The sequence below is a fragment of the Paracoccus albus genome (genome assembly GCF_027913035.1).
In the GTDB taxonomy this organism is placed as follows: Bacteria; Pseudomonadota; Alphaproteobacteria; order Rhodobacterales; family Rhodobacteraceae; genus Paracoccus; species Paracoccus albus.
Window position 1 is genome coordinate 2581389 of record NZ_CP115775.1, and the last position, 113282, is coordinate 2694670.

Sequence of the window (113282 nt, forward strand, 5' to 3'; positions counted from 1 at the left end):
CATGGCCACAGCAAAACCCCCTGCCCTGCCCCTGCCCGCCGCGCTCTCCGAGATGGAGGATGCCGCCCTTGCCGATCTCTACCGGCGCGGGACCCCCGAAAACACGCTGCGCGCCTGGGAGCGGGACCTGATCTATATCGCGGCCTGGAAACAGGCTGCCTTCGGGCGCGATCTGGACTGGCCCGAGGCCGACGCGGTGGCCCTGCGCTTCGTCCTCGATCATTCCGTGGACCTCTCAGACACGGCCGGGCCGGCCCGCTACGCGGCCGCGGCGCTGATGGCCGCCGGTCTGCGCCGGACGCTTGCCTGCCCGGCGCCGGCGACGCTGGACCGGCGTATCGCCTCCTGGCGGGCCTTTCACCGCATGAAGAACCTCACCTCGCCCTTCGAGGCGCCGCTGATCCGGCAGGCGCGCGGCCGGGCGCGGCGGGCCGTGGCGCGCGAGCGGCAGCCGAAATCGGCCCATCCGATCACGCGGCCGGTGCTCGAAGCGACGCTAGAGACCTGCGATGACAGTGTCCGGGGGGTACGTGACCGGGCCGTGCTGATGCTGGGCTTTGCCTCGGGCGAGCGGCGGCGTTCGGAAATCGCCGGGGACTACGAAAGAAGGTCGCTACCCAACTCGTCTCCATCTCTCAGTCGCTGGACTTCATGGCCAGCCCATCTACGATTCCAAAGTAAACGGCAAATACACGTGAGATCCTTGCAGATCCTCTGCCCCTCATGGCCCACGACATATGCCCGCCTTGACTCTCCTAATCGGGATCGAGCTTTCAATATTGGCAACGTAGGACAGTTTCGTCAGGCGGCGGATCAGGAAATCCTCGAATCCCGCCAGTCCGTCCGTTGCCACGCGCAGCAGATAGTCCCGGTTGCCGGTCATCAGCCAGCAATCCACGACCTCGGGAAAGTTCTGGATGGCGGTTTCGAACTCGGCCAGATCGCGGTCGACCTGCCGGTCGAGTTTCACCGAAACAAAGACCGATACCGGAAACCCCAGTGCCGCCGGGAGTGGACAAAACATGGGGGTCATCTTCGTCGTTGCGGTCCGTGCTAAGGTGAGTTCTTTGCGTGTGGGGCTGCCATGGACGTACGGATTACAATTGAAACTACCTTCGACAACGGGGAGAAGCGCACTCATCAGCTTGACGGCATTTCACGACCATACCGGGTGACCTGCCCAGACGGGATCGGGCTGCGCCTCGAGGAAGGGAAGAGGATCGTCGAACAGATCCAGAGAGTAGTCCTTTACGACCAGGTCGATGAAGTCATTCGAGAAAGCCGCGTATGCCCGGACTGCGCCTCGGTTCGTGCCATTCATGACTATCGCACGCGCGATTTCGACACGCTCTTTGGGCGGGTTCGGGTCAAAGCCGCGCGCTTGCGCCGCTGTTCTTGTGATGCCAGGTCAGCTGCGATGCCCGGCGGGCCGATTTCTCCGCTGACCTATTTCTTTCCTGACCGGGCTACCCCGGAGCTGCAGCGGCTCCATGCGGAACTCGGGTCCCGGCATTCCTTTCGCGAAGCCGCGCGGCTGATGAAAAGCTTTCTCCCCTGCCATCCGCCCCATCACACCACGGTGCGTGACCGGTTGGGAAGAGTAGCCACTGCACTCGAGAAAAGTCGAAGGGCATCAGGCGATCCCGTTGAAGCACCGCCCAAAGGTGGTTTGACGGTTTTTCTGGATGGTGCGCATATCCGCTGTCGACCGGAATATCAGCAGCGACATCTGGATCTTGTGGTCGGCAAGATTGAAAGTCGCAATATGTGCCGACGATTTGGCTTGGTCGCCAATGCGACGGCATCGCCAGGCAGCCGTATCCGAAAAGAGCTGTCCGACTATGGATGGAAGCCAGGCCGTCTGTTGACGGTAATCTCTGATGGCGAGCTTGCTCTCCCGAACCTCATACGGAATGCCATCGGTGGCGACGGCCAGGTGAAGCATATCCTCGACTGGTGGCACATCTCGATGCGCATTCGACATGTCGAGGCCGCCGTTCAGGGTCTAGTCCAGATACCGGGTTTCACTGGAATTCCGGTGCTGTTCCAGCGCCCCGCGAAAAGCCTCCGCTGGTGCCTGTGGCATGGCAGAGCACGGGTGGCGGAAACATATCTGAAGGGGCTTATGCACGATTGTACCCGCCTTGCAGAAGAACCACTCGCTGTCCGCACCGCTGCCGCTCGTGTGCAGGCCAGATGCGATACACTGTACACCTATCTCGCTAACAACATGGAATCCCTCGTCGACTATGGCCGACGGTATCGTAACGGGTTGCCCATCTCGTCATCTCGTGCCGAAGGAGCAGTCGATGACATTGCCAATGCCCGCATGGGAAAGCGCAGGAGGATGCGGTGGTCGCCCAAAGGGGCTCACCGAGTAGCCGTCACAAGGGCCGCCGTCCTTGATGGTCGACTGACCGTCGCAAACAGCAGACGGGCCGCATGACCCCCATGTTTTGTCCGCTCCCGATTATCGGACTTCTCGGAATCGTGTGTCTGATCGTCACCATGACCGATTTCCTGATCACGACGGTCGGGACGAACGATAGCAGTCCGATTGCGATACGGATTGCCAAGGTCGCTTTTCGCCTGTTCAGGCGACTGCCCGACACGAACATCAAGCACAAGATCATCGGACCTTTGGTCGTCGCGAGCGTAGCGACATGGTGGATCTTGAGCGTAAATCTGGCCTGGGCAATGATCTTCTACGGGATTTCACGTTCCATAGTGGACCAGGGCACCGGCCAACCGGCAGACCCCGTGGGATTTGTTTCGCATGTAGGCCATCTCCTTTCGACGGTGGGAGGGGGCGCGACATCGCCTGCCAATTCGAATATCGCGCTTCTGGGAGTTGTGGTCGGCGTGAACGGCATGATCGTTCTGACGCTTGCCGTCAGCTTCGTTATGACAACCACGCAGACCGTGGTTCACGGACGCAAGCTGCTGCTGTATCTGGGCGCGGACCGGGACAATGACATGCCTGTTCTGAAGGATCTGGCGGGGCTGACCGCCGAACTAAATGCAGCTCCCTTCGCACTTTTCTTCAGTCATCAGGACCCCGAGATGAGGGTCCCCGAAAGATTGGCCGAGATATTTGACCGCAGGTTCGATGATGCCGCCGTAGATTGGGAGCACCTTGCGCAGGCGCTGCCCTACCTTCGCCGCTACCCGGAAACCGACATGAGGTCGCGCCTGCAGAAGTGGCGAAGAGATTTTTCGGCCAGTCGCATGCCTGCTTCAAAGGAGGGCAACCCTTAGGCGCTCCATACAGGTCGTATGTCACCCCTCATCTTTCGGATATTCAGGCAATTCTTGCAGCTGCCGCCCGACCGCCACCAGCCGCCAGGATTGATTGCCCGATACCAACTGGCGCGCTTCCTCACCGTTCAGTTCAGCGCCTCTCGCAGAAATCACATTGGCGCGGACGAACCGCCCGGTCTCGCGCACCTGCACCTCATGGCCGGGAAACCGCCTGCGGAGGTCTGCGGAAAGCGTGTCGACGATCGGGTGGACATCAGTCGAGTTTAGCTCTCGCGGCGCACCATCCAGAAGCTCCGCCACCGCGATGCGCAAGTTACGCAATCCGTCCCGCAGGATATCGAATGAGATCAGCCCCGCCGCGGCCGCGTCCGCCCACCAGAAACCAAAACCGATGCCGACGATACCCGCGATACCGGCCAGCCCCGTCTTCCAGTCTGCCGCGTTCATGTCGGCATCGGTGAAAAGGATCTTGTCCATTGTCGCGTGCGCCAGTGGCTTCTTCATATGGCCAAGGATGACAGGGGGGATGACGGAATAGACAAGTGCCGCGACCATCAGCCAGCCCAGCCAGACATCCCAGCCAAGGATCGTGACGTTTCCGATGGTGGGGTGTTCCTGCAAGATCAGCGCACTGGCGGCATCATAAAGCAGGAATCCTCCCATGGCAGTCAGTGCCCCGGCCGCCAAGAGAAACGCCAGCGATCCGGCCCGATGAAATCCGAATGGGAATTTGTCTGTTGCCGGTTTGTTTTCGAACTTGCGGGCCAGCAGAAACAGGATGGGCGGCAGCAGGCTGAGGGTGTCCTCGATCCATGCTGTTTTCATCGCCTGGCTGGAGCCCATTGCAAAGTACATTACCGTGATGATCGTCAGCAGCCAGAAGATCGACCACCATTCCAGTCGAGCCGCACGGTGCAGCTTGCGGGCGATTTCATCAGGAATATCGTGATTCATTCCATCAGCCCCCGAATTGCGCGGTTTACCGTGATCAGGAACCTGTTCTCGCCTTTCCGGAGGGCGAGCACCTGATCTTCGGTATCGCCCCCTAAAACCACGTGTCCCACCGGATCAGTCAAGGCAACATCAGCTGCGAAAGGCGTATTCGCGGGAATACGTCCGGCGACGAGGTGAATTTCCCCATTTTCCAACAGCGCAAATAGGGTATGAGGATCGGCAGTCACAAATTCCAGCTCTGCCTGCAGGGCCTCTGCAACCAGCGCGATGGCGTCTGCGTCGACATCATCAAGCGTCTGTGTCAGCGCGCCGACCCTGAGAACGCTGGACCTCACCACTTTCGTCGTGTCGTCTGGATCGGCGGGAAATTTGCACCCCGCCAGCATGGTGAAGGTTAACAGTGCTGTCAGAAGACGCATTATCTGAAGAGACAGAGATGTCTTGGTCACATCAATTCCTATTTTGCAGTCACTCCGCTCACCGATTAAGGATAAAACCACGACCTTTGAGATAGGTTCCCCCCAGCGGAAAAGTAGTTCCACGAAACAGCTTAGACGATTAATGTCCCTACAGGATTTGATCGGGAACCAAAATTGTACTGTGCGGTTCTCCCCTTATAGCTGTTCTTAGCAACTGTATCTTTCAGGGGTGTCTGTGCTCCCATTCCCGTCGGCTTTTGCACAGAGCATTGGCGATGATGACGAGCTTGCGCGCGACGGCCGTGACGATGACCTTGTGTGGTTTCCCGGCTTTACGGAGCCGATCAGCGAACGCTTTGAGTGTCGGGTTATGATGCGAGGCAACCAGCGCTGCCTGGAACATGACATGTCGTAGGGCGCGTCTACCACCGGCGATTGCGCGCTTGCCACGCAACGTTCCGCTGTCCTGCGCCACTGGTGCCAAACCGGTCAGGGCCGCAGCTTCTTCGCCGGTGAGAGCGCCGAGTTCGGGAAGTTCGGCGATCAGCGTTGAGCTGGCGACTGGTCCGATGCCGGGAACGGAACGAAGGATCCGCGCGGTGTCCGCGAGATGCCTGTAGCGCCCCAAAAGCTCTGAAATTCTGCTTTCCAACTCGGTGATCGCAACATCCAACCTCTCCTTCAACTCCACATCGATATCCTCGAACAGCTCTGCCGTTCCCGATTTCTGATGCGCCCGGATCTGCGCCAGAAGCCGCTTTCGCATCTCGACCACCTGTACCCGTCTGGTGGTCAAGGCCCTGAGAAGACGTAGATGTTCGGCGGGAAGTGTTCGTCCTGCCTCGGGTCTGAAGACCAAGAAGCGCGCTATGAGTTCGGCATCGATCCTGTCGGTCTTTGCTCGGGTTCCAAGGCTGCGCGCGAAGGCCTTGACCTGGGCCGGCGGCACTTGGCGGGCCTCGACGCCTGCATCCTGAAGATAGGACCAGAGCCGCCATTCCTGCCCACCCGTCGCTTCGAAACAGACGACGGCTCTCTGGTCGTGAGCGAGATCGGACACCGCGACATGGCCATTATCGGTATTGGGGATGCGATGACGCTGACCGTCCGGAAGGCAGTGAATATCGAGCCAGTCTCGGCTCACATCTATCCCGATGATCCGACCGTGTGTTACCTTCTCCATGCTCTCCTCCTTCTGATACGCGGTCCCACGAGGGCCGCTGGCAACTGTTCGAGACAATGAAGGAGAGGCGGTGCCGACAGGCTAAGAAGCGTGGCCATGCCACAAGGGTCAGACGTCGCGCACCACCCCGTCACGGGTCCTGGCCGGGACACGTGACGGGGTCACGCTAGCAGATCTACGATACAGAAGGGTCAGGATGCATTGATTTCGGTCGCACTGCCTGATTCACGGCTCCGAAAATGGAACTGTGACATGAGCGATCTTTTTTGGCTTAGCGACGCGCAAATGACGCGTCTGGAACCTTTCTTTCCGAAGTCGCACGGAAAGCCCCGGGTCGATGACAAGCGCGTTCTGAGTGGGATAATCTTCATCAACCGCAATCTGAGTGGGATAATCTTCATCAACCGCAATGGGTTAGGTCATGTTGATGGCGTGGATGCCCCCACCTGACGGCATCGCAATGTGCCAATGTGATGCGTGTTGAAGCCATCACAGAAGGAGGGAGCATCCATGTCCGAGGTTACGATTATCGGGATCGATCTGGCAAAGCGCATTTTCCACCTGCACGGTGCCGGTCACGACGGGTCCGTCGTATTTCGCAAAAGGCTTTCGCGTGGCCAGCTGCTTGCGTTCATGTCTCAGGTACCGCGGTGCGTTGTCGCCATGGAGGCGTGTGCGACGGCGCATGGCTGGGGCCGCGCCTTCGAGAAGCTTGGACATGAAGTGCGCCTGATCCCGCCGGTCTACGTGAAGCCATTCGTCAAACGCCAGAAGAACGATTGCGCAGATGCCGAGGCGATCGTGGAAGCTGCGGTGCGTCCGACAATGCGCTTTGTGGCTTTGAAGACCGAAGACCAGCAAGCCCGCGCGATGCTGTTTCGAACGCGGCAGATGTTTGTCGGCCAGCGCACTCAAATGATCAACGCCCTTCGCGGGCATCTTGCCGAACATGGCCTGGTCGCTGCGCGAGGAGTTGCCCAGCTCAAGAAGCTTGCGGACGCCATCGGCGACGTGAACACGCGCTTGCCCGCCACGGTCCGAGACCTCGGCCAGATGTATCTGAACGCGATCGAAGGGTTGAGTGAACGCATTGCGGAACTCGACCGCAAGATGGGCCAAGCTACGAAGGAAGCAGCATCGACGCGTCGTGCTCAAACCATGCCCGGGGTCGGGCCGATCACGGCATTGGCGATTGAAACATTTGCACCTGATCTGACCAGCTTTCGGCGCGGTAGGGACTTTGCCGCGTGGTTGGGGCTCGTGCCCCGCCAGCATTCGACAGGAGGCAAACCACGCCTGGGCAAAACCTCGAAGATGGGACAGCGGGACATCCGAAGGCTCCTGATCTCCGGCGCAATGGCTGTGCTGCAGGCGGTCGAGCGCTATGGCAGCTCAAAACATGGATGGCTTGTTCGCTTGCGTGGGCGCAAGCCACGCATGGTTGCCGCTGTCGCCTTGGCGAACAAAATGGCGCGAGGTCTCTGGGCCATGATGACTAAACAGGAAGATTACCGGAACCCGGCGGCGACGATGGCATGACAGAGCAAAGCTTGCCATCGCGCCTCGGTACGTCGGGCGTGTGAGGAGGTCACTGAACAGTAAGGGCAAAGGATCGACAAGATCCGGGTTGGAGAAAGCAGCATTTGTCGTGGAGCCGAAGAGCTCGCTCTGTTGATTTGCCTCTGACCCGCGCATCGCCATAACGGCCTGCGGCCACGTTCGAGCCGCACCATGAGGCCTGATACATGACCGCATCCGATCACGCGCCTGAGCTGTTCAAATACCACTTGCACGAAAGGGGGCATCCATACATGACAAATGGCGGAGCCATAAGCGGATCGACGTGATGTCGATGAAGCCGAGGAAGCTTTCCGCGGTCTTGTCGTAGCGGGTCGCGACACGCCTGGCGTTCTTGAGTTTGTTGAAGCAGCGTTCGACCAGATTACGCAGGCGATACAGGGAGCGATCGACACCAATCCGCTTCTTGCGAGACTTGCGCATCGGTATCACGGGCAGGACGTTGCGCGCTTCCATGCCGTCTCTGATCTTGTCTGCATCGTAGCCGCGATCCGCGAGCAGCACGCTTGGGCGGGGCAGATTATCCGCCATCACCAGATCGAAGCCGAGATAGTCTGACGTCTGGCCCGGCGTAATCTCTGTCCTCATGGGAAGCCCGTGTGCATTGACGAGGAGGTGGATCTTGGTCGTAAAACCACCTCGAGAACGGCCGAAACCCTGTCGTGGAGTCCCCCTTTAGCGCCCGCTGCCTGATGGTGGGCGCGGATCACGGTGCTGTCGATCATCTGCAGGGCGCTTGGCACGGATCCGCTCTGGTTCAGGGCCTCCATGATGTCCTCCCAGAGCCCGGTCAACGTCCAGCGCCGGAATTGCCGATAGACGCTCGACCATTTGCCGAACTCCCCGGGAAGATCGCGCCATGGCGCCCCGGTTCGGGCAATCCAGAAGATCCCATCAAGAACGAGGCGGTGGTTGGTGGGTTTGCGCCCGTTCGGGGCGCGGACAGCGAGGATGAAGCGCTCAAAGAACGCCCATTCCTCGTCCGACATAAGGTCTCGTGCCAAGCTGGTCTCCATCGCAGATGCCAGCTTGAATCATGCTCAAAGACTGATGTGAATCCCTTTTGTCAACACAACCTAGTCTACGCCCCAATCTGCGCCAAATGTTCTGACGACGGACACCGGAGGACACGAAGGTCTGGTGTATTTCTCTTTAGCACAACGAAACCGCCCCACGTGTCACCAAATGCAGGATTTTGGCCCGCGCGGTCGGGATGAAATTCGACACTCAAGTCTCTTGACCCTGCTTGGGATGCTGGAAACAGCGATGCAAATTTCCACTGACTGAAGATGAGGCCGGGTTGACTGTAACAGGATCCCCAACCTTGTGGGTTGTGCAGATTACGTGATCTCACCCCCTGCCGAAAGGCTTTCACGCGGTGAGCATCGTGAAGAGCGGTAAAATACAGAACCACAGGATAAAGGTCAGCGCCAGAACCATCGTGCCGTCGATGCGACGCGGAATTGCCTCCTTCTCGCGCTCCTTTAAGAAACGTGTCACCAGCCCGGCGGCGTGCAGGGTTATGAGAACGGTGGGAACAGCCCCGTAAATTCCCGGAAGCAAGACGAACTGCAAAAGAATGGCCGTCACCGTTGCGGCCACGACCAAAGCCGCCGCGATCAGGAAAGCATTACGTATTCCGAAACGCACAACAACTGTGACTTTCGACACCGCCTTATCTGCGTCATGATCCGGTACACCGGACAAAATGATCGCAGGAAGAATCGACAGGCCCAGAGGCGCGGCGATCAGCCAGGGTTCGGCACCGGCGATCGACCCACTTTGCAACGCCATGCCAAGGAGGATCGGCATGACGCTGTGGGTGATCCCCACATCCACTTCGCCCAGCGTCCGGTAACTGAGTTTCAGCGGCGGGACGGTGTAGCCGGTGGCCAAAACGGCCAGGCCGATGACAATCCCGGCGACAACCCAGGGCGACGGGCCCCCCACGATCAGGAGACCTGCAACCGCCATGGCCAGCGCGAAGGCCACCCCGGCACCGATCCACAGCCGTTTTCGCGTAATCCCGCCTTGGTGCAGGATCCGGGAACCGCCGTTGAACGGCCCCCAGAACCTGTTGCGCCGGTCGCTTTCGAAATCGAGAAGATCGTTCGAGAACACCGTTGCAGCTTCGAGCGTGAACATGAAAAGATACCCGAGCCAGAAAAGCAGGTGGTTGAACTCTTCGCCGCCCGACGACAGCATCGCACCGATCAGATAGGCGAGAAAGGTCATCGGATAGAATTGCAGCCGCAGCGCGATCATCCAAGGCCGCACCGTCGCCCATGCCCGCCGACCCGGAGGCCGTGGTCCGCGCGCCAGGCCTCGCCCCAGCGCCTCGGCATCCGCCAGCCAGCCTTCGCGCGCCTGTGGTGTCGAATGGTTCACCGCGCCAAAGCGGGTGTGGCGTGTGACCTCAATGCCGCAGAAACCCAGCGTCGCGCGCGACATTGCGTTGCGGCCTGGCGCCTTGTTGATCAGCGTTTGCACCAGGGCCGGCGTGTCCATTGTGGTCAAAAGCTCTGCGGTTCTGCCGGTAAGAAGGCCTTCGAAACCCGTCCCGCCAGTGATTTCCCGAAAGGCCCATCCGGGCAGGAGGATGCGGTCGAGAAAGCCCTTGAGCAAAGCGGGATAGGTTCCCCACCACGTTGGATAGACGAACACGAGATGCTCTGCCCATTCGATGTCGTTCTGTATCGCCTGCAGCGAAGGTTCCAGCGCCTGCGACCGAGGCGAGGCAAAGGTCACGTTCTGATCGAAGTCGAGACTTGCGAGGTCGATGTTACGCACATCGCACCCGGCACCCCTCGCGCCGTCGCGATAGTGTTCCGCGAGCGCCCCGCAGAGGCTGAAGGGGCCGCGCGGGTGACCGAGCAGGATCAGAACTTTCAGTGGATCTGAAGCAAGGGACGGAACAGACGTATCCGACATAGGCTGGCCTTTGTTATGCGTTCGACATCTTGCTCAAGCACGGTCGTAATCATGTCAACACGGCGTAACCAAGCCCAGCCAGCAATATCAGTGCAACCACCAGCAGAATCGTGGTGCGCCCCCCCTGTTTGCCGGTCGATGGCTCTTCCAGGCTGACCGGTCTCGGTTCACTTGCAGCAGTTGGGCCGTCTGCGCGTCCTTCGACCTCTTGACGGTGCGCCATGCGCAGTTCCTCGCGGGTGGGGCTGGCGCCTCCGGCTTCGGCATCAGTGCCCAAGGGTGCCGCCGCCGGGTCGGGGAATCCTACCTTGTCGCTAGCCTTGCCCTTGTCGATATCGTCACGCAACTTCGCTGACGTGTCAGCTGGTTCCCTTTCGGTCATTATTTTTCTTTCTGTTGAGAGCCACGCGGCGCGGATCCGCTTGGAGTCCTGTCGACCTGCCGCGAAAGCCAAGCCTCGTATTGACGCCGAGCCCTCACGTCCGATGATGACACGCACTCTCTGAGGCAAGATTGCTAAAAGGTCGTACTCATGACGATACTTCAAGCGTCTGAAACCACTGGTCGGTTGGCTAAGCGATACTAGAAGTGTAAATTCAGCCAAAGTGCAGCGCGGTTGATCCCCTCGATTTACGCACCCGCAGATTATTTTGGACATGCTCTACGTCAGATACCGCATCGGCGCAGTCTTCGGCGTGACGTTTCGCGTTGCGCGTTTCCACCGTGCCATTCAACGTGACCTCGCGACCGGAGACCGTGACCTCGATTTCCGAAGCATCGAGATGGTGATCGTCGGTTAGTCGCTGGTGGACATCTTCGGCAATCCGCTCATCCGAGCGTTTGTAATTACGTGGGCCTTTGCCCCGATGGCCGGGCTCGCGGCGCCGTTCGGCATCCTCGTCGCCGAACCACGACTGGACCTCCTCTGCCGCCTTATCAAAAAACCCTCGATTGTCGCGGCGACGAGGATCGTCCCGTTCCCAATAGCCACCATGAGATCCGTGGTGATCAGGATCGTTCTGATAAGACCCAGGGGCCAAGCCCGGCTCATAGGACGGACCCGGAAAAGGTGCGCCTGATGGGTCCGTGTAATGTCGGCGGTCGGTATGGTGTCGGTTCATTTCATACTCCTCTTCAAAGCAGGGAAATCCAAGGCGAGACTTGACGCGACGCCTCACCTCTTACAATTACAGAGGAATGATCAGCATGCGTTAAAGCGCTTTAAGCTGTCGGCGAAACTAAAGGTTCTTGGCGACCTGAAGCGGATCGGATGAATAATCTGCGGCAACTTTACCAGCTCATAATCAGATTAGCGAACTCCACATTCTTTCGATCCGGCACCGAGTCGAAGGCGGGGAGCCGGGGATCAAGCTCTCACTGCATCAGAAAATTTCTCCGTCCAGCCAAGACCCGATCTCCCGCTAGGTCGTTTGCGTCACACGACCCGCAATATCGCTTAGCATAACACAACAGAGAACGGTGATCGTGGGGATACGTCAGGTTTCCCGAACGCGAACATGGAACAATTTGCGGTCTCAATCTATATCTTTAGGCACTCCGTCTTCATCATGGCGGCGCATCCATAGGGTAAGGACCGGTATGGCACCGCGCGCACTCTGGAAAGGTCAGCTTCGACTGTCGCTCGTCTCCATCCCGGTCGAGATATTCTCGGCCACGAAATCGGGCGCCCGGGTGTCGTTCCGCCAGATCCACAAACCGTCGGGCAAGCGCATACGGTATGAAAAATCCGTTCCCGGTATAGGGCCGGTCAAGACCGAGGACATCGTCAAGGGCTATGAGGTGGATGACGGCGAATACCTCCTGCTGGATCCGGACGAGATCGACGCGATCAAGCTGGAGACGAAAAAGACCTTCGAACTGGTGCAATTCGTCGATGCCTGCGAGATATCACCGATTTATTTCGACAAACCCTATTACATCATGGCCTCCGACGATCTGGCGCAGGACGCGTATCGTGTCGTGCGCGATGCGTTGCGCGACGCCGGCAAGGTGGGTCTGGGTCAGGTCACGATGCGCGGCAAGGAATATCTGGCCGCCGTCAAGCCCTGCGGCGACGGGCTGTTGATGGAGACGCTGCATTACGAGGACGAACTGCGTGAGGCCGATCAGATCTTCACCGACATCGAGGATGAAAAGGTCGACAAGGAATTGCTGGAGGTTGCCACAACCTTGATCGACCGCAAGAGCGCGCCCTTCGACGCGGGTGCCTATCACGACAAATACGCCGAGGCGATGCAGGACCTTCTGGAGGCCAAGATCAAGAACAAGAAAACCCCGCGTGTGCGGGCAGACGATGACGAGGGCGGCGGCGGTGACAATGTGGTCGATTTGATGAGCGCGCTGAAACAGAGCCTCAAGGACGCCGACGGCAAGAAGAAGAAAAAGCCGTCGAAAAAGGCATCCTGATGGCGAAATCCCCCGACCCTCTGGCCGACTACAACGCCAAGCGGGACTTTTCCCGCACCAAGGAGCCACGCGGCCAAGTGGGCGAGGATCGCAAAAAACGCCGCTTTCTGGTGCAAAAACATGCCGCGTCGCGGCTGCATTATGATTTCCGGCTGGAATGGAACGGCGTGCTGCTCAGCTGGGCGGTCACGAAGGGGCCATCGCCCGATCCGGGCGAGAAACGTCTGGCCGTGCGGACCGAGGATCATCCGCTCGACTACGGCGATTTCGAGGGCACGATCCCAAAGGGCGAATACGGCGGCGGCACGGTCATGCTATGGGACACCGGGAGCTGGGTGCCGCAGCAAGATTTCGAGAAGGGCCTGAGCGACGGCAAGCTTAAATTCACCCTGCAAGGGCAGCGGATGAAGGGCGGCTGGGCGCTGGTGCGGATGCGCGGAAAATCAGGCGAGAAACGCGAAAACTGGCTGTTGATCAAGGAGCGTGACGATTACGCTGGTGACGACCCCGACGGATTTACAAGCGGCGATGCGGTTTCGGTCAAGACGGGGCGCACCATGACGCAGATCGCCGAGGATGCGCCTGCCAAAGCCCCGCCAGATCCTGCCCCGGACCGCAGCCGCAAGCGCCCCGCGTTCGTCAAACCGCAGCTTGCGACGCTGGTATCAGACGCGCCCGAGGGCGATGACTGGCTGCACGAGACCAAGTTCGACGGCTATCGCTGCCTTGCCGCGCTCGGCACAGGCGGCACTCGGCTTTATACAAGGTCAGGCAAGGATTGGACCGACAGGTTTCACGCGCTAGATGGTGCATTCGATTCGCTGCCCTGCGACGCGGCCCTGATCGACGGCGAGGTGATGGCGGCACGAATCAACGGCTCGGCATTTTCTTCGCTGCAAAAGGCGTTGAAACAGGGCAACGCGCTGGTCTTCTTTGCCTTCGACCTCTTGCGCATCGACGGCGAGGATCTGCGCAAGCTGCCTCAGATCGAACGCCGCGAACGTCTGGCAAAGTTGCTGTCGGGTGCGCCCTCCGGCGGCCCCCTGCGGCTGAGCGAACATATCGTCGGCAAGGGTCCAGAGGTGTTCGCCAATGCCTGCAAGGCGGGTGCGGAGGGGATCATCAGCAAACGCATTGACGCCCCCTATCGAAGCACCCGCAGCAAGGCGTGGCGCAAGGTCAAATGCACCCGCCGACAGGAATTCGTGATCGTGGGTTATTCGCCGTCCGACAAGGCCGGGCGGCCCTTTGCCTCGCTTCTTCTGGCCAGCCACGAGGGTGGCGCGCTGCGCTACAAGGGCAGGGTCGGCACCGGGTTTTCCGACGCTGTGATGGAGGCCGTGGCCCGGGAGATGACCGCGCGCAAGAATCCGCCCTGCCACGATGTCCCGGATGACATCGCGCGGGAGGCGCAGTGGGTGCGCGCCGATCTGGTGGCCGAGGTCGAGTTCACCGAATTCACCGGCGACGGCTATGTGCGTCATGCCAGCTTCCTCGGCCTGCGCGACGACAAGAAAGCCGACGACGTGCGACTAGAGGCACCGATGACCGACGATACCGAAACCACCGTTCAGGGCATCCGCATCAGCAATGCGGACCGCCCCGTGTTCCCCGACGCAGGCTGCACCAAGGGCAACGTGGCGCGGCATTACGCGCAGGTCGGCGAACGCATGATCGCGCTCGCCGGACACCGTCCCCTGTCGCTCTATCGCTGCCCGTCCGGCATTTCCGATCCGTGCTTCTTCCAGAAACACGATGTCGGCGGGATGCCCGGTGAACTGTCGCGCGTCAGCATCGAGGAAAGCGACGGCGACAGCGCCGATTACCTCTATGCCACGCGGACCGAAAGCCTGATCGCCGCCGCGCAGATGGGCAGCATCGAGTTCCACATCTGGGGTGCGCGGACCGACCGGCTGGAACGTCCCGATCGGCTGGTGTTCGATCTCGATCCCGACGAGGGGCTGGGTTGGACCGATGTGCAGGAGGCGGCCTTCGATGTGCGCGATATGCTGGCAAGTCTGGGTTTGCAAAGCGGCGCCATCGTCACCGGCGGCAAGGGCGTGCATGTCTGGCTGGCACTGCGGCGCACCCGCGGCTGGGACAGTGTTAAACTGTTCGCCAAGACCTTCGCGCATGTGATGGCGGCGCGCGCGCCCGACCGTTACACCGCCACCATGTCGAAATCGAAACGCCGGGGGCGCGTCTTCATCGACTGGCTGCGCAACGAACGCGGCGCGACGGCAATCGCCCCCTATTCCCTGCGCGCCCGCCCCGGCGCCCCCGTGGCCGTGCCGGTGACATGGGACGAATTGAAGGACCTGGAGGGGGCTAACAGCTTCTCGATGGCTGATATGGCCGCGCGGCTGGAGGCGGATTGCCCGGCGGCGCAGGTCCAGGACAGCTTGCAGAGCCTGAGCGATGGCGTGATCGACGCGCTTCAGGCTTTTGCAGAGAATTGAAAGATACCATTTCCAAATCGACTCCGGCAAAATGCCGCCATCCTGGACACGCGGGGCGGAACCCGGCGGTATGGTTCTCGGTTCGTCCCGCAGTATGAGGAAGATCAAATGGACAATTCCGCACATGCAAGTCTCGTCTCATCCGACGATGTGGACGGGACCGACGTCTATGGTAACGATGGTGCCCACATCGGCACAATCGACCACCTCATGATCGACAAGCAATCCGGCAGGGTCGCCTACGCCGTGATGGGCTTTGGCGGTTTTCTGGGGCTCGGCGAAGACCATCATCCGGTCCCGTGGGGAAAGGCGATCACACTCTTCGGCAACGCCAATACCAAGAACGTCGTTCTGGAAAAGAGTTACTCAGAATACATGGAAGGTTTTACGGACCAGACGACCGGCGAGGCGAGGCGAGGCTTTGTCGATGTCGTACGTGAGCTGGAAGAGCGTTTCCCGGACCCCTCCACCATCGAGAAGGAAGCAGACAAGAAGGCCTTTGCGAAGCTGTTCGGCGAGTATCTCCGTGTTGAGAATATCCTTCAGAATTATGATGAATTCTCCAGCCTAAGAGAGCTTCAGGAGATTGACGAGAGTGACGCCGAAGCGGTGAGAGCGTTCAAGGAACGGCATCATCTCAGTGATGATGAAATTGACGAGCTCAAGAGCATCGAGATGCCTGCTGACCGAAAGGTCCAAGATTACCGTTCAACCTATAATGACATTCGGGATTGGCTTCGCCGCGAAAAGGCGAGCGCCGAGCAGGTTGAGTCAACGATCGACTGGGATGATGTCGTTTTTGAAGTCGATCTCTTGGAGTCCCAGGAAATCAATCTGGATTACATCCTCGAGCTAATCTTCGAGCACAACAAAAAAACGAAGAGCAAATCAGAGCTCGTTGGCGAAGTTCGCCGTGTCATCCGCGCCAGTATTGGCAACCGCGCGAAAGAAAGTCTCATCGTCGATTTCATCAATCAGACAAACCTTGACGAACTGGGGGACAAGGCCGGGGTGATTTAGGCGTTTTTTGCCTTCGCACAAGCCGAGCAACGCCGGGAAGCGGAAGAACTGATAGCGGATGAAAAATTGAACTCGGATGCCGCCAAGCGCTACATCGCGACGTCGGTCAAACGCGAATATGCGAGCGAAAACGGCACGGAGTTGAACTCGATCCTACCAAAAATGAGCCCGCTCAATCCACAATACTTGACCAAAAAACGAGATGTGTTCCACGCATCTCTGCGTTCGTTGAAAAGTTCAAGGGCGTTGGCGGGAAAATTTAGGCGTGTTGATGATCGATGGTCAAGAACCACTGTATACCAAATATGGTTATCTATGCAGGTGCGTCTCGAACGTCCGGTTTCGGGTGGGGCCTTAGTCCGTTTGCGTCCGCAGCGAACTTCCGCTTTCCGCCCTTCGGGTTGCCGTAGCCGTGCCCGCGGGGCGCTTATTGCACAGGCGCAGTGACGATCCTCTACCGCGCGGCTGATGAGGCTCCATCGGCGCCCGGTATCCGCTGCAGGACGCGATACACGGTCGGCCGCGAGACGGCGAACAGCTCCGCCAGATCGGTGATCGAATAATCGCCCGTGTCATACATGCGGCGCAACTCCGTCTGACGGCGATCCGAGAGCTTGGGCTTCTTGCCCTTCAGCTTTCCTTTGGCGCGCGCAACCGCCATGCCTTCCCTGGTGCGCATGCGTATCAGGTCAGCCTCGAACTCGGCGAACGTGGCCAGGATGTTGAAGAACATCCTGCCCATCGGATCGGTCGGATCGTGGACCGATGCTCCCAATGCCAGTTTGACCCCGCGCGTCGCCAACTCGTCGGCGATGGCGCGGGCGTCCGGGACCGACCGCGCCAGCCGGTCGAGCTTCGGGACGACAAGCGTGTCGCCTTCACGGACTGCGGCCAGGGCCTGCGCGAGACCCGGCCGCTCCCGGTTGGTGCCCGTCAGGCCATGATCGGTATAGATCCGGTCTTCCGCCACATCGAGATCGAGGAGCGCGACCCGCTGCGCGGCGAGGTCCTGCTTGTCGGTCGAGCAGCGGGCGTAGCCAATGCGGGTCTCTGACATGGGTGCCTCCTGGTCATGACGAGGCCGCGCACAGAGCGGACCGTGCCCGAATGTAACACTAAAGGCCCCATCAATGATACCATAAACGTACCAATCAAATGAGAATGACTTCCGCCATCAAACGCAGAAATCTACAGGGAGCCGCGCCGCATTCTCAGACCGTCCGGTGAACCATCCCCTTGCGGACGGGAAGACCATCATGACGGAGGGACCGGAGGATGGGGCCGGACAGGGCGGACGCCGCCCGCCGCATGGCCCTGCGGCGCCCGCACCTCCACCATCAAGGGTGGCAGCCGGGGCGGGCCTCCCGATGCGGACCGCGCGCCGCTGGCCGGCCCGCGACCGGGCGGATGGGCCGGCAGGCCCTGCACGTCCGATCCGGCCGGAAGCCGGGACGCGCATCTTCCCGAAGGAGATGGTCGAACTGATCGAGGGTCTGGCCCTTCTCGATCCGCAGCCCTCGGTCGCCAGCATCCATCGCGCCGTTGTCCAAGTGGCAGAAGAAAAGGGGGGCGAGCCTCACATCAGGCCCGATTGCACGAGCAGCGCCATCCCGATCGTCCACAGGGCCAGCCCTGACAGGCAGTAGAGCCCGTTCCAGCGGAAGCCCACGACCGCCGCGGGCCGTCCGACCAATGCGCCGGCATAGACCACCGTCGTCATCAGCGGCGTGAAGCCCATGACGCAGCTCCAGGTTCCCGCAAGGCACAGCGCCGCGGCCGCATCGCTCAGTCCCGGCACGTCCAGTTGCGTCACGAGGCCGCCCAGGACGGAGGCCGTGATGATCGGGTTCACCCCTGCCGTGGCCAGCGCGAACATGGAGAGGTTGAGCAGGACGACCATCTGCCAGGGGGCCCCGATCAGCGCGGCGACCAGCGCCTGCACCCGGTCGATCGGCAGCAGTTCCAGCGCCAGCACCGACAGAAGCCCCGCCGAGGCGAAGACGCCGATCTCGGCGGCGGCCAGGGGAAAGCGCCGGATCGTCCCGGCGGTGGCGCGGCGCATCGCGGCACCCGCGCGGCCCGGACCGCCGCGCCCGATCCGCGCCGCCCAAGCCAGGCTGTAGCCCGGCACGGCGATCAGCAGCGCCTGCTGGAACTGCAGCCCGGTGGCCGCGTGCAGCCCGAAGACCAGCCCAGCCAGCAGCGCCACATGCATCACCAGCAGCGCAACCCCGCCCCGGTCGGCGGCATCCGGTCGAGGGGCTGCCCGCGACGTAAGCGGGATGCGCGGCGCCCCCGCCCAGTCCAGAAACCAGCCCCAAGCAAGGAACAGCGCCGCTGCCAGCAACCCCGCAGGCCCGATGTCGGCGTATTCCAGTTCGGGCATCGCCAGCAGCAGGGCGTTCAACCCAAGCCCGATGGGCGACCAGAGCGGGGCCAGCGCAAAGCCGCGCAGCACGGCTGTCGTTATCCGGCGCAGCCGCCATTCCCGCAAATCCGGGGGCAGATGCGCGCTCGTTTCCTCCAGCGACCGCCGCGTCATGTCCAGCAGCAGCGCGATGCCGCCGAGATTGATCAGGACGCCGAAGACATGGCCGCCGAAGTTCATTGCCAGATAGCGCCGGCCGGGCGGGCGGGTCGTGAGATAGCGTCCGGCGCGGACGACCTCGGGTGCCTCCGAGGCAACCACCCGCAGCGCGCCCAGAAGCGCCAGCAGCGCTGCCAGGAAAGCCATCCGCTCAAGCCCCCGGGACAGCGTCTCGATGTCGATGCCGCACACCATTGCCGCGGCCAGTAGCAGGGCGCAAAGGCCGACGGTCAACCACGTGGCGATAGTAAACTGCCGCCAGCACAGGACAAGAAAGACCGCCAGCGCCGCGCCGGCGGTCAGGCCGATGGCGGCAGAGTGGATGAAGATGCCGGCAAGGGACGCCAGAATGACGACGATGATGCAGCCCTGTGCGACCAACGTGCGGGCAGAGCGTTCCGGCGGGGGAAAAGGCTGCATTCAGGCGGGCGTCCGGGCAGCGGGCGTGCGCAGCCGGCCGCAGTAGAGCCAGGCATCGTGGCCGGAAATGAAGACGACGCCCTCTCCCGCCAAGTTGAACACGACTCTTTATCCTTTCTGCGAAGCCTCCGCGCCACTCTCGCAAATTTTCTCGAGGCGACGCAAGTTTGTTCCAATGTATGGCACAATGTGCTACTAATTGGAACGGGAGGAGAATCATCATGCGCTTTCTGACGACAAGTTTCCTGACCCTCGGCCTGCTCTGCTCGGCCTCGTCCGCGGCGATGGCCATGACGCTGATCTACGGCGAGGCCGGTCCCAACCGCGGCGTGCGCGCCGAGGCCACGCAGTGGTTCGTCGACCAGGTCGCCGAACGGACAAACGGCGAACTCACCATCGACGTGAACTGGGGCGGCGCGCTGTTTTCCGAGAAGGTCGCCGTTCAGTCGATCCGGGATGGTGTCGCCGACATGGGCTCGGTCATTGGGGTTTATTTTCCGCAGGACATGATCGCCTATGGCCTGGCCGACCTGCCGATTCCAAACCCCGATCCTTGGGTGGGAATGAAGGCCACTGACAAGCTGATGCGCGAGAACGCGCAGATCAGGGAGAACCTGGCCAGCCAGAACCTGGTCTATATCGGCACCTATACCACATCGGCCGTGCAGGTCGGGTGCAAGGGCGCGACCATCGAGTCGCTGGACGACGTCAAGGGTCTGAAGATCCGCGGCGTCGGCGCCTATGGCAAGGTTTTCCACGACCTTGGCGCGACCCCGGTCGACATGTCGGTCTACGAGGCGTTTCAGGGGCTGGACACGGGCCTGATCGACTGCACCCAGACCTATCCCTATCTGGTCGAGGCGCTGAAGTTCGACGAGGTCTTCGACAGCTATACCGAGCTGGATTTCGGCCAGATCGGCGCCCTTGGCATCATGATGAACAAGGACAGCTTCGACGCGCTGACGCCCGAGCAGCAGACCGCGATCATGACCGCGGGCGAGGGGCTGGCCGATGAATTTGCCCGCATCCTGACCGACGCCAACGCCCGCTCTGTCAAGATTCTGGAAGATCAGGGCACTCCGGTCCTGAAGATCTCGGACGAGGATCGCGCGCGTCTGGCCGAAGGCGGCAAGAAATATGTCGGCGAGTGGATCGAGCGCGCGAATGCTGCGGGTCTCGACGGTCAAGGGCTGGTGGACGAATACACCGCGCTGATCGTGGAATACACCAAGCAGCGCGACGAGCAGGGCTATCCCTGGGCGCCCAAGGCCAACTAAGCCCCGCCTGACCTGACAGAAGCGGGCGCGCCGATCCCCACGCGCGCCCGTTTTCCGGCCCGACCGCCATCGGTCCCGGCCATCCCTTGATCGAACCCGTCCGACCGGACCCGGAGGTGCGACCATGAAGGCCATCGAACGTATCCTGCTTGAATTCGCGGTCGTCTCGACCCTGGCGCTGACGCTGGCGATCAGCGCCAATGTGATCGGCCGCCAGTTCTTCGGCTGGAGCGTGCCCGACATCGTCATCATCGTCCGCGAGCTGATGATCCCCACCATCGTCTTTCCGCTGGCGGCGGCCACGGCCAGCCGCGCCCATATCGCCGTCACCTTCGTCACCGACCGCATGTCGCCGCGGATGCGGGGCCGGCTGATCGTTTTCGGCTGGATCATCGCGCTGCTGGCCGTGCTGCCGCTGATCTATGCCAGCTGGCGCAACCTTGCCGGATCGTGGCGGTCGAACGAGTTCTATGACGGGCTTCTGGGCATCCCGCGCTGGCCCATGAAGCTGGCCTTTCTTCTGGGCCTTGTGATCATGACGATCCGGCTGGCGCTGGTCGCGCTGGAAGACGCGCTGGAACTGCGCCGCACCGGGACCGTCACCACCCACACCGAAGAGGAGTCCGTCTGAGATGGATCCAGCAACCATCGGACTTGTCGCCTTCGGAATGGTCATCGTGCTGCTGGCGCTGCGCGTGCCGATCGCCTTTGTGCTGGCCGGCGTGGCGACCGTGGGCACTTTCCTGATCTATGCCTTCCGCAGCGGCAGCTTTGCCCCGGAACGCGCCATCAACCCGACCTCGTCCATGGTCGTGAACAGCTTTTTCGAGCTGATCCACTCCTATGACCTGTCTATGATCCCGCTCTTCGTGGCGCTGGGCAACATCGCCTATCACACCGGCATCACCACCCGCATCTATGACGCGGCCAATGTCTGGCTACGCCGGGTGCCGGGGGGCGTCAGCGTCGCCTCGCTGATGGGCTGCGCCGGGTTCTCGGCCATTTCGGGGTCGTCGATCGCCTGCGCCTCGACCATGGGGCGGATCTGCGTGCCGGAGATGCTGCGGCTGGGCTATAACCCGCGGCTCGCCACCGCCTCGGTCGCGGCGGGGGGCACGCTGGGGTCGCTGATCCCGCCCTCGGTGCTGTTCATCCTGTATGGCATCTTTACCGAGACCTCGATCAGCAAGCTGTTTCTGGCCGGCATCCTGCCCGGTCTTCTGACGCTGGGGGGCTATGTCATCGTCGTCTTCTGGTGGGTGTCGCGCGATCCGTCCGCGGCGCCGGTGGACCCCACGCCGCTGGTCCGGGGGGCGCGGCTGCGGGCGGCGGTGTCGGCCTGGCCGGCGCTGGTGCTGTTCACCGTCATCATCGGCGGCATCTATGGCGGCATCTTCACCGCGACCGAGGCGGCGGCGGTCAGCGTCCTGCTGACCATTCTGATCGGCTTCGCCGAACGCTCGCTAAGCCTGCGGTCCATGTGGATCGCGATCCGCGAAAGCCTGATCCAGACCGCCGCCATCTTCCTGATCGCCGCCTGCGCCAAGATCTTCGTGTCCTTCGTCGCGCTGACCGGGGCGGCGGGCATGGTGTCGCAATGGGTGGCCGATGCCGGGCTGTCGCCGCTGCTGCTGATGGTGGCGATCTCGGTGCTGTATATCTTTCTGGGCATGTTCCTCGACCCGGTGGGGATCATCGTGCTGACCTTGCCCTTCGTGATCCCGATGGTCGACAATCTGGGCATGGACCTGATCTGGTTCGGGGTGATCGTGGTCAAGCTGCTGGAAATCGGGTTGATCACGCCGCCTGTGGGCCTGAACGTCTTTGTCATCGGCAACGTCACCGGGCGGGATATCACCGTGGACCAGATCTTTGCCGGGGTGATGCGCTTCCTGGCGATGGATATTGTGGTGCTGGCCATCCTGATCCTGGTGCCCGCCATCTCGACCCTGATCCCGAACGGCTTGTGAGGCAGGCGATGACCGAGCAGAACGATCCCCGCTTTGCGACCACCCTGGCCCGGGGGCTGTCGGTTCTGCGCGCCTTCCGCGTCACCGATGACGGGTTGAGCAATGCCGAGATCGCGCAGCGCACGGGGCTGCCGAAATCGACCGTCTCGCGGCTGACCTTCACCTTGCTTGAGCTGGGCTATCTGGTCCAGTCGTCCCGCGACGACCGGTTCCGGCCGGGGCCGACGCTGGTCGCGGTGGGCCATGTCGCGGCGGCCTCGCTGTCCTTCCTGGTGCCGGCGCATGAGCTGATGCAGGATCTGGCCGACGATACCGGGACGCTGGTCGTGCTGGCGGTGCGCGACGCCGACAAGCTGGTGCTGATCCGCACCTGGCGGCCGCGGCGCGTGGCCTCGATCTGGCTCGAGGTCGGGCAGCGGATTCCCTTGCAGCCCTTCTCCTCCTGGCGGGCCTTCATCGCCGCGACCAGCCCGGCCGAGATCGAGCGCATAGCTGACGAGCTTCTGCCGGACGCGCAGGCGCTGCACGCGATGATGGACCACCGGCCGCAGGCGCATGACGAACTGGCGCAGCGCGGCTTTGTCTCGACCCCCGCCGGCGGCGGGACGTCGGCCGCCTATAACGCCGTCTCGGTGCCCTTCCGCAGCAGCAATCTGGCCGAGCCAGTGGTATTCACCTGCGGCGCGTTGCCGCGCGAGGCCCCGATCGAGCGGATGGAGAGCGCGGTCGGGCCGCAGCTCGCCACCGCCGTCCGCACCCTGGAACGCTTGACAGGACAGGCCCCCGGCCTGATCCGCATGGAGGCCTGACCATGGCTGAACCGACCCCCGTCACCTATCGCCGCGAGGGCGAGATCGGCTTTATCGAGGTCGACGACCCGCCTGTCAACGCGCTGTCCGCGGCCGTCCGGCAAGGGCTGGCCGAGGCCATCGACCGCCTGGCCCAAGACCCCGAGGCGCGGATCGCAGTGCTGTTCTGCGCCGGCCGGACCTTCATTGCCGGGGCCGATATCTCGGAATTCGGCAAGCCGCCGGTGCCGCCTGGCTTGCCCGATGTCGTCGCCGCCATCGAGGCTTCGGACAAGCCCGTGGTCGCGGCGCTGCACGGCACGGTTCTGGGCGGCGGGCTAGAGGTCGCCTTGGGCGCCCATTACCGCGTCGCGGTGCCGGGCACCCGGATGGGCCTGCCCGAAGTCACGCTGGGCCTGCTGCCCGGCGCCGGTGGCACCCAGCGCCTGCCGCGCGTCGTCGGGGTCGAGGCGGCGATCGAGCTTGTCACTTCTGGCCGTCAGATCGGCGCGGACCGCGCGCTGGAACTGGGGCTGATCGACACCCTGGCCGACGCGACTGCCCCCGTTAAGGCGGGCGCGGCCGAGGCGCGGCGGCTGCTGGGTCAGGGCGCGGGGCCGCGCCGTCTGGCGCAGGCCGACGCCCCCACGGTGGACGCGGCGGCGGTCGAGGACGCGCGCCGAAAGGTGGCGAAATCCGCGCGCGGGCAGGTCGCCCCGATGCGCGCGCTGGACACCATCGTCGAAGGTCTGGCGCTGCCCTTTGCCGAAGGCATGGCGCTGGAGCGCCGCGCCTTCACCGACCTGATGCAGACGCCCGAGCGCGCGGCCCTGATCCACGCCTTTTTCGCCGAACGCCGCGCCGCGCAGCAGGACGACCTGAAGGGCGTCAGCCCGCGCCGTCTGGACCGCGTCGGCATCATCGGCGGCGGCACCATGGGCCAAGGCATCGCGGCGGCGGCGCTGACCGCAGGGCTGGACGTGACGCTGGTTGAACGGGATGCGGCCTCGGCCGACAAGGCCGCCGCTGGCATCGGCCGGATGCTGGACGGCGCCGTCAAGCGCGGCAAGCTGGCGGCCGAGGCGCGCGACCAGATGCTGTCGCAGGCCTTCCGCGCCGTCGCAAGCTATGACCCGCTGGCACAGGTCGATCTGGTGATCGAGGCGGTGTTCGAGGATCTGGACGTCAAGCGCGAGGTGTTCCGCACCCTGGACGGCATCTGCCGTCCCGGCGCGGTGCTGGCGACGAATACGTCGTATCTGGACGTGAACCTGATCGCGCAGGCGACCGCGCGCCCGCAGGACGTCATCGGGCTGCATTTCTTCTCGCCCGCCAACGTGATGCGGCTGCTGGAGATTGTCGTGGCGGACTGCACTGCCCCGGACGTGGTGGCGACCGCCTTTGCGCTGGCCAAGCGGATGGGCAAGATCGGCGTGCGCTCGGGCGTTTGCGACGGCTTCATCGGCAACCGGATGCTATTGGCCTATCGCACGGCGGCCGACCACATGGTGCTGGACGGCGCCTCGCCTTACGACGTCGATCAAGCGATTGTCGGCTTCGGCTTCCCGATGGGTCCCTATCAGGTGGGCGACCTTGCCGGGCTGGACATCGCCTATGCCACCCGGCAGCGGAAGGCGCCCACCCGCGATGCGCGTGAGCGGGTGCCGGTCTTCGCCGACCGGCTGGTCGAGGCGGGACGTCTAGGCCGCAAGACCGGGCGCGGCTATTACATCTATGACGACCAGTCCCTGCAGGGCCGCCCCGACCCCGAGATTGCAGAGATGCTGGACGGCATCCGCCGCGAGCTAGGGATTACCCCGCGCAGCTTCACGCCCGAGGAGATCCAGTCTCGCTACATGGCGGCAATGGTGAATGAAGGCGCCAGGATCCTGGAGGAAGGCATCGCCGCTCGCGCCTCGGACATCGACGTGGTGCTGCTGCATGGCTACGGCTTTCCGCGCTGGAAGGGCGGGCCGATGCACTGGGCCGACGCGCAGGGGCTGGACCCGATCCGCGCCGACATCGCCCGCTTTGCCGCCGAAGACCCCTATTTCTGGCAAATCTCGCCGCTGCTGGACCGGCTTGCGGATCAGGGCGGGAGATTTGCCGACGCCAACACTGGAAAGGACGCGACATGAAAGACGCCGTCATCGTCTCGACCGCCCGCACGGGCATCGGCAAGGCCGGCCGGGGCAGCCTGAACCTGACCCATGGCGCGACCATGGGCGGCCGCATCGCCTCGGTCGCGGTGGAACGCGCGGGCATCGACCCGGCGCTGATCGAGGACAGCATCTGGGGCTGCGGCTATCCGGAATACGTCACCGGCGGCAACATCGCCCGCCAGATCGTCATCCGCGCGGGCCTGCCGGTCAGCATCGCGGGTGCCACCGTGAACCGCTTCTGCGCCTCGGGGCTGCAGGCGCTGGCGATTGGCGCCCATATGGTGCAGGTCGAGGGAGCGCAGGCGATCCTGACCGGCGGCGTGGAATCGATCAGCCTGGTGCAGCCGCCGCCCCGCCCTTCGCGCGAGGCCTGGATCGAGGCGCACAAGCCCGACCTCTATCTGCCGATGATCGACACCGCCGACATCGTCGCCGAACGCTATGGCGTCAGCCGCGAGGCGCAGGACGAATACGCGCTGCGCTCGCAACAGCGCATCGCCGCCGCCCAGCAGGCGGGGCTGTTCGCGGACGAGATCATCCCCCTCGACGTGACCCGCGCCGTGCTGGACAAGGCCACGGGCGAGAGCCGGAACGAGGACGTCACCTTCACCATGGACGAATGCAACCGTCCCTCGACCACGCTGGAGGCGCTGGCCGCGCTGAAGCCGGTCAAGGGCGAGGACCGCTTCGTCACCGCCGGCAACGCCTCGCAACTGTCCGACGGCGCCGCGGCGCTGGTGGTGATTGAGGGCGATCTGGCCGTGCGCGAGGGGGTGACGCCGCTGGGCGCCTTTCGCGGCTTTGCCGTCGCCGGCTGCGAGCCGGACGAGATGGGCATCGGCCCGGTCTTTGCCGTGCCGCGCCTGCTGGAACGCGCCGGGCTGACGGTCGAGGACATCGACCTGTGGGAGCTGAACGAGGCTTTCGCCAGCCAGGCGCTGTATTGCCGCGACCGGCTGGGCATCGACCCGGACCGCTTCAACGTGAATGGCGGCTCGATCGCCATCGGCCACCCCTTCGGCATGACCGGCGCGCGCATGGCGGGCCACATCCTGTTGGAGGGCAAGCGGCGCGGCGCGAAATGGGGCGTCGTCACCATGTGCATCGGCGGCGGCCAGGGTGCTGCCGGCCTGATCGAGATTTTCTGAGGGGAACCACCATGGACATGAGCTTTTCGCCCGACGACCAGGCCTTTCGCGCCGAGGTCCGCCAGTTCCTTCAGGACCGCTTGCCCAAGCGGCTGTCGGAAAAGGTCCGGCTGCAGCAGGAACTGACCAAGGCCGAGATCGAGGAATGGCACGCGGTCCTGAACGAAAAGGGCTGGCTGGCCGGGAACTGGCCGCGCGAATTCGGCGGCGCCGGCTGGACCGCGATCCAGCGCCACATCTTTGACGAGGAAAGCGCGCTGGCCAGCGCCCCCCGCGTCCTGCCCTTCGGCATCGCCATGCTGGGGCCGGTGCTGCAGAAATTCGGCAGCAAGGAACAGCAGGACCGCTTTCTGCCGCGCATCCTGAACGGGCAGGACTGGTGGTGTCAGGGCTATTCCGAACCCGGCGCGGGATCGGACCTCGCCTCGGTCAAGACGACGGCGGTGCGCGACGGCGACGACTATATCGTCAACGGCCAGAAGACATGGACCACGCTGGGCCAGCACGCGAACTGGATCTTCTGCCTCGTGCGGACCGATCCCACCGCCAAGGCGCAAGAGGGGATCAGCTTTCTGCTGATCGACATGACCAGCCCCGGCATCACCGTGCGCCCCATCGTGCTGCTGGACGGCACGCCCGAGGTGAACGAGGTGTTTTTCGACGACGTCCGGGTGCCGGCGGAAAACCTTGTGGGCGAGGAAAACAAGGGCTGGACCTATGCCAAATATCTGCTGACGCATGAACGCACGAACATCGCCGGCGTGGGCTTCGCCACGGCGGGCCTCGCGGCGCTGAAGCGCATCGCGCGGGCGCAGCAGGCCCATGGCAAGCCGCTGATCGAGAACCCGCTATTTGCCGCGCGTCTGGCCGAGATCGAAATCGACCTGATGGCCATGGCGACCACCAACCTGCGGATGCTGGCGCAGGCGGCGGCCGGGCAGGTGCCGGGGGCGGAAAGCTCGATGCTGAAGCTGAAGGGAACCCAGATCCGGCAGGCGATCAACGACCTGACCCGCCGCGCGGTCGGCCCCTGGGCGCTGGCCTTTCCGTCCGAGGCGGTCGAGGGCGCGAATGACCACCTGCCCCCCGGCCCGCCCGAGGCGGCAGCCGCGACCCGCGCCTATCTGAACAACCGCAAGCTGTCGATCTATGGCGGCTCGAACGAAATCCAGCGGGGGATCATCGCGAAATCCCTGCTGGGCCTTTAAGGGGAGAAACGCGTCATGGATTTCGGGTTCACCGACGAACAGACCATGCTGGGCGAAAGCCTCGCCCGCACGCTGGAGCGGGGCGGGGACGCCGCCGCCCTGTCCGAACTGGGCGCGGGCCTTGCCCTGATGACCGAAGAGGCGGGCGGCTTTGGCGGCACCGGGCCGGACATCCTGATGGTGTTCCGCACCCTTGGCCGCGCCGCCGCCGTCACACCGCTGCTCGACAGCGTGGTGCTGGGCGCGGGCATCCTGTCCGCCGCGGGCGAGGCCGATCTGGCCGAGGCCGCCGCCAGCGGCGAGGCCCGCATCGCGGTGGCGCTTGACGAACCCGGCCAGCGCTATGACGGCAACGTGTCGACCCTCGCCGAGGGCGAGCGGCTGACCGGCGAGAAATCGCTGGTGCCGGGGGCCGAGGATGCGACCCATCTGATCGTCAAGGCGACCGACGGGCTGTGGCTGGTCGAGGCCGGGGCCGAGGGGCTGGGCCTGCGCGGCTATGCCCTGATGGATGGCGGCCGCGCGACCGAGGTCACGCTGAAGGGCACCCCCGCCCGCCGCATCGGCGACGCCGCGCTGCTGGACCGGCCGCTGGCGGCGGCGATCCTTGCGGTCTGCGCCGACGCGCTGGGGGCGATGGAAAAGGCGGTCGAGTTGACCACCGACTACCTCAAGACCCGCAAGCAGTTCGGCCGGCCGATCGGCTCGTTCCAGGCGCTCCAGCACCGCATGGCCGACCTGCTGACCGAGGTCGAGCAGGCGCGTTCGGCGGTGTGGAACCTGGCCGGGAACATCGACACCGCCGACCGCGACCGTCATGTGGCGGCGACGAAATCGCTGCTGGGCCGGGTCGCGCTGTATGTGGCCGAGGAAACCATCCAGCTACATGGCGGCATCGGCATGACCGAGGAATACGAGCTGGCCCCCCTCGCCCGCCGCCTGCTGGCCGCCGATGCGCGGTTCGGCGACAGCGACCATCACCTCGAACGCTTCATCGCGGCCAGCGCGGCATGAGCGACGGCGGCATCATTCAGGGCGAGACCGGCGCGCAGCGTATGGTCGGCTATGTGCTCGACGTGGGCCAGCCGGACCGCCGCGCCCGCTGCCGGCTGGTCCTGGACGAGCGCCACACCAACCGCCACGGCGTGCTGCATGGCGGAATCGCGGGGATGCTGCTGGACAGCGCGGCGGGCGCCACCGCCAGCCTGACCGTCGATGACAGCGGCCGCCAGCCCTTCCTGACCGTCTCGCTGAACATCGACTTCGTCGGCCCGGCGCGGCATGGCGGCGTCACCGCGACCGGCCGCGTGGTCGGGGGCGGGCGCAGCCTACTGTTCGTCTCGGCCGAGCTGGTCCATGACGACGGCACCCTGATCGCCACCGCCAGCGGGATCTTCAAGCGCGTCCCCGCCGCCGCCCAAAGCCGCCCGAAGGACAGCCCATGACCGCCCCGCAGGCCGACGCCCTGATCGAGGATTGCGGCGATTACCTGCGGGTGACGCTGTCGAACCCCGGCCGCCGCAATGCGCTGGCCCCCGCCATGTATGCCCGCCTGCGCGAGGCGCTGGCGCAGGCCGCGGCGCAGGATCGACTGGGCGCCGTGGTGCTGACCGGGGCCGAGGGTTATTTCTGCGCCGGCGGCGACCTGAACGCGCTGGCCACCCGCGCGGCCATGCCCCGGGATGAACGCCGCGCCCGGATCGAGGATCTGCACGCCACCATCCGCGCCATCCGCGCCTGCCCGCGCCCGGTCATCGCCGCCGTCGAAGGCGGGGCGGCCGGGGCGGGGCTGTCGATTGCGCTGGCCTGCGACCTGCTGGTCGCGGCCGAGGATGCCAGCTTTGCCGCCGCCTATGTCCGCGTCGGGCTGGTGCCCGATGGCGGGCTGACCGCCTCGCTGGCGCGCAGGGTGCCGGCGGGCTTTGCCGCCCGCATGTGCCTGACCGGCGATCCCGTCCCCGCCGCGAGCTTTGCGGCCATGGGCGTGGTGACCGACCTCGTCGCGCCGGGGCAGGCGTTGGCCCATGCCGCCGCCTTGGCCGCGCGCATGGCGCAGGGCCCGGCCACCGCCCAGGGCGCGATCAAAAAGCTTCTCACCGCCGCCCGCGAGGGAGATTTTGACTCTCAACTGGACCGCGAGGCCGAGGCCATGGCCGATGCGCTGGCCGCCCCCGAGGCCGCCGCCGGCCTGACCGCCCGCCTGAACCGCACGACGCCCGATTTCGGCCGCGGCAGCTCTGGCGCCGACAAGAAGGAACCCCGCCCATGACCCTGACCCGCGTTCACGACCTGCTCGACATCCAGCGCTGCACCCGCCCGGACGCGCCCGCGCTGCGCGATGACGGCGGCAGCACCTATAGCTATGCCGAACTGGCCGACGCCGTGGAGGTGCTGGCCACGGAACTGCAGGCGCGCGACCTGCGCCCCGGCGACCGGCTGCTGATCCTGGCCGAAAACTGTGCGGCGCTGGTCGGGCTGCTGATGGCAACGTCGCGCCTTGATGCTGTGGCCGTACCGGTCAACGCCCGCATGACCGAACACGAGCTGCACCGCATCGCGGAACATGCCGACCCGCGCCTGACCGTCTATCTGAACCATGTCTCGCCGCAGGCCGGCACCCATGCCGAGATCGCGGGCGCGGCCGGGTGGGACACGCCGCTTGGCAAGCTGTCGATCGCCGGCCCGCACCCATCCGCCACGCCCGAGCCGGTAGCCGAAGGCGCCGCGCAGACAGCGGTGATCCTTTACACCACCGGCTCGACCGGGACGCCCAAGGGCGTCATGCTCAGCCACGCCAACCTGCTGTTTGGCGGCCAGACCTCGGCCCGGATGCGAGAGATCGCCTCGGACGACCTGATCCTGGGCGTGCTGCCGATGACGCATGTCTTCGGCCTGACCTCGATGATGATCGCCAGCACCGTCGCCGGTGCCGAGCTGTGGCTGTTCCCGCGCTTCTCGGCCCCGGCCGTGGTCGAGGCCCTGCAATCCGGCGTCAGCGTCCTTCCTGCGGTCCCGCAGATGCACGCGCTGATCATGGACGAGGTCAGCAAAAGCGGCAGGGGCCGCCTGCCGCCGGGGCGGCTGCGCTATGTCTCTTCGGGCGCGGCGCCGCTGGACCCCGACTGGAAGCGGCGGGCCGAAGCGTTCTACGGCGTGGCGCTGCAGAACGGCTATGGCCTGACCGAAACGACCGCAGGCGTCACCCTGACCACCAACCCGCACGGCGTGCCCGATGTCAGCGTTGGCCCGGCCCTGCCCGGCGTGGATCTGCGCCTGCGCAATGTCGGCGCCGATGGCGTGGGCGAGATCCAGACCCGCGGCCCGCATGTCATGCCCGGCTATTTCCGCAACCCCGAGGCCACCGCCGCGGCCTTCGATGCCGAGGGCTTTCTGTGCACCGGCGATCTGGGCCGCATCGACAGCGACGGCAATTTGCACATCGCCGGCCGCTCGCGCGAGCTGATCATCCGGGGCGGCTTCAACGTCTATCCCCCCGAGGTCGAGGCCGCGCTGAACGACCACCCCCGCGTGGTCCAGACCGCCGTGATCGGCCGCAAGGTCGAGGGCGGCAACGAGGAGGTCTTGGCCTTCTGCCAGGCCGACGATCCCGCCGTGGTCAGCGAAGCCGACCTGCGCGAGCACGTGGCCGAGCGTCTCTCGCCCTACAAGCGGCCCTCGCGCATCATCGTGACAACGGCGTTGCCGACCTCGCCCAACGGCAAGATCCTCAAGCAGAAGCTGATCGAGACGTTCCGCGATGCGCTCGACACCAAGGAGGAAGGATGAGCACGATCGAACGCGAATCGATGGAATTCGACGTGGTGATCGTCGGGGCGGGGCCTGCGGGCCTGTCGGCGGCGATCCGCCTGAAGCAGATCGACCCGGACCTGAACGTGGTGGTGCTGGAAAAGGGCTCCGAGGTCGGGGCCCATATCCTGTCGGGCGCGGTGCTGGACCCGGTGGGCCTGAATGCCCTGATCCCCGACTGGAAGGACAAGGGCGCGCCGGTGAAGACGGCCGTCACCTCGGACAGCTTCGTGGTGCTGGGGCCGGCGGGCTCGGCGCGCATCCCGAACTGGCCGATGCCGCGGCTGATGTCGAACCACGGCAACTACATCGTCAGCATGGGCAACGTCTGTCGCTGGCTGGCCGAGCAGGCCGAAGGACTGGGCGTGGAAATCTTCCCCGGCATGGCGGCCTCCGAGCTGGTGATGGACGGCGACCGCGTGGCCGGCGTCGTCGCGGGCGAGATGGGCAAGAACCCCGACGGCACCCCTGGCCCGTCCTATGAGCCGGGCATGGAACTGCGCGGCAAATACGTCATGATCGCCGAGGGCGTACGCGGGTCTTTAGCCAAGCAGCTGATCGAGACATACGACCTGTCCGCCGGACACGAGCCGCAGAAGTTCGGCATCGGCATGAAGGAGATCTGGGAGATCGACCCGGCCAAGCACAAGCCGGGCACGGTCGTCCACACCATGGGCTGGCCGCTGGGCAAGAACGCGGGCGGCGGGTCCTTCATCTACCACGCCGAGAACAACCAGGTCTTCATCGGCTTCGTGGTCCACCTGAACTACGAGAACCCGTATCTCTACCCCTACGCCGAGTTCCAGCGCTTCAAGCACCACCCGGCCATCGCGGAGCTGCTGGAAGGCGGCAAGCGCGTGGCCTATGGCGCCCGCGCGATTTCCGAAGGCGGCTGGCAGTCGCTGCCGAAGATGACGGTGCCGGGCGCGCTGCTGCTGGGCTGCTCGGCGGGAATGGTCAACGTTCCCCGCATCAAGGGCAACCACAACGCCATGCTGTCGGGGATCGCGGCGGCGAACGCGGCCGCGGCGGCCATCTCCGCGGGACGCGAGGGCGACGAGCTGGTCGAGTACGAACAGGATGTCCGCACGGGCCTCATCGCCCATGACCTCAAGCGCGTCCGCAACGTCAAGCCCGCCTGGTCGCGCACCGGCATGGTGGGCAGCCTGATGCTGGGCGGCATGGACATGTGGGTCGCCAGCCTCTTCAACCGCAACATCCTGCGCACCTGGAAGCACGGCAAGACCGACGCCGCCGCGACCCGGCCCGCGAAGAACTATCGCCCGATCGACTACCCGAAGCCCGACGGCAAGCTGTCGTTCGACCGGCTGACCAACGTGGCCTTTTCCTTCACCAACCACGAGGAAAGCCAACCCTGCCACCTGAAGCTGAAGGACCCCACGGTCCCGATCCGGGTGAACCTGCCGGAATACGCCGAGCCGGCGCAGCGCTATTGCCCGGCCGGCGTCTACGAGGTGGTCGAGGACAAGTCGGTGCCCGAAGGTGCGCGCTTCGTGATCAACTTCCAGAACTGCGTCCACTGCAAGACCTGCGACATCAAGGACCCGTCGCAGAACATCGTCTGGACCACGCCGCAGGGCGGCGACGGGCCGAACTATCCCAACATGTAAGAAGGCCGGTGCCTCGCGACCCCAAGATAGGCCTGGCATGACCACCGTAATGCTTATTGAACTCGCCTGATGGAGATAGGAGAAACCACCATGAAGATGGACCGCATCGGCAGCTTCCGCTGGGAAGACCCCTTCCTGCTGGAAGACGAACTGACCGAGGAAGAGCGCATGATCCGCGACACCGCGCGGAGCTATGCCCAAGGCCACCTCGCTCCCCGCGTGCGCGAGGCCTTCCGGACCGAGCAGACCGACCGTGCCATCTTCACCGAGATGGGGGAACTGGGCCTGCTGGGCGTCACCATCCCCGAGGAGTTCGGGGGCACCGGTGCGGGCTATGTGAGCTACGGCCTTGTCGCGCGCGAGGTCGAACGGGTGGATTCGGGCTACCGATCCATGATGTCGGTGCAGGCGTCCCTGGTCATGCACCCGATCAACGCCTATGGGTCCGAGGAGCAGCGGCGCAAGTACCTGCCGAAGCTCTGTTCGGGCGAATGGGTGGGCTGCTTCGGCCTGACCGAGCCGGATGCGGGCTCGGACCCCGGCGGCATGAAGACCACCGCGAAAAAGACCCCCGGCGGCTACCGGCTGAACGGGTCCAAGATGTGGATCACCAACAGCCCCATCGCGGATGTCTTCGTCGTCTGGGCCAAGTCCGACGCGCATGGCGGCAAGATCCGTGGCTTCGTGCTGGAAAAAGGCATGAAGGGCCTCTCGGCGCCGAAGATCGAGGGCAAGCTGTCCTTGCGGGCGAGCGTCACCGGCGAGATCGTCATGGACGAGGTCGAGGTGGGCGAGGACGCGCTTTTGCCGAACGCCGAGGGCCTGGGCGGTCCCTTCGGCTGCCTCAACCGGGCGCGCTACGGCATCGCCTGGGGCGCGATGGGCGCGGCCGAGGCCTGCTGGCACGCCGCACGCCAGTATGGGCTGGACCGCAAGCAGTTCGGCAAACCGCTCGCGCAGACGCAGCTCCACCAGCTGAAGCTCGCCAACATGATGACCGAGATCACGCTGGGGCTGAACGCCGCCCTGCGCGTGGGGCGGCTGTTCGAGGCCGGGAAGATGCAGCCCGAGATGATCTCCCTGATCAAGCGCAACAACTGCGGCAAGGCGCTGGAGATCGCCCGCGTGGCCCGCGACATGCACGGCGGCAACGGCATCTCGGACGAATACCCGGTGATGCGCCATATGGTGAACTTGGAAACCGTCAATACCTACGAAGGCACCCACGACGTCCACGCCCTGATCCTCGGCCGTGCCCAGACCGGCCTGCAGGCGTTCTTCTGAGGAGATGCAGCCATGAAGCTTCTTGTGCCGGTCAAGCGCGTGATTGACTAGCAACTGTATCTTTCAGGGGTGTCTGTGCTCCCATTCCCGTCGGCTTTTGCACAGAGCATTGGCGATGATGACGAGCTTGCGCGCGACGGCCGTGACGATGACCTTGTGTGGTTTCCCGGCTTTACGGAGCCGATCAGCGAACGCTTTGAGTGTCGGGTTATGATGCGAGGCAACCAGCGCTGCCTGGAACATGACATGTCGTAGGGCGCGTCTACCACCGGCGATTGCGCGCTTGCCACGCAACGTTCCGCTGTCCTGCGCCACTGGTGCCAAACCGGTCAGGGCCGCAGCTTCTTCGCCGGTGAGAGCGCCGAGTTCGGGAAGTTCGGCGATCAGCGTTGAGCTGGCGACTGGTCCGATGCCGGGAACGGAACGAAGGATCCGCGCGGTGTCCGCGAGATGCCTGTAGCGCCCCAAAAGCTCTGAAATTCTGCTTTCCAACTCGGTGATCGCAACATCCAACCTCTCCTTCAACTCCACATCGATATCCTCGAACAGCTCTGCCGTTCCCGATTTCTGATGCGCCCGGATCTGCGCCAGAAGCCGCTTTCGCATCTCGACCACCTGTACCCGTCTGGTGGTCAAGGCCCTGAGAAGACGTAGATGTTCGGCGGGAAGTGTTCGTCCTGCCTCGGGTCTGAAGACCAAGAAGCGCGCTATGAGTTCGGCATCGATCCTGTCGGTCTTTGCTCGGGTTCCAAGGCTGCGCGCGAAGGCCTTGACCTGGGCCGGCGGCACTTGGCGGGCCTCGACGCCTGCATCCTGAAGATAGGACCAGAGCCGCCATTCCTGCCCACCCGTCGCTTCGAAACAGACGACGGCTCTCTGGTCGTGAGCGAGATCGGACACCGCGACATGGCCATTATCGGTATTGGGGATGCGATGACGCTGACCGTCCGGAAGGCAGTGAATATCGAGCCAGTCTCGGCTCACATCTATCCCGATGATCCGACCGTGTGTTACCTTCTCCATGCTCTCCTCCTTCTGATACGCGGTCCCACGAGGGCCGCTGGCAACTGTTCGAGACAATGAAGGAGAGGCGGTGCCGACAGGCTAAGAAGCGTGGCCATGCCACAAGGGTCAGACGTCGCGCACCACCCCGTCACGGGTCCTGGCCGGGACACGTGACGGGGTCACGCTAGCAGATCTACGATACAGAAGGGTCAGGACTCGTTCTCGTTTCATAGCCAGAACATGACGGTTGCTGCGAGGGCGACGGCGGATAGGAATACCTTCGGGCAGGAGGGGGACCCGCGCAAGGTTGTCGGTAGGGGCGAAGGGGAGGGGGATCACCCGGCCTGCACGACGACGCGAGGCGGAGGAAGGCCGGGGAAACCCCTTCGCCCCGTCAAGCCGACGGCCTTGCGTGGGGGAACCGGCGGTTCCCTGACGGACGCACGGAACGTGCGGCCCGGGAAAGCGGGGGCGTTCGGCTCTGTCCGAATCCCCCCGCAGGACATGGCCCGCCGAGACGGGCCTCAAAGGATCTTCTTCGGTCCAGTTGAAGCCGCCTGACTGGTCAGGTTGCCCACAGGCTGCTGCGCTCGATCCCTGGCGTCTCGCTTGCAGCCTGCTTCGGCCCGTGCGGCGCTGCCGTCCCAGGCTGGACAACCTGCCTGGGATCGACCGTTGGGCCATGATCTCAGCGGTAATGCCGGTGATCGCGTCATGCGGGCGCCTCCCGCCAGGGCCGAGATGGACGGAGCAGGGCGACGAGGACCGACAAAGTCGACATTCGCCTGACTTTAGACAGTGCCCTTACTGGGCGTCATCGATGAGTTTCAACGCGCCATCGGGCAGCGGACGCTGCAATTCTTTCGCGTCAGTGCCATTGAGCCAGGCCGACCATGCATCAGGCTCCATCAAAATCACGGGCATAGCCTTTGGATGCACCGCCTTCACTTCGGCGTTCGGCCCGCAGGTCAGGAAGGCATAGAGGTCGTCGGTCGTTTCGCCATCCCTCACCTTGCGAACCGATTTCCAGCCCCGCGTCTCGATGCCCGCGAAAAACATCTGCGCGCCAGCATCTGCGGGCGCAAACCACTGATTGCCTTTTCCCTTGCCGAGCGGCTCTGCGAAGGCCGTCACCGGCACCAGACAACGGCACTCTTTGCCCAACCACCGCCGCCAATGTGGGCTGGACAGGTTGCGCACATTTGTCACGCCTGGATCTCGCTCGGTCTTTAGGGCAAATTTAGGTGAGGGCATTCCCCAGCGAGCTTTGACCAATTCCAGGCCATCCTCGTTATGCCGAACTATCGCGCCCAGCTGGTCGGGATAGACCTGGCCGGGCTGAAGATTGCCGGCCCGATCAGCCAGCCCGCTGAACAGTTTGCGCATGGCCTCCTGGGCGGTGGTGTTGGAGTATAAATTGCACAATTTCTCACGCCTTTTCGTCGCGCCAGATCCAGCGAACAACCTGCTTGACGGGACGGCGGACCGTCAAGCCGTCCTGTAACTCGGTCGCAGACGGCACAATCCAGTGAATATCCATCCATTCGCGGCGGCGGCATTTCGAGCAAATGAATGGCGGCACTAGCAGATCATGATCCGGGCCAAGAACCTTGATGAGATCATGAGCCCAATAACGGCAGGCACGCCCGCAGCCGGTGCAGGTCACGAGCGCCAGCCGCCCCGAATGCTCGATGTGCCGCAAGGTGCGGTTTCGGAACTTGTTGGCAGATGGATGACCCGCTGGCATGTCCGGAACATACAGAGAACATCCGCTCCGCAGCAAGCGTTTCCGACCCTGATCAGCGCATGACTGGAAATCTACATTGGCAAGGCGTATGATTACATACGATTACATTGGAGCACACCATGCCGCAGCGCGCCGAAACAGAACCCATGACCGTCCGCACAGCCAGGGTCTCGGAGATCGATGCCTTGGCCGCCGCGATGGATCGTTCTCGCAACTATGTGGTCAATCAGGCGATCGATCAGTTTCTCGAAGCCAACGCTTGGCAAATGGAACGGATCGCGGCCGGGGTGGCCGCAGCGCGCGAGGGTAACGTCAGTTCTGCCGACGACGTCTTTGGCGCCATTGCCACCAAGCATGGCTGGCAGGCTTGAAGACACTTCTCATTGCCGAGCCGGCCGGGCGAGACCTTGAAGCCATCGTGGATTATATCGCGCGGGAAAACCCGGCTGCGGCCGAGAATGTGTACAGGCAGATTGCCCGAACAGCCGCGAAGCTTCCGGAGTTTCCCGCACTCGGCCGTCCGGGGCGCTTTTCCGGGACGCGGGAAATGAATGTGGCAGGGTCACCCTATCTCATTGTCTACGAGGTCAACGTCGAGGCAGTCACAATTCTGGCCGTCTTTCACACCTCCCGCAATCTCGCAGCGGCCCTTCGCGATCGTATGGAAGGCAGCTAAGCAGGACGAAGCTGCGGTCTGCATTTTTGCCGTAGGGCGGGCTGAAGCCCGCCCTACAGGCGATGTCAGAAAAGGGCACTCGTTTCGCGCTGTGACGCGGCATTTTCTTATATGCCTACCCACGTCGGAACAGCGGCACAGGCGGCTGAGCAGCTTTAACCGGCATCTTGCTTACCGTGGTGAATAGCAAGATGTTGTTGTGGGAACACGGGTGAGAGGCGATGGCCGAACGCAATGACATATCGGGTCTTTTGGCCTTCATTGGCAGGGAAGGCGACTGGCGGGAACGGCTGCAGGATGTGGTCGCGGAACACCTGATACCCGCGCTGGAAGAATTCGAGCTCGACCAGGAAGGCCTGGCCGACCTCCTGGGCGAGCAGTGGACGGGCGTGCTTTGGGGGTGCGGGTTCGAGGACTTCCTTGGCCAGCGCTATGAGGACGGAAACATCGTCGATCTCTACCTGAAGCGGCGCGGCTGGAAGGAGACGGCGCTGAACCGGGCCTATTTTGCGGCGCTGCGGGATGCGCCGGTCAGCTTGTATGAAGTCAGTAATGTCCAGCCCGGCACGTCGATGACGCTACGCGATCTGTTGTCGGATGCTGCCCCGGTCACAGTGAAGGAGATATCCGCTACACGCACACTGAAGCAATGGGACCGGATTGCCGTGCGCGTGGTGCCCGAGCGAGATCACCACGTTATCTCCGGGGCGTTGTTGCCCTTTCGGGCCGAGACAGTGGATTTCCTGATTTCGGGGCTGCGCGATGCTCTGAAGCTGAAGAAGCGAGATGCACTGCGGCTCACCCGCGATCAGCTTCTGACCTGCGCACCCATCTTTACCACCGCATGGCTATTTATCGAGATCGATCGCGCCCTCACCCCGGCGCAACCGCAGTTCACGAATTCGGACGGGGATGATGTGTTGTTCCACGACCTGCGGTACCTGTTTGCCAGCGGCGTCACGCAAAGGGCGGTGGCAGAGCGGCTGGACCGGGTGAAGGGTTTCCTGCCGCAGGGACCGAAGCTCTGGAGCTGGCTGGCGGAGCGGAAGGGGCGCGGCGGCAAGGCTGGCTATGGCATCATGCTGGACACGCAGATGGAGGGGGTCACCGTTCTGGGCTCCATGGAACTGAAGGGCAAGGCGCTGCTCGTGACCGTCAACTCGACCGAGCGGGCGGACAAGGTCCGGAAGTTGATCCGCGACGCCGCCGGGGACCTGTTAAGATCGCATTTGACCACGATCCGGACGGTTGATCAGATGCGGGCCGACCAACAGCGTGACAGGCCGAGTGAGGAGGTCGAGGAAATTCCACCAGACATCGCGCGCCAACTGATGCGGGATCACATGGACAAGCATTACCGCGAAACGCTGGACGCGCCAATCCCGGCGCTTGGAAGCAAATCACCGCGGCAGGCCGTCCACACGGCAGCGGGGCGCGAGAAGGTGATCGATTGGTTGAAGCTGCTGGAAAACCATAGCGCCAGGCATGATGAGGGTCCGATTACCGAATACGACTTCAGCTGGATGTGGGCCGAGCTCGGATTGGAAGAGCACCGGATGTAGCTTTGGGCAGGGCCTTTGCCCGACATCAGCGGCCCAATGCGGACGTTGTTAGCCATCAGACGATGCAGTGCCGCTTCCCGTGACCAGACCGTGATGCGAGGTGCAGCGAAGTTGCCCTGCAGCCGTTGCTAGGTGAGACGAAGTAGGCGAGCGAAGCTTGCGATCGTTGTATTGCAGCTCTGACGGCGTGCGTGGTCGTGGCGCTTCCGTGACGAACCTGGCCCATAATGCTTCCTTCCATTCCTGAGAAAGGATCGTACCATCAAACCGTGGGATCAAACACCTAGGTCATGCACCCAAGGCAGAGACGGGAAACCTTCAGCCCGCTATTGCCCAGACGGACATAGTTCATTCTTCACCTCCTTGCGACGGTCCGCTTCGACGCGACCGGCTGCACTGTGATTTCGGCATTTCCATTCGGCCAATCCCGCTCACTCGAAGCGGACCTTGACGATACTGAACTCGGTCGTTCGGTCGGCATTGGCAGGATCGGCGAAGATCCGAGGGAAGCGGGAATTGACCACCCAGACCTCGCCGTCTCTCGGCGTCGCCGTGGTCGGCCCATCCAGATCGTCGGGAATGGCGACCGCCTCGATCTGCGCGCTTGTCCAGGCGTCGGCCGAAGCCAGAAGCGTCACATCGCCCGCCATGCTGCCATCATCCGCAGGAAAGGACTGGACGGCGACCAGCTCCGTGGAGCTTTTCAGCAATAGCCCGTCAGGCCCCTTCAGCGGCTGCGGAAGCCTCACCTCTTCCAACGCTTCCGGATCGTTCAGCGGCACCTTCCACAGCAATCCTCTGGAATAATCGGACGCAATCAAAAACCCGTCAGGATGATAGACGATGCCATTCAGATAGGGCTTGGTACCGACAGCTTCAGTGGGATCGGCGGGCATCAGGCGCTCGGACCGGACCAATACGGAAACCGCCTTGGTGGCGTGATCGACCTTGTAAATTTGCGGCTGGAAACTGTCGGTGACGTAGATATTCCCGTCCCGGTCGATCGTCAGGTCGTTGGCAAGGATCGGCCCGCTGGTCAGCGACGAGAAATCATGGACATGCCGCACCGCGCCGGTGTCGAGATCGAACTCGACAACCTGGGCGACCCGCGTCCGGGTGCCGTCCGACGACTTGCTGGAGATCCCGACATCTTCGTTGCAGATGAGGACGCGATTACGTTCCGCATCGACAACGATTCCCAACGTCGTGATCAGCCTGGGATCGTCGGAGAACGTCGTATATTGGCCGCTTGGAGAGACAAGGCCGATCTGCCCGCCGCGAAGAGAGGAGACGAAAAACGCGCCGGCGTCCGCGTTCCATGCGATGCCCTCGGGATAGCCTCCTTGCGGGCCGGGTGAAAACGGGATCGTCAAAGCGTCTTGCGCCTGCGCAACCCCCGCAAGGATCAGCGGAACAAGAACGAGGCAGGCTTTCAGTGAACTGGTGCGCATGGTTTTTCCCTCAGCGAAGCCCGGCGATGGTGTAGCCGCCATCGACGAGGATGTTCTGGCCGGTGACGAAGCGGGCCTCGTCGGACGACAGCCAGACGGCGACATCGCCGACGTCATCGGGCTGACCTGCCCGTTTGGCCGGCGTGTGCTCGACGAAGGGAATGAAAGCCGAATCTTCGGTCCAGCCACTGCGCGCCATCGGCGTGTCGATGATGCCCGGATTGATGTTGTTGATGCGGATGCCCTGCGGGCCGTACTCGAGCGCCACCGCCCGGATCATCGCGTCGAGTGCGCCCTTTCTGGCGGAATAGCTGGACGAGCCGGCAAGCGCACCCTTGGCGAGCCAGGACGAGGTGTTGACGATGGACCCGCCGCCGCCCTGCTTGAGGAAGGCTTCGGCCTCATACTTGATCGAGAGCCACACGCCCCGAAGGTTGGTGGCGATCACCGCATCGAAATCGGCGCTCGTCTGCTCGGCGATGGGGGCGAAGTTGCCAAGGATACCGGCATTGTTGAAAGCCGTATCCAGCCTGCCGTAGCGCTCAACGGTCGTGTCGATCAGGCGGCGCACGTCGTCTTCGTTGGACACGTCCGCTGACACGGCCAATGCTTCGCCACCGGCGTTGATGATTTCCTGAGCTACAGTCTCGATCTCGGCAATGCGGCGTCCGGCGACCACCACCTTTGCGCCGTCGCGGGCGTAGGCGAGCGCCGCGGCGCGACCGATGCCGGTCCCGCCGCCGGTGACGAGCGCGGCCCGGCCACGGAGACGAGGCGCTGGAGTTTGAGAAATGGGTTCGGACATGAAGGACCTCGCGAGCGTTGGCGTTGAACCACGAGCGTAAGCGACTTCATTGTTCGGAATAATCCGCCTTGTATCGTATGCGGTGTTGGGTAAAATTCAACAATCATGAAAACTGGTGATCTTGGAGAACTGGCCGCTTTCGTGGCGATTGCCGAGGAGGGCGGCTTCCGGCGGGCCGCCGCGCGCCTCAACCTGACGGCTTCGACGCTCTCCCATTCCCTACGCTCGCTTGAACAGAAGCTCGGCGTTCGACTGGTCAACCGAACGACCCGGACGGTTTCCCTGACCGAAGCCGGCCATGCGCTGCTAGCCCAGATCGGCCCGGCCTTCGCCAGCATCGAAACGGCGGTCGAGACGATGAACGATTTTCGCGACCATCCTGCCGGGACGATCAGGCTCAGCGTGCCGCGCACAATCGTCGCCCGCGTTCTGACCCCGAAATTCCGCGCCTTCGCCGATCTGTATTCCGACGTCACCCTGGAGATCGCGGCGGAGAACGGTTTCGTCGATATCGTCAAGCAGGGGTTCGATGCCGGCATACGGCTGGGTGAAAGCCTCGACCGCGACATGGTTGCCGTGCGCGTGACCCCCGACCTGCGAACGGCGGTCGTTGCCTCCCCGGAATATCTTTCGCGTTTCTCACCGCCCGAGACACCCCGCGATCTGCATCGGCACCGCTGTATCGGTTGGCGTCAGACCGGGAGCGGCGCGCTCTATCGCTGGGAGTTCGAGAAAGACGGGCGGGCGCTCAATGTCGCGGTGAACGGGCCGCTCGTCCTGGACGATCCGGATCTGATGCTGGGCGCAGCGCTCGAAGGCGTCGGGCTTGCCTATGCCACCGAGCAGTATATGGGCGGCCATCTCGCTTCTGGACGGCTGATCCGGGTACTGGAGGATTGGTGCCCGTCCTATCCGGGCTTCTTTCTCTATTATCCAAGCCGTCGGCAGTCGCCAGCAGCGTTGCGCGCATTGGTCGACGTGCTGCGCATACCCTCAGCGTGAACCCTCGCCGTCGCTTTCGCTCTCGTCCTTGCCATGCTGAGGAGTCTTCGGAAAGCTGGATTGTCGTTGCTCGGCGACCAGACGGCGGAGAAGGGGAGTATCTCCCCGACGATGGGGCGGTAGGTGATGCCGGGAAGCCAGGCCACCGTCATCGCCTCGCTCACCAGCGTCAGGCCCCGGCCGATCGCCACCAGCGGCAGCAGGTTGTCGCGGCCGACGGACTGCACCTGGATCTCCGGGTGCCGGCCGAGCGTCGCCAGCGCCCGCACCAGATGATCGTGGATCTCCTGACACAGCCGTTCTCGGCGCGGCCGAGCGCGCCGATGGCAGCCACTGAGCTACTCCCTGAAAATCGGACAGTGACGTAAGCTACGATCTGCCATCTGCTGGTCTTCAAGAACGAGGAGACCAGAGATGTCGAAGCGCAGGAACCATGATGCGGGCTTCAAGGCCCGTGTGGCGCTCGAGGCCGTGAAAGGCGAGCGCACCGTGTCGGAACTGGCCTCGGAACATGGCGTGCATCCGACGATGATCAACCAGTGGAAGCGCGCCCTTCTCGAGGGGGCGCCTGACATCTTCGAGCGTGGCAGCAAGAAGAAGGCCGAGGTCGACGAAGAGACGGTGCGGTCGCTGCATGCCAAGATCGGAGAGCTGGCCGTTGCCAACGATTTTTGTCACGAACGCTCAAGCCCTGGACCGGCAAGTGAGGCGCGGGATGATCGAACGCCATCACCCCCAGCTGTCGGTCGGGGCGCAATGCCGCCTGCTGTCGATCTCGCGGTCGTCGTTCTACTACGCGCCGCGGGGCGAGAGCGTGGTGAACCTCGCGCTGATGCGGCTGATCGACCGGCAGTTCCTGGAAACCCCGTTCTATGGTGTTCGGCAGATGACCTGGCACCTGCAGAACGAGGGCCATCCTGTGAACCAGAAGCGCATCCGGCGGCTGATGCGGCTCATGTGCCTGATGTCGATCTACCAGAAGCCCAACACCAGCAAGCCCGCGAAGGGGCACAAGACCTATCCCTACCTGCTGGGCGGGCTGCGGGTCGATCGGCCCAACCAGGTCTGGTGCGCCGACATCACCTACCTGCCGATGCGACGAGGCTTCCTCTACCTGGTTGCCATCATGGACTGTTTCACCCGCAAGGTGCTGGCCTGGCGCATCTCGAACACACTTGAGGCCGACTTCTGCGTCGAGGCGCTGAACGAGGCGGACCACCGCTTCGGCCCGCCCGAGATCATGAACACCGACCAGGGCTCGCAGTTCACGTCCTTCGCCTGGACGGACCGGCTGAAGCGGATCGGCACGCGGATATCGATGGACGGGAAAGGGCGCTGCCTCGACAACATCTTCATCGAACGCTTCTGGCGGTCGCTGAAGTATGAATGCGTCTACCTGCATGCATGGGAAACCGGCTCGCAGGCCAAGGCCGGCGTTGGCCGATGGATCACCTTCTACAATCACCAGCGGCCCCATGCAGCCCATGGCGGACAGCCGCCCGCCGTGGTCTACTTCAACCAGATCGAAACCGACCAGCAGGGGCAGAGAGTAGCTTAAATCATTCCCTAAACTGTCCAACCGATGGGGAGTAGCTCACAAGCTCAAGAATGCCCGTCGCGTCGCCACCCGCTACGACAAGACCGCCGAAAGCTTCCTGGGCTTCATCGACATCACGTCGATCCGCTTATGGCTCCGCCATTTGTCATGTATGGATGCCCCCTTTCGTGCAAGTGGTATTTGAACAGCTCAGGCGCGTGATCGGATGCGGTCATGTATCAGGCCTCATGGTGCGGCTCGAACGTGGCCGCAGGCCGTTATGGCGATGCGCGGGTCAGAGGCAAATCAACAGAGCGAGCTCTTCGGCTCCACGACAAATGCTGCTTTCTCCAACCCGGATCTTGTCGATCCTTTGCCCTTACTGTTCAGTGACCTCCTCACACGCCCGACGTACCGAGGCGCGATGGCAAGCTTTGCTCTGTCATGCCATCGTCGCCGCCGGGTTCCGGTAATCTTCCTGTTTAGTCATCATGGCCCAGAGACCTCGCGCCATTTTGTTCGCCAAGGCGACAGCGGCAACCATGCGTGGCTTGCGCCCACGCAAGCGAACAAGCCATCCATGTTTTGAGCTGCCATAGCGCTCGACCGCCTGCAGCACAGCCATTGCGCCGGAGATCAGGAGCCTTCGGATGTCCCGCTGTCCCATCTTCGAGGTTTTGCCCAGGCGTGGTTTGCCTCCTGTCGAATGCTGGCGGGGCACGAGCCCCAACCACGCGGCAAAGTCCCTACCGCGCCGAAAGCTGGTCAGATCAGGTGCAAATGTTTCAATCGCCAATGCCGTGATCGGCCCGACCCCGGGCATGGTTTGAGCACGACGCGTCGATGCTGCTTCCTTCGTAGCTTGGCCCATCTTGCGGTCGAGTTCCGCAATGCGTTCACTCAACCCTTCGATCGCGTTCAGATACATCTGGCCGAGGTCTCGGACCGTGGCGGGCAAGCGCGTGTTCACGTCGCCGATGGCGTCCGCAAGCTTCTTGAGCTGGGCAACTCCTCGCGCAGCGACCAGGCCATGTTCGGCAAGATGCCCGCGAAGGGCGTTGATCATTTGAGTGCGCTGGCCGACAAACATCTGCCGCGTTCGAAACAGCATCGCGCGGGCTTGCTGGTCTTCGGTCTTCAAAGCCACAAAGCGCATTGTCGGACGCACCGCAGCTTCCACGATCGCCTCGGCATCTGCGCAATCGTTCTTCTGGCGTTTGACGAATGGCTTCACGTAGACCGGCGGGATCAGGCGCACTTCATGTCCAAGCTTCTCGAAGGCGCGGCCCCAGCCATGCGCCGTCGCACACGCCTCCATGGCGACAACGCACCGCGGTACCTGAGACATGAACGCAAGCAGCTGGCCACGCGAAAGCCTTTTGCGAAATACGACGGACCCGTCGTGACCGGCACCGTGCAGGTGGAAAATGCGCTTTGCCAGATCGATCCCGATAATCGTAACCTCGGACATGGATGCTCCCTCCTTCTGTGATGGCTTCAACACGCATCACATTGGCACATTGCGATGCCGTCAGGTGGGGGCATCCACGCCATCAACATGACCTAACCTGCGTAGAGGCTCCATCCTGTTGATTTGAGAGGTTTCGAGCGTGCGCCCAATTGCGGAGACGCAAAGCGCGCTCGACTTTCCGCTTTATGATGCATGAACTACGCCCCACCGGTGGAACCGTGTTCATAACGAGAGCCTACCGGTATGTGACCTGCTCGCAATATGCGCGACGACTGTCTGTCAGGTTATCGTCCGGCGCGATCATCCACAGGAGGGGGCACTGCCAATGTCGTGAACGTCCGCTTCCCCGTTATGCCGTAAATGCTATGCCACGCTTGCATCAGGCCGCTCTCCGCCCTTCGCGTCGGGTCAGGCGCCTGTAAGGCTGCGCTGAGGCCGAATGGCTGCTTTCGCGTCTTGAGGCCGCCAGTTCGCTGCGCTGCCGCAAGTCCGCTCTCCGCCGTTCGCGTCGGGTCAGGCGTCCGTGAGGCTGCGCCGAGGCCGAATGGCCGCTTTCGCGTTGTGAGGCCGCTAGTTCGCTGCACTGCCGAAAGGCCGCTCTCCGCCCAGGCTGTGTAAAAACCCCTGAATCTGCTATACTTCCTTATGTTTCGGGGGGATTGGCATGGTGGGTTTCATTGAGGGCGTGAACCGGGATCAGACGGTGCTTTTTCCTGAATGTCTGGGGGATTTGATCAGCGAGGATCATCTTGTCCGCGTCGTTGATCTCTTTGTCGATGACCTCGACCTCGCTGCCCTTGGCTTCCATCGTCATGCCGCTGCCCGGACCGGGCGACCTGGCTATCATCCGGGGGTGCTGCTGAAGCTTTTCATCTATGCCTATCTGAACCGGTTTCCGTCCAGCCGCCGGCTGGAACGCGAAACGGGGCGCAATGTCGAGCTGATGTGGCTGACCGGGCGGCTGGTACCCGATCACAAGACCATCGCCGACTTCCGGCGTGAGAACGGACCCGCCATTCGGCGGACCTGCGCCGAGTTCGTGGAACTCTGCCGCCGGATCGGGGTGCTGAAAGGCGATATCGTCGCGGTTGATGGCAGCAAGTTCAAGGCGGTCAATAATCGCGACCGGAACTTCACCAAAGCCAAGATCGCCAGCCGTCTGGCACATCTCAAGAAGGAAGTCGGGCGTTATATAGAAGAAGCCGAGCGGGCGGACCGGCAGGAAACCGGCGATGCACGCGCGGAGAAGATCGCGCATTTGACCAGGCGTTATCACCGGGTTCGGCGGGAAATGGACCGCATGATCACATTACGCCGGGAACTGGAATCAGCGCCGGACGGGCAGATATCGCTGACCGACCCGGACGCCCGCGCCATGGCGACACGCGCGCAACACAGCGGGCATGTTGGTTATAACGCGCAAAGCGTGGTCGATGCCGAGACCCATCTGATCGTGGCACATGAGGTTATCAACCAGGGCCATGATCGGGATCAGCTTACCCCGATGGCAAACGCCGCGAAGACCGCTCTCAAGCGCGACGATCTGCAGATCCTTGCTGACAAGGGCTATTTCAGTGGTGGCGAAATCCTTGCCTGCCACGAGCAGGGCATCACGGCAACGGTGCCGCGACCGGACACCTCGGGAAGCCGGGCGCATGGGCGTTATGTCAAGGCGGACTTCGCCTATGATCCCGGTGCCGATGTCTATCGCTGCCCGGCCGGAGAGGAACTGATTTACCATTCGACCCTCGAACAGCAGGGCCTGCAGATGCGCCGCTACTGTACCACCACCTGTCCGGACTGTCCGCTTCGAAGCCGCTGTACGACGAATGTGGTGCGCCGGATCAGTCGATGGGAGCACGAGCATCTGGTCGAGGCGGCGGATGCCCGCAGGCGCGATACCTCGGCCCCGATGATGATCCGCCGCTCGACCGTCGAGCATCCGTTCGGGACGATCAAGGCCTGGATGGGTCATACCCATTTCCTGACGCGACGCCTGCCGAACGTCCGCACGGAATGGCGCTGAATGTCCTTGCCTACAACATCAAACGGATGGTTTCCCTTATCGGCATCCGGGGCCTGATGGCGGCGATACGGGCCTGAACGGCCACGGCATGGTCAGATCTGGCAGCCATGGTAATCAGTGACTTTCGTCTGCCCCCAAGAACCGTAAGTGTTTGCCAGAAATGAGAGTTTATACACAGTCTCCGCCCGTTTCACCTCTTCCGCCGATGCCGCAGCAGGCGACGATAACCACCCGTAACCAGAGCCTTGGCGTCTCTGAGCAATCCGATGACGGCATAGCGTGTCGAGTGAACCTGCCATTCATCACGGCTTAGATCACCTGTTCGGAATATACCGCGCGCTATTTCCTTCTGTGTCGCCCCGGATTGTCGCGCATCATAGGCCTGCAACATGCGTTGGATACGGAGGCGCTGTTGTGGCGTCAGCCGCGTATCGGGAGGAATCGCGCGCCGGTGCAGCGATGCCAGCAATCTGTGGACGGCTTCCAATCGGTCGAAGCCTTCCAATCCAAGCGGCACCACGGCAGCAGGAGTCTCAATTCCTGACGATGTCTCGGCATGAAACAGGCAGAGGTGCCCACCTCCGTCGATCATCAGGAATTTTGCCGGTTCACCATCATCTGCCCCGAGAATGGCCTCGTCGGGCGACTGTGCCCCTTCTGATTTCAGCACGTCCGGCGCCTCGACCAGCACAACGCCGCCGGTATCGACCTCTGGCTCCCAGAAGACCAGCGCGCCCGGAGGTGCCAGGGACGGATCGAGCGGGAAATCGCAGCCCCCAGCGGTCGCGCATTTGCGCGAGCGTGGGGGCTCCTTCTTCCTGCGCCTCGTTCAGCGCTCTGTAATCCGCCGCATAGTCGTCATTGCGGCGCAGCCATTCCCATGCCAGATCAGATGCCGTCAGGTCTTCGACATGATCGTAACCTGCTGAGGATCGCCAGCCGGAGGGATCGTGGGGCATGGTCTACCTCGCTTTCAGCGCATGCCGTGATAATGCCAGCTAACATTCATGCGAAAGCCGAAGTTCGGAACCCCATTGTTTCGCAGAGGGTGATGCCGCAGCGGCATCACCGGCCGCTCAGCGCCGACTGTCGCGAAGCAATTCGCGATAGCCTTGTTTGCTGAGCCAGCGGGCACGTGCGAGATGGCTGTCATGAATACTGCGGCAGCGATCCGGTTCCGACCCTGGATCGAGGCCGAACAGGACCTCGACCACCTCGCGCCAGTCCGCGCCATCGCGATGGGCGTCGAGCAGGCGCAGATAGAGCGCCATATGCGCGCGATCATAAGGTGTCAGTGACTCGCCGGTCGGCGGCTCATCCTGAAACGGCTCAACTGCTTCAGGCGTCATGCCGACACTCTGGAATTTTTTGGAACGAACAATATAAGCGCCCGGACAATCGACACCGGAAACCATCTTCAGTGCGTCTAACCGCGTCGGGTTTTCTCATCAGCCAAGCCATGAAGCAACAACACCCCCTGCCCCTTGTCAGTCGATAGCAGAACGACCCCGGCGGTCTCCAGCGCCCGGCGCACCTGATCGCGCGTGCTTTCATAGACCTCGATCCCGCTTTCGGATTCGAGGCGCTTGAGCGCGGTCAGAGATACCCGGGCCTCATCCGCGAGCCTCTCCTGCGTCCATCCCAGAAGCGCCCGCGCGGCCTCTGATTGTCGGGCGGTGATCATGATCACCGCCCATCCGGCCCGGCGCATGCACCAGAACTACGACTATAATCGTCGCTCTGGCAAGGATGCCAATCAAAAATGGCGCTGGCGGGTCAATCGGATGCAGGTCGGCGACCGGCGTCGACGCATCCGATTCGGTTGCGGGCATGGCAAAGGCCCCGACCTTCCGGCCGGGGCCCCTCGCGCTGTCAGTCGCCGCGGCGGCTGTTCGGACGGGACCAGATCAGCGAGAAGCCCTCCCCGTCTTCGCCGTCGAAGAGGTTGGCATAGATCGGGGCGGTGAAGCTCGGATCGTCGAGCTTGAGGCCCAGATAGTCGCGGCCCTCGTTCGAGCGCTTGGACCAGGCGGCGCCGATTTCGGCGCGGCCGACCAGAACCCGGTGGCTGGGGGCGTTCTCGCCGGTGGCGCGGGTATCGGGGATGATGCGTACGCCCTTGGCCTGAACGCTGAGGGTGACGATCTCGCCGGTGAACTCGTTGCCGGTCTTCTTGAAGGTGCCGATGGTAGCCATTTTCAGTCTCCGTTTTTTCCGTTTCCGAGCCCGCACCATTGCGGCCTCGATGGCGATCGACCGGCCGGAGGCGATGGCTGGCGCACCCCGGAACGGGGCTGGACAGCAGAGGCGGAAGTTTCTTGTCCGCGCGAGGAATGGGCGCAGCCTAGGGGAAGAAAGTTGCGCCGCCGCTGTTGCGCCAAAGCCGTCGAAGCGCATGCGCTGTCCTTCGGCCAGATCAGGCCATTGAAGAGGCCGTTTGGAGCGGTCGAGACACGGGGGCTTTAACGGAGGCGATGGCGACCAGACGGCGCGTCAGGCTAGACCGAACGGGTAATTCCGGCGTATCTGTCACCCGCCTGTTCAGGCCCTGCGCATCCGTCCTTCCCGGCCCGCTCAGGGCAAAATGCCCTAACCGGGTTCAGAGTCGGCCCGCGCGTCACATCGCCGACTGTCCTGCGCTTTGACCGGGGCCGTGTCCGGGCCTCTACCTGATCCGAAACCAACACGCCGATATCGCCCGGAACCTTGTGACGGGGACGGCTGATTTTCTGCCAGCTTCTGACCCGCCAACAAGGGCCTGCGGCATAAACCACGCGCGGGGATTCCGTCCGCAGGGTCGGTGGCCGCCATGCCCGCAATGCGCAGAAAGGCGGTGACTCCGACAGCGACCGCACCGATCACCGCGAAGATGATCTGCCAGGTCTCGGAGGGCATCGTCTGCCGGATGATCCCAAGCGTGGCGTAGAAACCGGCCATGCCTGCCGGAGCGACAAAGGCCAGCGCAATCAGCAGCCGCGCCCAGACCGGACGGACCAGAATCAGCAAGGCCTGACCGGCCGCCAGCGTCAGGCCCGCACCGAGAAGCCCGGTGACAATAGCGCCCAGCCAGCCCGCACCCGTGCCATAGGCCCAGATACCCACGTTGACGCCAAGAAAGACCGGCAGCGCAACGACGGCGAGGTTGAACAGCAGCCAGCAAAGGGTCCCGATGGCTGTGATGGAGATGAGGATTCCGAAAATGATCATGGTGGTGTCACCGTGCAAGGAATGGAACAAGCGCGCCTTCCACCACCACCACAGGCGCGGGTTTCAGGATAACAGCCCCCGCGCTTTTGAGCGAGAGGGTGGAATGTTTGTTGGCGGCGAATCAGATATTGGTGATTGGACTCGACATTCAGAGCATCAGAAGTATGCTTATGTATGACGCGCCGCGAAGGAGATATGTCATGGCTTCAGCCGAGCGAATGACCATCACAATGCCCTCGGATATGGCCGAGGCCCTGCGCCAGACCGTGGCCGGTGGTGAATATGCCTCGACCAGCGAAGTTGTCCGCGAGGCCCTGCGCGAGTGGACGCGCAACCGCGATACCGAGCGCCGCGAGCTTGAGGCCCTGCGGGACGCGATCAAGGCCGGGTTGAACAGCGGTCCGGGCATTCCGGCCGATGAGGTCTTCGCCGAGTTGCGGGCGCGTTACGCTGACAAGTCCTGACGTGGTAAAGCTGGTTATCCTGCCCGCCGCGCAGGCGGACCTGATCGACATTGGCGACTTCATCGCGCTCGACAATCCGCCCCGCGCCGCGTCCTTCGTGGCCGAGATCGAGGCGAAGATCATGGAGATAGGCGAGCGCCCCGGCAGCTTCCAGAAGCGCGACGACCTGCACAAGGGGCTGCGCCACGCGCGCCATGGACGCTATCTGATCTTTTTCGTTGAGGACGGTGATGAGGTGCAAATCGTGCGCGTGCTCCAGGGCGCACGAGATTTGCCGGGATTGCTGCGATAGTCTGCAGAATTGGGGCGGCGCTCACGCGCCGCCCTTTGCCAGCCGATACACCGGGATGCCCATCTTGCGGGCTTTGTCGGCCAGGTTTTCCTGAATGCCGGTGCCGGGGAAGAGGATGACCCCGATCGGCAGCACATTCAGCATCGCATCGTTGCGCCGGAAGGGTGCCGCCTTGGCATGTTTCGTCCAATCGGGCTTGAAGGCGACCTGCGGCACTTTGCGGTTATCGGCCCAGGTGGCGGCGATACGCTCGGCACCTTTCGGCGATCCGCCATGCAGCAGCACCATATCCGGGTGCTTGGCATGAACCTGATCGAGCTTGGCCCAGATTGCGCGGTGATCGGTGGTGTCGCCGCCCGAGAAGGCAATCTTCGGCCCGGCGGGCAGCAGCACTTCATTGTCTGCCCGGCGTTTGGCGGCGAGGAAATCGCGGCTGTCGATCATGGCCGAGGTCATCTGGCGATGGTTGACCCGTGAGCCGGAGCGCGGCGACCAGGGCGTGCCGGTGGTACGCAGATAGATGTCGGCGGCGGTGTCGCGGAAGACCTCCATACTATCACGGCGGGTAATCAGACTCTGGCCGATGTCGATCAGGATTTCCAATTGCACGGATTTGACCTCGCTGCCATCCTGTTCGCGCTGAAGGCGCTTCTGGGCCTGCTCGTTATCGTCGAGTTTGCGCTCGATCCGGTCTGCGGCGCGGTGGAAGGTATTGACGGTGGACCACATGATCTCGTCGAGATCGGCATCCAGGCTGGTATCGGCCATGGTGGCGATGAGTGCATCGAAGATATCGGCGACGGCGGTCTGGATGGTATGATCCTCGGGCGTGGTCCGGGGATCGGCTTCGCCCTCTGCGGGGTGGTAGCCATAGAGTTCGAGGGCGTCGGTGACATGGCCGGTCGAGGATGTGCTGTGATCGGGTTCGAAATTGTCATGGGCATACATGGGATGTGTCCTTCGGCTGGACCGCGACCGTCGCGGCCTTCATGGCGACGACACGCCCACGGGCGATCCGGCCGGGCAGCCCGAGCCCTTGGCGAGAGCCTTGATGGCAAAGCCCGGCTGATTTGCTTCGCGCTGTAAAGGCGGGCCTGCCCGCCGACGGAAATCAGTCGGGCGCCGCCATTGCCGGGCCGGAGCGCTTGTGGGCCGCTCGCCCCCTGAGAAGGCCAAGGCGCGGTCCCCTGCCGCTGGGGGTAATCACCTGTCGCATGACGGGACCTATCCCCGATCACATTCCCCGTTCCGGCCCCGTCACGAGATCATGAACCCGCTGACATCCTCGGGGGAGATCTGTACACGAATCTTCGCCCGCAGCGCATCCAGACCGACGCTCATGAGATCGTCGTTGAAATCCCCCAGCATGGGCGAGAGCGTGATCGCCTCGATCCCGGCCTCATAAGCCCGGTCCACCAGCCGATCCCGCGCGCTGTCGCCTGCCGGATCGTTGTCGCGGACGATATAGAGCCTGCGCAGATGCGGCGGGAACAGGATGGCGGCGAGATGCCCGGCCGAAAGGGCCGAAATCATCGGCATCGTCGGCAGTGCCTGACGCAGCGAGAGGATGGTCTCGATCCCCTCGCCTGCCGCCATGACATCCCTCGCACACCCGAACCGAACGCCGTGCCCGAGCAGATTTCCCATCGCCTTTCGCGGCGGATCGACAGGTGCTTTCCCGGAGCCGTCGCGCTTGAGCCAGGTGCGATGTGCCCCGGTGATTATGCCGTCGAGGTCAGTGACGACGGCGATCATGGCGGGCCATGTCTCGGTCGCTCCATCGCCCTCGGGCCGCCAGTAGCAATTCGGATGGAAACGCAAATTGGCGGTTTCGCGCAGATCGGTAATGCCGCGATTGCGCAGATAGGTCGCTGCAATTGAGCCGGCCAGCGGTTGCGTCATGCGCCAGAGGCGGCGGGCCGCCTCGGAGGAGCCTGATGGTGCTGGCGGTTTTCCGGACCGGCGGGACCGTGGCCCCGGTTCGGGATGCTGCAGGCTGAGAAAGCGCCGGGCTTCCTCGGCAATATCGAAAAATTCGACCAGCCCGAGGCTGTCGCGAATGACATCGAGCAAATCGCCATGCTCCCCGGTGGCGGAATCTGTCCATTTCCCCGCCGCGCCCTTGCCGGCCTCCGATCCGGTCAGACGCACGAACATCGAACGTCCCGGCGTGTTGCGCACATCGCCGACCTGCCAGTAATTGCCCTGCTTGCGCCCATTCGACAGATAATGGCGGCACACAGCCTCGGCCTCACGGCCAAGACGCTGCGCCAGCTCCGAAGCGTTGAGACGCGCCATTACGCCGCCTCCCGCTCGGAGATGTGCACGATCGGGAAACGCTCGAGGAGTTTGGCCGTGACCTCCGGGCCTACTGCCCCGACCGGCACGAAGAAACGCAGCTTCCAGGAAATGATCTCGCTGAAGAGGCCATAGGCCCTGAGCCGCTCGCGCATCGCATCGGTGAAGCCGCAAAGTTCGATCCGGTTTGCGCCCATGACACGGGACCGGCGCAGTTGCAGCCCTTCGGCAAGATCGAGGATCGTGCGGGTTTCGATCAGCGCGGCATAGGCCGCATCGGGCGTGATGCTGGTCGCACCCCCCATCGCAGAAGCGGTTGCAGCCCATGCCGGCGACACGCGGCGACCGATGATCCTCTCGCCCTCGTCGGTCTGAAGCCGATAGACGCGGGCGGAATCCTGCGGCAGGCGTTTCCAGATCGGCAGCAAAAGCCCCGTCACCATATGCAGGATGCTGTCTGTGAACTCCGGGACCTCGGCCAGTTCTGCCTCCCAGGCGGCGGTGAATGTGGCCTGCTCGGCCTCGACCCAATGAGTTTCATCTATCGCCCGCACGGAGATATTCATCGCTTCCATGGGCCGGATCAGCCGCACGCGCCGCTCGATCTCGCCATCATCCAGCATGATGCTGGTGGTCGGGATCTGCACAGCGGCGCGACCAGATCGTTCATTGACGAGCAGCCTCGCGCGCGGGTCATCCAGTTCCGCCAGCGCCGCTTCCAGCACCACCGGCTGATTGCGCTTGCGTTCGGTCAGGGTCAGAAGCCAGGTTTCCGCGCCCGTGCCAGGATGGGTATGGATTACTTGCCGGTCGGTGACGATGAAGCTCTCAGCGTGCAACGTCTCCAGCCCCATGTCATAGGCGCCGGAGGCCATCGCCCCGTCGATTCGAGCTTGCAGAAGCTGCTCGAAGGCCGAGAACAGGATGCCCTGCAACTCGCTGGTCAGGGCCAGCAGCCGATTGAGGAAGGTGGTGATCGGCGGCAGATCGTCCTTGATGCCATTACTGTCCATCAGCTTCAGACCGGTGGCGGATTCAAACCGCTCCAGCGAGCATCCTTCGACCTTGCCGCGCACAATGAGAAGATAGAGCTGTCGCAGCGCGTCACGGGCATAGGGACTTTCCAGATTGTCCTCAGGGCGGAAGAGGCCCTGACCGCCGGTCTGTCGCTGACCGCGGGTGATCGCGCCCAGCGTATCGAGGCGGCGGGCAATGGTCGACAGGAAGCGCTTTTCCGCCTTCACATCTGTGGCGATGGGCCGGAAGAGTGGCGGCTGCGCCTGATTGGTGCGGTTGGTGCGCCCCAGCCCCTGAATGGCGGCGTCGGCTTTCCAGCCCGGCTCCAGCAGATAATGCACCCGCAGCCGCTGGTTTCTGGCGGAAAGTTCGGCATGATAGCTGCGCCCGGTGCCGCCGGCATCCGAGAAGATCAGGATGCGCTTCTGATCATCCATGAAGGCCGAGGTTTCGGCAAGGTTGGCGGAGGGAGCCCGGTTCTCGACCGCCAAACGCGCCGCCGGACCTTCACCCTTGCGCACGATCCGGCGCGAACGTCCTGTCACCTCGGCCACCATATCGGTGCCGAAACGCTGCACGATCTGATCAAGCGCGCCGGGAACGGGCGGTAGGCTGGCAAGCTGCTCGATCATCTCGTCACGCCGGGCGACGGCTTCGCGGCTTTCGACGGGCTGGCCATCGCGGAAGACGGGCCGGGACGAGAGGTTGCCTTCGCCATCGGTGAAAGGCTCGTAAAGCTGGACCGGGAAGGAATGCTGCAAATACGAGCCGACATATTCCCGTGGGGTAATGTCCACGGCAATATCGTTCCATTCCTCGGTCGGGATCTCTGCCAGCCGGCGTTCCATCAGCGCCTCGCCGGTCGAGACGATCTGGATCACGGCGGCATGGCCTGCCTCCAGGTCGGATTCGATGGACCCGATCAGGGTCGGCGTTTTCATCGAGGTCAGCAGATGGCCGAAGAAGCGCTGCTTGGTGCTCTCGAAGGCCGAGCGAGCGGCGGATTTCGCCTGCCGGTTCAGCGTGCCTTCGCTGCCAGTGATGTTGGCGGCTTCCATGGCTGCGTCGAGATTGTTGTGAATGACGGCGAAAGCCCCGGCATAAGCATCATAGATGCGGCGCTGTTCGTCGGTCAGGCGGTGCTCGACCAGCTCATACTCCACGCCGTCATAGGAGAGCGAACGCGCTGCATAGAGGCCGAGCGATCGCAGATCGCGGGCCACCACCTCCATGGCAGCCACGCCGCCGGCCTCGATCGCCTCGACAAACTCGGCGCGGGTCTGGAACGGGAAACCCTCACCGCCCCAGAGCCCGAGCCGCTGCGCATAGGCGAGATTGTGAACCGTGGTAGCGCCGGTCGCCGAGACATAGGCCATGCGCGCATCCGGCAGCGCATGCTGAAGCCGCAGCCCGGCACGTCCCTGCTGCGAGGCGGCGACATCGCCGCGTTCGCCCTTGCCGCCACCGGCATTCTGCATGGCATGGCTTTCGTCGAAAATGATGACCCCATCGAAACCCTCGCCCAACCAATCGACGATCTGGCGCACACGCGAAACCTTTTCGCCACGCGCGTCGGAGCGCAGCGTGGCATAGGTTGTAAACAGGATGCCCTCCGACAGCGTGATCGGCTTGCCTTGCGGGAAGCGCGAGAGCGGCGTGACCAGCAGCCGCTCCATGCCGAGAGCCGACCAGTCGCGCTGCGCATCCTCGATCAGCTTGTCGGATTTCGAGATCCAGACCGCCTTTCGCCGCCCGCGCAGCCAGTTGTCGAGGATGATCCCCGCCGATTGGCGTCCCTTGCCCGCACCAGTCCCGTCACCAAGCATGAAACCCCGGCGAAAGCGGACAACGCCCGCAGCATCCTCGGGTGCAGCACTCACTGTGTCGAAGGTTTCGTCCACGGTCCAGGCACCGGCCAGATGATCAGCATGGGCTTCGCCGGCATAGATCACGGTCTCCAGCTGCGCATCCGACAGACGGCCATGGATATCGGCGGGGAGCATCGGCCGGTAGGAGGGCTTGGGCGGCGCAACTGAGGCCATGGCGGCGGATTGCACCAGCCTGGTCGGATGCGGCGCAGCGCCCGGAATGCGCAGCGATTGCAGCGCATATTCCTCATAGATCGCGTCGGAGAGATGCGCGCCGTCAGGCGGCGTCCAGTCCACTGTCTCATAGGCGAGCTCCACGCCCCCGGGATCGTGGGCCGTAGGGGCGCCAGGCCGGGATGCGGCACGGGCGAGATAGCCCCGCACCGTCTTCGGCGTGGTGGCCGAAGCGGAGGCGACCGCCGTTGGCAGCGCCACCGGCAACCGCATTGGCACTTCAGCTTCGATCCAGCCGAGCAGCGTCGCGATATCGGGCGCAATACCCTTTGATGCCTGGAAAATGGCCGGATCACCGGCGGGAAGCTTGTCGATCACTGTCAGTCGTGTGTCGAACGTCGTGCCGTGTTTTGCATAGACCGCACCTTCGATAGCCGCGGTGAACACCACGCGGCCGCGCTTCTGCAAACGGGTGAACGCATCGCGCCAGGCCGGAGCATCGGGGCTGAAATTTGCGCCAGTGATCGTGACCAGCCGCCCTCCCGGCGCAAGCCGGGCCAGCGCCGAGGCAACATGCCGGTAGGCTGCATCGGCCACACGGCCGCTGACATTGGCCATGACCGAGAATGGTGGGTTCATCAACACCACAGACGGCACCGCGACCGGGGACAGATGATCATCAATTTGGGAGGCATCGAAACGGGTGACAGAAAGGGCCGGAAAGAGAGAGGACAGAAGATCGGCGCGGGTATCGGCGAGTTCGTTGAGGATCAGCGAACCGCCCATGGTCTGCGCCAGGATCGCCAGAAGGCCGGTGCCCGCCGATGGCTCCAGCACCCTGTCATCAGGTGTGATCGCAGCTGCTGTCAGAGCGGCAAGGCCCAATGGCAGAGGGGTGCTGAATTGCTGGAAGGTCTGGCTTTCTTCAGAACGGCGGGTCTGGCTCGGCAACAGTGCCGCGATCTTCGTCAGGTGATCCAGCCGCGCCACAGGGGATTTCGCCTTGCTAAACAGCGCCTTTCCGTATTTGCGCAGAAACAGGACGGTGGCCATCTCGCAGGCCTCATAGGCCAGCTTCCAGTCCCAGGCGCCGCTGGCATCAGATGCGCCAAAGGCCTTTTCCATCGCATCGCGCAGGATCGTGGCGTCGACGCACTGGCCGCGTTCAAGATGGGGCAGCAGGAGATTGGCAGCAGCCAGGATCGCGGGCGCAGCCGCCAGCGGCGTGACCGGATCGGTCACGGGAGACGAAATATTCATGTCGGAAAACCTCGGGAGAGCGGGAACAGGAAAGACGGGCAGCGCTCTCTCTGGGCTGACCCGGCTTACCCGACCCCGGCGAAGCTCTGACTCTGGAAGGACAAGCCCAGACAGACCATGCGCCCGGATTGACCCGGCGCAGCCCGCGCAAGGGATCGTCGCCCGAAGGGAGGAGACTGCCGCGCAGGCTCCCGTCGTTCACGACCAGAGCCTGGTCACGGCTTGCCGGGAGGCGCCAAACATAGCGTGGTTCCAAGGCCCAGTGAACCCTATGCTGTCAGGCACAAAGCAGGGAAATCATCCCGAGCAGCACGCGACTGTTCATCGAATCTGACTTCATCCGAAACGACGCCCGGCTTCGGTGAAGGTGTATCTGTTGGCAACGATGGCCCCATCAACCACCTCATCCGAGGTGAGATAATCGTATTCCCGCTCAAGCTGGCGGTACAGCCAGCGGGCCAGATCACGCAGTGCCTCGATGAGCAATCCCTCGGCATCGACGGTCATGTCCTGATATGTTGGACTGTCTCTCTCAACCGAAATCGCCATGCAATATTCGTGGTAATAGCGACCCCGATGGCTGAGATCGGCGCAAAGCTCGTAGAAATTGCGCCGCTGAACGGCCTGCAAAGCATCGGCGATACGGTGTAGTTCCGCGTCCTGCGGCGCATATTCCCTGATCCGGCGCGGCGCGCCCTTTCGATAGGAATACCGCGATTCAAAGCAGGCGCCATCCCCTTGCGACCAGAAGCCCGTAAACCAGATGCAGGGGTCTTGACGCATGCCGCCACCCATCAGGCGAACGGATCGGGTCTTGAGATCAAGGCCGATGATTTCCGCGATGCGTTGGAAATCTTCATAGACGGCATCAAACCAGTCATAATCAAACCCGCCTTCGCGATACCAGGCGCGAGCCGCATCCTTTGCCGCGTCGGACAGTTCATCAAGGCGGTAGACTGTCGTTTCGATGACCTCACTCATAAGGATCGCCTCCGGCCAGCACGGTGGCAAGCCAGCCATCGGTGTAGATCCAGTCCACCGTCTCGCCGGTGGCCAGATCGAAAACATGGGCGCCGCCGCCGAACCCGTCGATTCTCGGGCGAGAACAGGTGCAAGCATATTGCATCCCCCATAATCCGGTCAGGCCGAATTCGGCGGCGCAGCGTTTGACGAACTGGATGACATGCTCGGGATCGCCACTGCCATCGTCGCGCATCCAGAGCTGCGTGCCGCCATGCTCGGGCTGGATCGACAGCAGAAAGCCGTCCGAGGGCGGGTCTTCGGCGGCGTTTTCATCCGCCAGTGCATTGTAAAGTTCCAGCGCGCGGGCAACGTGTTCGGGCGTGCCCACGTCCAGCAGGCAGGAGAAATGGGTGAAGTAATCGGCCATGGCGGCCTCCATGTAAGGCGAAGCGAGAGAAGAAAGGGGTCAAGCGGCCAGCGGCTGGCGCAGCAGCGTGGCGGCGGTTTCCCGCCAGAGCGGATCGACCAGTCGGCCATCAAGCGCGGCGGCGCGGAACCGCAGGGCCTGCGCCTCGGCGGGCGCATCGCGATCCAGCGCCACCATGGCCTGCGCCCGCAACTGGCAGGCTTCCTGCACGACATGACGGGCCTCGGCATCCGAGGCGACCGGATTGCACCAGACCAGCCCCGCAAGCGTGATCCGCCCGGCAAGGCAGAGCCGCTGCTGGCCATCCATGAGGATCAGAAGGTTTGGCGTGAAACCCGGCAGGAGATCGGCGCGGATGCCGCCCTGCTGCCCCCGGCGCAGGGCGCAGGCCATGACCTCCCCAACCGCGCGGAACCGGCCGAGCAGGATGGAGGTCTGAACCGGCCAGACACCAAGGTCGGGGTCATGCGCAAGGGCTTCCCCCGCGCAAGACAGGCTGAATGGACAGCCAGCGGCCGTCACAGGCGTCACGCCGATTTTGATACGGGAAACATGGGTGTTCATGGCAAAAGCCTCCGCGACGGGCGGCGGAGGCCTTTCCTCCACCCTTGCAACCCGTCACGGAAACCCCGGCCTGCCACTGCCTCTATCGCGCCGCCATCGCCGGATCGACCAGCGCCTCGATCTTTTGCGTCCGGCCCATCCACGGCTCCGACCGGATGGCGCGTGCCCAGTCCGCGAAGCTGGGAATGAAGCCCAGATCCTCGCGCACATGCTGCTTGCCCACCCAGCGGGTCGGGATCACCCGGCCCGTGGAGAGGCTGAGTATCGGTCCAAAAATCGTCTCCAGCATGAACACGCCCTCGGCATGATGGCGAAGCGCGCGATGCCGGAAATCCGCTGTGATTTCCTTGCTTTGATCGAACCACGCATGCAGAGACATGAAGTCATAGACCTCGCCGCCCCATTTCTTCACCGAGGACAGGGAATGATGATAAGGATGCGCCATCTTTCCGTCCTAAGAAGGTGTGTTGATGGGAGTCGGCGGCAGTGTAGCGCTCGTTATAGTCGAGCGTGATTTCCCGTTCCGCCACGTCGAAGGTGAATTCGCCATAGGTGCCGTCGTTGTTCTCCCAGCCGCCATGGGTTTCCGCGAGGAAGTCATAGGCAAGCTGTTCGACGGCCTCGGCGACCGTCATGGCCTGTTCAACGATCGCGTCATCGCCCCAGCTGGTGGTAGCGATGATGATCTGCGCCTCGGGCAGGTTCACGGTCTCGCCGCCGGTGAGCGCCGAGATATCCTCGACCTGGCCGCTGTCGCCATAGCCATCGAAGGTGACGATGACCTGCGTGACGCCGACGGCAACCAGCGTATCGAACAGGGCGGTCTTGTTGGCCGGGCGGAGGATGGCGGCGCGGGCCTCATAGGCGGCGTGATCCGCCTGAACGCGCGCCATGGAGGCGGCGAAGTCGAACGGTTTGGGATCGGTCATGCGGGATCTCCGGGAGAGCGGTGAAAGGATGAACCGACCGGCGCTCTCTCAAACCGATAGGCTCGCCCCCTCCCGACCCGCCTTTTCCTCTCGCGGCCCCGGCGGAATCGCACCGCCGGGCGCGGGGATGAGGCGCTGTTGCGCCTCACTCGAACGGATCTATTTCCAGCCGAACCATGTCGTCATCGCCATCCCATTCGGCGGCTGGGCATGCGGCATGGGTGCCGTCCCCGGCCTGGAACACGACGATCTCGACCATCAGCGTGGCGGCGAGGCTGGCGGCGAAGGCGGTGACATCTGCGTAGGACATTTGTTCGGCTCCTGTCTTGGAGGCGGAGGACCATCCCCCGCGTGACAGGCGCCCGATGTGTCTGACGGGATCTGCAATCACCCTCGGGTCCCCGAGGGCGGCACGCTTGCGTAGACCGACCCCCTGCGGGTTGACTGCAAAGAAACGGATCAGACCAGGGTTTGCGATTGGACGCGGGGGAGGACATTTGCATCAGACAGGAGTCGGATGTCCGCAGATGCCGCCGCGCCAGCCGTGCCGCCCTGCCGGCGCTAGACATGTGTTTCCCTCATGCCGGGGAATGGAACCAGAGGCCCTGCTATCAGGATGGCGTTGACATGGTGAAGCTGGAAATTGATCCGCGAGACGGCAACCTGCAGCCCGCGCGCCGTTCCGGCAGGCATCAATCCCAGAGCCCTTCGGCGATCTCTCGCGCGACCATGGCGCGGGCCTTCATCATCACATCGTCACCCGAGGTGTCGATATGCCCGTAGAACCGCGCCCGACCGCCATGCGCTATCCAGTCGGCATAGTAACAGTATTCGCGGGCATTGAGGCGAAAGGCGTGTAAATCTGCCGCCCAATGGGGTTTCGGCTCGATCACGACCGTGACGTCATCCCGGGTTTCTTCCCAAGGCAGGGATCGCTCAGCAGGCAGATTGCGGCGGTCATCGCGGAATATCTCATCAATGTCGATGGATGCGGACATTGGGGTTCTCCAAAGAAAAAGCCCGGTCACGAGGACCGGGCGAGTGTCGGAAACGGAACGGAGGGGGCGGTCATTGTCGCCCCATCTTGCCCTATTCGGCGGCGACGGCGTGCTGCGGGTCGTCTTCATCCTCCTCGCCGTCACCGGTGAGGAAATCCGGCAGATCTTCGGCTTCAACATCGACAGCATCCGCCGCACCGGCCCCCACATCGGGATCAACCATGCGCAGCGGTTCGGGCAGCCAGACGGTTTCGGCCAGCAGACGTTCGGCCTCCTGCGCCATGTCGCCCTTCTTCAGGTGGTCTATCAGTTGCGCCGCCCGTTCGCCCGCGCCCTCGCGCACCGCCTCGATGATGCGTGGCTTGGTCACCCGACCGAGATAGTTGCCGACGGTCGGCCGCCAGCCCACCGCTACCATGTCGAGCCCGGTCGCGCCCGCCAGCCGGTCGGCCTGTGATAGCCGCACGTCGAGACCATGCTGACTGACGCCCATGCCGCTATAGGGGTTCGGCTTTTCATGCAGCGCATTGACGCCGAAGCTGACGCAATGGGCGAGCAACTCCATACGGGTGCCATTGTCCTGCCCCTCAAGCCAGTCCCAGAGCGCGGCGTCATCCGCCGGGATGTGATCACCCCAGCGTTCCTGCCGCTCCTGGATGGACTTTGCCGAAGCGCTCTCGCCCAGCCCCTCGGCCTGAACGGGGAAATGCACCTCGCGGATATGGGCCTCAAGGCATCCCTTACTGGAATGCGGCAGGAAGCAATCGCTGACCAGCCGGTGCAGCAGCGCGGTCATGGCAACATGCGGATATTGCGCAACGGCGTCGCGTAGGGCCAGCGTGCGATGCGCAGTGAGTTCGCTGACAAGACGGTCCGGCAGCGGTTTGATGGCATCGGTCTCATCGTCCTCGTCGGCCTCCGGCACTACGCCGCCCACGGTGATAACGGCGCGTTGGACGCTGCCGGGCTCATCACCTTCGACAGGCAACCCATCGGCGCCATCGCCCTCCCCGCCTTTCACCACCTCCTCCTCGGGGCGGACAAAGCCACGCTCGACGGCAAGCCCACCATCATGGCAAATACTGACAAAAACACCGGCGCGGGCCATCTGATCCGCGTCATAGCGCATGGGCCGATCCTCGAAGGCATCCAGCGCTTCCTCGATCTCACCCAGGCGCGCATCCACCTCATCGGGGAATTCGTCGGCCTCGGCATATTCCGCCTCGAGCGCGTCGAATTCGTCGCGCAGCTTTTCGCGTGCGGCACGCTCCGCATCGCTCAGGTCAATGGTGGTGCCGGTCAGACGGCGCAGACCATTGCTGTGGCCAGAGGGGAAATCCGCGGCGACCTTGATCCACTTCCAACCCTCGGCGGCGATGGTCTCAGCCTCGGCCTTCAGCTTCTCGCTCACCAGCCGGTCGAGCAGCACCGGATCCTGCAGCCAGCCGCCATCATCCTGCTGGAAGAGATCGCGCAGCACAGTGCCGCCCGCCGCTTCATAGGCCTCAATGCCAACAAACAGCGCCCGTTTGTCGGCGGCGCGGACCCTGGTTTCGGTCAGCAGACGGCGGATATGATACGGTTCCTTCTGCCAATTGTCCTTGATCGCATCCCAGACCTGTTCCTGCCGCGCCTGATCCTGGGTGACAGTGAACGCCATCAGCTGCTCCAGCGTCATGCCGTCCTCGGCATAGACCTCCAGCAAGGACGATGCGACCGCGGCCAGACGCAGGCGCTGTTTCACCACCTTGGCGTCGACGAAGAAGGCCGCGGCGATCTCCTCCTCGCCCATGCCCTTGTCTCGCAGGGTCTGGAAGGCGCGGAACTGATCCAGCGGATGCAGCGGCGCGCGTTCGATATTCTCGGCCAGCGACACCTCGTCGATCAGCACATTGCCGGCCTCCGAGACGACGCAGGGCACCGGCGCGGTCTTGTTCAGGCGTTTTTGCTTCACCAGCTGCTCCAGCGCCCGGAACCGCCGGCCCCCGGCAGGCACTTCGAAAAACCCGGTCTCCTTGCCCTCGGCGTCGAGTTCGGGCCGCACATGCAGCGACTGGATCAGCCCGCGACGGGCGATGGAATCGGCCAGTTCCTCGACCGAGATCCCGGCCTTGATCCGCCGGACATTGGCCTGGCTCAGCACCAGTTTGTTGAAGGGAATATCGCGCGCGGACGCGAGGGTGATTTTCTGAGTGGCATTAACCATGGGGATTGCTCCGCGACGTGCGCCGAAAGCCTCTCTCTCGGCAACCAACCCGTCGCGACGCACAGCGCCGCCCTCTTCCTCGAAAGTGAGCGGCGCCGGATCACGGGGGCAGCGGTTGAGGATCAGGGCCTTCCGATATTCTCATCGGAAGGCCTTTGACCGGCGCGAGCATAAAGCAACTGCTCAGCGCCCCGGATACTGCCGGTTTCCCGTGCGGCCTCAGCCCAAATCGAAATCGGAAGGTCGCTGGCGAAATGCAGGTCCCGCTCGATCCCCATGCCGAAGGGCAAGCGGATGGAGCGCAATTCGTCAAAGGACCAGAAACCCAATTCGGGATAGCCGAGATCGGCAAGGCCGAACATGACATCGCCCCCGGCATCCAGTTCGGTGGCGAGCCACACACCCGCGCCGAAAGGATTGAAGAATTTCACCACCGGGACGTGGTCGGTGTCGGGTTCACGGCCATTGGCGAGGAGGCGGTCACGGTGTTGGGATGTCAGGAGGATCATGCGGCTGCCCTCCCGTCAGCGCCGACGTTAGCCGTCTCGCCATCCGCTTCGGGCAGATGCTCCAGCAGCCAATTCGCCGCCTTGCTGGCTTGCGACGCGGCGCGGACAATGGCGCGATTGTCTTTGCTGAGCACCTCCAGCCAGGATCCGATATAGTCGGCATGGCGGAAGGTCGGCACGATACCGAGCGACGCACAGCAAAAGGCGGCGTTCATCTCGGCAACCAATTCTTCGAAGGCGTATGTCTTTGTGCCGAAGCCACCGGTGAGATCACGACCCAAACGAGACGCATGGCCCGAGGCATGACCCAGCTCATGCAGCGCTGTCCGGTGCCAGTTGATCGGCTCGAAATAAGCCTGCGGCGGTGGCACCTGCACATAGTCATGTGCAGGAACATAGAAAGCCCTATTGCCGCCGATGCGGAAATCGATGTCGATGGCTTTGATCAGCGCCTCGACCCTTGGTTCGATCATGCCGGGCGGCGGTGGCGGGGCCTGGGCGGCGATGTCCTCAGGTAAACCTTGGCATTGGGCGGCGTTGAAGACAATGAAGCGTTTCAGGAAGGGGATGCGCCCCGGTTCCTCTCCAGTCTCGCGGGCGCGGCGCCTTTCCTCTTCGGGCGTGAAACGGTCTGCATAGACGACCGTCGTGCCGCGCTCGCCCTTGCGGACATTGCCGCCAAGCGCCAGCGCCTGGCGGAAGGTCAGCCACGCCTGCGTCGGATAGCCATGCTGCACCACCGCGCCCCAAAGAATCAGCACGTTGATCCCGGAATACTGCCGGGTGGTCGCCGCATTCCTTGGCATCGCCAGTGGCGCCTTCGCCGCCGCCGTCCCCCAAGGCTGGACCCAGGGTAGCCGCCCCGCCTCCAGCTCGGCGATGATCTTGTCGGTGATATCGTCATAAAGGTTGCTGCGCGCACCGCCGCGTGCAGCGCGGGTCTGTCTGGCCATCGGAATATTCTCCGCGACGGGCGCCGGAGGCCACTCCCCCGACCCTCAACCCGTCACGGAACACCCCGCCAATCTCGAACTCTCACAAGGGACGTTGCCGAGGGAATCCCTTGCTTGAAGTGGTCGGCTGAGACGCCAGGCTCGGCCCCAGGGGAAGTGCCCGCCTCCTTCGTTCATCTTCCAGATCGCGATATTCAAAGCTTCAATTAGCGGGTCTTCGACCTCCGATCAGTCGATTAGAATAGATTCAGTTGCCGAAGACTCGGGGGCAGCATGTTCAAGCGGTTTGTAGGGCGACTGACAGAGGAAGCCCTTTCGGATGGGCCTTTGTTTCTAGTTGTTAGGCCACACGGCGGGCGGGCAAAACCACGCAGCCCGATGCTCTCGAAGGCCATAGGTCCTGTGCGTTTCATCACGAGGCCGTAGACCGTCCGATCCTCAACGGTTGCTCCAAGGCATAGGCGCGACCGGTCCCGCTATCGGGGCTACCTGACCACGAGAACGCCACATTGGAAGAGATCGTAGGCACAGAATTGCGGCAGCGCGACCCACAAGTGATTATCGGCAATGCCAACCCGTCCAGTCATCTCAAAAGCCGACACGCAAGTTGCGCCGCAGCTCGCCAGAGCACGATATTTTACCATTAGGACGTGAACATCAACTGCACACGAGACCAGATAAAGTACTGTTATTAAAATAAAATATGCCCAGTCCATCATCGGCGCAACCGAAAGCCGCGCCGAATCGCGGACGTGATCAGTTGGTATGTTGGACGACGTTTGCATGTCAGCGCCTGTAGCAAAGCCCGATGGCAGAGTCACCATCGCCTGGCTTTCTACAGGCGCAGGCATGGCGGCCGATCAGGCGGCAGCCTGAACCGAGGGCCGCAGCGACGCGTGAGTCGTTGCCGCAGCAATCGCGGCATCCGCCGCCTCACGGCCCTTCTTCAAAAAGTGGTCGCTAAAGAAACCAATATGCTCAGCAGTCGGCTGGAAATGGTGCGGCGTCAGCGAAACCGACAGCACCGGCACGCCGGTTTTAAGCCCGGCCTCCATCAAGCCGGAAACGACCGCCTGTGCGACGAAATCGTGGCGGTAAATGCCGCCATCGACGACCAATGCGGCAGCGGCAACCGCATCATAAGCCCCGGTCGCTGCCAGCTTTTGCGCCAACAACGGCATTTCGAAAGCACCGGGAACGTCGAAAACCTCGACCTCGGCGCTCTGGTCCAGTTCGGCCAGACGCGCGCGGAAGCCCTCTAACGCCTGATTGACGATATCTGCATGCCAGCCAGCCTTGATGAAGGCGAATTTTGGGGATTTTGTCACAGCTCTGGTTCCTTTCCACATGACAAGATCCCAGAGCGTCAGAAACGCGCGGGGCCAGCCCCGTTCGTCCCATTCTCTACCATCCGGACTTTAACCGTCGGCCCCGGAATTTCACCGGATCTGCTGACCTGCTCCGAAGAGCAGCGCTCGCGGGCTTTCACCGCCGGTGGGGAGTTTCGCCCCGCCCTGAGAATAAACCAGAAATATGAAGCTGGATGGGCCATGTCAACGGCAGCGCCTGTGGGGACGTAACGTAGGCGCGGACTATTCCGTCGCCAGAAATGCCTCGACAGCCGCGCGACGCGGCATCGGGCCGACAGCCCCATAGCCCTGCGTCGTCAGCGCCGCCGCCGCGTTCGCGTATCGCGCGGCCTGGAACGGCGTGTCGCCTGCGGCTATCCGTGCAAGGAATGCGCCGTCAAATGTATCGCCCGCCGCCGTCGCATCTACTGCCTTTACCTTGCGCCCGCTGATCTTGCGCCGCTCATCAGCGGTCGCCACCAGCGTTCCATCAGCACCGAGCGTCAACGCAACGATTTCCGCGCCGAGCGAAAGGTAAAAATCAACAATCGCGTCGGGTTGGGTCAGGCCGGTCAGCTGCCGGGCGTCATCAAGTCCCGGCAACGCGATATGGCAGCGCGACATGGCGGCATGGGTCACGGCGCGTGCACGCTCCAGCGGCCAAAGCTTCAAGCGCAGGTTGGTATCATAGGAAACCTTGCCGCCCGCCGAACGGACCGCCTCGATTGCCGCAAATACGGCGTCTGCAGCGCTGTCAGAGATGGCCTGACTGATGCCTGAAACATGCAGGATCTTGGTCGTGCCCAACGTGTCAAACGGCAGGTCTTCCGGGCGCATCCTGCTGCTGGCAGAGCCCGCGCGGAGATAGCTGAACTCATGTCCCTCGGGCCCGTGCGTGACGAAATAGACGCCTGTATGGGCGTCGTCGACTTGCCTGACCGTCGAGGTATCGACCCCTTCTGCCTTCCAAAGCTGCATGAAGGAATCGCCGAACGTATCCGCACCGATAGTCGTAATATAGCCAACCTTGGCGCCTTGCCGCGCCGCTGCAATTGCGCAGTTCGACGTGTCACCACCATGTCCCGAAAGATAGCATCCATCAGCCTGTTGGTTAAACTCAAGCAATGGCTCCCCAAGGCAAAGAATGTCCTGTGACATCGATGACGATCCTCCAATCATTCCAGCCCCTTATAAGCACTGGAACCCTCTGCGCCAGCCTAAGTGGCGGAATTCCGGCGACGACAGCCGCAGATTGACCCGCGCTTAAGATTTTCAAACTAGCTTCGGCACCATGCGATTCTTGCTGGCGATTTCGCTGATAGTTTTACCCGGACTGGCATGCGCGGTTGAGCGCGATCCATCGGCACTTTGCGAGTGGGCAGCGCAACAAGCGGCGGTGGAAAGTGGCGTCCCTCCGGATATCCTTGCTGCGCTGACACTGACAGAGACAGGCCGCAACCGGAAGGGCGTCACAAGACCATGGCCGTGGAGCGTCAATGATGCCGGCACGGGCAGTTGGTTCGACGACGCGTCAAGCGCGCTGTCTTACGCAGAAGCCGCAGTTTCGGGCGGAAAACGAAACCTGGATATCGGCTGCTTCCAACTCAACTACCGCTGGCATGGGATGCATTTCGGGTCGCTTGACGAAATGTTCGATCCCCTGAGCAATGCCCGCTACGCCGCGCGCTTCGTCGGACAATTGAAACTGGAGATGGGCGATTGGCGCAGCGCTGCCGGTGCGTTTCATTCCCGAACGCCCGCACATGCCAAGCGCTATCTGGCGAGATTCGACACATTTCGGGCAGGCCTGCAAGCAACCGGCCTGACGGGTGCTTGGGGGCAGCCGGAAACCTACAACCGTTTCACATCCGTAATTCACCCATCGGGGCAGCCGAGTCCGCGCGGCCCGCGTCGCGCAAGGCAACCCGATGGGCGGATGCTGCTGGGGGCGCCGCAGGGAACTGGGCGCACCGGGATGCCCGGTTCGCTTGCGACGCTTGCCGATGCTCGTGCAACGCTGCTCGTCGATGGCCACAGCCTTATCAATGGGGGGCGAGGTCCGCTGTTTGGGCCCAAGGCGCGGGCTGTGACCCTTCCCCGTGACCGAAGGACAATGCGGTCTCATCCCGATTCCGAAATACCGCAAATAAATGAAGAGGCGTTGCGTGAGTTGATGGCCGCCCCGCCACAAGGCAGTTCCTACCCTGCCGGAATTCCGGATGGCGGCAGGGCCAGAAACGATCTTGTTATGCTTGGCGAGACGCCACTTTGATGGGGTGTCTTAAGGCGAGGATGCGCGACATAAGACGGGCCGAACAGGCAATCGGTCAGTTACGAGTGGACATGGTCGCCGCCCTAGTTCCGTAAGGGCGACAGCCATTCACATCAGCTGGATCAAGCCCGCCAGTCCGGCGCAATGGACGCGGCGATAGAGGCATCAAGCGCCTCGAACTCGTTCAGCCCGATGGTATCGTACAGCTCCTGCCGGGTCTGCATCTCGTCCAGCATTGCCGTTGTCGCACCATCGCGGGCCAGCGTTGCATACAGCTTTTCCTGCGCCTTGTTCGCGACGCGGAGCGAGGACACCGGCCAGATCACCATATCATAGCCAAGATCCTCAAATTCCTGCGCCGTAAGCGCCGGGGTCCTTCCGAACTCTGTCATGTTGGCCAGAAGCCTGACGCCGGGCAACGCGGCACGAACTTCCTTGAACATCTCGACCGAGGTCAGCGCCTCGGGAAAAATCGCATCGGCCCCGGCCTCGACATACATCTTTGCCCGCGCCACAGCGCCTTCGATCCCCTCGCTTGCAGCCGCATCGGTTCGGGCAATGATGCGCAGATGGCGACGCGCCTTGGCGGCTGCGGCGACCTTGGCGGCCATGTCTTCGGCGCGGGCCAGTTTCTTGTCGTTCAGGTGGCCGCACTTCTTCGGCAGAAGCTGGTCCTCCAGATGCACTGCGCCTGCGCCCGCATCTTCGAACGTGCGGACCATATGCATGACGTTCAGCGCCTCGCCATAGCCGGTATCACCATCGACCAGCAGCGGCAGTTGGCTGGCGCGCGCTATCTGGCGGATGAAGAACGCAACCTCATCGACCGTGATGATCCCCAGATCCGGCAGCCCCATCGACGCAGTCATCGCCGCACCCGAAAGATACAGTGCGTCAAACCCCGCCGCCTTTGCCTGTAGCGCCGACTGACCGTTATGTGCACCCGGAAGGCGTAGAATGCCGGGCGCGTCCAGCAATTCCTGAAAGCGTTCGCCCGCCGGACGGTCGGGATATTCGGCCCCGATGAGATATGGCATTTTCTGTTTCCTTATCTGGTCGCCTGAAGCGATAAAGTTATGCCCGGCAGTCGCGCCAGCGGCAACCGGGCGTCCGGCTGCCTTAGCAAGATAGTCAGCCCCGCTTCGTCAGTGGCACGAACTCGCGGTTTTCTGGCCCGGTGTAATGCGCCGAGGGTCGGATGATCTTGCCGTCCTCTCTCTGTTCGATCACATGCGCACCCCAGCCAGAGGTTCGCGAGATCACGAACAAGGGCGTGAACATCGCCGTCGGCACGCCCATCTGGTAATAGGACACCGCGCTGAACCAGTCGAGATTGGGGAACATCTTACGTTCCTCGTCCATAACGGTCTCGATCCGCTCGGCAATGTCGAACATCCGCGTATCGCCGGCCTCATCCGAAAGCTGTCTGGCGACGCGCTTGATGACTTCGTTCCGCGGGTCGGCGACGGTATAGACCGGATGGCCGAAGCCGATCACGATCTGCTTTTCAGCGACACGTTTGCGGATATCCTCTGCCGCCTCATCGGGCGTCGAATAGCGCGACTGGATTTCCAACGCGACTTCATTCGCGCCGCCATGTTTCGGCCCACGCAGTGCGCCAATCGCAGCGGTGATTGCGGAATACATGTCCGAACCTGTGCCTGCGACCATGCGGCCCGTGAAGGTCGATGCGTTGAACTCATGTTCTGCATACAGGATCAGCGAGGTCTGCATCGCCCTGACCTGCGTGTCAGATGGCGTCTTGCCATGCAGCAACCGAAGGAAATGTTCGGCGATGCTGGTCTCATCCCCCTCCACTTCGATGCGGCGGCCGTTATGGCTGTAATGATACCAATAGAGTAGCATCGAGCCTAAAGACGCCATCAGCCGGTCGATAATGTCCCGCGCACCGGCTGCGTTGTGATCATGCGCCTCTGGCAGTGCGCAACCAAGCGCCGAAACGCCCGTCCGCATGACATCCATCGGGTGCGACGAGGCGGGAAGCTGTTCCAGCACCACCTTGACAGAGGCAGGCAGACCGCGCAGCCGCATCAGCTTGGCCTCATAGGCTGAAAGCTGCGCTTTGGTGGGCAGCTCGCCGTGGACCAGCAGATGCGCGATTTCTTCGAATGTCGCGGCTTCCGCGATATCGAGAATATCATAGCCGCGATAGTGAAGGTCGTTGCCGGTTTCGCCCACGGTGCAAAGCGCAGTATTGCCAGCCTCGACCCCCGAAAGGGCCACGGATTTCTTGGCTTTCTTGGCCATCTCTTCCTCCCTTATTTCTTGTAGTCGAATATCCCTGTCGGACGCGGGTCGCCCAGCTTTCCAGCCTCTACCACAAAGTTCAGCGCCGCCAGATCGCCCGCCTTCAGATCGCGCAGCGCTTCCGCAGCCTGCAGGAAGCGGGTCTGTTCCGCCCCGGACAGGATGCCCTCGGACAGCGTCAGGAACTTGTTCTTGTAGTTTTCACGCACAAAGGGCCGGGCACCATCCGGGTGGGCGTCGGCAAGGGCAAGCTCATCCTCGATCACGCTGCCATCCTTCATGGTGATGACGACGCGGCCCCCGAAGGCTTTTTCCTTCGGGTCCTTGGAATGATAGCGGCGCGTCCATTCCTTGTCTTCCGTCGTGGTGATCTTGTGCCACAATTCGACGGTTTCCGGGCGGTTCGCGCGTTCCGGCGCATAGGATTTTTCGTGATGCCAGCCGCCATCTTCAAGCGCGACGGCAAAGATATACATGATGGAATGGTCCAGCGTTTCGCGGCTGGCCTTCGGGTCCATCTTCTGCGGGTCATTCGCACCGGTGCCGATCACATAATGGGTGTGGTGGCTGGTATGGATGACGATGTTGTCAACCTTGGACAGATCGCCCACCTTCGGCCCCATCCGGCGGGCCAGGTCGATCAGCGCCTGGGACTGGTATTCCGCCGAGTGTTCCTTGGTATAGGTGTCCAGAATGGCCCGCTTGGCCTCACCCTTACCCGGCAGCGGCACGTTATAGATCGTGCCGGGACCGGACAGCAGATAGGCGATAAAGCCGTCTTCGCCTTCCCATGCCGGGGACGGCGCGCCTTCGCCGCGCATCACGCGGTCCACAGCCTCAATCGCCATTTTGCCAGCAAAGGCGGGGGCATAGGCTTTCCAGGACGAAATCTCGCCCTTGCGCGACTGGCGGGTGGTGGTGGTGACATGCAGGGCCTGTTGCACGGCCTGATAAATCACCTCGGTCGGCAGCCCCAGAAGCGTGCCGATACCGGCTGCGGCTGACGGGCCGAGATGGGCGATATGGTCGATCTTGTGTTCATGCAGGCAGATGCCGGTGACCAGATCGACCTGAATTTCATAGCCCGTCGCAAGACCCCGGATCAGATCGGCGCCCGATTTTCCGGTATGCTGTGCGACAGCAAGGATCGGCGGGATGTTGTCACCGGGATGCGAATAATCGGCTGCCAGATAGGTGTCGTGGAAATCAAGTTCCCGCACCGCCACGCCATTTGCATAGGCTGCCCATTCCGGAGAAATCGTCGTGCCGCTGTCGACGCCGAATACGGTCGCGCCGGGGGTATAGGGATGCGCCATCGCCTGCGCACGGGCCGAGGCAACCGGACGGCGGGCCACTGACGCCGCCGCGACCGAGGCATTGTCGATGATGCGGTTGATGATCATCTCGGTCACGTCGTCGTCGACAGCCACATCATCGGCGGCCACCTCGGCGATTTTCCACGCAAGCTGATCATCACGGTCAAGCTTTTCGGCTGACTTATAGGTGCGGACTTCGTGGGTGTTCATCGGGGACCTCCTGTAAGGCAAGGGCTGGCGGCGGACCTTTGCCGGTCACGCGGGAGCCTTCGCAAAAATTGCACGGGCAGCTTCCCACATTGCGTGACAGCCAGTAAAGGTTGAAGTTGTACAGAGTTGCAAAGCCACCCGCTTCACGCTGCGAAGATTGCGAAGGTCCGAATGCGAAATACCTATCAGGGCGGCCAGTTGCGCCGTCTGCGCGAGACGCATGGCATGACACAAGCCGCCCTTGCCAAGCTTCTGGGACTGTCGCCCAGCTACCTTAACCAGATAGAGCGGAACCAGCGTCCGCTAAGCCGCGCGGTCCTGCAGAAGCTGGATGATTCGTTCGGGGCCGAGGCGCAGCCTTTTCACGATGCCGGTGACGGTCGGCTTGCTTCTCGGTTGCGGGCGGCGCTTGCAGATCAGGGCGCGGCGCCAAGCCTCGCCGAGCTTCATGATTTCGCGGACAACTCGCCGGCGCTTGCAAAGCTTATTCTGGATATGCGGCGACGGTTGCGCTCTGCGACCGAACGGGCCGATCTGTTGGCGGAACAGGTTTCCGGACAACCGGGCACCCCAATCGCGCCGACCGCGTTCGAGGCCGTGCGCGATTATTTCTACAGCCGCCGCAATTACATCGCCGAACTCGACCGGGCGGCGGAACCGCTTGGGACGCTGCTGCCGATCAACACCCGCGCCGATGCGCTGACAACCTATCTATCAGATCGGCACGGCATTCGGGTCGAACAGCGCAACGGAACGGACTCCCTTCGCAATTTCGATGCGAATGCCCGTGTTCTGCATGTGTCTTCACACTTAACGGATTCGCAGCAAGCCTTTCAGATGGGCACACAGCTGGCATTGCTGGAGGAAGCGAAAACCATCGATCGCCTTTGCGCCGAATCCGGCCTCTCGGAAGAGGACCAGACTTTGCTGCGCATCGGGCTTGCGAACTATTATGCCGGCGCGCTGATCCTGCCCTATGGCGAATTCCTGGCAGCAGCCGAGGCCGCGCGATACGATATCGAACTGCTTTCACACCGCTTTGGTGTCGGGTTTGAGACGACCTGTCACCGGCTTTCCACCCTGCAACGGCAAGGCGCTACCGGGGTGCCATTCTTCTTCATACGCGTCGATCGCGCCGGCAATATTTCAAAAAGACAATCCGCGACGGATTTTCACTTCTCTCGTTTTGGCGGATCCTGCCCGCTCTGGACGATCTATGATGCATTCTCCCGACCCGGCGAGGTCTTGCGCCAGGTCGCCCAAATGCCGGATGGCAGGCGCTATCTTTGGGTCGCCCGAACCGTCCAGCATGGCGGCGGCAGGTTTGGCGCGCCGGTAAAAAGCTTCGCCATCGCATTGGGATGCGACGTCGCCCATGCAGATCGTCTGGTCTATGCAGAGGGTCTGGACCTGCTGGGCCCAGAGGCCGCAACGCCCATAGGACCCGGCTGCAAACTATGCGACAGACCGTCCTGCCCGCAACGCGCCTTTCCCATGATCGGCCAGCCGGTCAGGGCGACACCCGGCCGCACCAGCTTCGCGCCCTATTCGTTCGACGCGTCGTCCTTGCCGTAGAACATCGTCCCGATTTCAATCGGACCACGCCCGACCTCTCGCCGATGGCGGTTGGTATCACGCAGGCTGTAAACACAACCACAATATTCCTGCATGTAGAATTCTTCGCGCTTCGATATTTCAATCATGCGGTTCGCGCCGCCGCCCTTGCGCCAGTTGAAATCCCAATAGTCGAGCCCGTCATAGGGCTTTACCGCACGTTCGCCGCAGCCATTGATCTGCTTCATGTCCTTCCAGCGGGAAATCCCCAGGCTGGAGGTCATGACAGGAAAGCCGTGCTCATGCGCATAAAGCGCCGTGCGCTCAAACCGCATGTCGAAACACATGGTGCAGCGGATTCCCCGCTCTGGCTCCCACTCCATCCCTTTGGCGCGGGCGAACCAGTTGTCGCTGTCATAATCCGCATCGACGAATGGAACATCGTGCTGTTCAGCGAAGCGGATGTTTTCATCCTTGCGCAGAAGGTATTCCTTATGGGGATGGATGTTCGGGTTATAAAAAAAGATCGTATAGTCGATCCCCGATGCCGTCATCGCCTCCATCACCTCTCCCGAACAGGGGGCGCAGCAGGAATGCAGCAGCACTTTTTTCTCGCCTTTAGGCGGGGTCAGGACAGGGCGTTCGATTTGTTCCGACATGGCGGCAGCCTTGCAAATGCGAGGGATCAAGCGGGCTACCTATCGCAATATTGCCCGAAAAAAAAGGGGAAGTCGTTTTTGCGGTCAGAGCGTCACCTGACAGGTTGCAACTGTGACCAATTAGCAAACAAACCGTATTTCCTGCACAGCGCAGGTCGCGTTTTGTCTTGAAGCATCCGTCAGAGATGAAACTCTGAACCGATTATCGTCCGACCCCGGCGGCCAGCGGTGCCAGCAACTGACTGAGGCCCGGCCGCTTCCACCAAGCTTGACGCATCAAGGTAACGGTGAGGCATGAACGCATTATTACGCTCGTTTCTTGAAAAATATATGACCAAGGGCAGCCTGACCGTCATCAGCAGCTCTGGCGAAGAATTGGTCCTGGGCGACGGAACGGGCGCGCCCGTGAAGGTTCGCTTCAACACTGCCCGCGCCGAACGCGGGACTGCGACAGACCCCGCCTTGAAAGTAGGCGAATATTATATGGAAGGAGAGATCGACCTGCTTGAAGGTTCGATCTACGATTTCATCATGCTGGGCTATGCCAATGCCGGGCGTGGATTGATGCCGGCCATGTGGATGAAGGCGTTTGAGCGGCTGCGGATCGTTGCCCGCCGCCTGCATCAAATCAACACTTTGCCGAAATCGCGCGGTAACGTGCAGCGCCACTATGATCTGTCGGCAGAACTGTATCGCCTGTTTCTTGATCCAGACATGCAGTATTCCTGCGCCTACTTTCCAACGCCCGACACGCCTTTGGCGGAGGCCCAGCTTCTGAAAAAGCGTCACATCGCGGCAAAACTGGATCTGTCGGACGGGTGCGAGGTGCTGGATATCGGCTGCGGCTGGGGCGGAATGGGCCTTTATCTTGCGCGGGTGGCGGGTGCGAATCTCACGGGCGTGACCTTGTCGGACGAACAATTGGCCGTCGCACAGCGAAGGGCCGCGTCAGAGAGCCTGACCGAACGCGTCGATTTCCGCATTCAGGATTATCGGGAAATCGAGGCAGATTTCGATCGCATTGTTTCTGTTGGCATGTTCGAACATGTCGGCATCAACCACTTCGACACTTTTTTCCACAAAAGCGCCGAGATGCTTCGGCATGACGGGATCATGCTGCTACACACAATCGGTCGCGCCGATCCCCCCGGCGCAACAAACCCTTTCCTGCAACGCTATATCTTCCCGGGCGGGTATATTCCGGCCCTGTCGGAAATCATGCGCTCGGTCGAGAAATCGGGCCTTGTCGTCACCGATATTGAGGTGCTGCGGCTGCACTATGCCGAGACGCTGAAAGCATGGCGCAAGAATTTCATGGCGCGGCGTGAAGCGGCAAAGGAGATCTACGACGAAGCATTCTGCCGCATGTGGGAATTCTATCTCGCCGGCAGCGAAGCATCCTTTCGCGAAGGCGGGATGGTCGTCTACCAGCTGCAACTGGCGCATCGGGTAGATTCCGTGCCGGTCACGCGCGACTATCTGGAAGCGGCAGAGGGTCGGCTTGAAGAGCTTGAAAGTCAGCGCGGCATCCCCGGCCCCGCGTGGCCGGAAGACCCGCCGGCGTTGGATTAAGCGTCAGGCAAAGCCGTCGGGCATTCATAGCGCGCACTGGTTACGACTACGCACGGAATCAGACGAAAAAGGGCGGACCAATCGGCCCGCCCTTTTCGAAGTGTGGTCAGATGTCAGTCTTTGGCATCGTCCGATTTGTCGCCGGTACCACGGATCGTGGGCACGACCTGATCGCCCCATGCGCCTGCACCGTTGTGAAAGCGGGACACGCGGATCACCTCGACCGAAACGCCTTCGTTCACGGCGCGCTGAACCGCGTCATTCAGGCGGTGGACGGCCTCGGCCACACGGTGGATTGCGCGGGTTTCGCGGTCACCTTCGGGAAGGTCGATTCGCTGGAATTCGGTGTCTGCGTTCATGTCTCGCTCCTCCTTTAAGGGGTCCCCGCCACATTAGCCGCGGGGACCGGAAGTTTACAGCGCCTTATTCGGCTGCGAACTGGTTCATCGTGTTTGCGTGGCCGCCCGCTTTCAGCGCACGGTCGCCGCCGACCATTTCCTTGAACGTGTCGCCAAGGTCCGAACCGACCTCGTGCTGGTGCTTGACCGCCGAGATACCGCGACGGATTTCCTCGCGCTGAACGGTTTTGACATAGGCCAGCATCTTGTCGTCGCCGAAGTAGCCGCGCGACAGCTCGTCCACCGATTTCGCGGTCAGGTGGAAGGTCGGCAGGGTGATCAGGTTGTGGAACACGCCAGCCTGGGTCGAGATGTCGTGCTGGAAGCGCTGCAGACGCGCATCGGCTTCCTGACCCAGTTCCGAGGCATCGAATTCCGCCTTCATCAGCTCATTCCCTTCCGGGTAATCGCTGGCCTGGATCTTGCCGTCATTGATCCACTCATCCCGGACCTGCTTGCGCAGGTTCAGCGTCCAGTTGAACGAGGGCGAGTTGTTATAGACCAGCTTGGCATTCGGAACCGCCTCGCGGACTTCGTTCACCATACCGGCGATTTCGGCCACGTTCGGCGTGTCGGTTTCGATCCAGAGCATGTCGGCGCCGCCCTGCGTCAGGTTGGCGATGCAGTCTTCGACAACACGCGCCCGGCCCGAGCCCTTCTTGAACGGGAACAGACCGTTCGGCAGGCGCTTCGGCTTGACGAATTCGCCATCCTGCATGATCGCAAGCTCACCGTCGCGGACCGGGTTCTGGTCGCTGATCGCCTCGGTATCCAGCCATTTGATGTATTCTGCGGCCAGATCGCCCGGCTCCTGGCTGACCGGAACCTTCTGGGTCAGACCTGCGCCAAGGCTGTCGGTGCGCGCGACGATCACGCCGTCATCGACGCCCAGCTCCTCGAATGCCAGGCGGCAGGCGCGCAGCTTTTCGATGAAGTCCTCGCGCGGCACGGTAACCTTGCCGTCCTGGTGGCCGCATTGCTTGGCGTCCGAGACCTGGTTTTCGATCTGAAGGCAGCAGGCACCGGCCTGGATCAGCTCTTTCGCCAGCAGATAGGTCGCGTGCTCGTTGCCGAAACCGGCGTCGATATCGGCGATGATCGGGACGACATGCGATTCGAAATTGTCGATCTTCTCGATCACGGCATTACGCGCTTCGTCATTGCCCGCAGCTTTCAGTTCCTTGAACAGGTCGTTAATGGCGACTTCATCGGCCTGACGCAGCGAGACATAGATCTCGCGGATCAGATCGGCGACGGCAGTCTTTTCGTGCATCGACTGGTCCGGCAGGTGGCCCCAGGTGTTGCGCAGACCGGCGACCATCCAGCCCGACAGGTAGACATAGGCGCGCTTGGTGGTGCCACGCAGGCGCTTGACCGATTTGATCATCTGCTGGGCGTGGAAGCCCGACCAGCAACCCAGCGATTGCGTGGACAGCGTCGGATCTGCGTCATAGGCGGCCATATCTTCGCGCATGACGACGGCCATGTCGCGGGCGATGTCCAGATGGGTGTCATAGCTGTTCTGCAGCTTCAGCTGAACGATGTCGTCGATGGTGACACCGCCAGCGGTTTGACCTGAAGGATAGCGCTTCTCCAGATCGGCGCGAAGCTCGGCATAGGTTTTACGGTTGGTCATGATCACTCCTTCCATGACAAATGCGAAAATTCCGGGACCGAACGGCAGTCGCTTCCACCGCCAAACGCAGTGAACGAAAACTCCGCTTTCGTCTGCATCTGAGGTGTCCGCATTTGCGCTGCCTTTCGTTACAAATCAGGTGGCGATTCCGCCCTCTCACATTTGTCACTCTAGTAATGTCATTCGCAAAGTGCAGCATATCTTTACAAAAATGGGGTAATCATGTCACATTTGTCAGATTAGTTACTTTTGTAATGTAAGGATTGTAACATGGCGCCGCGCAGCGAAAAGCTGATCATCGGCCAACGGCTGAAGGTTTTACGTACCACGCTGGGGCTCACTCAGGCGCAGATGGCCGACCAGCTTGGCGTGTCTGCAAGCTATATTACGCTGATCGAAGCTGATCAGCGACCCGCCTCGGCAAAGCTGCTGATGCGGTTGGCGCAGGTCTATGACATCAATGTGGCCGAGCTGGCACCCGGAACTGATTCGCAGCTTGCTGCCGATTTCGAAGCGGTGCTCAAAGACCCCTCGCTGGAGACAGAGGGCGTCGGCCGCGCCGAGATCGAAGCAGTTCTGCAAGCCTCTCCGCGCATTGCATCTGCTCTGGTCAAACTGCAAGGCCGGCTGAGCGATGTGCTCATGCGCGGCCAGGTAGAGGCCAATCCCCTGACCGACCGCAACAAGGTCGAGGCTCTTGCACAGGTCGCCAAACCGGTCGAACTGGTCCACGACTGGTTTTACGAAAACCGCAACTATATAGACGAACTCGACCGCGTAGCCGAAGGCGTGGCCGAAGAACACAGGTTGCATCGCGACGAATCCGGCGTGCGCCTGAATGGCCTGCTTGCCGCGCATAACATCCGGGTTCGCAGGCTTCCTGCCTCTGTCATGGCGGGAACGCTGCGCCGGTATGACCCCCACCGCAAAGAGTTATTGCTGTCCGAACGGCTGGACGTCGCAAGCCGCCGCTTTCAGATCGCCGTCCTCATCGCAAGGCTGGACTATCAGGACCTGATTGATGAGGTGATGGGCAATGCGTTTGATGGCGACGCGACGCGCAGTCTGGCCCGCGTCAGCCTGTCGAATTATTTCGCCGCCGCGATGCTGATGCCCTATGGTCCCTTCCTCGCCGCATGTGAGACAGAGCGTTATGATATCGACGTTGTCGGCCACCGTTTTGGCACCAGCTTCGAACAAACGGCCCACCGCATGACGACATTGCAGCGACAGGAAGCGCGGGGGATACCTTTCTTCTTCGTACGCGTGGACCGAGCCGGGAACGTGTCGAAACGCTTCAGCGCCGGACGCTTCCCCTTCTCGCGCTTTGGTGGAACCTGCCCACTTTGGAATATTCACAGCGCGTTCGAGACTCCGGGCAAGGTCACGACGCAATTGATACGGATGCCAGAGGGCGCGCGTTACTATTCCATCGCGCGAACTGTCACGCGCGCGGGCGGCAGTTATACCGATCCGGCTCCCAGGCTGGCCGTTGGGCTTGGCTGCGATGTCGCCTTTGCGCCAAGGCTGATCTACGCTGACAGCGCCGATCCAGAGCGGACAGAGCCAACGGATATCGGCCTGAATTGCTACCTCTGTGAAAGGCAGAATTGCGCGTCGCGTGCTCAGGCGCCGATCAATCGCAATCTTGCTGTGAACGAACTGGAACGCTCGGTCGCGCTGTTCAGCTTTGATCCGGAATAGGCTTGCTTACCCGCGCAGCTCTTGTGTCACGGGGCGGCGCAACGCTAGCGCCGCAGGCAGCAGCGCGACAAGCATCGAAAGCGAGAAGCAAGCGGCAACAAGATGAAGTTCAGCCCAGCCCAGATGTGGCTCGATCAGCAGACCTGACCGCGCGGAAAGCACGGCCGACATAGCCCTGACAGCTATGATGGCAACCGCCAGACCAAGCAACGATCCCAGACCCAGCAGAATGGCGGCGTAGGACCATAGCAGCGCAAATATCATCCGAGCCGGGGCGCCGAGTGCCTGCAAAAGTGCCAGCCGTCGCGCGAACAAACGCGACAGGATGATCAGGCCGGTCAGAACCGCCGCCGCAACAAGAACCTGTGTGACAATCGACAGAACCGACATGACTTCCCGAATACTGCCGAGAAGTCCATGCAGTCGGGCCAGTACAGCACCGGGGAAGAATGCCATTGTCCGGTCAGTCGAGAAAGCCGACTGAAGGCCATATGCGGCCGCCAGATCCGGCGTGCTGATCAGCGCCGCAGGGGTTCCCGGAAAGAACTCCGGATCAAATGGCGGTCCGAGTGTTTCGTCCTCTGCATCGCTGTGCCCATTGCCCAAGCCGTGGGTCAGCCACACAGATTCGATCGCGGTCACAATGGCGTCGTCCCAAGGGCTGCCAGTCGGGGCCATCCGCCCGACAACCGTAAGGTGCTCGCCAGCATGTGCGTCGTGTTCTGCCGCTTCACCCGTGCCATGCGCGGGTGAGATCTCATCGCCGATCTTCAGTGGGACTCGCGCACCTACCACCACCTGTTCATGCGTCGAAAACATCCCGCCCTCAGCAAGCTCGCCTGACAGATGGGTCACAAATTCGGCCGTGGTTCCGACGATGCCGTGACCCTGCCAACTGTCGCCATAGGCAATGGGTGCTATCACCGCGCCATCAACCTCACGAACTGCCGCAGTCAAGGACTTCCAATCGTCGCCACCCAGAAGCGGAGCAGCGGTTGGCTGCAGATAAACCGTGGAAAGCAGCATCGAGACTTCATCGCCGGGTGCGGTGACGACAAGGTCGAATTTTTCCGCAACACGCGCCGTTGCCTGCCTTAGCCCAAGTTCTTGCGCGATCAGCCCTGCGCCGATCCCGACCGACAATGCAACTAGCAGGATAAATGCCAGATTCGTCCATCGATAGCGGACCAGAAGGCTGCGCAAAATCGTCAACAGCGCCAAGCCCCTGCATATGACGAACCCCAGAAGCAGCGACGGGGCAAGGATAGCCAATGCCAAAATCAAATCCTGCGCCAAAGATGGCAGTGAGATCCAGAAATCGCCGATCATGCTGCGTGCAGCCTTCCGTCACGGATTGTCAGCACCTGATCCATTGCAGACCAGACGTTCTCGTCATGGCTGACCACGACGACAGTCCTCCCATCGCGCCGCGCTTGATTGCTCAGGTCCTCAATCAGCCGGTCCGCTGCGGCGCGATCAAGGCTCGCCGTTGGCTCATCCGCCAGCAAAACCGGCGGGTCATGCGCAAGCGCACGTACGACCGCGATGCGCTGCCTTTCGCCACCTGAAAGCAAATCTGCCCTGCGTGCAGATAGACCGGCGATGCCCATTTCCTGCATCATCCGGTCAACCCGCGCCGCCAGAACGGCACGCTCGGGACGGAATGCGGTTGAGATCAGCGCATTTTCCCGACCTGAAAGTTCCTCGAAAAGCAGGAAATCCTGAAAGATCATTCCCAGATTTTCGCGCCGGAACTGTGTGCGTTGCGACTGTGAGAGCCGGGTGAGATCATACCGCCCCCAGGAAAGCTGCCCCTTCGCAGGCACCAGCCCGGCCAGAGCGTGAAGAGCAGTTGTTTTTCCTGCGCCGGATGGCCCCCGGATCGCCGTCAGGCTGCCGGCGGCCAGTTCCAACCGCGGGATTGTCAGCAGCACCCTGCCCTTGGCGCTGACGCTCAGTTCGCGCACATCCAGCGGCAGGCTCATACCCGTTCATAAACCGCATCAACCAGCCGCACGCGACTGACAAACCCCAGATCCTCGTCACGATGCGTCCCAAGTTCCAACACGCCGGTGACACCGATTGGAATATTGAACGCAAGCACCTTCACAAGCCGTTTGGTATAGATAGCGACGATATCGGTCGGCCAGTCAGCGGCGCTGCTGCAGAACGGACAAACCGACATCGGACGCCGTGTCAGCACAAAGAACTTGCTTTCCGCGCGCAAAGGCGGCGCCATGAACCCTTCAACCGTGATCCGCTGACCTTTAAGACCTTCGGCGAGTTCGGAAAAGCTGCGATCCTTGTTATAGAGGTCGCGCAGCAGAATGGGCTCATCCGATGCGAAGGCCCGACCCGCACAGCCAAACGCCGCCATCGAGAGTATCGCATTGCGTCGGGTAAATGGATGCATAACCAACCTGTAAAAAAATGAAAGCGGGGCGGGCCGCGAACGGCCCTGCCCCTTGTTTCTTTGCCAAAGTTACTCGGCAGTTACTGCTTGATACATGACGTGGAAGATCAGGTTCTGCTCTATCACGCCGCGGAACAGATGCGACCACGGACCGTCGGCCAAGACGGCAACATCCTCGCCCGAGTGGGTTTCTGATGTCATCGGGATCAGTGCCTGCTGAAGATAGTCGATATCCGTTGCCTCTTCCTGCGTCAGGTCGGGGCGCGAGCCACCATATTCCGGCGTTGCGGGCTCTTCCGCTGCTTCCTGCTCGGCCGAGTCGTCGGCCTGCCCATCGACATTTGCGTGATCGGCAGTAGCCTCTTCCGGTACGATCTCATGCATGACCGAACCCGCACCGTTCAGGTAGCCAGCGACGGTGTAGGGCTTGCCGTCCAGACCGATATTCGGCTCTTCTGTATGGGCGTTTCCGTTGTCATCCACCTGATAGCAAAGACCGGTGATCGGCGTGCCAAGGCCGCAATATCCGTTGAAAGCAATCGCGTGTTCATGGTCGGCGGTGACGATAATCAGCGTCTCTTCCATATCGACCATCGAAACCGCTTTTTCGATCGCTTCCGCGAAGGCGGCGCCATCGGTTACGGCGCGGTGCAGGTTGCCGTCGTGATTGGCGTGGTCGACACGGCCACCCTCAACCTCCAGGTAGAAGCCCTCTTCGTTGTTCGAGAGGTTGTTGATGGCCATCTCGGTCATCTCTGCCAGTGAAGGCTCGCCGCTGCGGTCTTCTTCATACATCATGTGGCTGGCTTCGAAGAGACCAAGAACCGGTTTCGTCTGATCGGCAGCGGCGGCGGTCTCGTCATTCCAGACATACTGCCAGCCCTTGCCTTCGATTTCCTCGATCAGGTTGCGGTCATCGGTGCGCCGACCGTCATTGCCTTCTTCATCGGTGATGCCGTTGGGCAGGAAGTGACGGCGGCCACCACCCATGACGAAATCAATCGTGCCGGCGTCGACCGCGTCGACCAACTGCGCCGCGATGTCTTTCTGTGCGCAGTTCTCTGGCAGCGCGGTATTGTCTTCCCAATTGCGGTTGGCCGTTTTGGCGTAGACGGCAGCCGGGGTCGCATGGGTGATCCGCGCCGTCGACACGACCCCAACCGACTTGCCCATATCGCTTACGATTTCGGCGAATGTCGTCAGACCCGCATTCGCGGCGGCATCGCAGCTGTCATAGGCACCTGCGTCGTCGATGTTGATCGTGCCATTGCGCGACTTGATGCCGGTGTTCATGGCACTGGCGGTCGGTGCCGAGTCGGGCGTCTGTCCGTTGGTGGTATAAGTTTTCACCAAAGCCAGGTTCGGAAACTGTTCCTGCGGCAGAACATGATCCTCGCCCGAACCGCCGGCCTGCTGACCAACCCACAGACGTGTGGCATAGTTCGTGCCCACACCGTTACCGTCTGCAACGAACAGGATGACATTCTTGGCGCGATTGGTGTTGGGCTGGACGGCGGCCAGTTCATCAATGCGCGCCTGCGCGTCGGTGAACCACTGGCTGTCCTGCTGGCTGATCGATACCTGCGCAGTTGCCGCAGAAGCAAGCAACATGGAAGCGACGCTAAGGGGGATAATGCAGTTTCGCATGAGAAGCTCCGATTGTTTCGGGCTGGTCATGGCAGAGGAGTGTAAACCTTCATTAACGTTTCTGTGCAGCTATTGTGACAGCGCGGAAGGGCGCCGGTTGCCCTGCACAGGCATAGGCGGCGCGCACCATGTCCGTTCGGTCAGCCCCGATTGTGCGGCTCATCCCAGTCAATGACCGGATTGATCGGGATGATCCTGTGGGGGTTTATCGTATCGTGGCTGTAATGATAGTGGCGCACGATGTGATCGAAATTGACCGTCTCTGCCACGCCGGGGAGCTGATAAAGCTCTCGCGTCCAGCCCCACAGGTTGGGATATTCGCGCAGCCATTTCCGGTTGCATTTGAAATGCGTGTGATAGACCGGGTCAAAGCGAAGCATGGTCGTGAAAAGCCGCCAATCCGCTTCTGTCAGCCTGTCGCCCGCCAGATAGCGGTTGCTTCCCAGCAGGTCCTCCAGCCAGTCCAGGCTATCAAACAGCGGAACAATCGCCTCGTCATAGGCTTCCTGGCTGGTGGCAAAGCCTGCCTTGTAGACCCCGTTATTCACCGTGTCATAGATGCGGTCATTCAATGCGTGAATCTGATCGTGCAGTTCTTCGGGGTAATAGTCGTCATCATTTCCCGTCAGCCCGTTGAAGGCTGCGTTGAACATGCGGATGATCTCGGCGCTTTCGTTGCTGACGATGGTATTGCGCTGCTTGTCCCAGAGCACAGGCACAGTCACACGGCCAGAGGCTTTCGGATCAGCGCGAAGGTATACGTCGCGCAGATGGGGCAGGCCGAACAATGTATCGCCGGTTGCGCCAGGGAAATCGGTCCGAAACTCCCACCCTTCCTTCAGCATGTCCGGATGCACGGCGGAAATGTCGATATGTGGTGCCAGACCTTTGATCTGCCGGAAAATCAGGGCGCGATGGGCCCAGGGGCAGGCATAGCAGACATACAGATGGTAGCGCCCGCTTTCGGCGGCAAAGCCACCCTCGCCGCTTGGCCCGGCCGAGCCATCAGCCGTGATCCAGTTGCGCCAAGACGTCGTCGTGCGCTTGAAGCGTCCGCCAGTGCTTTCGGTGTCATACCAGACGTCATGCCAAACGCCGTCAACGAGTTGTCCCATATTTCAACCTTCCGTGTGAATGCCGTCTAAGGATCTTCGCCCGGCTTCGTCGTGAACAGATCGGACCATTCGGGATGGCGCTGATACTGCGCACGGATAAACGGGCAGACCGGAACGATACGAAAGCCATTCTGGCGCGCATCATCCAACATATAGTCAAGCAGCGCCTTCGCGACGCCCTTGCCGCCCAGTTCATCGGGAACACCCGTGTGATCCGCGCTGATGACCCCGTCACCACGATGGGTAAAGGTGATCTCGCCCTCTGCATCAATGCCGTCAAGCGCGGCAACGTAACGGCCCCGGCGGTCGCCGTCTTCTTTCGTGATCGTAAGTTCGGTCATTGAAAAGCCTCTCCTACCATTGATCTGATAACAGAATGTGCCAGACCGTCCGTTCGTTCCAGCCAGCCATCAACGAACCCGGTGTTCGTTTGAGAGGAACGGGGTCAGACCCGTATCCGACCGGACAGCAGAACCACGGGTATCATGCCGATGAAAACGATCATCAGTGCTGCGATCGAGGCATCTTCATAGGTGCCCCGCGCAGCCTCTCCGTAAAGATGCGTAGCCAGCGTCTCGACGTTGAGCGGCCGCAGCAACAGTGTGGCGGGAAGCTCTTTCACGCAGTCGACGAAGATCAGCAGACCGGCCGCCGTCATGGAGGCGCGCGACAGTGGCAGATGTATCTGTCTGAACACGCCCGACGGGCTACGTCCAAGGCTGCGGGCCGCATGATCGAAGCTGGCGGGCACGCGGGTCATGCCAGCCTCTATCCCGCCGGCGGCAATCGCCAGAAAACGCGCGACATAGGCGTAGATCATGCCTGCCCCCGCACCCAGCAAGATCAATTGCGGTGCATCCGCCATGAACCAGCCGAGCACCGCCGAAATTTGCCGGTCGGCGAAAATGATCACCGGCAGCAACCCAATCGCAAGGATCGTTCCGGGCAGGGCGTAGCCTAGTGTCGACAGACGAACAGCCGCCCTTGTTACCGGGCCGGAGGAAAAGCGCGGCGCCACGCTGACCAGCATCCCAAGACAGACCGCAATGACCGTCGCCGACATCGCCAGAACCGCCGTCTGCCAAGTCTCTGTCCAGATACGTTCGGGAATGCCGGCGAATTGATACCTGCGCCATGCCTGATGGATCAGATAGGTGGCGGGGGCGACGAAGCCGATCAGGACGGGGATCAGGCAGACTGCCATCGCAGTCAGTCCGGCCACACCACCCAGCTTTACCCGCGCCAATGGCACCTGCCGTCGTGACCCGCTGGCATAGACCTGCCCGCTTCGCGCCGCACGCTCCATCACCACAAGTGCGATCACAACCAGCAGCATGACAAGCGCAATCTGTGCGGCCCCCGGCAGGTCGGTCCGGTTCAGCCATGTCGAATAGACCGTGACTGTCAGGGTGCGGACACCCAGAAACTCTGCCGCGCCAATGTCATTCAGCGTTTCCATCAATGCAAGCGCCATACCCGCCGCAATCGCTGGCCGCGCGAGTGGCACGACGACACGCCAGAAAATACGCAGCGGTCCCGCGCCAAGCGTGCGGCTTGCCTCCAGCATGTTCGCCGCCTGCGTCGCGAAAAGGGCACGCACGGGAAGGTAAACATAAGGATACAGCACAAAGCCCAGCAGGATGATGCAGCCGGTCATCGACCGGATGTCAGGCAGCCTGAAATCCCGCGGGCTGGAATAGCCCAGCACATTGCGGATCAGCGACTGAACCGGACCGATGGGGTGCAAGATGTCCAGATAGGCGTAAGCAACGATATAGGTCGGCACCGCCAGCGGCAGCAGCAATGCCCAGCCCAGGACGCGGCGACCGGGAAAATCGAAACCGGCAATCAGCCACGCCGTTACGGTCCCCAGCAACGCCACGATAATCCCAACGCCGCACAGCAGAATCACTGTCTGGGTCAGCGCATTGGCAAGCACATTGCGGAAAAGGTGCGACCACAGCCCGACGCTGCCCTGAAGGGCAAAACCGAAAAGCGCAACGACCGGCAGAACGACAATCGCCGCGATCAGGACTGCGATCAGGCGCCATCCACTGCCCGGCGTCAGGGACATGGGTAACCTCCTCAGGGGCGTATCACCGCGCAAGACAGCGCGGAGATACGCATAGCGGAGCCGGGATCAGTTGTCGAAGCCGACTTCGTCGGTCAACTCGCTGGCCGCCTTACGCTCGCGCGCGATTTCGGTCAGGTCGGTGGAATCGATCTGCAATTCGCCGAACTCGCCGACAAGCGGGTTCACCTCGACGCCGGCTTTCACCGGATATTCGAAATTGGCATCGGCATAGATCTTCTGCGCCTCATCCGAGACCAGATATTCCAGAAGCTGAACGGCCTGATCCTTGTTCGGCGCATATTTCGCAACGGCCGCACCCGAAATATTGACCTGCGTTCCGCCGTCTTCGAAGGTCGGCAGGATGAGCTTCATCGCCTTGGCCCATTCTTCCTGCTCGGGCCCGCCTGCGCCGCTGCGCATCAGTCCGACATAATAGGTGTTGGCAATGCCGATATCACAGATACCGCCCATGATGTCGCGCGCAACGTCACGGTCGCCGCCACCGGCGGTCCGGGCAAGGTTTGCCTTCACACCCTCAAGCCACGCCTTGGTCTCTTCAGCGCCATGATGCGTGATATAGGCCGCCGTCAGTGCGATATTATACGGGTGCTGGCCCGAACGGATGCAGACCTTGCCCTTCCATGCCGGATCGGAGAGCTCTTCATATTTGAAGCTGTCCAGTTCCAGATCTTTTGCCGCGTAAAGGGCGCGTGCGCGCAACGACAGGGCGAACCAGTTTCCGTCCTTGTCACGCAAGTTCGCCGGAATTGCCTCGTTCAGGACGGCGGAATCGACGGGTTGCGTCAGATCGCGGTCAACCAGATCAACAAGGTTGCCGATATCGACGGTCATCAGGATATCAGCGGGCGAGGCCTCGCCTTCCTGCTCCACGCGCTCGGGCATCCCGTCCTTCAGGAAGATCGTATTGACCTCGATCCCGGTTTCCTCGCTGAAAGCGTCCAGCAGCGGCTCAACCAGCTTGGGCTCACGCGTGGTATACAGGTTAATTTCATCCGAAAACGCGGCCAGCGGCGCCGATTGAAAAGCAACGCCGAGACCGGCTGCGACCAATATCTTGATATTCACGTATTTTCTCCTCTGACTTTTTTTCTCTTCTATTAATCCTACAGAATAAGTAAAGATTGAATCTGAACGTCTAGCCAGTTGCCACGACCGAAATGAAACAGATGGAAATGCTATCCCCAGCAAGGCTCTGTAACGCGCAAAGCGTTGTCCCGATGCTGCAGATCAAAAACGCAGAGCGGCGGTTTGCCGCGACTCCAGCGGTTCAGGGGCTATCCCTCGACGTCGCCGGCGGTGGTGTGACCTGCCTGCTGGGCCCGTCTGGCTGCGGCAAATCCACGACGCTGCGCCTGATCGCGGGTATCGAAAAGCTCGATCAGGGCGAAATCCGTATTGACGGACAGGTCGTCAGCGACGCCAGCTTCACAACGCCGCCAGAGCGTCGGCCCGTTGGGATGGTGTTTCAGGACCTTGCCCTGTTTCCCCACATGACCATCGCGCAGAATATTGCCTTCGGTATCCCAAAGGCAAAGCGGGCAGAGGTTCAGGTTGGCCAATTGCTCGACCGCGTGGGGCTGACCGGATACGGCCAGAAGTATCCGCATATGCTGTCTGGCGGCGAACAACAGCGTATCGCGCTGATCCGCGCGCTCGCAGCACAGCCGAAAATCATGATGCTGGACGAGCCTTTCTCAAGCCTCGATCAACGCCTGCGCGCTGAAATGCGAGAGTTCACGCTTGATCTGCTGCGTGAAAGCGGCACGACTGCAATTCTGGTGACGCATGACCCGGATGAGGCCATGATGATGGCCGACCGCATCGCTGTGATGGACCGGGGCCGCATCCTGCAAGAGGGGACCCCCCAGAACCTTTACCACCGGCCTGCGGCACTGCCGGTCGCGCAACTCCTTGCAGATCTGAACATGCTGCAGGGCAATGTCCGCGACGGTCATGTCGAAACCAAGCTTGGGATGATCCCGGCACATGGCGTGGCTGAGGGCAGCAATATCACCTGTGCCATCCGGCCAGAACACCTGCGTCCCTGCCGGTGCCGCCCGCAGACGGGGAATGCACAGGTCCTGCGCGTTCATAGTCTTGGGCGCGAAAGTGTTATCGAACTGGGGCTAGCCGGTCACGCCCACCGACTACGGTGCAATGCGCCGGGATCGAGCGACCTTGTGCCGGGTGAAACGGTGGGTCTCAGCTTCGATCCGGCACATGTCATGATGTTTGCGGAAAACAGCGGACTGCGGCTTAGCTGAATAGGCAACCAACAGCAGCGACTGCGCCGCCCTTTGGCTGGTCTGGTAAGATGCTTCTGCCTCAGCGAAAGCTTGAACCGCTGAAGCAGAGTGGGCCCGTCACATGCCCAAGGCGGCTTTATACATATCCAGAATCGCCTCTTCCTCGGCAATATCGTCCCGGTCGCGTTTGCGCAGGGCGATGACCTTTTTCATCACCTTGGTGTCATAGCCGCGTGCCTTCGCCTCGGCCATAATCTCCTTCTGACGCTCCGTTACGTCTTTTTTCTCTGCCTCAAGCTGCTCATACTGCTCGATGAACTGGCGCAACTCTTCGGCTGCAACGTTGTAGACCTGATCGTCCTGCATGATTTCCCTCATTCTCGGCGCGGCAGACATAGGCCGTCTTGCCGGGTTCTGCAATCGCGGCTATGCCAGCCCGGAAAGAGGACGGCATGGATATATTTGATATTGTGATCTGGTGCGGCGCTTTGCTGACACTGCTCGGGCTTACCGGTATTCTGTGGTGCATCTTCACTGTCTGGCAGGCGCGGCGCAGCGGGCTGGATGAGGTGCAGTTCCGCGCACGGATGCAGCGGGTGGTTGCCGTCAACATGGCAGCCCTTGGCGCGTCTGTCATCGGCCTGATGGCCGTTGTCATCGGGATCATGCTGGCGAACTAAGTCGTTCGATTAGCTGTCGACAATTTGCGACAACCCATCCTCGACCTTCGCTGCCGCCTGATCCAGATCGCGAAGGTCCGCCAGACTGACTCTTCCGGCCTCCTGGGACGCATATCGGGCACGATGCTTCGCGTAGCGCGGATCGTAATGGGCCCGCATCAGGCCTTCGGCAAGCTTCTTCCAGTCCCGCGTCGCTGCCAGTTTCTGCCACGCTTCAATTCGGTCGACCGCGTGTAAGGGGGCGAGTTTACGTATGATCGCCTGAATACGATCAGTGTCATGCGCGATGTCGGCATAATCACTTGCCGAATAGGCGGCTCTTGCCTCAAGCGGGACCTCAAGGGTCAGGCGGCGGGCTTGCGCGATGCCGTGCCACACGGCCCGAGGCAGCGACAGCTGCCCGATCCGAGAGCTTTCGGCTTCCAGTAGCACGGGGCGCGACAGATCAAGCGCCTCCATCGCGCTTGCAAGCCGACCCTCAAACATCTTCTGGCTCGGCTGATCGCCCATTGCACCGAAAAGGCTGCCCCGATGGTTCGCCAGGTCTTCCAGATCAATGACCTGATGCCCGCGTGCAGCCAGCCGGTTCAGGATCGCTGTTTTCGCGCTGCCGGTGTTGCCGTCGAGCACAAGAACCTGGGAAGGAAACCCCTGCTCCTGAACGCGTCGGACAACCAGATTTCGCCACGATTTATACCCACCTTCGACCCGGGCGACGCGCCAACCAACTTGCGACAGGATTGTGGCCATCGCGCCGGACCGCTGCCCACCGCGCCAGCAATAGACCACAGGCCGCCATCCCCCCGGACGGTCCGCCAAGGGCCCTGCGATGTGGCGGGCAACGTTGGCTGCCACCAAGGCCGCACCGACCTTCCGCGCATCGAAAGGCGAAACCTGCTTGTAGATTGTTCCGACCTGAGCACGTTCGTCATCGTCGAGCACGGGAAGATTTATCGAACCCGGCAGATGATCCACGGCGAATTCCGACGGTGCACGGACGTCGATAACGTCATCAAAACGGCCCGAAACGGCGTTAACCGAATCGAGCCGCAGCGTGGTTCGACCGTTCAATCGGAAACTCTTTCCCGATCAGAAAACGTAGACCGGAGTGCCAACCGGCACCTGCTCGAACAGAGCCATGACGGCATGGTTACGCATCCGGATACAGCCATTCGATACCGCGCGACCGATCGACCCCGGCTCTGTCGTGCCGTGAATCCGGATTGCGGTATCATTGCCGTTGGCATCGTAGAGATACAGCGCACGCGCGCCCAACGGGTTGCGCGGACCGCCGGGCATACCGTCCTTGTACTGGCCGTATTGTTCCGGTTTACGCTCGATCATGTCGGGTGTCGGCGTCCAGCTTGGCCATTCGGCCTTTCGACCGATCCGCGCCTTGCCCTTCCAGACCAGTTCCGCCTGACCGACGGCAACGCCGTAGCGGATGGCGCGATCCGGCGCAATCACATGGTAAAGAAAGAAATCGTCAGAAACGACGACGATGGACCCGACCTCGAAACCTTCGCGGATCGGAACTTCTGTCGGCTCATACTGATCGGTCTTTGCTTGAGACAGGGCCAAAGAGGGCGCTGCGATAAGGGGCACTGCAAGCCCGAAAACCTGACGACGGTTCATGGAAAATCATCCTGTAACTGCTCGTTTGCGCCAATCTACAGGGATCGCTGCCGCAACTCAATCCCGGCTTGTCGCCGGGGGCTTGACGCGGGCCATATCAGTTCACATGTTCGCGATATGGAACGCGCCGCCACCCATATGCGCCCAGTTGCGCCACGCAAAGCCGCCACAAGGCCCGCACATCTGTGCCGTGGTCGTGGTGGTCGCGGCTGTCGCTGTCACATGGGTGGCGGGCGTTTCAGGATGGCGGCAGACGCCGTGATCGGCCAAAGTGCGGGGCTGCCGCCCCTGCTGTTGCATGCCAGCTGGCCCGCGACCGATCCACACATCGTGCTGCCACAGCACCCGCAGGCCCCGCCTGCCCTGATCTCTGGACCTTTTGCGATTCAGATCAGATCAGGACAAAGAAATGAGCACCACTGCTGACTTAGCTGCCGGTCACAACCGGCAATCGCCCGCATCCGGGCAAAACATTGAACTCTCGCTTTCTGGATTAAGCTGCGCCTCATGCGTGGGGCGAGTGGAACGTGCGCTTTCGGCTGTGCCGGGCGTATCAGAGCCGCAGGTCAACCTTGCCACCGGGCGGGCGCAATGCGGCTGACAGAACCCACAGCCCTTCCATTGGTGACCGAAGCCCTGCAACGCGCCGGTTATCCGGCCATTGACCAGACAACCACGCTGAATGTCGAGGGTATGACCTGTGCCTCCTGCGTCGGGCGGGTGGAGCGCACCCTGTCCGCGGTGGATGGTGTGGCAAGTGCCGAAGTGAACCTTGTCACCGGCCGTGCAGAAATCACCCATAGCCCGGCAGTGACTGCGGATCTGCTTGCGAAAGCTGTCAGTGACAGCGGCTATCCTGCGCGCGCGCTGCAGGCCGATACGGGCAAAGCCGCGGCTTCGCACGATCATCATGAGGATGACGCCGAAACACTTCGTCGAGCCTTCATTACCTCGCTTTTGCTGACGCTCCCCATCTTCATCGTTGAAATGGGCGGCCATGCGGTCCCGGCCTTCCATCACTGGTTGGCCGGTGTGATGCCCAATCAGATCCTATGGATCATCGAGTTTCTGCTTACCACCGCGGTGTTGGTCGGTCCGGGGCGCATATTCTACCGTCATGGCGTCCCGGCCTTGATGCGCGGCGCGCCAGAGATGAACAGCCTGGTTGTGCTGGGGGCATCGGCGGCTTTCCTTTATTCAGCCGTGACCACTTTCGCACCGGGGCTGCTGCCCGAAGACGCACGGCACGTCTACTATGAAAGCGCGGCCGTGATTGTGACGCTGATCCTGCTGGGTCGCTGGCTGGAGGCCCGCGCCAAGGGTCAGGCGGGTCAGGCGATCCGGCGGTTGATGGACCTGTCGCCCGATTCCGCGCAAGTCGAACGCGACGGTTCGGTGCAAGACCTTCCGGTGGCTGATATTCGCCCCGGCGATATCGTCCGCCTGCGCCCCGGAGAGCGTGTGGCCGTAGATGGAGAGGTTATCGAGGGGCAAGGCACCGTCGATGAATCCATGCTGACGGGCGAACCCGTTCCGGCAACGAAGTCCGCAGGCGCCCCGCTCACCGGCGGGACGGTTAACGGCAATTCGCCGCTGCGCTACCGGGTGACCGCAACCGGTGCGGATACGCGGCTGGCTGGCATTGTCCGGCTGGTCGAGCAGGCGCAGGCTGGCAAATTGCCGGTTCAGGCGCTCGTTGATCGGGTGACCCGCATTTTTGTGCCGGTCGTGATGGTTCTTGCGTTGCTGGCCTTCGCGCTCTGGATGATGCTTGCGCCTTCTCCGGCCCTGCCGCAGGCCGTTGTTGCTGCGATATCAGTGCTGATCATCGCATGTCCCTGTGCGATGGGTCTTGCGGTGCCAGTGTCGATTCTGGTCGGCACCGGACGCGGGGCGCAGCTTGGCATTCTGTTCCGGCGCGGCGATGCCCTGCAACGGCTGTCAGAGGCCAGGATCGTGGCGTTTGACAAAACCGGTACGCTGACTGAAGGTCGCCCGAAACTCACCCATATCGAAGCGCCCACGCAGAAACGCGAAGAGGTTCTGCGTCTGGCCGCAGCGGTCGAGGCCGGTTCAGAGCATCCGCTGGCCCGTGCAATTATCGAAGCGGCGGATGCTGAGGGCATTGCAACACCAACGCCAAGTAACGTCGAGGCCAAGCCGGGTCACGGCATTGCCGGTCTGGTTGACGGGCAAAAGGTCCTGCTTGGCAACCTCGCAGCATTAAAGACCGCAGGAATCGTGGCGAGGGAGGACTTGGTTGCTGCGGCCGAACAGGCAGCGTCAAAAGGACAGACGCCCATTTTCATGGCCATCGATGACGTGCATGTCGCCTGCTTTCTCGTATCAGATCAGCCGCGCGCAGAGTCTAAACCGGCCATATCCCGCCTGCACGAACTGGGACTGCGCACGGCCCTGCTGTCGGGCGACGTGCCACGCGCTGCCGCTGCTGTCGGCCAGTCGCTGGGGATTGATGATGTGCAGGGCGGCGTTTCGCCCGAGGCAAAACTTGCATCCGTGGGTCAGATGGGCAAAGGCACCGTGTTTGTGGGTGACGGGATAAACGATGCGCCCGTTCTCGCGGGGGCGGATACCGGCATCGCCATGGGCTCAGGAACCGATATCGCGATAGAGGCCGCCGAGGTGGTGCTGATGCGCCCCGATCCGACGCTGGTGCCATTAACGATCCGTCTGAGTCGGGCGGTCATGCGCAATATCAGGCAGAACCTGTTCTGGGCGTTCGCCTATAACGCCTTGCTGATTCCGGTTGCGATGGGTGTGCTTGTCCCATTTGGCGGACCGCAGCTTTCGCCGATGCTTGCGGCGGCTGCGATGGCAATGTCCTCTGTCTTTGTCGTCAGCAATGCATTAAGACTTCGCCGCTTTTTGTGAACTGAACGACGCGACGCTCGCGGTCTCTTGGCTGGTCATGCCGGGAGACCGCGTATATATCTGCCCCTGCCCGGGAAGGGCCGGAAGGGCATTGGCAGGAAGGCAGTATGGCCGAAACACAAGTGAACACAACACGTCGGTCGGCCCCCGCGAAGCGCGTGCGCGCCACTGGCAAAAGCAAAGGTCAGCGTCTGACACGGACACTGATCCTTGCATCGTTGCTTTTTCTGGTTTTTTTGCCAACCGCTGTCTGGGGCTGGTACCTGTGGGCTCGGGCGCAGGATCAGTATATTTCGACGGTCGGTTTCTCTGTCCGCAAGGAAGAGGCAAACCCGACGCTTGATCTTCTGGGCGGTCTGACCCAGTTGACCGGATCAAACAGTGCTTCGGACCCGGATATTCTTTATGACTTTCTGCGCAGTCAGGACATCGTCGCAACCATAAATGAGCGCGTCGATCTTGTGGGCAAATTTTCCAAGGCCAACGAAATTGATCCAATCTTCGGCTACGACCCGAGCGGATCGCTGGAAGATTTGACAGATTACTGGCGCAAACAGGTCAGGGTCGACTACGACTCTGCCAGCCAGCTTATCACTTTGGAAGTTATGGCTTTCACCGCTGAAGATGCATTGGAAATTGCGCAGGCTGCATTTGACGAATCCAGCAAAACTATCAACCGCCTGTCCGATATCGCCCGCGACGACGCAACGCGGTTCTCACGCGGTGAACTGGAAAAGGCACAGGAGAACCTGACGATAGCGCGCCAGGCGATGACTGCGTTCAGAATGCAGACACAAATCGTCGATCCTGAAGCTGACCTTGAAGGCCAGATGACGGTGCTAAGCACGCTGCAATCGCAACTGGTCGAGGCGATGATCGCACTGGACACCCTGCGCGAAACCGCACAGGAAAATGACGCTCGCGTCATTCAGGGCCAACGCAAGGTGGATGCAATTCAGGCGCAGATCGACGCCGAACGCTCGAAGTTCGGCGAAGGCGGCGAAGGTCCGAACGGCGAAAGCTATGCCCAGATGGTCGCCCAGTTTGAGGAATTGGCCGCCGATATGGAATTCGCCGAAACCACCTATCGTGCAGCCCAATCCTCATACGAAACCGCGCTTGCCGAAGGTCAGCGCCAGTCTCGCTATCTGGCAGCTCATATAGAACCGCGGCTTGCGGAATCCGCCGAATTACCGAACCGCCCGATGCTCTTGCTGAGAATATTCGGCATCCTGCTGCTTGGCTGGGCTGTTCTGCTGCTGTTCTATTACAGCGTCCGCGACCGCCGCTGATGGCAGAACGGGGCGGCTTCGAGTCGCCCCTTCGTGCCCAGCCGGCTTCAGAAGCCAAGCTTAATCGTTGTTGATGTCGCTTGCCTTGATATTTTCGTGGTGGGCCCGGATCGCCTCTTCAAGGTCTTCGTAGTAGGTGATCCGCCCGTTCTCCAGCACTGCGCCTGCCGTACACATGCGCCGCACCAATGCCATGGAGTGACTGATGAACACGGCACCCGACTGCTTCATCCGCTCCTTAAAAAGAGCTTCGCTTTTTTCGCGGAAGCTGGCATCACCAACCGCCGACACCTCATCAACCAGATAGGTGTCAAACTTCAGGCCCATATTGATCCCGAACATCAGTCGAGATCGCATACCCGACGAATATGTGCGGATAGGCAGATAGAATTTCTCGTCCAGTTCGGCAAAATCTTCGACAAAATCCTTTAGAGAATCCGTGTCGGCGCCGTAGATACGGGCTATGAACTTGGTGTTTTGCGCACCGCTCATGAACGGGTGCAGCGACGAGGCGAGACCGATCGGGAAAGAGATATTCCCGTCAGACAGAACCCGGCCCGAGTTCGGGATCAGCGCGCCAGACATGACCTGCAGAAGCGTCGACTTACCTGCCCCGTTCCTGCCAAGAAGTGCGACGGATGTTTGGCTGGGAAACACCGCGTTCAGGTCCTGAAACACCACGTTCTTGACGTGGCGCGAATAGAAAATCTTGGTGACGTTATCGAGGACGATCATTTCCGGTCCCGGATTGCATAGAAGGTCAGCAGAACAAGGCACCAGACGGTGAATGTGCCGATGAAAACGACGATGAGGGTGGGTCCGAACTGCGGGAAAACCTGGATCGTTGAAGAGTTTCCGCCTGTCACACTGGTCAGAAACACCTTGTTCGATTCCAGTTCACGGTTGTAATGCAGAATCGACAGTTCCGCCACGCGCAAGGAAAGGCCGGAAATCTCCGCCTCGGTAATCAGCGGATGATACTCAGCGATCAGTTCCGAGGCCTCCTTAGGGGTGACGACGCGCCCCTGACTCGATTCTGGGTTTTCGAGATAATACTGAAGTGCGGCGATACGATCTTCGCTGCGGCGCGTCAGTGTCTCGTCCTGACTGACGGACGCAGAAGCCTCGGCAATGGCGATTTCCTCTTCAGCCTGCATGGAACGAAGGACATTTCGGAACTCGGCGTTCAGTTCTCCCAGCAGGGAGGGGTCGATGGATTCGCTTCTCAGCCTGAATTCCAGCAGAGCCTGACGGTTCTTCTCGTCTGTTACCCGCAGCTCCTCCACGCGCTTCTCAGCCTCGGCCCGTGCTGCGGTCAGTGTCGCGGTGCGCGCAAGATTAAGACGGCGCTCGGCCTCTGCCTGAATAGCGCGAAGCAGGCGCTCCGCCGATTGCTGATCGAAGGCTGTCACCGTGATACGGATAATGTTGTCCCGCGATCCCAGATTCACAGAGACCATGTTCAGCCAATATGAATGCCCTTCCTCGACCGGGGCGTCGGCGTCGTATCGCGGCGGCAAAAAGGGAACGACCCGATCATGTGGCCAGATCGCAGTCAGATCGATTTCGTCTCTGATGGTACGATAGAAATCCTCGCTGTTGACAAGCTGGCGGACAATCGCGGTTTCTTCAGCCCCGCTGCCCGTCACAGCAGTGCGCAGCGCGTCGCTGCCGGTGGGCGATTCGCCCAACACACCAAGCGATTGCTCTTGCACCGTCACCGAGAAGGTCACCTGTCGAAGTGTACCGGCAAAGCTCCACGACAGCCAGGCACTCAGCCCGACAGGCACGACCACAATGATAATGAAGGTCAGAATCAGAAAGGCGTGACGCGGCCGCAGGCGCGCCGGGCCGACATCGTTGTAGTCAAAGGTGATCTCTGGCGCTTTTAGCGCCTCGGGTGGTTTTGCAGGTTGGCCAGGCGGGCTTTTGACGGGCTGGTTCATGTATCCAACAACTCACGCGCAAACAGCCGGATGCCAGCCAGACCGATAAAGGTCGATATCAGCGCAAGTTCCAGCGGGAAGCGCAGATCGGTATAGCTGCCGACATAGTCGACATAAAACGCCTCGCGCATACGGCCGGTGATATGCACCAGTGGATTCCACAAAAGCCATTCGCTGTAAGGGCGCGGCAAGCTTTCGACCAGAATAATAACGCCGGAAATCAGCAGTAACGGGCGGCTGACAAAGTTCCAGACCATCTCCCACAGCGGGAATTTGGTCTTCACCGCACAGTTCATTACCCCGATTCCGAAGCCGAGCAATGCCGCCACAGAAAAGGACTGCAGCACCTGCATGATGTGAAAGGTCGTGTCCGGCCTGAAAACATACAGGATATAGGAAAGCACGATCACCGAAATGGCTGCCTGTGTTATCAGCGCCATAATGAATTTTGAGATCAACACATCAAAGATCGTTACGCGCGGAAAGTTCAGCAAGTTGCGTGAGGACCGGATCGAGAATTCGACCCGTGCGCAGACGCTGCGAAACATTGTGAAGGGTAACAGGCCAGTGGCATAGAAAACCGCAAAATTCTCGCCAAGCGGCGGCGTTCTGAAGCCCGCCGAAAAGATATAGGTCAGACCGATGATACCGATGACGGGCGAAACGACGGACCAAAGATAGCCGCCCGCCGTATCGCCGTTGGAAGTCGTGACCTCACGCAGGCACAGCGCAACGACGGTGCGCAGTGTCGAAAAACGCGGCAGGACGCGTCCCCCAACCGTCGTCTGAACCGGACGAAGCTCTCTGGCGCTTTCCATCTGCGTTTACCTGCTAAACCTGCTTGCTACGCGCAGGTAACAGTGTCGTACCGTGTTCGCAAATGATCTGGTCCGCTCGATACGTTTCTTCATTTTCATACTGCGCATCTCGGCGACAAGGCACAAGCCATGTGCCGCCAGGCTGCGACTTCGTTGAGGACGCTCGGACATAATCCGCAGCGGTAATCTGGGAAACCTAACCACGTCCAAGCGCCGCGTCGAGAGGGTTGGCATTGATGGCACCCCAAATGGTCGTGATCACTGCATTGACTAATTAAACCTAACAGATAGTATATATCAATAACACACCCTATGGTTGTTTTCATATTAAACAGTGCGCATAAGAACCCGTTGATCGCGGAACAAACACGGGGCGCCGCAAAGCTGGATAAACTCCCCATGCATTCGGACTCGCGGCCAAGAAATTTCATGATCATCGCGCAGGCACGCTCAGGATCGACCTTTCTAAGCAAATTGCTCAACAAGCAAAATGATATCATCTGCCATGGAGAGGTGTTCAGCCGCATCTGGATCGACCGTCTCATACCTCCGCCGGGCGAAAAGCCGCTACCGCCGCAGCGAATTCGCGAGATCCTGCCAGATCGAAATGCGAACCCGATAGGTTTCATGTCGACGCATGTCATGACATTTCCCAGCCGTACGACAGGCTTCAAGATTATCTATGATGACTTTATCGACCCGCGATTTCAGGATGCGTTGATCGCATACGCCAATGAAAACGAAGTTCGGACAATCCACCTGCGCCGGTTGAATCACCTTGCTGCGTTCGCATCCCGCGCAAGAATGACCCGATTTGGGATACGGCACAGCGACAGACCGTTCGGCAAGAACGGTGAGGTCCAGACCGGCAGCATCAAGGTCTGCCCCCGGGAACTGAAGCGATATATCGCACGGCAATCGGTGCTGGCAGCGCATATCGACGCGACCTTCCCCGACGCGTTGCAGCTTGAATACGAAAATTTACGCGAAGATTTTCCCTTGTTGCTGGACCATCTGGCTATTGATCCAAGCCGTCCCTTCCACGCACCGCTTCGCAAACTGGCGCCGCCTGACCTGTCGGATGTGATCGAAAACTACGCCGAGCTGCGTGAGTTCGATCATCCTGCGCAGCCTGCCTGGTAACCGGCGCGACGTAAGCACCCGATGATAACGCAATCGACCCTGTCACCCCCGGAAGCATAATGACGCGACGCAAGAATATCCTCATCATCCTCGGAATGCACAGAAGCGGCACGTCCTTTCTCGCCAGTTGCATGAGGGATCTTGGGTTCGCGCTCCCAAGCGACCGCTCTGGTCCGTCTGCAGACAATGCCTACGGACATTTTGAGCCTAGGGCGGTCGTAGAACTGAACGACGAGGTTCTTGGTCAAGACGGTGCTGTTTGGGCACGGATCGGCGAGGTCGCTACTGGACCCACCGCCGAACAGATGGGTGCCGCAATGCGACAGAGCTTCGGTGACTGCGAGCGTCTTGTATTCAAAGACCCCAGAATGTGCATGTTGCTGAAAGAGTGGCGGAAATTCCTGGAAGAGCATGGCGAAATGACCACAGTCATTACCCTGCGCCACCCCGCCGAGGTCGCGGCCTCTTTGGCAAAGCGTGACGGCCTAAGCGCTGATCATGCTTACCTTTGCTGGATTGCGCACAACCTTGCGGCGATCAACAACAGCGACGGGATGAAGCGGGCATTGGTTCTCTTTCCCGATTGGACAAAGGATGTTCCCGCGACTTTGCGCCGGATTGCGTCGCTTTCAGAATCGGACTTTTCATATAGCGCTGTGGAAGGCGCTGCCATGCAGTTCGATCGCAGCATCCTGGGATATTCAGGAGAGTTGATCGCCGATGATCCGGAAATTGCGGCTCTTGCAGGCGACCTTTTTGAGCTACTGAAACTCCACTCGAAGAACTGCACCGTTCCCGAAGCGGAGGAGTTGCTACCATTCATGCGTCGCTTTGAGACTGCGTCGAGGACTGCGCGCGGTGTCGAAACCTTTTTGCAAACCAAATTAACCCAATTGGGCGCGTACGCAGCCCAGTGTCGACAGGATGCGCTCTCGCTGCAGAACCAGGTTCGCGACACAACGGCGGAACGCAATTTGGTGGTCGCCGAATTGGAAGCACAACGTGACGCCGCAAATGAGAGACTGGCGCAGCTACAGCAGTCCGTCGGGGACGGAGGTCAGGATATTCGCGAGGCTAAGGTTCAACTCGATCACATGAAGGCGGAACTTGATCGCAACAATAAGCTCGTCACACATCTGACAACGCTTTTAAACCGGGAACGTCACACTGTTCTAAAGCCAATCTATCGACACCTGCACCGCCACGGGGGGCGGTTACTGCGTCTCCTTTTGCCGCCGCGCGCTTTTGACTGGATAAAACGCAGCCTGCCCTATCCCGGCAGCATTCCCGGTTATCTTGCCTACGCTCCCTCGCACAGCATCGCGTCAGCAACGCACGGCTACGGCGCGGTTCCAGCCGCTGCCGGCAACAAGCCGGATATCTTCATCATGTCCATCATCAACTGGGATTTCCGCATCCAGCGCCCTCAACATCTGGCGACGGCATTCGGCCGGGCCGGTCACAGGGTCTTTTATGTCGAAATGGAAACCGTATCCGGAAGCGGTTCGGCCCGCGAAGTTGCTCAAAACGTATTTGTCTTGCGCCTGCCCGCGCGCGGGATGCATGGCGTCACCCCCTATTGCGGGACAGTTTCGCCCGCCAGCATTCGCGCATGGGTCGATCATTTTTATGACGCGGCGGATGCAATCGGCAGCAGCCAATATGCCCATATCGTTGTTGAGCATCCTTACTGGTGGAATTTCGTGCGACACCTGTCGCCCCAGTTCCAGATCACCTTCGATTGCATGGACGATATCTCTGGCTTCTCGAATACGGACGAGGCTTTGCTGAAGCTGGAGGCCGATATGGCCGAACATGCCGACCGGATGATCGTTTCATCGCAATATCTATTCGACAAGTACTCGGAAAACCGGCCTGTCAAACTGATACGAAATGGTGCCGATATCGACCACTTCATGCACCGGGACGATACACTTCCAATCCCTTCCTTTCTTAACGGCAAGTTGCGCGGCGACACCATCCGCGTCGGCTATGTCGGTGCGATTGCAGAGTGGTTCGACGCGGAACTGATCGCGGCGGTAGCCAAAGCAAACCCGGATTTCGATTTTCATCTTTGTGGTGCCGTTACGGCGCCCGAGCCGGCCCGCCTGGCCGACGCCCCCAATATAAGCATGTATGGCGAGATCCCCTATGATGAGGTGCCGGGATTCCTGAAGGCTATGGACGTGCTGATCATCCCTTTCCGCCTTTTACCGATCATCAAGGCTTGCGACCCGGTCAAGTTCTACGAATATTCGGCCATGCAGCGTCCCACGGTTGCGACGGCGCTGCCAGAACTCGCGCGCGCAGGTGACTTGGTTACCACCGCGTCTGAGCCGGAGGAATTTGCGAAGGGAATACGAAATGCCGCAGTGGCAGGTAGCGACGCAGCCTTGCGGGCCGATCTCGTCGCCTATGCAAATCGCAATACCTGGGGGCACCGTGCAACAGATTTTCTGGAAGAAATCGAGGACGCAGCACTGGTTTCGGTGGTCATCCTGTCTTTCGGGTCTGCCGATCTTACGCTGAACTGCATTCAGTCTCTGACGGGAAAGGGTGACACATATCCCAACCTTGAAATTCTGATCGTAGACAACGGATCTTCGCCTTGTGAACTCGCTAAAATAAGACAAGAGGCAGCACGGCACCCGGGCATTCAACTGATCGAGAATGGGGAGAATCTTGGTTTTGCCGCGGGTAACAACGTCGGAATTAAGGCGGCCAAGGGTGAATATGTCCTGCTACTGAACAACGATACATATATCGCCCCCGGCGCAATCGCGGCGATGGTCCGGCACCTGCAACGCAATGCCCGGATCGGAATCGTTGGTCCGTTGACCAACAACATCGGTAATGAGGCCCGGATCGTCGTCGAATACAACAATATTTCAGAGATGGCGTGCTGCGCCCGAGAGATCGTCACCGGCTATCGCGGTCTGTGGACCGAAATAAACGTCGCGGCATATTTCTGCGCGATGTTCCGAAAAGCCGATCTTGAACGCCTTGGCGGGCTTTCGACCGATTACGGGCTCGGGATGTTCGAAGACGACGATCATTGCGCACATTTTCGCGCCTCAGGGCTGATCCCGGCATTGGCCGAAGATGCCTTTGTTCACCACGACCTTTCGGCAACCTTCGACGCGATGCCCGAACCTGAGAAAACCGCGCTCTTCGAAAAGAACCGAAAGATCTACGAAGCCCGCTGGGGGGAGTGGCGACCACACAGCTATCGTGACACGCGCCCCAAACCAAGCCTGCCCAAACCGAAATGAGACACGTCCTTGTCCACTATCATATCTACAAAAACTCCGGCACCTCCTTTGAGAATGTTCTGGATGCCAGCTTCGGCGCCAAGCACGAGCGGTTTGATGGCCCATATCCTTTCTTCACCATCAACCAGGATCAGCTGGACCAGATCATAGAGCGCCGGAAGGATGCCATCGCATTTTCCACGCATCAGGCGCTGTTACCGCAACCGAGCAGCACCAACTTTCGCGTCGTCGCAGCCATGTTTCTGCGTCACCCGATCCTGCGGCTTGGGTCGATCTACCGCTATAAGCGCGGCTCTGGTGACGGGACATTGACGGCCCGACTTGCGACAAAGCACGGCTTCGCGGGCTGGATAGAAGAGAGTTTTTCTCACCCGACTGAACTGACCCAAATATCCAATCCGCAAACCCGCTATCTGGCTGGCGTTTACGGACGGCAGGCAATTGTCGATGTCCGAAACGACCTTCTCAACTATGATCTGGTTACTGCCAAACGAAATCTCTCGAACGTAGAGATGTTGGGCCGCACGGAATTTTTCGACGGAGATATTCATCGCTTTGCCAAAATCGCCGCGGGTTTTGGGATCAGGCTACGCATTCCCGAAAACTGCCACCACAACGCGACCGACGTATCAACCGAACCAGTCGATCTGAGGGCCGAGGCATTATTGTCGAAGCTGCCCCCGACCGTGCGTGCTCGCTTGCTGGCGGCGAACCGACAGGATTTCGAACTGTATGGGCTGGCGCGCGACCTTATAGAGACGCGGCAAACCTAAGCCGCTAAACGCCGTTGCCACAGACGGCTGAGGAGTGAATTGGACATGCCGAGCCGCAGAAAAATTGACGCCTCCTGTTCGGCTTACTCTATCCGGGCAGCGCGGCCCCGGCATTGGCGCGCACATCCTCCGTCTAGAACAGGTCGCGGCTGGATGAAGTTCAATGGCAGGTTGCACCCTTTGGCGAAATTTGTACTGCGCATATCTGCACGAGATAACCATCGCCTTCCCGGAAACCGTCGGTTATTGCATCAACCCTAAACACCTCAGGGTCATCGGCGCAGAAATGACGGGCAAGCGTTTGAGATGAACGGTGCGGTCACAGTGCGGTTTAAACGTCCCGGCAGGCAAATGACTGCCGGGACGGCTGCACAGAAAGCGGTCAGTGCGACATTTGCGCTGCATCGGTCTTTTCCGCATGCGTCTCGGGTGCGGCGGTGCCCATGCGTTCGTTGTCGACCGGCAGCAGAAGCTCAACCTTGCCGCATTCGCCGAAATCCAGCGTTACCGGCGTCTCATCGCCTTGCTGCAAGGGTTCGGTCACACCCATAAGCATCACATGGTCGCCACCACGGGCAAGGGTATGCGAACCCTGCGCAGGAATTGCAATGCCACCCTCAATCGGCAGCATTTCCATCATTCCCTCCGCATTTTCTTTGCTGGTGTGCAGTTCGGCCTTTGCGGCCGCCGGTGTCTCAACAGCGGCCAATGTGCAAACCTCCGCGCTGTCATTCTGGATCGTCATGAAAGCGGCGGCAGATTTCGGGTTCGAACTGCGGACGAAACCGTCGGTAACCTCAATCACGTGATCTTGGGCAAAGGCGGTGGCCGGCAGGGTGAAGGCGGCAGCAGCCGCGAGAATCAGATATTTCATTTCTGGTTTCCTATATGTGAGGTAGATTTTGGTTCAGGAAAACCAGACAGTTGGCGGATCGCGCGCCTGGGCGGTTGGCGCATCACATCCCGTCCCGTGCAGAGCAGCTATGGGTTTCGGTAGTTGATGAAGCTTGTCGCGAACCGGCGCGACAGGCGTTGCGACCGCAACCGCCGACATCAGATTCAGCGCCATATCGGGGCAGATCGTCACCCGCTCGACAGGGCGGCCGTTCTGATCAACTGTGAGGGTAACGACCTCGCCCCCGGCGCAAAGGATAAGCTCCCCTGCAATATGTGCCTGCCCGCGCGCAGCTGCCAACCCCTGCGAGGTCAGAAGCAACAGGGCAATCAGGACGGCGCGAAAGCAGGCACTCATGGGTGCTTCCTTAGCGGCTCGGGAGGCACATCGCCAGAGACAAAACAGCGCAGGCCCCGCCGGCCGAACCGACGGGGCCCATCAAATCATTGTTCAGTAAGATCAGGCGCGCAGGTTAGCGGCGGTATCGCCGGCTTCCGCGATTTCTTTCTTGATCTTCAGCGCACGGCCAGACAGCTCGGCATCCTTGGCTTTCGCCAGGAATGCATCCAGACCACCACGATGATCGACCGAGCGCAGAGCAGCAGCCGAAATCCGCAGCGAGTAGCTGCGACCGGTCTTCTCCGAGGTCAGGGTGACATCGTTCAGGTTCGGCAGGAACCGGCGACGGGTCTTGTTGTTGGCATGGCTGACATTGTTCCCGCTCATCGGGCCCTTGCCGGTCAGTTCGCAGACGCGCGACATGGTGTTATCCTCGTTTAACTATCGCGGGACGGCCGAAGCTGACGACGCTATCCCAATGTGAAAAGGCGCCGCGAGGCAGCGCCCGAAATTCTGTTCGCGGGTGAATACTGGCTTACCCCCACAAGGTCAAGCCCTGTTGAACATTATCCGCCGCACTGCTCGCGATAGGCATCGCCCAGCCCCTGCATGGCATCGCGCCACGGAAAGGGGCCAAAGCTGACCCGGGCGACGCCCAGCGAGGCCAGCTTGGCCAGTGAAGGGGCAGAAGGCGACTTCATGATGTTCACGGGCAAGGATGATTCGTCGCAGATCGTTCGAATCAGCTCGGGCTGTGTCAGCCCCGGCACGAAAAAGCCATCAGCCCCGCTGGCAGCGTATGCGTGCCCGCGTTCGACCGCCTCGGCAACAAGCGCCTTATGTTCATCGGCATCGTCTTGCAGGAACAGATCCGTTCGCGCGTTAATGAACAAAGAGGTCCGTTCGCGGATAGCAGCGATGAAGCCCGCCTGCTCTGCGCTCGGGCGCATGCCAGAGCCGGGGGGAATGCCATCCTCGATATTGATCCCGGCAACGCCAAGTGCTTCAAGCCGCGCGGCATTGGCCGCGACGCTGGCCACATCATCGGCATAGCCTGCCTCAAAGTCGACGCTCAGCGGCAGGTCCGATACCGCGCGGATTCGTTCGACAACATTTAACAATTGCGCGAAGGGAAACGCCTGCCCATCGGGATAGCCTAGCGATCCGGCCACGGACGCGCTGCCCGTCGCCAATGCCACAGCCCCGGCATCCGCCACGGCACGCGCCGAACCCGCGTCCCAAATGTTGAACAGAACCAGCGGATTGCCGCGTTCGTGCAATGATCTGAAGCTCATGGCTCACCTGCATATCTGCGTTCTGCGGCGATAAGCTTCTCTTTCCTCCACAGACCGCCCGCATATCCGGTCAGCGTTCCATCGGCGCCGATAACACGGTGGCAGGGAATAATGATCGCAATGCCGTTTGTCGCATTGGCGCGGGCAACCGCGCGGGTGGCGTTTGGCTTGCCGATTGCCTGCGCAACCTCGCTGTAGCTGCGGGTCTGACCAGCTGGAATCTGACACAGGGCATCCCATACATCGCGTTGAAAAGCGGTACCATGCGGGGCAAGCGGCAAATCAAAGCGGGAACGATCACCTGCAAAGAATTCTGCAATTTGCTGCGCGGTCATGCCGGTGATATCTGACTGCCCAAGCCCTATCTTGCCTTTCATATCCTTCGATACGCGATTGATTTGCGATTTCAGCGCTTTGCGGTCTGTAAACTCCAGCAAATGCAGGGCCTGATCGTCAGAGATCGCAATCATCCCGCCAAGCGGCGTATCAATCCAGTCGGCGACCAATCCCTGCTCCGCCCGCATCGCGGCGGGCGGATGGCCAAACAGCTTGGCAAACGCCTGACGAAAACCCGATGCAGAATCAAAACCGGCATCCAGTTGCGCGTCTATCACGGCATCACCGTCAGCAACGCGCCTTGCGCCCTGCCGCAAACGGATATTCCGGGCCATTTGCAGGAAGGTCATGCCGAAGTGACGGCGGAAAGCCCTTCGGATGGTTGAAGGGTCGTAGCCCATCTTCTCAATATCGAGTTCGGTCCAACGCCGACCCGGATCCGCCTCTATCGCGCTGCGAAGCGCGACGACGGCCTTGTCCCCCTCTGCTGTAGCGCCTGCCGGGTGGCAGCGTTTGCAGGGGCGGAATCCGTCGGCCTCTGCCTCGCGCGCGGTTGCGAACCAGCGACAATTCTCTGGTCGCGGCTTGCGTGCGGGACAGGTGAGACGGCAGAAAATACCAGTTGAGGTCACGCCGACATAGGCGCGGCCTTCGTAAGCAGGATCACGAGAACTCAGTGCCGCATATAAAACGGCATCATCGGGCAGATCGAACATGGTCGGTTCCTCTTTCATCTGTCCTTAACCTAGCTGAGACCCCGCCTCCCTGAGGCGCCAATTCGGGCGTTTACTTCGCCCAGTGGGTTGCACAATCGGCATCGTGAACGACAAATTCAACCATTCTTGTGCGCGGGCCGGTTTGCCGGGCGGATCAATGCGGATATGCTGCGCGCATGCGCCCGCTTCTTGCAAACCTCTTTCTGTGCCTTTTGGTCATCAACCCGGTCAGGGCTGCGGCCTCAAACCTGCAGCTACTGGTCGCACACGACACCTCATGCGGCGATTTTGCCCGCTGGCAATCGGAAATCGGGCCGGGCTATGCCGAAAGCAATGTCGGTCGGGCCGCACCGTTGTTGAGCGTGAACATTCAAGGACCCTGGCCAAACGGGCTGGCGCTTGCCAGTGCTCCGCGCCAAACCCCGACCTTCATCTTGCTGCGCAACGGGCAGGAAATCGGCCGTATCGAAGGCTATGGCGATGCGAACCGCTTCTTGGCTCAGCTTAACAGCTTGATGAAACAGGACCATAGTGCCGCCCGCTGATCACAGCAGATATTCCCATATGCCATCGCTTCCGCTAACACGCTGGGGCATAAAGCAAGACAGGTACCACCAATGCATGATATCCGTGCCATCCGCGAAAACCCGGACGCGTTCGACGCCGCGCTGAAACGCCGCGGTGCCGACGCTGTGTCGGCGGAAATCCTGTCGCTTGACGAAAAAAGACGCGCCACGATCAAGGCAGCCGAAGACGCGCAGGCCGAACAGAACCGGGCCAGCAAGCAGGTCGGTGCCGCGAAAGCCAAGGGTGACGAGGCAGAGTTCGAACGGCTTCGCGCATTGGTCGGCGAAACCAAGGCGCAGGTCGCAAAAATGCAGACCGAAGCGGGCGAACTGGACGCCAAGCTGCGAGAGCTTTTGCTGGCCGTTCCCAACCTGCCACTGGACACGGTTCCGGACGGCGCAGATGAAAGCGAGAATGTAGAGATCAGACGTTGGGGCGAACCGCGCCAATTCGACTTTACACCGGTCGAGCATTTCGAGATCGGCGGGGTAAAACCCGGCATGGATTTCGCGACAGCGGCAAAGCTGGCCGGATCGCGCTTCGTTATGCTGCAGGGCGGGGTGGCGCGCATCCATCGCGCGCTTGCCCAATATATGGTCGACCTGCATGTCGATCAGCATGGCCTGACCGAAACGATGACGCCCCTGCTTGTGCTGCCCGCAATGATGGAAGGCACGGGACAACTGCCGAAATTCGGCGAGGACAGCTATGAAACACGCGAAGGCTGGTGGCTGATCCCGACGTCGGAGGTGACGCTGACCAATACCGTCAATGACGAGATCCTAGATGGCGAAAGCCTGCCCCGCCGCATGGTCGCCCATTCGCAATGTTTCAGGTCCGAGGCCGGCAGCGCGGGTCGTGACACGGCAGGGATGCTGCGTCAGCACCAGTTCGAGAAGGTCGAGATGGTTTCCATCACCGATCCCGACGGCGGACTGCCCGAGCATGAGCGGATGACCGCACAGGCAGAGGCGGTTCTGCAGGGGCTGTGCCTTCCCTATCGCACTATGCTGCTTTGCACAGGGGATACCGGCTTTTCGGCGCGCATCACTCACGATCTGGAGGTGTGGCTTCCGGGTCAGAACACCTATCGAGAGATCAGCAGCGTCAGCTATTGCGGGGATTTTCAGGCCCGCCGCATGAACGCCCGTTTCCGTCCGTCTGGCGGTGGGAAGCCTGAATTCGTCCATACGCTGAATGGCTCCGGCCTCGCCGTTGGCCGCACTCTGATTGCTGTGCTGGAGAATGGCCAGCAAGCGGATGGATCGGTCAAGCTGCCAGAAGTTCTTCACCCTTATCTTGGCGGTAAGACGACGTTGCGCGCTGACGGCTCGCTTGGGTGATCTTTCATGGCCGTTGATGGGCAGACCGCAACTCTGGATCGTTTCGCGCGTTTGCCCTTCATGAGGCGTGCAGCAACTTGGTTAATGGGTCTATCCGCGGCCGTTTTCGTGATCAGCACGGTTATGGTCGCGTTCACGCCTGATCAAACTGACCGGTTTCGTCGGTTGTTTGACGGTACTGTCATCGAGATGCATCCAAACCTGATCGCAGCAGTTTTCCTGCAGCCGCAAGATCAGGCCACCTGGGTGATCGCAACCTGCGTATGGCTGTCGGTGAGCTATTTCATTTTCCTGATACCCCGGCGCTTTGCTGGTGACAGATCATTGCCAGCAGCCGACATCGGGCTTTTGGTGTGGGCATTGCTGGCCGGCGCGATCTGGCCGTGGGTTGCGATGGCGGTACCACTGGTCGGATTTCTGCTTTGTGTGACCATGCTGGTGGCGCTGATCGCGGTTTCCAACCGGCAATGGTCGGATGGACGCTTGGGCAAGGAACCATTCATCGGGGTTTTCACGGGCTGGGCTACGGTGCTGACATTCACGGCATTCGCCTCTTTTATCGACGATGTGACACCGCTCAGCCCGGAAATGGCGTCGCTTGTCGGCGCGGTGCTGACATGTCCTGCCGCGACGGCGATTCAGATGCGGATGCCGGGCAACGCCTTTTACACGATCACCATCATGTTCGCCTTCCTGGCACTGGCTGCTGCGATGATCAACGCAGCCCCGGTTATTTCCGTCATTGCAGTGCTGGCAATCGCGGCACTGACATTTCTGCTGGTGCGCGTGACGACCTAGGCACCCTTTGGTTTCTGCCGATTCTTGTGCTTGGACAATGCGCCAGACTGATTGATCTTCTGCGCCTTATGGCGATACGGGTTCACATTGCCCTGATCGCGGAAGAAGATCCTGATCGGCGTGCCGGGCATGTCGAAATCCATTCGCAGGCCATTAATGAGATAACGATGATAGCTGTCCGGTATCTTATCGGTATGCGTCGCCTTCACAACAAAGGCCGGCGGCCGCGTCTTGACCTGCGTCATATAGCGAAGGCGAATGCGGCGCCCGCCCGGTGCGGGTGGCGGATGGGCCTCTGTCATAGCTTCCAGCCAGCGGTTCAGCTTTGAGGTAGAGACACGGCGGTTCCAGACCTCATAGGCTTTCATGATCGCGTTGTGCAGACGGTCCAGCCCCTTGCCCGTGCGCGCCGACACAGTCACCAGCGGCGCACCCTTAAGCTGCGGCAACAAGCGTTCGAAGCTTTCGCGCAACTCCTTCAGCTTTTCGGGCTTGTCCTCTTCCAGATCCCATTTGTTCGCGGCGACAACAACGGCCCGGCCTTCTGTTTCTGCCAGGTCAGCGATCCGCAAATCCTGCTGCTCGAACGGGATTGCGACGTCCAGCAACACGATCACGACCTCGGCAAAGCGGACCGCGCGCAGCCCGTCCGCGACCGACAGCTTTTCCAGCTTGTCCGTCACCCGGCCACGCTTACGCATCCCGGCAGTGTCGAAAATCCGCATGGGCGTGCCCATGAACTCTGTCCTTACAGAGATCGCATCCCGCGTGACTCCGGCCTCTGGCCCGGTCAGCAGCCGGTCCTCGCCCATGATCTTGTTGATGAGGGTGGACTTGCCCGCATTCGGGCGTCCGATCACCGCAAGCTGAAGTGGCCGCGCCTCGGACGGCATCCAATCCAGCGGCGCGTCCTCGTCAAACTCGGCATCTTCGGGCAGGTCCACATCGACTGCCGGTTCGTAAACGGCATTCTGCGCCGTCAGCTCTGCCGCTAGGGGTTTGAGGGCCGCATAAATGTCCTCCATCCCCTCGCCATGCTCAGCAGAAATGCGAAGGGGTTCGCCCAGACCCAACCCATAAGCTTCCATTGCACCAGCTTCTCCGGCGCGGCCTTCAGCTTTGTTCGCGGCCAGAATCACATGCTTCGCACGCTTGCGCAGGATGTCGGCAAAATATTCGTCCGCCGCTGTGACGCCCGCACGCGCATCGATGACGAACAGGGCGACATCGGCTTCGTCCACAGCACGTTCGGTCAGGCGGCGCATCCTGCCCTGAAGGCTTTCATCCTCGGCCATTTCCAGACCGGCCGAGTCAACGACGATAAAGCGCAGATCGCCCAGACGCCCCTGCCCTTCGCGCAGGTCGCGCGTCACCCCCGGCTGGTCATCCACAAGCGCAAGCTTTTTGCCGACCAGCCGGTTGAAGAGGGTCGATTTGCCGACATTCGGCCGCCCTACAATGGCAAGAGTAAAGCTCATCTGTAGGCGTAGAGGTTACCGTCGCGCCCGGCGACATACAGCGTGCCGCCAGCCACAACCGGCGCGGTCGCAGCACCACCCGGAATCGCCACCTGCCCGATCACCGCGCCAGAGGAAGGATCGAATACGCGGATCACACCGTCTGCCGATGCCACCAGCAACCTGCCGCTGGCCAGAATCGGGCCGTATTGCGCATAGATCCGGTCCTGACGCTTGACGTTGCTTTCCTGATACCAGGGCAGGTTCCGCGCCCACACCAATCCACCGGTTTCGGCATCAAGCCGGACCAGCTGATTCTGATCATTCACCGCAAACACCGCATTTCCCACCGGCAAGACCGGCGATGCCGCACCTTCGCGCGCCGTCCAAATCTGAACACCGGTATCGCGGTCCACCGCGACCATCCTGCCGGATGATGTACCTGCGTAGACGCGATTCCCGGCAATCACAGGCTCACCCGTCATGTCGCGGATATAGGCCACTGCACGGCCCGGACGGTTGCCCGCAACCTGCGCCGACCACCGTTCGATGCCGGTTTCACGGTCCACGGCCAGCAACTGCCCGGATGAGAACGGGAAGATCACCAGATCACCGTCGACCGCAGGCGCAGCCACACCCGTCACGCCGGTCGGCTGGGGAATCCCTGCAACCTGCCACAGCAGCTTGCCATCCGATGCGCGAACGG

Annotated in this window: 105 protein-coding genes, 5 pseudogenes and 1 riboswitch (2 of these 111 cut by a window edge); of the genes and pseudogenes, 44 read left to right on the forward strand and 66 right to left on the reverse strand. The window is 61.6% G+C overall.

Features of this window, described 5'->3' with window-relative positions; translation table 11 throughout:
* Positions 1 to 223, reverse strand: partial view of a hypothetical protein gene (locus tag PAF20_RS13035; RefSeq protein WP_271071046.1) — the 5' portion only. It extends 11 nt beyond the left edge of the window; only the first 223 of its 234 coding nucleotides appear in the window; its start codon is at positions 221 to 223; its stop codon lies beyond the left edge, outside the window.
* Between the two features lie 498 nt (positions 224 to 721).
* A complete protein-coding gene (locus PAF20_RS13040; protein WP_353620592.1) occupies positions 722 to 1141 on the reverse strand; it encodes an Lrp/AsnC family transcriptional regulator in 420 nt (139 codons plus the stop codon).
* Here PAF20_RS13040 and PAF20_RS13045 point away from each other — a divergent pair.
* Positions 1085 to 2446 carry an ISKra4 family transposase gene (locus tag PAF20_RS13045; RefSeq protein ID WP_271071048.1) on the forward strand — a complete coding sequence of 454 codons (1362 nt, stop codon included), beginning with the start codon at positions 1085 to 1087 and terminating at the stop codon, positions 2444 to 2446. The genes PAF20_RS13040 and PAF20_RS13045 overlap by 57 nt on opposite strands.
* Positions 2443 to 3258, forward strand: a complete 816-nt coding sequence (locus tag PAF20_RS13050; RefSeq protein ID WP_271071049.1) for a hypothetical protein — start codon at positions 2443 to 2445, stop codon at positions 3256 to 3258. Before PAF20_RS13045 ends, PAF20_RS13050 begins: the two co-directional genes overlap by 4 nt.
* A gap of 21 nt (positions 3259 to 3279) precedes the next feature.
* Here the strand turns inward: PAF20_RS13050 and PAF20_RS13055 are convergent, their stop codons facing one another.
* The 3 genes from PAF20_RS13055 to PAF20_RS13065 all read right to left on the reverse strand — a co-directional run bounded on the left by PAF20_RS13055 (position 3280) and on the right by PAF20_RS13065 (position 5817).
* Positions 3280 to 4215, reverse strand: coding sequence for a cation efflux transmembrane domain-containing protein (locus PAF20_RS13055; RefSeq protein WP_271071050.1), 936 nt, complete (start codon positions 4213 to 4215; stop codon positions 3280 to 3282).
* On the reverse strand, positions 4212 to 4664 hold the full coding sequence (locus PAF20_RS13060; protein WP_271071051.1) for a transporter substrate-binding domain-containing protein: 453 nt from the start codon (positions 4662 to 4664) through the stop codon (positions 4212 to 4214). The genes PAF20_RS13055 and PAF20_RS13060 overlap by 4 nt, the downstream gene beginning before the upstream one ends.
* A gap of 193 nt (positions 4665 to 4857) precedes the next feature.
* Complete coding sequence (locus PAF20_RS13065) at positions 4858 to 5817, reverse strand: IS110 family RNA-guided transposase (protein WP_271071052.1); 960 nt, start codon at positions 5815 to 5817, stop codon at positions 4858 to 4860.
* 252 nt (positions 5818 to 6069) lie between these two features.
* On the opposite strand from PAF20_RS13065, the pseudogene PAF20_RS13070 reads away from it, so the two are divergent.
* A pseudogene (locus PAF20_RS13070) lies at positions 6070 to 6198 on the forward strand (IS5/IS1182 family transposase); the annotation flags it as partial.
* A 129-nt stretch (positions 6199 to 6327) separates the two neighbouring features.
* Entirely contained in the window at positions 6328 to 7356 is a 1029-nt protein-coding gene (locus PAF20_RS13075; RefSeq protein WP_206563216.1) for an IS110 family RNA-guided transposase, read from the forward strand.
* 237 nt (positions 7357 to 7593) lie between these two features.
* Here the strand turns inward: PAF20_RS13075 and PAF20_RS13080 are convergent.
* The 4 genes from PAF20_RS13080 to PAF20_RS13095 all read right to left on the reverse strand — a co-directional run bounded on the left by PAF20_RS13080 (position 7594) and on the right by PAF20_RS13095 (position 11447).
* A protein-coding gene (locus PAF20_RS13080) for an IS5 family transposase (protein ID WP_271071053.1) occupies positions 7594 to 8411 on the reverse strand; the annotation gives its coding sequence in 2 pieces (ribosomal slippage) (positions 7594 to 8072 and positions 8072 to 8411; 819 coding nt in all).
* Between the two features lie 355 nt (positions 8412 to 8766).
* Positions 8767 to 10326: an NAD(P)H-dependent oxidoreductase gene (locus PAF20_RS13085; protein ID WP_271071054.1), complete on the reverse strand. Its 1560-nt coding sequence runs from the start codon at positions 10324 to 10326 to the stop codon at positions 8767 to 8769.
* 49 nt (positions 10327 to 10375) lie between these two features.
* The gene (locus tag PAF20_RS13090) at positions 10376 to 10672 is read right to left on the reverse strand and encodes a hypothetical protein (protein ID WP_271071055.1); all 297 of its coding nucleotides are present in this window, start codon (positions 10670 to 10672) and stop codon (positions 10376 to 10378) included.
* A gap of 250 nt (positions 10673 to 10922) precedes the next feature.
* Positions 10923 to 11447: a BON domain-containing protein gene (locus PAF20_RS13095; protein WP_271071056.1), complete on the reverse strand. Its 525-nt coding sequence runs from the start codon at positions 11445 to 11447 to the stop codon at positions 10923 to 10925.
* Between the two features lie 478 nt (positions 11448 to 11925).
* Between PAF20_RS13095 and ku the strand changes: the two genes are divergently transcribed.
* The 4 genes and pseudogenes from ku (at position 11926) to PAF20_RS13115 (ending at position 16679) form a co-directional block, all read left to right on the forward strand.
* The gene (gene ku, locus PAF20_RS13100; protein WP_271071057.1) at positions 11926 to 12753 is read left to right on the forward strand and encodes a non-homologous end joining protein Ku; all 828 of its coding nucleotides are present in this window, start codon (positions 11926 to 11928) and stop codon (positions 12751 to 12753) included.
* Positions 12753 to 15212 (forward strand): DNA ligase D, encoded by a 2460-nt coding sequence (gene ligD, locus PAF20_RS13105; RefSeq protein ID WP_271071058.1) that lies wholly within the window; start codon positions 12753 to 12755, stop codon positions 15210 to 15212. Before ku ends, ligD begins: the two co-directional genes overlap by 1 nt.
* Before the next feature lie 108 nt (positions 15213 to 15320).
* Positions 15321 to 15521, forward strand: a pseudogene (locus PAF20_RS13110) (PRC-barrel domain-containing protein); the annotation flags it as partial.
* A gap of 66 nt (positions 15522 to 15587) precedes the next feature.
* Positions 15588 to 16679: pseudogene (locus tag PAF20_RS13115) on the forward strand (type I restriction endonuclease subunit R, EcoR124 family).
* Positions 16680 to 16686: 7 nt separating this feature from the next.
* Here the strand turns inward: PAF20_RS13115 and PAF20_RS13120 are convergent.
* Positions 16687 to 17289, reverse strand: a complete 603-nt coding sequence (locus PAF20_RS13120; protein ID WP_271071059.1) for a recombinase family protein — start codon at positions 17287 to 17289, stop codon at positions 16687 to 16689.
* Positions 17290 to 17488: 199 nt separating this feature from the next.
* On the opposite strand from PAF20_RS13120, the gene PAF20_RS13125 reads away from it, so the two are divergent.
* Positions 17489 to 17878, forward strand: coding sequence for a hypothetical protein (locus PAF20_RS13125; RefSeq protein WP_271071060.1), 390 nt, complete (start codon positions 17489 to 17491; stop codon positions 17876 to 17878).
* Here the strand turns inward: PAF20_RS13125 and PAF20_RS13130 are convergent.
* Positions 17809 to 19239: a hypothetical protein gene (locus tag PAF20_RS13130; RefSeq protein ID WP_271071061.1), complete on the reverse strand. Its 1431-nt coding sequence runs from the start codon at positions 19237 to 19239 to the stop codon at positions 17809 to 17811. The two genes, PAF20_RS13125 and PAF20_RS13130, sit on opposite strands and share 70 nt — an antisense overlap.
* A 221-nt stretch (positions 19240 to 19460) precedes the next feature.
* Here PAF20_RS13130 and PAF20_RS13135 point away from each other — a divergent pair, with 221 nt between their 5' ends.
* The 13 genes from PAF20_RS13135 to PAF20_RS13195 all read left to right on the forward strand — a co-directional run bounded on the left by PAF20_RS13135 (position 19461) and on the right by PAF20_RS13195 (position 34514).
* Positions 19461 to 20516, forward strand: a complete 1056-nt coding sequence (locus PAF20_RS13135; RefSeq protein ID WP_271071062.1) for a C4-dicarboxylate TRAP transporter substrate-binding protein — start codon at positions 19461 to 19463, stop codon at positions 20514 to 20516.
* Between the two features lie 124 nt (positions 20517 to 20640).
* Positions 20641 to 21147: a TRAP transporter small permease gene (locus PAF20_RS13140; protein ID WP_101500522.1), complete on the forward strand. Its 507-nt coding sequence runs from the start codon at positions 20641 to 20643 to the stop codon at positions 21145 to 21147.
* A gap of 1 nt (position 21148) precedes the next feature.
* The gene (locus tag PAF20_RS13145) at positions 21149 to 22486 is read left to right on the forward strand and encodes a TRAP transporter large permease (protein ID WP_271071064.1); all 1338 of its coding nucleotides are present in this window, start codon (positions 21149 to 21151) and stop codon (positions 22484 to 22486) included.
* A gap of 8 nt (positions 22487 to 22494) precedes the next feature.
* A complete protein-coding gene (locus PAF20_RS13150) occupies positions 22495 to 23295 on the forward strand; it encodes an IclR family transcriptional regulator (RefSeq protein WP_271071065.1) in 801 nt (266 codons plus the stop codon).
* 2 nt (positions 23296 to 23297) lie between these two features.
* Entirely contained in the window at positions 23298 to 25412 is a 2115-nt protein-coding gene (locus tag PAF20_RS13155) for a 3-hydroxyacyl-CoA dehydrogenase NAD-binding domain-containing protein (RefSeq protein ID WP_271071066.1), read from the forward strand.
* Positions 25409 to 26584, forward strand: coding sequence for an acetyl-CoA C-acyltransferase (locus tag PAF20_RS13160; RefSeq protein WP_271071067.1), 1176 nt, complete (start codon positions 25409 to 25411; stop codon positions 26582 to 26584). The genes PAF20_RS13155 and PAF20_RS13160 overlap by 4 nt, the downstream gene beginning before the upstream one ends.
* Positions 26585 to 26595: 11 nt before the next feature.
* Positions 26596 to 27792 (forward strand): acyl-CoA dehydrogenase family protein, encoded by a 1197-nt coding sequence (locus PAF20_RS13165; protein WP_271071068.1) that lies wholly within the window; start codon positions 26596 to 26598, stop codon positions 27790 to 27792.
* Between the two features lie 15 nt (positions 27793 to 27807).
* Positions 27808 to 28806, forward strand: a complete 999-nt coding sequence (locus tag PAF20_RS13170; RefSeq protein ID WP_101754692.1) for an acyl-CoA dehydrogenase family protein — start codon at positions 27808 to 27810, stop codon at positions 28804 to 28806.
* Positions 28803 to 29237, forward strand: a complete 435-nt coding sequence (locus tag PAF20_RS13175) for a PaaI family thioesterase (RefSeq protein WP_101754691.1) — start codon at positions 28803 to 28805, stop codon at positions 29235 to 29237. Before PAF20_RS13170 ends, PAF20_RS13175 begins: the two co-directional genes overlap by 4 nt.
* Positions 29234 to 30061 carry an oxepin-CoA hydrolase, alternative type gene (locus PAF20_RS13180; RefSeq protein ID WP_271071069.1) on the forward strand — a complete coding sequence of 276 codons (828 nt, stop codon included), beginning with the start codon at positions 29234 to 29236 and terminating at the stop codon, positions 30059 to 30061. Before PAF20_RS13175 ends, PAF20_RS13180 begins: the two co-directional genes overlap by 4 nt.
* Positions 30058 to 31578 carry a class I adenylate-forming enzyme family protein gene (locus PAF20_RS13185; RefSeq protein ID WP_271071070.1) on the forward strand — a complete coding sequence of 507 codons (1521 nt, stop codon included), beginning with the start codon at positions 30058 to 30060 and terminating at the stop codon, positions 31576 to 31578. Before PAF20_RS13180 ends, PAF20_RS13185 begins: the two co-directional genes overlap by 4 nt.
* A complete protein-coding gene (locus tag PAF20_RS13190; protein WP_271071071.1) occupies positions 31575 to 33230 on the forward strand; it encodes an electron transfer flavoprotein-ubiquinone oxidoreductase in 1656 nt (551 codons plus the stop codon). The genes PAF20_RS13185 and PAF20_RS13190 overlap by 4 nt, the downstream gene beginning before the upstream one ends.
* 90 nt (positions 33231 to 33320) lie before the next feature.
* The gene (locus PAF20_RS13195; RefSeq protein ID WP_252734076.1) at positions 33321 to 34514 is read left to right on the forward strand and encodes an acyl-CoA dehydrogenase; all 1194 of its coding nucleotides are present in this window, start codon (positions 33321 to 33323) and stop codon (positions 34512 to 34514) included.
* Between the two features lie 63 nt (positions 34515 to 34577).
* Here the strand turns inward: PAF20_RS13195 and PAF20_RS13200 are convergent, their stop codons facing one another.
* From PAF20_RS13200 to PAF20_RS13210, 3 genes are all read right to left on the reverse strand, one after another.
* Positions 34578 to 35537, reverse strand: coding sequence for an IS110 family RNA-guided transposase (locus PAF20_RS13200; RefSeq protein WP_271071052.1), 960 nt, complete (start codon positions 35535 to 35537; stop codon positions 34578 to 34580).
* 786 nt (positions 35538 to 36323) lie between these two features.
* Positions 36324 to 36983, reverse strand: a complete 660-nt coding sequence (locus tag PAF20_RS13205; protein WP_353620593.1) for an SOS response-associated peptidase — start codon at positions 36981 to 36983, stop codon at positions 36324 to 36326.
* Positions 36949 to 37266, reverse strand: a complete 318-nt coding sequence (locus PAF20_RS13210; protein WP_271071072.1) for a hypothetical protein — start codon at positions 37264 to 37266, stop codon at positions 36949 to 36951. Before PAF20_RS13210 ends, PAF20_RS13205 begins: the two co-directional genes overlap by 35 nt.
* Before the next feature lie 119 nt (positions 37267 to 37385).
* Between PAF20_RS13210 and PAF20_RS13215 the strand changes: the two genes are divergently transcribed.
* The 3 genes from PAF20_RS13215 to PAF20_RS13225 all read left to right on the forward strand — a co-directional run bounded on the left by PAF20_RS13215 (position 37386) and on the right by PAF20_RS13225 (position 39504).
* Positions 37386 to 37637 carry a CopG family ribbon-helix-helix protein gene (locus PAF20_RS13215; RefSeq protein WP_232816719.1) on the forward strand — a complete coding sequence of 84 codons (252 nt, stop codon included), beginning with the start codon at positions 37386 to 37388 and terminating at the stop codon, positions 37635 to 37637.
* The gene (locus PAF20_RS13220; protein WP_101754684.1) at positions 37634 to 37942 is read left to right on the forward strand and encodes a type II toxin-antitoxin system RelE/ParE family toxin; all 309 of its coding nucleotides are present in this window, start codon (positions 37634 to 37636) and stop codon (positions 37940 to 37942) included. The genes PAF20_RS13215 and PAF20_RS13220 overlap by 4 nt, the downstream gene beginning before the upstream one ends.
* A 221-nt stretch (positions 37943 to 38163) precedes the next feature.
* A complete protein-coding gene (locus tag PAF20_RS13225) occupies positions 38164 to 39504 on the forward strand; it encodes a DUF7986 domain-containing protein (RefSeq protein WP_101754683.1) in 1341 nt (446 codons plus the stop codon).
* Positions 39505 to 39935: 431 nt separating this feature from the next.
* On the opposite strand, the gene PAF20_RS13230 is transcribed toward PAF20_RS13225, so the two are convergent.
* On the reverse strand, positions 39936 to 40955 hold the full coding sequence (locus PAF20_RS13230) for an SMP-30/gluconolactonase/LRE family protein (RefSeq protein ID WP_271071073.1): 1020 nt from the start codon (positions 40953 to 40955) through the stop codon (positions 39936 to 39938).
* 10 nt (positions 40956 to 40965) lie between these two features.
* Positions 40966 to 41760, reverse strand: a complete 795-nt coding sequence (locus tag PAF20_RS13235) for an SDR family NAD(P)-dependent oxidoreductase (protein ID WP_271071074.1) — start codon at positions 41758 to 41760, stop codon at positions 40966 to 40968.
* A 105-nt stretch (positions 41761 to 41865) separates the two neighbouring features.
* Between PAF20_RS13235 and PAF20_RS13240 the strand changes: the two genes are divergently transcribed.
* Together PAF20_RS13240 and PAF20_RS13245 are read left to right on the forward strand one after the other, a co-directional pair.
* The gene (locus PAF20_RS13240; RefSeq protein WP_271071075.1) at positions 41866 to 42762 is read left to right on the forward strand and encodes a LysR family transcriptional regulator; all 897 of its coding nucleotides are present in this window, start codon (positions 41866 to 41868) and stop codon (positions 42760 to 42762) included.
* 414 nt (positions 42763 to 43176) lie between these two features.
* Positions 43177 to 44320, forward strand: a protein-coding gene (locus PAF20_RS13245) for an IS3 family transposase (protein WP_434802922.1) whose coding sequence is annotated in 2 segments (ribosomal slippage) — positions 43177 to 43467 and positions 43469 to 44320 — 1143 coding nt in all. Because the reading frame shifts where the segments join, the coding sequence is not laid out codon by codon here.
* 421 nt (positions 44321 to 44741) lie between these two features.
* Here the strand turns inward: PAF20_RS13245 and PAF20_RS13250 are convergent.
* Positions 44742 to 45770 carry an IS110 family RNA-guided transposase gene (locus tag PAF20_RS13250; protein WP_206563216.1) on the reverse strand — a complete coding sequence of 343 codons (1029 nt, stop codon included), beginning with the start codon at positions 45768 to 45770 and terminating at the stop codon, positions 44742 to 44744.
* Between the two features lie 664 nt (positions 45771 to 46434).
* Between PAF20_RS13250 and PAF20_RS13255 the strand changes: the two are divergent.
* Positions 46435 to 47873 (forward strand): annotated as a pseudogene (locus tag PAF20_RS13255) (IS1182 family transposase).
* 113 nt (positions 47874 to 47986) lie between these two features.
* Here PAF20_RS13255 and PAF20_RS13260 read toward each other — a convergent pair.
* The 6 genes from PAF20_RS13260 to PAF20_RS13285 all read right to left on the reverse strand — a co-directional run bounded on the left by PAF20_RS13260 (position 47987) and on the right by PAF20_RS13285 (position 51003).
* Entirely contained in the window at positions 47987 to 48466 is a 480-nt protein-coding gene (locus PAF20_RS13260) for a DUF2285 domain-containing protein (protein ID WP_271071077.1), read from the reverse strand.
* Entirely contained in the window at positions 48411 to 48755 is a 345-nt protein-coding gene (locus PAF20_RS13265; protein ID WP_271071078.1) for a transcriptional regulator domain-containing protein, read from the reverse strand. Before PAF20_RS13265 ends, PAF20_RS13260 begins: the two co-directional genes overlap by 56 nt.
* A 117-nt stretch (positions 48756 to 48872) precedes the next feature.
* Positions 48873 to 49145 (reverse strand): DNA -binding domain-containing protein, encoded by a 273-nt coding sequence (locus PAF20_RS13270; protein WP_271071079.1) that lies wholly within the window; start codon positions 49143 to 49145, stop codon positions 48873 to 48875.
* A gap of 77 nt (positions 49146 to 49222) precedes the next feature.
* Entirely contained in the window at positions 49223 to 49480 is a 258-nt protein-coding gene (locus PAF20_RS13275; protein WP_271071080.1) for a helix-turn-helix domain-containing protein, read from the reverse strand.
* A 188-nt stretch (positions 49481 to 49668) separates the two neighbouring features.
* Entirely contained in the window at positions 49669 to 49992 is a 324-nt protein-coding gene (locus PAF20_RS13280) for a DUF736 domain-containing protein (RefSeq protein ID WP_271071081.1), read from the reverse strand.
* A gap of 393 nt (positions 49993 to 50385) precedes the next feature.
* Complete coding sequence (locus PAF20_RS13285) at positions 50386 to 51003, reverse strand: hypothetical protein (RefSeq protein WP_271071082.1); 618 nt, start codon at positions 51001 to 51003, stop codon at positions 50386 to 50388.
* 200 nt (positions 51004 to 51203) lie between these two features.
* Between PAF20_RS13285 and PAF20_RS13290 the strand changes: the two genes are divergently transcribed.
* Both PAF20_RS13290 and PAF20_RS13295 read left to right on the forward strand, forming a co-directional pair.
* Positions 51204 to 51467: a type II toxin-antitoxin system ParD family antitoxin gene (locus PAF20_RS13290; protein ID WP_271071083.1), complete on the forward strand. Its 264-nt coding sequence runs from the start codon at positions 51204 to 51206 to the stop codon at positions 51465 to 51467.
* A gap of 1 nt (position 51468) precedes the next feature.
* A complete protein-coding gene (locus PAF20_RS13295) occupies positions 51469 to 51759 on the forward strand; it encodes a type II toxin-antitoxin system RelE/ParE family toxin (RefSeq protein WP_271071084.1) in 291 nt (96 codons plus the stop codon).
* A gap of 21 nt (positions 51760 to 51780) precedes the next feature.
* On the opposite strand, the gene PAF20_RS13300 is transcribed toward PAF20_RS13295, so the two are convergent.
* The 15 genes from PAF20_RS13300 to PAF20_RS13370 form a co-directional block, all read right to left on the reverse strand.
* Positions 51781 to 52707 (reverse strand): DUF2493 domain-containing protein, encoded by a 927-nt coding sequence (locus PAF20_RS13300; protein ID WP_271071085.1) that lies wholly within the window; start codon positions 52705 to 52707, stop codon positions 51781 to 51783.
* A gap of 309 nt (positions 52708 to 53016) precedes the next feature.
* The gene (locus PAF20_RS13305; protein ID WP_271071086.1) at positions 53017 to 54057 is read right to left on the reverse strand and encodes a DUF7146 domain-containing protein; all 1041 of its coding nucleotides are present in this window, start codon (positions 54055 to 54057) and stop codon (positions 53017 to 53019) included.
* Positions 54057 to 58376 carry a strawberry notch family protein gene (locus tag PAF20_RS13310; RefSeq protein ID WP_271071087.1) on the reverse strand — a complete coding sequence of 1440 codons (4320 nt, stop codon included), beginning with the start codon at positions 58374 to 58376 and terminating at the stop codon, positions 54057 to 54059. Before PAF20_RS13310 ends, PAF20_RS13305 begins: the two co-directional genes overlap by 1 nt.
* Positions 58377 to 58712: 336 nt before the next feature.
* On the reverse strand, positions 58713 to 59357 hold the full coding sequence (locus PAF20_RS13315; RefSeq protein ID WP_271071088.1) for a DUF8835 domain-containing pootine: 645 nt from the start codon (positions 59355 to 59357) through the stop codon (positions 58713 to 58715).
* Positions 59350 to 59766 (reverse strand): hypothetical protein, encoded by a 417-nt coding sequence (locus tag PAF20_RS13320; RefSeq protein WP_271071089.1) that lies wholly within the window; start codon positions 59764 to 59766, stop codon positions 59350 to 59352. The genes PAF20_RS13315 and PAF20_RS13320 overlap by 8 nt, the downstream gene beginning before the upstream one ends.
* 39 nt (positions 59767 to 59805) lie before the next feature.
* Positions 59806 to 60330: a hypothetical protein gene (locus PAF20_RS13325; protein ID WP_271071090.1), complete on the reverse strand. Its 525-nt coding sequence runs from the start codon at positions 60328 to 60330 to the stop codon at positions 59806 to 59808.
* An 82-nt stretch (positions 60331 to 60412) separates the two neighbouring features.
* Positions 60413 to 60775, reverse strand: coding sequence for a DUF6915 family protein (locus PAF20_RS13330; RefSeq protein ID WP_271071091.1), 363 nt, complete (start codon positions 60773 to 60775; stop codon positions 60413 to 60415).
* Complete coding sequence (locus PAF20_RS13335; protein WP_271071092.1) at positions 60714 to 61259, reverse strand: DUF6878 family protein; 546 nt, start codon at positions 61257 to 61259, stop codon at positions 60714 to 60716. Before PAF20_RS13335 ends, PAF20_RS13330 begins: the two co-directional genes overlap by 62 nt.
* Positions 61260 to 61404: 145 nt before the next feature.
* Entirely contained in the window at positions 61405 to 61569 is a 165-nt protein-coding gene (locus tag PAF20_RS13340) for a hypothetical protein (protein WP_271071093.1), read from the reverse strand.
* Between the two features lie 382 nt (positions 61570 to 61951).
* Positions 61952 to 62257, reverse strand: coding sequence for a hypothetical protein (locus tag PAF20_RS13345; protein WP_271071094.1), 306 nt, complete (start codon positions 62255 to 62257; stop codon positions 61952 to 61954).
* A gap of 91 nt (positions 62258 to 62348) precedes the next feature.
* A complete protein-coding gene (locus PAF20_RS13350; protein WP_271071095.1) occupies positions 62349 to 64463 on the reverse strand; it encodes a ParB/RepB/Spo0J family partition protein in 2115 nt (704 codons plus the stop codon).
* Positions 64464 to 64585: 122 nt separating this feature from the next.
* Complete coding sequence (locus tag PAF20_RS13355; RefSeq protein WP_271071096.1) at positions 64586 to 64972, reverse strand: DUF2958 domain-containing protein; 387 nt, start codon at positions 64970 to 64972, stop codon at positions 64586 to 64588.
* Positions 64969 to 65925, reverse strand: a complete 957-nt coding sequence (locus PAF20_RS13360) for an ArdC family protein (protein ID WP_271071097.1) — start codon at positions 65923 to 65925, stop codon at positions 64969 to 64971. Before PAF20_RS13360 ends, PAF20_RS13355 begins: the two co-directional genes overlap by 4 nt.
* Before the next feature lie 860 nt (positions 65926 to 66785).
* On the reverse strand, positions 66786 to 67253 hold the full coding sequence (locus PAF20_RS13365) for a 6,7-dimethyl-8-ribityllumazine synthase (RefSeq protein ID WP_271071098.1): 468 nt from the start codon (positions 67251 to 67253) through the stop codon (positions 66786 to 66788).
* A 67-nt stretch (positions 67254 to 67320) separates the two neighbouring features.
* Positions 67321 to 67451, reverse strand: a riboswitch (FMN riboswitch).
* Between the two features lie 66 nt (positions 67452 to 67517).
* Positions 67518 to 68432 (reverse strand): sugar kinase, encoded by a 915-nt coding sequence (locus tag PAF20_RS13370; RefSeq protein ID WP_271071099.1) that lies wholly within the window; start codon positions 68430 to 68432, stop codon positions 67518 to 67520.
* 133 nt (positions 68433 to 68565) lie between these two features.
* On the opposite strand from PAF20_RS13370, the gene PAF20_RS13375 reads away from it, so the two are divergent.
* The gene (locus PAF20_RS13375) at positions 68566 to 69546 is read left to right on the forward strand and encodes a lysozyme family protein (protein ID WP_271071100.1); all 981 of its coding nucleotides are present in this window, start codon (positions 68566 to 68568) and stop codon (positions 69544 to 69546) included.
* Between the two features lie 122 nt (positions 69547 to 69668).
* Here the strand turns inward: PAF20_RS13375 and prpB are convergent, their stop codons facing one another.
* From prpB to PAF20_RS13390, 3 genes are all read right to left on the reverse strand, one after another.
* Positions 69669 to 70583 (reverse strand): methylisocitrate lyase, encoded by a 915-nt coding sequence (gene prpB, locus PAF20_RS13380; protein WP_271071101.1) that lies wholly within the window; start codon positions 70581 to 70583, stop codon positions 69669 to 69671.
* 94 nt (positions 70584 to 70677) lie between these two features.
* Positions 70678 to 71814 carry a bifunctional 2-methylcitrate synthase/citrate synthase gene (gene prpC / locus PAF20_RS13385; RefSeq protein ID WP_271071102.1) on the reverse strand — a complete coding sequence of 379 codons (1137 nt, stop codon included), beginning with the start codon at positions 71812 to 71814 and terminating at the stop codon, positions 70678 to 70680.
* 11 nt (positions 71815 to 71825) lie between these two features.
* A complete protein-coding gene (locus PAF20_RS13390; protein ID WP_271071103.1) occupies positions 71826 to 73340 on the reverse strand; it encodes an MmgE/PrpD family protein in 1515 nt (504 codons plus the stop codon).
* A gap of 171 nt (positions 73341 to 73511) precedes the next feature.
* Between PAF20_RS13390 and PAF20_RS13395 the strand changes: the two genes are divergently transcribed.
* Positions 73512 to 74915, forward strand: coding sequence for a short-chain fatty acyl-CoA regulator family protein (locus tag PAF20_RS13395; protein WP_271071104.1), 1404 nt, complete (start codon positions 73512 to 73514; stop codon positions 74913 to 74915).
* Here PAF20_RS13395 and PAF20_RS13400 read toward each other — a convergent pair.
* The gene (locus PAF20_RS13400; RefSeq protein WP_271071105.1) at positions 74885 to 75553 is read right to left on the reverse strand and encodes an epoxyqueuosine reductase QueH; all 669 of its coding nucleotides are present in this window, start codon (positions 75551 to 75553) and stop codon (positions 74885 to 74887) included. The two genes, PAF20_RS13395 and PAF20_RS13400, sit on opposite strands and share 31 nt — an antisense overlap.
* Positions 75554 to 75847: 294 nt before the next feature.
* Here PAF20_RS13400 and PAF20_RS13405 point away from each other — a divergent pair, with 294 nt between their 5' ends.
* Complete coding sequence (locus PAF20_RS13405; RefSeq protein WP_491899792.1) at positions 75848 to 77125, forward strand: cyclopropane fatty acid synthase; 1278 nt, start codon at positions 75848 to 75850, stop codon at positions 77123 to 77125.
* Positions 77126 to 77238: 113 nt separating this feature from the next.
* Here PAF20_RS13405 and PAF20_RS13410 read toward each other — a convergent pair whose 3' ends face one another.
* Together PAF20_RS13410 and PAF20_RS13415 are read right to left on the reverse strand one after the other, a co-directional pair.
* The gene (locus PAF20_RS13410) at positions 77239 to 77484 is read right to left on the reverse strand and encodes a hypothetical protein (RefSeq protein WP_271071107.1); all 246 of its coding nucleotides are present in this window, start codon (positions 77482 to 77484) and stop codon (positions 77239 to 77241) included.
* 64 nt (positions 77485 to 77548) lie between these two features.
* Positions 77549 to 79159 carry an isocitrate lyase gene (locus PAF20_RS13415; protein ID WP_271071108.1) on the reverse strand — a complete coding sequence of 537 codons (1611 nt, stop codon included), beginning with the start codon at positions 79157 to 79159 and terminating at the stop codon, positions 77549 to 77551.
* Positions 79160 to 79429: 270 nt separating this feature from the next.
* Here PAF20_RS13415 and PAF20_RS13420 point away from each other — a divergent pair, with 270 nt between their 5' ends.
* Positions 79430 to 80863 carry a helix-turn-helix domain-containing protein gene (locus PAF20_RS13420; protein WP_271071109.1) on the forward strand — a complete coding sequence of 478 codons (1434 nt, stop codon included), beginning with the start codon at positions 79430 to 79432 and terminating at the stop codon, positions 80861 to 80863.
* Positions 80864 to 80869: 6 nt separating this feature from the next.
* Here the strand turns inward: PAF20_RS13420 and PAF20_RS13425 are convergent, their stop codons facing one another.
* From PAF20_RS13425 to PAF20_RS13460, 8 genes are all read right to left on the reverse strand, one after another.
* Entirely contained in the window at positions 80870 to 82192 is a 1323-nt protein-coding gene (locus tag PAF20_RS13425; protein ID WP_271071110.1) for an ABC transporter permease, read from the reverse strand.
* Entirely contained in the window at positions 82189 to 82848 is a 660-nt protein-coding gene (locus PAF20_RS13430; RefSeq protein ID WP_271071111.1) for an ABC transporter ATP-binding protein, read from the reverse strand. Before PAF20_RS13430 ends, PAF20_RS13425 begins: the two co-directional genes overlap by 4 nt.
* Positions 82845 to 83276 (reverse strand): hypothetical protein, encoded by a 432-nt coding sequence (locus tag PAF20_RS13435; RefSeq protein WP_271071112.1) that lies wholly within the window; start codon positions 83274 to 83276, stop codon positions 82845 to 82847. Before PAF20_RS13435 ends, PAF20_RS13430 begins: the two co-directional genes overlap by 4 nt.
* A 69-nt stretch (positions 83277 to 83345) precedes the next feature.
* Positions 83346 to 84887 (reverse strand): alkaline phosphatase, encoded by a 1542-nt coding sequence (locus tag PAF20_RS13440; RefSeq protein WP_271071113.1) that lies wholly within the window; start codon positions 84885 to 84887, stop codon positions 83346 to 83348.
* A gap of 176 nt (positions 84888 to 85063) precedes the next feature.
* Positions 85064 to 86038, reverse strand: coding sequence for a glutathione S-transferase family protein (locus tag PAF20_RS13445; protein WP_271071114.1), 975 nt, complete (start codon positions 86036 to 86038; stop codon positions 85064 to 85066).
* Positions 86039 to 86064: 26 nt separating this feature from the next.
* A complete protein-coding gene (locus PAF20_RS13450) occupies positions 86065 to 86379 on the reverse strand; it encodes a GNAT family N-acetyltransferase (protein WP_271071115.1) in 315 nt (104 codons plus the stop codon).
* Between the two features lie 104 nt (positions 86380 to 86483).
* Entirely contained in the window at positions 86484 to 88112 is a 1629-nt protein-coding gene (locus tag PAF20_RS13455) for an ABC transporter permease (protein WP_271071116.1), read from the reverse strand.
* A 66-nt stretch (positions 88113 to 88178) separates the two neighbouring features.
* Positions 88179 to 89198, reverse strand: a complete 1020-nt coding sequence (locus tag PAF20_RS13460; protein WP_271071117.1) for a Fe(3+) ABC transporter substrate-binding protein — start codon at positions 89196 to 89198, stop codon at positions 88179 to 88181.
* 152 nt (positions 89199 to 89350) lie between these two features.
* On the opposite strand from PAF20_RS13460, the gene PAF20_RS13465 reads away from it, so the two are divergent.
* Positions 89351 to 90397 carry an ABC transporter ATP-binding protein gene (locus PAF20_RS13465; RefSeq protein WP_271071118.1) on the forward strand — a complete coding sequence of 349 codons (1047 nt, stop codon included), beginning with the start codon at positions 89351 to 89353 and terminating at the stop codon, positions 90395 to 90397.
* Positions 90398 to 90496: 99 nt separating this feature from the next.
* Here the strand turns inward: PAF20_RS13465 and PAF20_RS13470 are convergent, their stop codons facing one another.
* Positions 90497 to 90745 carry a DUF2312 domain-containing protein gene (locus PAF20_RS13470; RefSeq protein WP_271073330.1) on the reverse strand — a complete coding sequence of 83 codons (249 nt, stop codon included), beginning with the start codon at positions 90743 to 90745 and terminating at the stop codon, positions 90497 to 90499.
* Between the two features lie 86 nt (positions 90746 to 90831).
* Here PAF20_RS13470 and PAF20_RS13475 point away from each other — a divergent pair, with 86 nt between their 5' ends.
* The gene (locus PAF20_RS13475; RefSeq protein WP_271071119.1) at positions 90832 to 91059 is read left to right on the forward strand and encodes a hypothetical protein; all 228 of its coding nucleotides are present in this window, start codon (positions 90832 to 90834) and stop codon (positions 91057 to 91059) included.
* A 9-nt stretch (positions 91060 to 91068) separates the two neighbouring features.
* Here PAF20_RS13475 and mnmH read toward each other — a convergent pair whose 3' ends face one another.
* The 3 genes from mnmH to PAF20_RS13490 form a co-directional block, all read right to left on the reverse strand.
* Positions 91069 to 92130 carry a tRNA 2-selenouridine(34) synthase MnmH gene (mnmH, locus tag PAF20_RS13480; RefSeq protein WP_271071120.1) on the reverse strand — a complete coding sequence of 354 codons (1062 nt, stop codon included), beginning with the start codon at positions 92128 to 92130 and terminating at the stop codon, positions 91069 to 91071.
* Between the two features lie 18 nt (positions 92131 to 92148).
* Entirely contained in the window at positions 92149 to 92694 is a 546-nt protein-coding gene (locus tag PAF20_RS13485; protein WP_271071121.1) for a L,D-transpeptidase, read from the reverse strand.
* A gap of 102 nt (positions 92695 to 92796) precedes the next feature.
* Positions 92797 to 92994 carry a hypothetical protein gene (locus PAF20_RS13490; RefSeq protein WP_271071122.1) on the reverse strand — a complete coding sequence of 66 codons (198 nt, stop codon included), beginning with the start codon at positions 92992 to 92994 and terminating at the stop codon, positions 92797 to 92799.
* Between the two features lie 109 nt (positions 92995 to 93103).
* Between PAF20_RS13490 and PAF20_RS13495 the strand changes: the two are divergent.
* A pseudogene (locus tag PAF20_RS13495) lies at positions 93104 to 95586 on the forward strand (heavy metal translocating P-type ATPase).
* A gap of 107 nt (positions 95587 to 95693) precedes the next feature.
* Entirely contained in the window at positions 95694 to 96878 is a 1185-nt protein-coding gene (locus PAF20_RS13500) for a KpsE/RkpR family capsule polysaccharide export protein (protein WP_271071123.1), read from the forward strand.
* 60 nt (positions 96879 to 96938) lie between these two features.
* On the opposite strand, the gene PAF20_RS13505 is transcribed toward PAF20_RS13500, so the two are convergent.
* From PAF20_RS13505 to PAF20_RS13515, 3 genes are read right to left on the reverse strand one after another with little or no spacing between them, the layout of a single operon-like run.
* Complete coding sequence (locus PAF20_RS13505) at positions 96939 to 97613, reverse strand: ABC transporter ATP-binding protein (RefSeq protein ID WP_271071124.1); 675 nt, start codon at positions 97611 to 97613, stop codon at positions 96939 to 96941.
* Positions 97610 to 98824 carry a hypothetical protein gene (locus PAF20_RS13510; RefSeq protein WP_271071125.1) on the reverse strand — a complete coding sequence of 405 codons (1215 nt, stop codon included), beginning with the start codon at positions 98822 to 98824 and terminating at the stop codon, positions 97610 to 97612. Before PAF20_RS13510 ends, PAF20_RS13505 begins: the two co-directional genes overlap by 4 nt.
* Positions 98821 to 99642 carry an ABC transporter permease gene (locus PAF20_RS13515; protein WP_271071126.1) on the reverse strand — a complete coding sequence of 274 codons (822 nt, stop codon included), beginning with the start codon at positions 99640 to 99642 and terminating at the stop codon, positions 98821 to 98823. Before PAF20_RS13515 ends, PAF20_RS13510 begins: the two co-directional genes overlap by 4 nt.
* A gap of 642 nt (positions 99643 to 100284) precedes the next feature.
* Between PAF20_RS13515 and PAF20_RS13520 the strand changes: the two genes are divergently transcribed.
* From PAF20_RS13520 to PAF20_RS13530, 3 genes are all read left to right on the forward strand, one after another.
* Positions 100285 to 100785, forward strand: a complete 501-nt coding sequence (locus PAF20_RS13520) for a hypothetical protein (protein ID WP_271071127.1) — start codon at positions 100285 to 100287, stop codon at positions 100783 to 100785.
* 374 nt (positions 100786 to 101159) lie between these two features.
* Positions 101160 to 104057, forward strand: coding sequence for a glycosyltransferase (locus PAF20_RS13525; protein WP_271071128.1), 2898 nt, complete (start codon positions 101160 to 101162; stop codon positions 104055 to 104057).
* The gene (locus tag PAF20_RS13530; protein ID WP_271071129.1) at positions 104054 to 104830 is read left to right on the forward strand and encodes a sulfotransferase family 2 domain-containing protein; all 777 of its coding nucleotides are present in this window, start codon (positions 104054 to 104056) and stop codon (positions 104828 to 104830) included. The genes PAF20_RS13525 and PAF20_RS13530 overlap by 4 nt, the downstream gene beginning before the upstream one ends.
* 382 nt (positions 104831 to 105212) lie before the next feature.
* Here PAF20_RS13530 and PAF20_RS13535 read toward each other — a convergent pair whose 3' ends face one another.
* The 5 genes from PAF20_RS13535 to PAF20_RS13555 all read right to left on the reverse strand — a co-directional run bounded on the left by PAF20_RS13535 (position 105213) and on the right by PAF20_RS13555 (position 108411).
* Positions 105213 to 105704 carry a copper chaperone PCu(A)C gene (locus PAF20_RS13535; protein ID WP_271071130.1) on the reverse strand — a complete coding sequence of 164 codons (492 nt, stop codon included), beginning with the start codon at positions 105702 to 105704 and terminating at the stop codon, positions 105213 to 105215.
* Between the two features lie 33 nt (positions 105705 to 105737).
* Positions 105738 to 106082, reverse strand: coding sequence for a hypothetical protein (locus tag PAF20_RS13540; RefSeq protein WP_271071131.1), 345 nt, complete (start codon positions 106080 to 106082; stop codon positions 105738 to 105740).
* Positions 106083 to 106184: 102 nt separating this feature from the next.
* Complete coding sequence (gene rpmB / locus PAF20_RS13545; RefSeq protein WP_271071132.1) at positions 106185 to 106487, reverse strand: 50S ribosomal protein L28; 303 nt, start codon at positions 106485 to 106487, stop codon at positions 106185 to 106187.
* 143 nt (positions 106488 to 106630) lie between these two features.
* Entirely contained in the window at positions 106631 to 107359 is a 729-nt protein-coding gene (locus PAF20_RS13550; RefSeq protein WP_271071133.1) for an isocitrate lyase/PEP mutase family protein, read from the reverse strand.
* Positions 107356 to 108411: a bifunctional transcriptional activator/DNA repair enzyme AdaA gene (locus PAF20_RS13555; RefSeq protein WP_271071134.1), complete on the reverse strand. Its 1056-nt coding sequence runs from the start codon at positions 108409 to 108411 to the stop codon at positions 107356 to 107358. Before PAF20_RS13555 ends, PAF20_RS13550 begins: the two co-directional genes overlap by 4 nt.
* A gap of 176 nt (positions 108412 to 108587) precedes the next feature.
* Here PAF20_RS13555 and PAF20_RS13560 point away from each other — a divergent pair, with 176 nt between their 5' ends.
* The 3 genes from PAF20_RS13560 to PAF20_RS13570 all read left to right on the forward strand — a co-directional run bounded on the left by PAF20_RS13560 (position 108588) and on the right by PAF20_RS13570 (position 111119).
* Positions 108588 to 108956 (forward strand): thioredoxin family protein, encoded by a 369-nt coding sequence (locus PAF20_RS13560; protein WP_271071135.1) that lies wholly within the window; start codon positions 108588 to 108590, stop codon positions 108954 to 108956.
* 72 nt (positions 108957 to 109028) lie between these two features.
* On the forward strand, positions 109029 to 110321 hold the full coding sequence (serS, locus tag PAF20_RS13565) for a serine--tRNA ligase (RefSeq protein ID WP_271071136.1): 1293 nt from the start codon (positions 109029 to 109031) through the stop codon (positions 110319 to 110321).
* 165 nt (positions 110322 to 110486) lie between these two features.
* Entirely contained in the window at positions 110487 to 111119 is a 633-nt protein-coding gene (locus tag PAF20_RS13570; RefSeq protein WP_271071137.1) for a hypothetical protein, read from the forward strand.
* Here PAF20_RS13570 and der read toward each other — a convergent pair.
* Both der and PAF20_RS13580 read right to left on the reverse strand, forming a co-directional pair.
* Positions 111116 to 112597, reverse strand: a complete 1482-nt coding sequence (der, locus tag PAF20_RS13575; protein ID WP_271071138.1) for a ribosome biogenesis GTPase Der — start codon at positions 112595 to 112597, stop codon at positions 111116 to 111118. The genes PAF20_RS13570 and der overlap by 4 nt on opposite strands.
* On the reverse strand, positions 112594 to 113282 hold the 3' portion of the coding sequence (locus tag PAF20_RS13580; RefSeq protein ID WP_271071139.1) for an outer membrane protein assembly factor BamB family protein. It continues 643 nt past the right edge of the window; only the last 689 of its 1332 coding nucleotides appear in the window; its start codon lies off the right edge, out of view — the gene reads right to left on this strand; its stop codon occupies positions 112594 to 112596. The genes der and PAF20_RS13580 overlap by 4 nt, the downstream gene beginning before the upstream one ends.

What these genes read in the sequence shown, in the direction of transcription:
- PAF20_RS13215 (WP_232816719.1), top strand. Translation starts at nt 37,386, where the DNA reads ATGCCGCAGCGCGCCGAAACAGAACCCATGACCGTCCGCACAGCCAGG.
- PAF20_RS13425 (WP_271071110.1), bottom strand. Translation starts at nt 82,192, where the DNA reads ATGATCGGCGATTTCTGGATCTCACTGCCATCTTTGGCGCAGGATTTG.
- PAF20_RS13490 (WP_271071122.1), bottom strand. Translation starts at nt 92,994, where the DNA reads ATGCAACAGCAGGGGCGGCAGCCCCGCACTTTGGCCGATCACGGCGTC.
- PAF20_RS13335 (WP_271071092.1), bottom strand. Translation starts at nt 61,259, where the DNA reads ATGACCGATCCCAAACCGTTCGACTTCGCCGCCTCCATGGCGCGCGTT.
- PAF20_RS13165 (WP_271071068.1), top strand. Translation starts at nt 26,596, where the DNA reads ATGGACATGAGCTTTTCGCCCGACGACCAGGCCTTTCGCGCCGAGGTC.
- PAF20_RS13095 (WP_271071056.1), bottom strand. Translation starts at nt 11,447, where the DNA reads ATGAACCGACACCATACCGACCGCCGACATTACACGGACCCATCAGGC.
- PAF20_RS13200 (WP_271071052.1), bottom strand. Translation starts at nt 35,537, where the DNA reads ATGGAGAAGGTAACACACGGTCGGATCATCGGGATAGATGTGAGCCGA.
- ligD (WP_271071058.1), top strand. Translation starts at nt 12,753, where the DNA reads ATGGCGAAATCCCCCGACCCTCTGGCCGACTACAACGCCAAGCGGGAC.
- PAF20_RS13290 (WP_271071083.1), top strand. Translation starts at nt 51,204, where the DNA reads ATGGCTTCAGCCGAGCGAATGACCATCACAATGCCCTCGGATATGGCC.
- PAF20_RS13400 (WP_271071105.1), bottom strand. Translation starts at nt 75,553, where the DNA reads ATGTCGGAACAAATCGAACGCCCTGTCCTGACCCCGCCTAAAGGCGAG.
- PAF20_RS13540 (WP_271071131.1), bottom strand. Translation starts at nt 106,082, where the DNA reads ATGAGTGCCTGCTTTCGCGCCGTCCTGATTGCCCTGTTGCTTCTGACC.
- PAF20_RS13175 (WP_101754691.1), top strand. Translation starts at nt 28,803, where the DNA reads ATGAGCGACGGCGGCATCATTCAGGGCGAGACCGGCGCGCAGCGTATG.
- PAF20_RS13130 (WP_271071061.1), bottom strand. Translation starts at nt 19,239, where the DNA reads ATGCAGCCTTTTCCCCCGCCGGAACGCTCTGCCCGCACGTTGGTCGCA.
- PAF20_RS13435 (WP_271071112.1), bottom strand. Translation starts at nt 83,276, where the DNA reads ATGCATCCATTTACCCGACGCAATGCGATACTCTCGATGGCGGCGTTT.
- PAF20_RS13450 (WP_271071115.1), bottom strand. Translation starts at nt 86,379, where the DNA reads ATGACCGAACTTACGATCACGAAAGAAGACGGCGACCGCCGGGGCCGT.
- PAF20_RS13515 (WP_271071126.1), bottom strand. Translation starts at nt 99,642, where the DNA reads ATGGAAAGCGCCAGAGAGCTTCGTCCGGTTCAGACGACGGTTGGGGGA.
- PAF20_RS13190 (WP_271071071.1), top strand. Translation starts at nt 31,575, where the DNA reads ATGAGCACGATCGAACGCGAATCGATGGAATTCGACGTGGTGATCGTC.
- PAF20_RS13280 (WP_271071081.1), bottom strand. Translation starts at nt 49,992, where the DNA reads ATGGCTACCATCGGCACCTTCAAGAAGACCGGCAACGAGTTCACCGGC.
- PAF20_RS13345 (WP_271071094.1), bottom strand. Translation starts at nt 62,257, where the DNA reads ATGTCCGCATCCATCGACATTGATGAGATATTCCGCGATGACCGCCGC.
- PAF20_RS13185 (WP_271071070.1), top strand. Translation starts at nt 30,058, where the DNA reads ATGACCCTGACCCGCGTTCACGACCTGCTCGACATCCAGCGCTGCACC.
- PAF20_RS13560 (WP_271071135.1), top strand. Translation starts at nt 108,588, where the DNA reads ATGCGCCCGCTTCTTGCAAACCTCTTTCTGTGCCTTTTGGTCATCAAC.
- PAF20_RS13235 (WP_271071074.1), bottom strand. Translation starts at nt 41,760, where the DNA reads ATGTCCGAACCCATTTCTCAAACTCCAGCGCCTCGTCTCCGTGGCCGG.
- PAF20_RS13360 (WP_271071097.1), bottom strand. Translation starts at nt 65,925, where the DNA reads ATGGCCAGACAGACCCGCGCTGCACGCGGCGGTGCGCGCAGCAACCTT.
- PAF20_RS13075 (WP_206563216.1), top strand. Translation starts at nt 6,328, where the DNA reads ATGTCCGAGGTTACGATTATCGGGATCGATCTGGCAAAGCGCATTTTC.
- PAF20_RS13375 (WP_271071100.1), top strand. Translation starts at nt 68,566, where the DNA reads ATGCGATTCTTGCTGGCGATTTCGCTGATAGTTTTACCCGGACTGGCA.
- PAF20_RS13440 (WP_271071113.1), bottom strand. Translation starts at nt 84,887, where the DNA reads ATGTTGCTTGCTTCTGCGGCAACTGCGCAGGTATCGATCAGCCAGCAG.
- PAF20_RS13455 (WP_271071116.1), bottom strand. Translation starts at nt 88,112, where the DNA reads ATGTCCCTGACGCCGGGCAGTGGATGGCGCCTGATCGCAGTCCTGATC.
- PAF20_RS13270 (WP_271071079.1), bottom strand. Translation starts at nt 49,145, where the DNA reads ATGACGCCTGAAGCAGTTGAGCCGTTTCAGGATGAGCCGCCGACCGGC.
- PAF20_RS13250 (WP_206563216.1), bottom strand. Translation starts at nt 45,770, where the DNA reads ATGTCCGAGGTTACGATTATCGGGATCGATCTGGCAAAGCGCATTTTC.
- rpmB (WP_271071132.1), bottom strand. Translation starts at nt 106,487, where the DNA reads ATGTCGCGCGTCTGCGAACTGACCGGCAAGGGCCCGATGAGCGGGAAC.
- PAF20_RS13390 (WP_271071103.1), bottom strand. Translation starts at nt 73,340, where the DNA reads ATGAACACCCACGAAGTCCGCACCTATAAGTCAGCCGAAAAGCTTGAC.
- PAF20_RS13420 (WP_271071109.1), top strand. Translation starts at nt 79,430, where the DNA reads ATGGCGCCGCGCAGCGAAAAGCTGATCATCGGCCAACGGCTGAAGGTT.
- PAF20_RS13555 (WP_271071134.1), bottom strand. Translation starts at nt 108,411, where the DNA reads ATGTTCGATCTGCCCGATGATGCCGTTTTATATGCGGCACTGAGTTCT.
- PAF20_RS13325 (WP_271071090.1), bottom strand. Translation starts at nt 60,330, where the DNA reads ATGAACACCCATGTTTCCCGTATCAAAATCGGCGTGACGCCTGTGACG.
- serS (WP_271071136.1), top strand. Translation starts at nt 109,029, where the DNA reads ATGCATGATATCCGTGCCATCCGCGAAAACCCGGACGCGTTCGACGCC.
- PAF20_RS13120 (WP_271071059.1), bottom strand. Translation starts at nt 17,289, where the DNA reads ATGTCAGAGACCCGCATTGGCTACGCCCGCTGCTCGACCGACAAGCAG.
- PAF20_RS13485 (WP_271071121.1), bottom strand. Translation starts at nt 92,694, where the DNA reads ATGAACCGTCGTCAGGTTTTCGGGCTTGCAGTGCCCCTTATCGCAGCG.
- PAF20_RS13040 (WP_353620592.1), bottom strand. Translation starts at nt 1,141, where the DNA reads ATGAGTGCGCTTCTCCCCGTTGTCGAAGGTAGTTTCAATTGTAATCCG.
- der (WP_271071138.1), bottom strand. Translation starts at nt 112,597, where the DNA reads ATGAGCTTTACTCTTGCCATTGTAGGGCGGCCGAATGTCGGCAAATCG.
- PAF20_RS13055 (WP_271071050.1), bottom strand. Translation starts at nt 4,215, where the DNA reads ATGAATCACGATATTCCTGATGAAATCGCCCGCAAGCTGCACCGTGCG.
- PAF20_RS13195 (WP_252734076.1), top strand. Translation starts at nt 33,321, where the DNA reads ATGAAGATGGACCGCATCGGCAGCTTCCGCTGGGAAGACCCCTTCCTG.
- PAF20_RS13155 (WP_271071066.1), top strand. Translation starts at nt 23,298, where the DNA reads ATGGCTGAACCGACCCCCGTCACCTATCGCCGCGAGGGCGAGATCGGC.
- PAF20_RS13160 (WP_271071067.1), top strand. Translation starts at nt 25,409, where the DNA reads ATGAAAGACGCCGTCATCGTCTCGACCGCCCGCACGGGCATCGGCAAG.
- ku (WP_271071057.1), top strand. Translation starts at nt 11,926, where the DNA reads ATGGCACCGCGCGCACTCTGGAAAGGTCAGCTTCGACTGTCGCTCGTC.
- PAF20_RS13210 (WP_271071072.1), bottom strand. Translation starts at nt 37,266, where the DNA reads ATGCCAGCGGGTCATCCATCTGCCAACAAGTTCCGAAACCGCACCTTG.
- PAF20_RS13330 (WP_271071091.1), bottom strand. Translation starts at nt 60,775, where the DNA reads ATGGCGCATCCTTATCATCATTCCCTGTCCTCGGTGAAGAAATGGGGC.
- PAF20_RS13405 (WP_491899792.1), top strand. Translation starts at nt 75,848, where the DNA reads ATGAACGCATTATTACGCTCGTTTCTTGAAAAATATATGACCAAGGGC.
- PAF20_RS13275 (WP_271071080.1), bottom strand. Translation starts at nt 49,480, where the DNA reads ATGATCACCGCCCGACAATCAGAGGCCGCGCGGGCGCTTCTGGGATGG.
- PAF20_RS13355 (WP_271071096.1), bottom strand. Translation starts at nt 64,972, where the DNA reads ATGATCCTCCTGACATCCCAACACCGTGACCGCCTCCTCGCCAATGGC.
- PAF20_RS13125 (WP_271071060.1), top strand. Translation starts at nt 17,489, where the DNA reads ATGACGGAGGGACCGGAGGATGGGGCCGGACAGGGCGGACGCCGCCCG.
- PAF20_RS13085 (WP_271071054.1), bottom strand. Translation starts at nt 10,326, where the DNA reads ATGTCGGATACGTCTGTTCCGTCCCTTGCTTCAGATCCACTGAAAGTT.
- PAF20_RS13230 (WP_271071073.1), bottom strand. Translation starts at nt 40,955, where the DNA reads ATGCGCACCAGTTCACTGAAAGCCTGCCTCGTTCTTGTTCCGCTGATC.
- PAF20_RS13305 (WP_271071086.1), bottom strand. Translation starts at nt 54,057, where the DNA reads ATGGCGCGTCTCAACGCTTCGGAGCTGGCGCAGCGTCTTGGCCGTGAG.
- PAF20_RS13045 (WP_271071048.1), top strand. Translation starts at nt 1,085, where the DNA reads ATGGACGTACGGATTACAATTGAAACTACCTTCGACAACGGGGAGAAG.
- PAF20_RS13285 (WP_271071082.1), bottom strand. Translation starts at nt 51,003, where the DNA reads ATGATCATTTTCGGAATCCTCATCTCCATCACAGCCATCGGGACCCTT.
- PAF20_RS13180 (WP_271071069.1), top strand. Translation starts at nt 29,234, where the DNA reads ATGACCGCCCCGCAGGCCGACGCCCTGATCGAGGATTGCGGCGATTAC.
- PAF20_RS13310 (WP_271071087.1), bottom strand. Translation starts at nt 58,376, where the DNA reads ATGAATATTTCGTCTCCCGTGACCGATCCGGTCACGCCGCTGGCGGCT.
- PAF20_RS13065 (WP_271071052.1), bottom strand. Translation starts at nt 5,817, where the DNA reads ATGGAGAAGGTAACACACGGTCGGATCATCGGGATAGATGTGAGCCGA.
- PAF20_RS13170 (WP_101754692.1), top strand. Translation starts at nt 27,808, where the DNA reads ATGGATTTCGGGTTCACCGACGAACAGACCATGCTGGGCGAAAGCCTC.
- PAF20_RS13265 (WP_271071078.1), bottom strand. Translation starts at nt 48,755, where the DNA reads ATGCCCCACGATCCCTCCGGCTGGCGATCCTCAGCAGGTTACGATCAT.
- PAF20_RS13520 (WP_271071127.1), top strand. Translation starts at nt 100,285, where the DNA reads ATGACATTTCCCAGCCGTACGACAGGCTTCAAGATTATCTATGATGAC.
- PAF20_RS13445 (WP_271071114.1), bottom strand. Translation starts at nt 86,038, where the DNA reads ATGGGACAACTCGTTGACGGCGTTTGGCATGACGTCTGGTATGACACC.
- PAF20_RS13240 (WP_271071075.1), top strand. Translation starts at nt 41,866, where the DNA reads ATGAAAACTGGTGATCTTGGAGAACTGGCCGCTTTCGTGGCGATTGCC.
- PAF20_RS13320 (WP_271071089.1), bottom strand. Translation starts at nt 59,766, where the DNA reads ATGGCCGATTACTTCACCCATTTCTCCTGCCTGCTGGACGTGGGCACG.
- PAF20_RS13525 (WP_271071128.1), top strand. Translation starts at nt 101,160, where the DNA reads ATGTTGCTGAAAGAGTGGCGGAAATTCCTGGAAGAGCATGGCGAAATG.
- PAF20_RS13535 (WP_271071130.1), bottom strand. Translation starts at nt 105,704, where the DNA reads ATGAAATATCTGATTCTCGCGGCTGCTGCCGCCTTCACCCTGCCGGCC.
- PAF20_RS13350 (WP_271071095.1), bottom strand. Translation starts at nt 64,463, where the DNA reads ATGGTTAATGCCACTCAGAAAATCACCCTCGCGTCCGCGCGCGATATT.
- PAF20_RS13370 (WP_271071099.1), bottom strand. Translation starts at nt 68,432, where the DNA reads ATGTCACAGGACATTCTTTGCCTTGGGGAGCCATTGCTTGAGTTTAAC.
- PAF20_RS13510 (WP_271071125.1), bottom strand. Translation starts at nt 98,824, where the DNA reads ATGAACCAGCCCGTCAAAAGCCCGCCTGGCCAACCTGCAAAACCACCC.
- PAF20_RS13140 (WP_101500522.1), top strand. Translation starts at nt 20,641, where the DNA reads ATGAAGGCCATCGAACGTATCCTGCTTGAATTCGCGGTCGTCTCGACC.
- PAF20_RS13395 (WP_271071104.1), top strand. Translation starts at nt 73,512, where the DNA reads ATGCGAAATACCTATCAGGGCGGCCAGTTGCGCCGTCTGCGCGAGACG.
- PAF20_RS13300 (WP_271071085.1), bottom strand. Translation starts at nt 52,707, where the DNA reads ATGTATGCCCATGACAATTTCGAACCCGATCACAGCACATCCTCGACC.
- PAF20_RS13135 (WP_271071062.1), top strand. Translation starts at nt 19,461, where the DNA reads ATGCGCTTTCTGACGACAAGTTTCCTGACCCTCGGCCTGCTCTGCTCG.
- PAF20_RS13150 (WP_271071065.1), top strand. Translation starts at nt 22,495, where the DNA reads ATGACCGAGCAGAACGATCCCCGCTTTGCGACCACCCTGGCCCGGGGG.
- PAF20_RS13470 (WP_271073330.1), bottom strand. Translation starts at nt 90,745, where the DNA reads ATGCAGGACGATCAGGTCTACAACGTTGCAGCCGAAGAGTTGCGCCAG.
- PAF20_RS13410 (WP_271071107.1), bottom strand. Translation starts at nt 77,484, where the DNA reads ATGAACGCAGACACCGAATTCCAGCGAATCGACCTTCCCGAAGGTGAC.
- PAF20_RS13465 (WP_271071118.1), top strand. Translation starts at nt 89,351, where the DNA reads ATGCTGCAGATCAAAAACGCAGAGCGGCGGTTTGCCGCGACTCCAGCG.
- PAF20_RS13550 (WP_271071133.1), bottom strand. Translation starts at nt 107,359, where the DNA reads ATGAGCTTCAGATCATTGCACGAACGCGGCAATCCGCTGGTTCTGTTC.
- prpC (WP_271071102.1), bottom strand. Translation starts at nt 71,814, where the DNA reads ATGGCCAAGAAAGCCAAGAAATCCGTGGCCCTTTCGGGGGTCGAGGCT.
- PAF20_RS13475 (WP_271071119.1), top strand. Translation starts at nt 90,832, where the DNA reads ATGGATATATTTGATATTGTGATCTGGTGCGGCGCTTTGCTGACACTG.
- prpB (WP_271071101.1), bottom strand. Translation starts at nt 70,583, where the DNA reads ATGCCATATCTCATCGGGGCCGAATATCCCGACCGTCCGGCGGGCGAA.
- PAF20_RS13315 (WP_271071088.1), bottom strand. Translation starts at nt 59,357, where the DNA reads ATGAGTGAGGTCATCGAAACGACAGTCTACCGCCTTGATGAACTGTCC.
- PAF20_RS13500 (WP_271071123.1), top strand. Translation starts at nt 95,694, where the DNA reads ATGGCCGAAACACAAGTGAACACAACACGTCGGTCGGCCCCCGCGAAG.
- PAF20_RS13145 (WP_271071064.1), top strand. Translation starts at nt 21,149, where the DNA reads ATGGATCCAGCAACCATCGGACTTGTCGCCTTCGGAATGGTCATCGTG.
- PAF20_RS13530 (WP_271071129.1), top strand. Translation starts at nt 104,054, where the DNA reads ATGAGACACGTCCTTGTCCACTATCATATCTACAAAAACTCCGGCACC.
- PAF20_RS13225 (WP_101754683.1), top strand. Translation starts at nt 38,164, where the DNA reads ATGGCCGAACGCAATGACATATCGGGTCTTTTGGCCTTCATTGGCAGG.
- PAF20_RS13340 (WP_271071093.1), bottom strand. Translation starts at nt 61,569, where the DNA reads ATGTCCTACGCAGATGTCACCGCCTTCGCCGCCAGCCTCGCCGCCACG.
- PAF20_RS13505 (WP_271071124.1), bottom strand. Translation starts at nt 97,613, where the DNA reads ATGATCGTCCTCGATAACGTCACCAAGATTTTCTATTCGCGCCACGTC.
- PAF20_RS13415 (WP_271071108.1), bottom strand. Translation starts at nt 79,159, where the DNA reads ATGACCAACCGTAAAACCTATGCCGAGCTTCGCGCCGATCTGGAGAAG.
- PAF20_RS13050 (WP_271071049.1), top strand. Translation starts at nt 2,443, where the DNA reads ATGACCCCCATGTTTTGTCCGCTCCCGATTATCGGACTTCTCGGAATC.
- PAF20_RS13430 (WP_271071111.1), bottom strand. Translation starts at nt 82,848, where the DNA reads ATGAGCCTGCCGCTGGATGTGCGCGAACTGAGCGTCAGCGCCAAGGGC.